The organism is Streptomyces sp. SID13726 (assembly GCF_010548375.1).
Taxonomy (GTDB): domain Bacteria; phylum Actinomycetota; class Actinomycetes; order Streptomycetales; family Streptomycetaceae; genus Streptomyces.
In genome coordinates this window covers 115,344-230,686 of the sequence record NZ_JAAGLY010000014.1, presented here as the reverse complement: position 1 = coordinate 230,686, position 115,343 = coordinate 115,344, and the positions used below count along the sequence as shown (strand labels likewise).

Annotated in this window: 96 protein-coding genes and 1 pseudogene (2 of these 97 cut by a window edge); 43 read left to right on the top strand and 54 right to left on the bottom strand. The window is 70.3% G+C overall.

Annotated elements, in window-relative coordinates; all coding sequences use genetic code 11:
• The 5 genes from G3I78_RS31410 to G3I78_RS31390 form a co-directional block, all read left to right on the top strand.
• Positions 1-296, top strand: the 3' end of a protein-coding gene (locus G3I78_RS31410; protein WP_164430751.1) for an ABC transporter substrate-binding protein. It extends 1,330 nt beyond the left edge of the window; the window shows 296 of its 1,626 coding nt (coding positions 1,331-1,626); the start codon falls outside the window, past its left edge; the stop codon is at positions 294-296.
• Between the two features lie 63 nt (positions 297-359).
• Positions 360-1,298, top strand: a complete 939-nt coding sequence (locus G3I78_RS31405; protein ID WP_164430748.1) for an ABC transporter permease — start codon at positions 360-362, stop codon at positions 1,296-1,298.
• Positions 1,295-3,307 (top strand): dipeptide/oligopeptide/nickel ABC transporter permease/ATP-binding protein, encoded by a 2,013-nt coding sequence (locus G3I78_RS31400; RefSeq protein ID WP_164430746.1) that lies wholly within the window; start codon positions 1,295-1,297, stop codon positions 3,305-3,307. The genes G3I78_RS31405 and G3I78_RS31400 overlap by 4 nt, the downstream gene beginning before the upstream one ends.
• Complete coding sequence (locus G3I78_RS31395; protein WP_164430744.1) at positions 3,300-4,331, top strand: oligopeptide/dipeptide ABC transporter ATP-binding protein; 1,032 nt, start codon at positions 3,300-3,302, stop codon at positions 4,329-4,331. The genes G3I78_RS31400 and G3I78_RS31395 overlap by 8 nt, the downstream gene beginning before the upstream one ends.
• A gap of 36 nt (positions 4,332-4,367) precedes the next feature.
• A complete protein-coding gene (locus G3I78_RS31390; protein WP_164430742.1) occupies positions 4,368-5,846 on the top strand; it encodes an aldehyde dehydrogenase family protein in 1,479 nt (492 codons plus the stop codon).
• A gap of 559 nt (positions 5,847-6,405) precedes the next feature.
• On the opposite strand, the gene G3I78_RS31385 is transcribed toward G3I78_RS31390, so the two are convergent.
• The 10 genes from G3I78_RS31385 to G3I78_RS31340 form a co-directional block, all read right to left on the bottom strand.
• Positions 6,406-7,596 (bottom strand): lactonase family protein, encoded by a 1,191-nt coding sequence (locus tag G3I78_RS31385; RefSeq protein WP_203615775.1) that lies wholly within the window; start codon positions 7,594-7,596, stop codon positions 6,406-6,408.
• A gap of 100 nt (positions 7,597-7,696) precedes the next feature.
• Positions 7,697-9,046, bottom strand: a complete 1,350-nt coding sequence (gene dctA, locus G3I78_RS31380) for a C4-dicarboxylate transporter DctA (protein ID WP_203615774.1) — start codon at positions 9,044-9,046, stop codon at positions 7,697-7,699.
• Between the two features lie 210 nt (positions 9,047-9,256).
• Positions 9,257-10,645: an aldehyde dehydrogenase family protein gene (locus G3I78_RS31375; protein ID WP_164430740.1), complete on the bottom strand. Its 1,389-nt coding sequence runs from the start codon at positions 10,643-10,645 to the stop codon at positions 9,257-9,259.
• Positions 10,642-11,079, bottom strand: coding sequence for a cupin domain-containing protein (locus G3I78_RS31370; protein WP_164430738.1), 438 nt, complete (start codon positions 11,077-11,079; stop codon positions 10,642-10,644). Before G3I78_RS31370 ends, G3I78_RS31375 begins: the two co-directional genes overlap by 4 nt.
• A gap of 13 nt (positions 11,080-11,092) precedes the next feature.
• Complete coding sequence (locus G3I78_RS31365) at positions 11,093-11,395, bottom strand: putative quinol monooxygenase (RefSeq protein ID WP_164430736.1); 303 nt, start codon at positions 11,393-11,395, stop codon at positions 11,093-11,095.
• Positions 11,392-12,462, bottom strand: a complete 1,071-nt coding sequence (locus G3I78_RS31360) for an Ldh family oxidoreductase (protein ID WP_164430734.1) — start codon at positions 12,460-12,462, stop codon at positions 11,392-11,394. The genes G3I78_RS31365 and G3I78_RS31360 overlap by 4 nt, the downstream gene beginning before the upstream one ends.
• 134 nt (positions 12,463-12,596) lie before the next feature.
• Positions 12,597-13,322 (bottom strand): GntR family transcriptional regulator, encoded by a 726-nt coding sequence (locus G3I78_RS31355; protein ID WP_164430732.1) that lies wholly within the window; start codon positions 13,320-13,322, stop codon positions 12,597-12,599.
• Between the two features lie 293 nt (positions 13,323-13,615).
• Entirely contained in the window at positions 13,616-13,843 is a 228-nt protein-coding gene (locus tag G3I78_RS31350) for a hypothetical protein (RefSeq protein ID WP_164430730.1), read from the bottom strand.
• 306 nt (positions 13,844-14,149) lie between these two features.
• Complete coding sequence (locus G3I78_RS31345; RefSeq protein WP_164430728.1) at positions 14,150-14,932, bottom strand: DUF2993 domain-containing protein; 783 nt, start codon at positions 14,930-14,932, stop codon at positions 14,150-14,152.
• Between the two features lie 34 nt (positions 14,933-14,966).
• A complete protein-coding gene (locus G3I78_RS31340) occupies positions 14,967-15,602 on the bottom strand; it encodes a TetR/AcrR family transcriptional regulator (RefSeq protein WP_164430726.1) in 636 nt (211 codons plus the stop codon).
• Positions 15,603-15,736: 134 nt separating this feature from the next.
• Here G3I78_RS31340 and G3I78_RS31335 point away from each other — a divergent pair, with 134 nt between their 5' ends.
• Positions 15,737-17,350, top strand: a complete 1,614-nt coding sequence (locus G3I78_RS31335) for an MFS transporter (RefSeq protein WP_164430724.1) — start codon at positions 15,737-15,739, stop codon at positions 17,348-17,350.
• A gap of 162 nt (positions 17,351-17,512) precedes the next feature.
• Here the strand turns inward: G3I78_RS31335 and pknB are convergent, their stop codons facing one another.
• Positions 17,513-19,465, bottom strand: coding sequence for a Stk1 family PASTA domain-containing Ser/Thr kinase (gene pknB, locus G3I78_RS31330; RefSeq protein WP_164430722.1), 1,953 nt, complete (start codon positions 19,463-19,465; stop codon positions 17,513-17,515).
• Between the two features lie 218 nt (positions 19,466-19,683).
• On the opposite strand from pknB, the gene G3I78_RS31325 reads away from it, so the two are divergent.
• On the top strand, positions 19,684-20,826 hold the full coding sequence (locus G3I78_RS31325) for an amidohydrolase family protein (protein WP_164430720.1): 1,143 nt from the start codon (positions 19,684-19,686) through the stop codon (positions 20,824-20,826).
• Positions 20,827-20,914: 88 nt separating this feature from the next.
• Here the strand turns inward: G3I78_RS31325 and G3I78_RS31320 are convergent, their stop codons facing one another.
• From G3I78_RS31320 to G3I78_RS31300, 5 genes are all read right to left on the bottom strand, one after another.
• Positions 20,915-22,516 (bottom strand): cation acetate symporter, encoded by a 1,602-nt coding sequence (locus G3I78_RS31320; protein ID WP_164430718.1) that lies wholly within the window; start codon positions 22,514-22,516, stop codon positions 20,915-20,917.
• Entirely contained in the window at positions 22,513-22,869 is a 357-nt protein-coding gene (locus G3I78_RS31315; protein WP_164430716.1) for a hypothetical protein, read from the bottom strand. Before G3I78_RS31315 ends, G3I78_RS31320 begins: the two co-directional genes overlap by 4 nt.
• A gap of 108 nt (positions 22,870-22,977) precedes the next feature.
• The gene (locus tag G3I78_RS31310) at positions 22,978-23,991 is read right to left on the bottom strand and encodes a VOC family protein (protein ID WP_164430714.1); all 1,014 of its coding nucleotides are present in this window, start codon (positions 23,989-23,991) and stop codon (positions 22,978-22,980) included.
• Positions 23,988-24,851, bottom strand: a complete 864-nt coding sequence (locus G3I78_RS31305) for an alpha/beta hydrolase (RefSeq protein WP_164430712.1) — start codon at positions 24,849-24,851, stop codon at positions 23,988-23,990. Before G3I78_RS31305 ends, G3I78_RS31310 begins: the two co-directional genes overlap by 4 nt.
• 8 nt (positions 24,852-24,859) lie before the next feature.
• Positions 24,860-26,449 carry a bifunctional 3-(3-hydroxy-phenyl)propionate/3-hydroxycinnamic acid hydroxylase gene (locus G3I78_RS31300; protein ID WP_164430710.1) on the bottom strand — a complete coding sequence of 530 codons (1,590 nt, stop codon included), beginning with the start codon at positions 26,447-26,449 and terminating at the stop codon, positions 24,860-24,862.
• Positions 26,450-26,577: 128 nt separating this feature from the next.
• Between G3I78_RS31300 and G3I78_RS31295 the strand changes: the two genes are divergently transcribed.
• The 3 genes from G3I78_RS31295 to G3I78_RS31285 all read left to right on the top strand — a co-directional run bounded on the left by G3I78_RS31295 (position 26,578) and on the right by G3I78_RS31285 (position 29,124).
• Positions 26,578-27,210, top strand: a complete 633-nt coding sequence (locus G3I78_RS31295; protein ID WP_164430708.1) for a TetR/AcrR family transcriptional regulator — start codon at positions 26,578-26,580, stop codon at positions 27,208-27,210.
• A complete protein-coding gene (locus G3I78_RS31290) occupies positions 27,207-27,995 on the top strand; it encodes a fumarylacetoacetate hydrolase family protein (protein WP_164430706.1) in 789 nt (262 codons plus the stop codon). Before G3I78_RS31295 ends, G3I78_RS31290 begins: the two co-directional genes overlap by 4 nt.
• 79 nt (positions 27,996-28,074) lie before the next feature.
• Positions 28,075-29,124, top strand: coding sequence for an amidohydrolase family protein (locus G3I78_RS31285; RefSeq protein ID WP_164430704.1), 1,050 nt, complete (start codon positions 28,075-28,077; stop codon positions 29,122-29,124).
• Here G3I78_RS31285 and G3I78_RS31280 read toward each other — a convergent pair.
• Both G3I78_RS31280 and G3I78_RS31275 read right to left on the bottom strand, forming a co-directional pair.
• Positions 29,065-31,266 carry a SpoIIE family protein phosphatase gene (locus G3I78_RS31280; RefSeq protein ID WP_164430702.1) on the bottom strand — a complete coding sequence of 734 codons (2,202 nt, stop codon included), beginning with the start codon at positions 31,264-31,266 and terminating at the stop codon, positions 29,065-29,067. The genes G3I78_RS31285 and G3I78_RS31280 overlap by 60 nt on opposite strands.
• 43 nt (positions 31,267-31,309) lie before the next feature.
• Complete coding sequence (locus G3I78_RS31275; RefSeq protein WP_164430801.1) at positions 31,310-32,032, bottom strand: IclR family transcriptional regulator; 723 nt, start codon at positions 32,030-32,032, stop codon at positions 31,310-31,312.
• 107 nt (positions 32,033-32,139) lie between these two features.
• Between G3I78_RS31275 and G3I78_RS31270 the strand changes: the two genes are divergently transcribed.
• Genes G3I78_RS31270 through dmpG form a run of 3 tightly spaced genes read left to right on the top strand, consistent with a single transcriptional unit; the run spans position 32,140 to position 34,921 of the window.
• The gene (locus tag G3I78_RS31270; RefSeq protein ID WP_343243895.1) at positions 32,140-32,970 is read left to right on the top strand and encodes a fumarylacetoacetate hydrolase family protein; all 831 of its coding nucleotides are present in this window, start codon (positions 32,140-32,142) and stop codon (positions 32,968-32,970) included.
• Positions 32,967-33,908, top strand: coding sequence for an acetaldehyde dehydrogenase (acetylating) (locus G3I78_RS31265; RefSeq protein WP_164430698.1), 942 nt, complete (start codon positions 32,967-32,969; stop codon positions 33,906-33,908). Before G3I78_RS31270 ends, G3I78_RS31265 begins: the two co-directional genes overlap by 4 nt.
• Positions 33,905-34,921, top strand: coding sequence for a 4-hydroxy-2-oxovalerate aldolase (gene dmpG / locus G3I78_RS31260; protein WP_164430696.1), 1,017 nt, complete (start codon positions 33,905-33,907; stop codon positions 34,919-34,921). Before G3I78_RS31265 ends, dmpG begins: the two co-directional genes overlap by 4 nt.
• Before the next feature lie 64 nt (positions 34,922-34,985).
• On the opposite strand, the gene G3I78_RS31255 is transcribed toward dmpG, so the two are convergent.
• The 5 genes from G3I78_RS31255 to G3I78_RS31235 all read right to left on the bottom strand — a co-directional run bounded on the left by G3I78_RS31255 (position 34,986) and on the right by G3I78_RS31235 (position 40,815).
• Positions 34,986-35,858 carry an alpha/beta fold hydrolase gene (locus G3I78_RS31255; protein ID WP_164430694.1) on the bottom strand — a complete coding sequence of 291 codons (873 nt, stop codon included), beginning with the start codon at positions 35,856-35,858 and terminating at the stop codon, positions 34,986-34,988.
• Positions 35,859-35,902: 44 nt separating this feature from the next.
• Positions 35,903-36,847 (bottom strand): 3-carboxyethylcatechol 2,3-dioxygenase, encoded by a 945-nt coding sequence (locus G3I78_RS31250; RefSeq protein WP_203615773.1) that lies wholly within the window; start codon positions 36,845-36,847, stop codon positions 35,903-35,905.
• Positions 36,783-38,492 (bottom strand): bifunctional 3-(3-hydroxy-phenyl)propionate/3-hydroxycinnamic acid hydroxylase, encoded by a 1,710-nt coding sequence (locus tag G3I78_RS31245; protein WP_164430692.1) that lies wholly within the window; start codon positions 38,490-38,492, stop codon positions 36,783-36,785. Before G3I78_RS31245 ends, G3I78_RS31250 begins: the two co-directional genes overlap by 65 nt.
• A gap of 160 nt (positions 38,493-38,652) precedes the next feature.
• Positions 38,653-39,381 (bottom strand): helix-turn-helix domain-containing protein, encoded by a 729-nt coding sequence (locus G3I78_RS31240; RefSeq protein ID WP_164430690.1) that lies wholly within the window; start codon positions 39,379-39,381, stop codon positions 38,653-38,655.
• Positions 39,382-39,486: 105 nt separating this feature from the next.
• Positions 39,487-40,815 (bottom strand): MFS transporter, encoded by a 1,329-nt coding sequence (locus tag G3I78_RS31235; RefSeq protein ID WP_164430688.1) that lies wholly within the window; start codon positions 40,813-40,815, stop codon positions 39,487-39,489.
• 160 nt (positions 40,816-40,975) lie between these two features.
• Between G3I78_RS31235 and paaI the strand changes: the two genes are divergently transcribed.
• The 4 genes from paaI (at position 40,976) to G3I78_RS31215 (ending at position 44,693) form a co-directional block, all read left to right on the top strand.
• Entirely contained in the window at positions 40,976-41,398 is a 423-nt protein-coding gene (paaI, locus tag G3I78_RS31230; protein ID WP_164430686.1) for a hydroxyphenylacetyl-CoA thioesterase PaaI, read from the top strand.
• 59 nt (positions 41,399-41,457) lie between these two features.
• Positions 41,458-42,036 carry a MarR family transcriptional regulator gene (locus G3I78_RS31225; protein WP_164430684.1) on the top strand — a complete coding sequence of 193 codons (579 nt, stop codon included), beginning with the start codon at positions 41,458-41,460 and terminating at the stop codon, positions 42,034-42,036.
• A gap of 243 nt (positions 42,037-42,279) precedes the next feature.
• Entirely contained in the window at positions 42,280-43,740 is a 1,461-nt protein-coding gene (locus G3I78_RS31220) for a long-chain fatty acid--CoA ligase (protein ID WP_343243894.1), read from the top strand.
• Positions 43,737-44,693 (top strand): amidohydrolase family protein, encoded by a 957-nt coding sequence (locus tag G3I78_RS31215; RefSeq protein WP_164430682.1) that lies wholly within the window; start codon positions 43,737-43,739, stop codon positions 44,691-44,693. The genes G3I78_RS31220 and G3I78_RS31215 overlap by 4 nt, the downstream gene beginning before the upstream one ends.
• 12 nt (positions 44,694-44,705) lie before the next feature.
• Here G3I78_RS31215 and G3I78_RS31210 read toward each other — a convergent pair whose 3' ends face one another.
• The 8 genes from G3I78_RS31210 to G3I78_RS31175 all read right to left on the bottom strand — a co-directional run bounded on the left by G3I78_RS31210 (position 44,706) and on the right by G3I78_RS31175 (position 53,617).
• Positions 44,706-46,214: a carboxylesterase family protein gene (locus G3I78_RS31210; protein WP_164430680.1), complete on the bottom strand. Its 1,509-nt coding sequence runs from the start codon at positions 46,212-46,214 to the stop codon at positions 44,706-44,708.
• The gene (locus tag G3I78_RS31205) at positions 46,211-47,155 is read right to left on the bottom strand and encodes an acyltransferase domain-containing protein (RefSeq protein WP_203615772.1); all 945 of its coding nucleotides are present in this window, start codon (positions 47,153-47,155) and stop codon (positions 46,211-46,213) included. The genes G3I78_RS31210 and G3I78_RS31205 overlap by 4 nt, the downstream gene beginning before the upstream one ends.
• The gene (locus G3I78_RS31200) at positions 47,152-47,784 is read right to left on the bottom strand and encodes a malonate decarboxylase holo-ACP synthase (protein ID WP_164430678.1); all 633 of its coding nucleotides are present in this window, start codon (positions 47,782-47,784) and stop codon (positions 47,152-47,154) included. Before G3I78_RS31200 ends, G3I78_RS31205 begins: the two co-directional genes overlap by 4 nt.
• Positions 47,777-49,546 carry a biotin-independent malonate decarboxylase subunit beta gene (locus G3I78_RS31195; RefSeq protein WP_164430676.1) on the bottom strand — a complete coding sequence of 590 codons (1,770 nt, stop codon included), beginning with the start codon at positions 49,544-49,546 and terminating at the stop codon, positions 47,777-47,779. The genes G3I78_RS31200 and G3I78_RS31195 overlap by 8 nt, the downstream gene beginning before the upstream one ends.
• The gene (gene mdcC, locus G3I78_RS31190) at positions 49,543-49,866 is read right to left on the bottom strand and encodes a malonate decarboxylase acyl carrier protein (protein ID WP_164430674.1); all 324 of its coding nucleotides are present in this window, start codon (positions 49,864-49,866) and stop codon (positions 49,543-49,545) included. Before mdcC ends, G3I78_RS31195 begins: the two co-directional genes overlap by 4 nt.
• A complete protein-coding gene (gene mdcB / locus G3I78_RS31185) occupies positions 49,854-50,732 on the bottom strand; it encodes a triphosphoribosyl-dephospho-CoA synthase MdcB (protein ID WP_164430672.1) in 879 nt (292 codons plus the stop codon). The genes mdcC and mdcB overlap by 13 nt, the downstream gene beginning before the upstream one ends.
• A 5-nt stretch (positions 50,733-50,737) precedes the next feature.
• Complete coding sequence (gene mdcA / locus G3I78_RS31180; protein WP_164430670.1) at positions 50,738-52,402, bottom strand: malonate decarboxylase subunit alpha; 1,665 nt, start codon at positions 52,400-52,402, stop codon at positions 50,738-50,740.
• Between the two features lie 168 nt (positions 52,403-52,570).
• Positions 52,571-53,617, bottom strand: a complete 1,047-nt coding sequence (locus tag G3I78_RS31175) for a YbhN family protein (protein WP_343243893.1) — start codon at positions 53,615-53,617, stop codon at positions 52,571-52,573.
• Between the two features lie 99 nt (positions 53,618-53,716).
• On the opposite strand from G3I78_RS31175, the gene G3I78_RS31170 reads away from it, so the two are divergent.
• Positions 53,717-54,352, top strand: a complete 636-nt coding sequence (locus tag G3I78_RS31170; RefSeq protein ID WP_164430668.1) for a TetR/AcrR family transcriptional regulator — start codon at positions 53,717-53,719, stop codon at positions 54,350-54,352.
• Here G3I78_RS31170 and G3I78_RS31165 read toward each other — a convergent pair whose 3' ends face one another.
• Positions 54,353-55,300 carry an amidohydrolase family protein gene (locus G3I78_RS31165; protein ID WP_203615771.1) on the bottom strand — a complete coding sequence of 316 codons (948 nt, stop codon included), beginning with the start codon at positions 55,298-55,300 and terminating at the stop codon, positions 54,353-54,355.
• Between the two features lie 58 nt (positions 55,301-55,358).
• On the opposite strand from G3I78_RS31165, the gene G3I78_RS31160 reads away from it, so the two are divergent.
• Positions 55,359-55,835 carry a MarR family transcriptional regulator gene (locus tag G3I78_RS31160; RefSeq protein ID WP_164430666.1) on the top strand — a complete coding sequence of 159 codons (477 nt, stop codon included), beginning with the start codon at positions 55,359-55,361 and terminating at the stop codon, positions 55,833-55,835.
• Positions 55,836-55,887: 52 nt separating this feature from the next.
• On the opposite strand, the gene G3I78_RS31155 is transcribed toward G3I78_RS31160, so the two are convergent.
• Positions 55,888-56,544: a TetR family transcriptional regulator gene (locus tag G3I78_RS31155; protein ID WP_164430664.1), complete on the bottom strand. Its 657-nt coding sequence runs from the start codon at positions 56,542-56,544 to the stop codon at positions 55,888-55,890.
• Positions 56,545-56,716: 172 nt separating this feature from the next.
• Entirely contained in the window at positions 56,717-58,264 is a 1,548-nt protein-coding gene (locus tag G3I78_RS31150) for an MFS transporter (protein WP_164430662.1), read from the bottom strand.
• Positions 58,265-58,843: 579 nt separating this feature from the next.
• Between G3I78_RS31150 and G3I78_RS31145 the strand changes: the two genes are divergently transcribed.
• Complete coding sequence (locus G3I78_RS31145) at positions 58,844-59,803, top strand: ribosome-inactivating family protein (protein WP_164430660.1); 960 nt, start codon at positions 58,844-58,846, stop codon at positions 59,801-59,803.
• A gap of 557 nt (positions 59,804-60,360) precedes the next feature.
• Here the strand turns inward: G3I78_RS31145 and G3I78_RS31140 are convergent.
• A complete protein-coding gene (locus tag G3I78_RS31140) occupies positions 60,361-62,940 on the bottom strand; it encodes an RICIN domain-containing protein (protein WP_164430658.1) in 2,580 nt (859 codons plus the stop codon).
• A gap of 1,779 nt (positions 62,941-64,719) precedes the next feature.
• Between G3I78_RS31140 and G3I78_RS31135 the strand changes: the two genes are divergently transcribed.
• The 4 genes from G3I78_RS31135 to G3I78_RS31120 are packed head-to-tail and all read left to right on the top strand — an operon-like array spanning position 64,720 to position 70,194.
• Entirely contained in the window at positions 64,720-66,081 is a 1,362-nt protein-coding gene (locus G3I78_RS31135; RefSeq protein WP_164430656.1) for an extracellular solute-binding protein, read from the top strand.
• 53 nt (positions 66,082-66,134) lie between these two features.
• Positions 66,135-67,025, top strand: coding sequence for a sugar ABC transporter permease (locus tag G3I78_RS31130; protein ID WP_343243892.1), 891 nt, complete (start codon positions 66,135-66,137; stop codon positions 67,023-67,025).
• Entirely contained in the window at positions 67,022-67,939 is a 918-nt protein-coding gene (locus tag G3I78_RS31125; protein ID WP_164430645.1) for a carbohydrate ABC transporter permease, read from the top strand. The genes G3I78_RS31130 and G3I78_RS31125 overlap by 4 nt, the downstream gene beginning before the upstream one ends.
• Positions 67,936-70,194, top strand: a complete 2,259-nt coding sequence (locus G3I78_RS31120; RefSeq protein WP_164430644.1) for a beta-galactosidase — start codon at positions 67,936-67,938, stop codon at positions 70,192-70,194. The genes G3I78_RS31125 and G3I78_RS31120 overlap by 4 nt, the downstream gene beginning before the upstream one ends.
• 136 nt (positions 70,195-70,330) lie before the next feature.
• Here G3I78_RS31120 and G3I78_RS31115 read toward each other — a convergent pair whose 3' ends face one another.
• Positions 70,331-71,407: a LacI family DNA-binding transcriptional regulator gene (locus G3I78_RS31115; RefSeq protein ID WP_164430633.1), complete on the bottom strand. Its 1,077-nt coding sequence runs from the start codon at positions 71,405-71,407 to the stop codon at positions 70,331-70,333.
• A 300-nt stretch (positions 71,408-71,707) separates the two neighbouring features.
• Here G3I78_RS31115 and G3I78_RS31110 point away from each other — a divergent pair, with 300 nt between their 5' ends.
• The 6 genes from G3I78_RS31110 (at position 71,708) to G3I78_RS31085 (ending at position 81,161) form a co-directional block, all read left to right on the top strand.
• Positions 71,708-73,753 carry a glycoside hydrolase family 36 protein gene (locus G3I78_RS31110; RefSeq protein WP_239158145.1) on the top strand — a complete coding sequence of 682 codons (2,046 nt, stop codon included), beginning with the start codon at positions 71,708-71,710 and terminating at the stop codon, positions 73,751-73,753.
• Positions 73,754-73,950: 197 nt separating this feature from the next.
• Positions 73,951-75,642, top strand: a complete 1,692-nt coding sequence (gene araB, locus G3I78_RS31105; RefSeq protein WP_164430626.1) for a ribulokinase — start codon at positions 73,951-73,953, stop codon at positions 75,640-75,642.
• A gap of 14 nt (positions 75,643-75,656) precedes the next feature.
• Positions 75,657-77,174, top strand: coding sequence for an L-arabinose isomerase (gene araA / locus G3I78_RS31100; RefSeq protein WP_164430624.1), 1,518 nt, complete (start codon positions 75,657-75,659; stop codon positions 77,172-77,174).
• Between the two features lie 31 nt (positions 77,175-77,205).
• Positions 77,206-77,943 carry an L-ribulose-5-phosphate 4-epimerase AraD gene (araD, locus tag G3I78_RS31095; RefSeq protein ID WP_164430622.1) on the top strand — a complete coding sequence of 246 codons (738 nt, stop codon included), beginning with the start codon at positions 77,206-77,208 and terminating at the stop codon, positions 77,941-77,943.
• 267 nt (positions 77,944-78,210) lie between these two features.
• Positions 78,211-78,846, top strand: a complete 636-nt coding sequence (locus G3I78_RS31090; protein WP_203615770.1) for a TetR/AcrR family transcriptional regulator — start codon at positions 78,211-78,213, stop codon at positions 78,844-78,846.
• A gap of 365 nt (positions 78,847-79,211) precedes the next feature.
• Positions 79,212-81,161 (top strand): LuxR C-terminal-related transcriptional regulator, encoded by a 1,950-nt coding sequence (locus G3I78_RS31085; protein ID WP_164430613.1) that lies wholly within the window; start codon positions 79,212-79,214, stop codon positions 81,159-81,161.
• Positions 81,162-81,228: 67 nt separating this feature from the next.
• Here the strand turns inward: G3I78_RS31085 and G3I78_RS31080 are convergent, their stop codons facing one another.
• Positions 81,229-83,415: a LuxR C-terminal-related transcriptional regulator gene (locus G3I78_RS31080; protein ID WP_239158144.1), complete on the bottom strand. Its 2,187-nt coding sequence runs from the start codon at positions 83,413-83,415 to the stop codon at positions 81,229-81,231.
• 399 nt (positions 83,416-83,814) lie between these two features.
• On the opposite strand from G3I78_RS31080, the gene G3I78_RS31075 reads away from it, so the two are divergent.
• The 5 genes from G3I78_RS31075 to G3I78_RS31060 all read left to right on the top strand — a co-directional run bounded on the left by G3I78_RS31075 (position 83,815) and on the right by G3I78_RS31060 (position 87,060).
• On the top strand, positions 83,815-84,756 hold the full coding sequence (locus tag G3I78_RS31075; RefSeq protein ID WP_164430610.1) for a hypothetical protein: 942 nt from the start codon (positions 83,815-83,817) through the stop codon (positions 84,754-84,756).
• On the top strand, positions 84,756-85,787 hold the full coding sequence (locus tag G3I78_RS31070) for a hypothetical protein (protein ID WP_164430608.1): 1,032 nt from the start codon (positions 84,756-84,758) through the stop codon (positions 85,785-85,787). Before G3I78_RS31075 ends, G3I78_RS31070 begins: the two co-directional genes overlap by 1 nt.
• Positions 85,788-85,934: 147 nt before the next feature.
• Positions 85,935-86,060, top strand: coding sequence for a hypothetical protein (locus G3I78_RS52950; protein ID WP_275424861.1), 126 nt, complete (start codon positions 85,935-85,937; stop codon positions 86,058-86,060).
• Positions 86,033-86,281, top strand: a complete 249-nt coding sequence (locus G3I78_RS31065; protein WP_164430606.1) for a hypothetical protein — start codon at positions 86,033-86,035, stop codon at positions 86,279-86,281. Before G3I78_RS52950 ends, G3I78_RS31065 begins: the two co-directional genes overlap by 28 nt.
• Positions 86,278-87,060 (top strand): fumarylacetoacetate hydrolase family protein, encoded by a 783-nt coding sequence (locus tag G3I78_RS31060; protein WP_164430604.1) that lies wholly within the window; start codon positions 86,278-86,280, stop codon positions 87,058-87,060. The genes G3I78_RS31065 and G3I78_RS31060 overlap by 4 nt, the downstream gene beginning before the upstream one ends.
• Before the next feature lie 180 nt (positions 87,061-87,240).
• On the opposite strand, the gene G3I78_RS31055 is transcribed toward G3I78_RS31060, so the two are convergent.
• From G3I78_RS31055 to G3I78_RS31010, 10 genes are all read right to left on the bottom strand, one after another.
• A complete protein-coding gene (locus G3I78_RS31055) occupies positions 87,241-87,741 on the bottom strand; it encodes a flavin reductase family protein (protein ID WP_164430602.1) in 501 nt (166 codons plus the stop codon).
• The gene (locus G3I78_RS31050) at positions 87,738-88,238 is read right to left on the bottom strand and encodes an NAD(P)H-dependent oxidoreductase (RefSeq protein ID WP_164430600.1); all 501 of its coding nucleotides are present in this window, start codon (positions 88,236-88,238) and stop codon (positions 87,738-87,740) included. The genes G3I78_RS31055 and G3I78_RS31050 overlap by 4 nt, the downstream gene beginning before the upstream one ends.
• Positions 88,235-89,644, bottom strand: coding sequence for an MFS transporter (locus tag G3I78_RS31045; protein WP_164430598.1), 1,410 nt, complete (start codon positions 89,642-89,644; stop codon positions 88,235-88,237). Before G3I78_RS31045 ends, G3I78_RS31050 begins: the two co-directional genes overlap by 4 nt.
• A gap of 1 nt (position 89,645) precedes the next feature.
• A complete protein-coding gene (locus tag G3I78_RS31040; RefSeq protein ID WP_203615785.1) occupies positions 89,646-90,971 on the bottom strand; it encodes an NtaA/DmoA family FMN-dependent monooxygenase in 1,326 nt (441 codons plus the stop codon).
• A 5-nt stretch (positions 90,972-90,976) separates the two neighbouring features.
• Positions 90,977-91,636, bottom strand: a complete 660-nt coding sequence (locus G3I78_RS31035) for an isochorismatase family cysteine hydrolase (protein ID WP_164430588.1) — start codon at positions 91,634-91,636, stop codon at positions 90,977-90,979.
• Positions 91,636-92,697 (bottom strand): LLM class flavin-dependent oxidoreductase, encoded by a 1,062-nt coding sequence (locus tag G3I78_RS31030; RefSeq protein ID WP_164430586.1) that lies wholly within the window; start codon positions 92,695-92,697, stop codon positions 91,636-91,638. Before G3I78_RS31030 ends, G3I78_RS31035 begins: the two co-directional genes overlap by 1 nt.
• Positions 92,698-92,747: 50 nt before the next feature.
• On the bottom strand, positions 92,748-93,872 hold the full coding sequence (locus G3I78_RS31025) for an ABC transporter substrate-binding protein (RefSeq protein ID WP_164430584.1): 1,125 nt from the start codon (positions 93,870-93,872) through the stop codon (positions 92,748-92,750).
• Between the two features lie 155 nt (positions 93,873-94,027).
• Positions 94,028-94,882, bottom strand: a complete 855-nt coding sequence (locus G3I78_RS31020; RefSeq protein ID WP_164430582.1) for an ABC transporter permease — start codon at positions 94,880-94,882, stop codon at positions 94,028-94,030.
• Positions 94,883-94,896: 14 nt separating this feature from the next.
• Positions 94,897-95,727 carry an ABC transporter ATP-binding protein gene (locus tag G3I78_RS31015; protein WP_343243891.1) on the bottom strand — a complete coding sequence of 277 codons (831 nt, stop codon included), beginning with the start codon at positions 95,725-95,727 and terminating at the stop codon, positions 94,897-94,899.
• Positions 95,728-95,886: 159 nt separating this feature from the next.
• On the bottom strand, positions 95,887-96,306 hold the full coding sequence (locus tag G3I78_RS31010) for a hypothetical protein (RefSeq protein ID WP_164430577.1): 420 nt from the start codon (positions 96,304-96,306) through the stop codon (positions 95,887-95,889).
• A 314-nt stretch (positions 96,307-96,620) separates the two neighbouring features.
• Here G3I78_RS31010 and G3I78_RS31005 point away from each other — a divergent pair, with 314 nt between their 5' ends.
• The 7 genes from G3I78_RS31005 (at position 96,621) to G3I78_RS30980 (ending at position 105,681) form a co-directional block, all read left to right on the top strand.
• Positions 96,621-97,742, top strand: coding sequence for an AMP-binding protein (locus G3I78_RS31005; RefSeq protein ID WP_343243890.1), 1,122 nt, complete (start codon positions 96,621-96,623; stop codon positions 97,740-97,742).
• Positions 97,694-98,155 (top strand): hypothetical protein, encoded by a 462-nt coding sequence (locus G3I78_RS53275; protein WP_343243889.1) that lies wholly within the window; start codon positions 97,694-97,696, stop codon positions 98,153-98,155. Before G3I78_RS31005 ends, G3I78_RS53275 begins: the two co-directional genes overlap by 49 nt.
• 35 nt (positions 98,156-98,190) lie before the next feature.
• Positions 98,191-99,129 (top strand): amidohydrolase family protein, encoded by a 939-nt coding sequence (locus G3I78_RS31000; RefSeq protein WP_164430575.1) that lies wholly within the window; start codon positions 98,191-98,193, stop codon positions 99,127-99,129.
• A 197-nt stretch (positions 99,130-99,326) separates the two neighbouring features.
• Positions 99,327-103,169: a helix-turn-helix domain-containing protein gene (locus G3I78_RS30995; protein WP_164430573.1), complete on the top strand. Its 3,843-nt coding sequence runs from the start codon at positions 99,327-99,329 to the stop codon at positions 103,167-103,169.
• A gap of 543 nt (positions 103,170-103,712) precedes the next feature.
• Positions 103,713-104,366: a hypothetical protein gene (locus G3I78_RS30990; protein WP_164430571.1), complete on the top strand. Its 654-nt coding sequence runs from the start codon at positions 103,713-103,715 to the stop codon at positions 104,364-104,366.
• Positions 104,367-104,395: 29 nt separating this feature from the next.
• Complete coding sequence (locus G3I78_RS30985) at positions 104,396-105,277, top strand: glycine betaine ABC transporter substrate-binding protein (protein WP_164430569.1); 882 nt, start codon at positions 104,396-104,398, stop codon at positions 105,275-105,277.
• 44 nt (positions 105,278-105,321) lie between these two features.
• On the top strand, positions 105,322-105,681 hold the full coding sequence (locus tag G3I78_RS30980) for a hypothetical protein (protein WP_164430567.1): 360 nt from the start codon (positions 105,322-105,324) through the stop codon (positions 105,679-105,681).
• A gap of 204 nt (positions 105,682-105,885) precedes the next feature.
• On the opposite strand, the gene G3I78_RS30975 is transcribed toward G3I78_RS30980, so the two are convergent.
• From G3I78_RS30975 to G3I78_RS30945, 7 genes and pseudogenes are all read right to left on the bottom strand, one after another.
• Complete coding sequence (locus G3I78_RS30975) at positions 105,886-108,054, bottom strand: SpoIIE family protein phosphatase (RefSeq protein WP_343243888.1); 2,169 nt, start codon at positions 108,052-108,054, stop codon at positions 105,886-105,888.
• Between the two features lie 223 nt (positions 108,055-108,277).
• A pseudogene (locus G3I78_RS30970) lies at positions 108,278-108,430 on the bottom strand (IclR family transcriptional regulator C-terminal domain-containing protein); the annotation flags it as partial.
• 451 nt (positions 108,431-108,881) lie between these two features.
• Positions 108,882-109,067, bottom strand: a complete 186-nt coding sequence (locus G3I78_RS52245) for a hypothetical protein (RefSeq protein WP_239158143.1) — start codon at positions 109,065-109,067, stop codon at positions 108,882-108,884.
• 105 nt (positions 109,068-109,172) lie between these two features.
• On the bottom strand, positions 109,173-111,167 hold the full coding sequence (locus tag G3I78_RS30960; RefSeq protein ID WP_164430562.1) for an acetoacetate--CoA ligase: 1,995 nt from the start codon (positions 111,165-111,167) through the stop codon (positions 109,173-109,175).
• A complete protein-coding gene (locus G3I78_RS30955; RefSeq protein WP_164430560.1) occupies positions 111,164-112,744 on the bottom strand; it encodes a bifunctional 3-(3-hydroxy-phenyl)propionate/3-hydroxycinnamic acid hydroxylase in 1,581 nt (526 codons plus the stop codon). The genes G3I78_RS30960 and G3I78_RS30955 overlap by 4 nt, the downstream gene beginning before the upstream one ends.
• A gap of 19 nt (positions 112,745-112,763) precedes the next feature.
• Positions 112,764-113,702, bottom strand: a complete 939-nt coding sequence (locus tag G3I78_RS30950) for a fumarylacetoacetate hydrolase family protein (protein ID WP_164430558.1) — start codon at positions 113,700-113,702, stop codon at positions 112,764-112,766.
• Positions 113,699-114,844, bottom strand: coding sequence for a VOC family protein (locus tag G3I78_RS30945; protein ID WP_164430556.1), 1,146 nt, complete (start codon positions 114,842-114,844; stop codon positions 113,699-113,701). The genes G3I78_RS30950 and G3I78_RS30945 overlap by 4 nt, the downstream gene beginning before the upstream one ends.
• 138 nt (positions 114,845-114,982) lie before the next feature.
• Between G3I78_RS30945 and G3I78_RS30940 the strand changes: the two genes are divergently transcribed.
• On the top strand, positions 114,983-115,343 hold the 5' portion of the coding sequence (locus tag G3I78_RS30940; RefSeq protein WP_164430554.1) for a TetR/AcrR family transcriptional regulator. It continues 275 nt past the right edge of the window; 361 of the gene's 636 nt are visible here — the first part of the coding sequence; its start codon is at positions 114,983-114,985; its stop codon lies beyond the right edge, outside the window.

Here is a 115,343-nt window from a genome sequence, read left to right as displayed (position 1 = left end):
AGGAACCGATGTACCTGGAGGGCCTGGACCTGTTCATGCCCGGCTCGAAGGTGTTCAACGGCTTCGGCAGCACCGCACCCGAACTGACCACCCTCTTCAACAAGGCGGCCGCCGCCGCACCGGCCGAACGCGCCGAACTCGACCGGCAGATGCAGGAGTACTTGGTGAAGAACGCCTGGTACGCACCGGTCGCCTTCACCCCCGTCAACTACTACGTCCGCCCCGGCATCGGCGGTGTGAAGGTCAGCGCGGGAGCGCCCTTCGTGAGTCCGCTCGCCATCTACGCCACCAAGTAACAGCTCCGGGCGGCCCCTCCCTGACCAGGGGGCCGCCCGGCCCAGATAGAGCCGTGAGGTGAAATGCACAGGATCCTCTTCCGTTGGCTGGTCGGCGCCGTCCCCGTGGTGTTCGGCGTGACCGTCCTGACGTTCGTCCTGACCAGCCTGGTCCCGGGCGACCCCGGCCGTACGATCCTGGGCGCGAACGCGAGTCCCGCCCAGGTCAAGGCAGTCGACGCCCAGCTCGGCCTCGACCATCCCCTGCCCGTCCGCTACTGGGACTGGCTGGTCCACGCCCTCCGGGGCGACCTCGGCAACTCGATCACCTCCGGCGTGCCCGTGAGCGACCAGCTCAGCTCCCGGCTGACCGTCACGCTGTCGCTCATCGGCGGCGCGATCCTGGTGGCCGCCATCGCGGGAGTCACCCTCGGTGTCCTCAGCGCACTCAAGGGCGGCTGGTTGGGCCGTGCCGTGGACGGCATCGCGCTGGTCGGACTCGCGGTGCCCAACTTCTGGTTCGGGCTCGTCCTGATGACCGCGTTCGCCGTGCAGCTGCCCGTCTTCCCGGCCACGGGGTACGTCCCCTTCACCGACTCGCCGACGCAGTGGTTCGAGTCACTGGTACTGCCGGTGCTCACCCTGGGCGTGCCTGCCACGGCGCCCGTGGCCAAGCAGACCCGGGACGGCGTGCTGAACCAGCTGAACCGTGAATACGTCCGCGTGCTGCGGGCGCGCGGCATCCCGGAACGGTCGGTCATCTTCCGACATGTGCTGCGCAACGCGGCCGCCCCGATCGTCACCGTGCTCGGCGTGGTCGTGGTGACCCTGTTCGGCGGCACCGTGCTCGCCGAAACCCTCTTCGTGATGCCGGGTCTCGGAGGGCTGGCCGTGACCGCCGCGACCACCCAGGACATCCCGATGGTCCAGGGCGTGGCTCTCGTCTTCACGGTCACCGTGATGCTGATCAACCTGCTGATCGAAGTGGTGTACACGATGCTCAACCCGAAGGTGCGGACATGAAGGGCACCGACATGAAGAGCGCGGAACCGAACGGCGCGAACCTGACGGGCGCAGAGCCGAGGGATGCCGGGACGGCCCGTGCGGCCCAGCGGTCGGCGTCCCGGCCTTTGAGCTTCGCCGCTCGGTTCGTCCGCAAACGGGCCGCGGCGGCTTCCGCCGCCTACCTCCTGCTGGTCCTCCTCGTCACCCTCACCGCCGGCTGGATCGCCCCTTACGGAACCGACGAGCAGGACCTGACCGCCGCTCTCGACGGGCCGAGCGGCGCGCACTGGCTGGGCACCGGGGAACTTGGCCGGGACGTACTGAGCCGACTGATGCACGGCGGCCAGGTCACCCTGCTCGGCGTGCTCATCACGCTGGCGGTGTATCTGACCCTCGGTGTCCCGGCCGGCATGGTCGCGGGCTACCGCGGCGGCTGGTTCGACCGGCTCGTACTCAAGACCGCCGACCTCATATCCGCGGTACCCGTCATCATCGTGCTCCTCGTGGTCCTCTCGGTGTTCACGAACGACGAGAGCGCCGCCATGGCCGCCAACGGCATCCTCGGCGCCCCCCTGCTCGCCCGGGTCGTCCGTTCCGCCACACTCGGCGTCAAGGAGGAGCTCTACGTACGCGCCGCGATCGCGGGCGGCATCCGGGACCGGGTCATCATCCGGCGGCACGTCCTGCCCCGCGTCGCCGGAGTCATCCTCGTCCAGGCCTCCGTGTACGGCGCCTACGCCGTACTCCTGGAGACCGGGCTCGGCTTCCTCGGCCTCGGCACCACCGAGGCCAGCTGGGGCAGCATGATCGCCGAGGCCTCCAAGAACATCGGCACCGACCCGTGGCTCCTCGTGCCCTCCGGGTTCATGATCATCAGCTTCATCCTGGCGCTCGGCCTGCTCAGCGACGGCATGCGCGACACACTCGCCGAACGGTACGCGCCCCCGGCCGACAAGCCGCCCTCCCGCCGCCGTGCGGCTCGGCAGTCCCTTCTCCAGGTGCCCAGGACCTCCGTGTCGGCGCTGGCCGCGCCTACCGAGGACGCCTTGCTGTCGGTCCGCGGACTGACGGTCGCGCTGCCCATCGACGGGACACCGACCGAGGTCATCCGGGACGTCTCCTTCGACCTGCGGGCCGGCGAAGTGCTGGGCATCGTCGGCGAGACCGGCTGCGGGAAGACCGTCACGGCGACCTCTGTGCTGGGAATGCTCCCCGCAGGCGGCGAGATCACCGCCGGCACCATCCGGTTCGAGGGGAACGACCTCGCACAGGCTGACGCCGCTTCGCTCCGCCGGGTCCGAGGTCGCCGTATCGGATGGATCTCCCAGGACCCCGTCTCCGGTCTCGACCCGTCCTTCACCGCAGGAGCCCAGGTCGCCGAGGTCGTCCGCCTGCACACCGGCTGTACCCGCAAGGAGGCCCGACAACGTGCCCTGGAGCTGTTCGAACTGGTGCGGCTGCCCGATCCGGCCCGGGTCGCGGCAGGCCACCCGCACCAGTTGTCCGGCGGCATGGCCCAACGCGTGGGCATCGCTGCCGCGTTGGCCGGGCACCCCGCCCTCGTCATCGCCGACGAGCCGACCACCGCGCTCGACGTGACCGTACAGGCCGAGATTCTCGACCTCCTGCGCGAACTCCGGAAGACCGGCACGGCCGTCCTCCTCATCACCCACGACTGGGGCGTGCTCGCCGACCTGTGCGACCGGGCCGTGGTGATGTACGCCGGCGAGGTCGTCGAGGAGGCCGAGGTCACCGCGCTCGTCACCGCACCGGCCCACCCCTACACCGCCGGCCTGCTGAGTTCCGACCCGCACCACGCGGTGCCGGGCGAACCGCTGCCCGCCGTCGAGGGTGCCGTACCGCCGCCGCCCGAGTGGCCGGTGGGCTGCCACTTCCAGAACCGCTGCCCGCGCGTGACCGACGCCTGCCGCGAGAAGCCCGTCGTCATCTCCCGGTTGGCGGCCCTGGAGCGCTCGGCACGGTGCATCCGGCCCGTCGAGCTGATCGGAGAAACGGTCCATGACTGAACACACCCGGAGCGCCGCCCTGTTGCCGGGCGCGGACGCAGGAACAGCCCTGCTCGACGTGCGCGACCTGAGCGTCTCCTACCGCCGGCCGGGCCGTCGCTCAGGTGCGGTGCACGCCGTGCGCGGGGTCGATCTGACGGTGCGACGCGGCGAGACCGTCGGACTCGTGGGCGAGTCCGGCTCGGGCAAGTCGACCATCGGCTCGGCGATCCTCGGGCTGGTCCCGGCGACCGGCGGCGGCATCGAGTTCGACGGCGCTGACATCACGCACAGCACCCGTGCCGACCGTCGGTTGCTGGCCCGCCGGATGCAGGTGGTCTTCCAGGACCCGTACGGCTCCATGAACCCGGCCCACACCGTCGGCGACACCCTCGCCGAGGCGCTACGACACAACGTGGGCCTGCCCGAGGTCGCCATCCGGGAGCGGGTGCTGGCCGCCCTGGCCGACGTGGGCCTGCCGACGGGCGCTGCTCACCGCTACCCGGCGGCTTTCTCGGGCGGTCAGCGTCAACGCATCGCGATCGCGAGGGCGTTGGTGATGGAGCCGGAGTTCGTGGTGTGCGACGAGGCGGTCAGCGCCCTCGATCTCTCCGTGCAGGCGCAGGTGCTCAACCTGCTGGCCCGGCTCAAGCTCAGCCGCGGCCTGAGCTATCTGTTCGTCTCGCACGACCTGGCCGTGGTGCGCTACCTGAGCGACACCATCGTGGTCCTGTACGCAGGCCGGGTGGTCGAACGCGGCCCGGCCGCCCGGATCGCCGAACGTCCCGCGCACCCCTACACCAGGGCGCTGCTTGCCGCGGCCCCGGTCCCGGACCCCGAGATCCAGCGCCGCCGCCAGGCGGAGCGACGGCGTACGGTCGCCGCCGTCGCGCCCTCGGGACGTACGGAGCAGGGCTGCGACTTCGCCCCACGCTGTCCCTTCGCCCAGGACCTCTGCCGCACGAGCCGGCCCGAACTCACCGACCACGAAGCGGTCGCCGTCGCCTGCCACCGCTACGACGAGCTCAAGGCTTCGGCCGCCTGACCCTGTCGGCCCCGCCCCTCTCCCGCAAGGACCACGATGACCACCACCGCCCCCGCCTCCTTTGACATCCCCGCGCTGGTGCCCCACGGCACGCACCTGATCGACGGCGAGTGGGTCCCCGCCCGCTCCGAAGCCGTACTCGAAGTCGTCAACCCGGCCACCGCCGCGCTGCTGGCCCGGGTCCCACGCGGCACCGCCGAGGACATCGACGACGCCGTACGCGCCGCCGAGCAGGCCCTCCCCGCCTGGCGCGACACCAGTCCCGCCTCCCGCGGTGACCTCCTCCACCGCTGGGCCGAGTTGGTACGCGAGCACGACGACGAGATCAACCTCCTGGAGGCCCTGGAGGTCGGCCACCCCGTCGGCCCCTCTCCCATCGCCGCCCGCCTCACCTACCTCGCCGGTAAGGCCGACAAGGTCTTCGGAGACACGCTGCCCACCCGCTCCCCGGACGTCCTCGGCCTCACCCTGCGCGAGCCCTACGGCGTCGTCGGCGCGATCATCCCCTGGAACGCGCCCGGCCCCATGACCGTCTTCAACACCGCCGCCCCGATCGCCGCCGGCAACACCGTCGTCCTCAAGCCGGCCGAGGACGCTCCGCTGACCGCCCTCTACCTGGCCCGCCTTGCCCAGGAAGCGGGCATCCCGCCCGGCGTACTCAACGTCGTCACCGGATACGGCGCCGAAGCAGGCGCGGCCCTGCCCGCTCACCCCGGCATCCGCAAGATGAGCTTCACCGGCTCCCCCGCAACCGGCACCGCCGTCATGGAAGCCTGCGCCCGCAACCTCATACCCCTGCAACTGGAGTTGGGCGGCAAGTCCCCGCAGCTCGTCCTGCCCGACGCTGACCTCACCAAGGCGGTCCCGGCGATCGTCCGCAGCATCGTCATGAACAGCGGCCAGGTCTGCGCCGCCGGCTCCCGTGTCCTGGTCCACTCCTCGCTGCACGACCGGCTCGTCACCGAAGTCGCCGACGCCTTCCGCGCCGTACGGGTCGGTCTGTGGGACCAGCCCGTTGACATGGGCCCGCTCATCAACGCACGCCAGGAGAGGCGGGTCCTGGACTACCTGGCCATCGGCCGGGAGGAGGGCGCCGAGGTCGTCGTGGGCGGCGGCAAACTCACCGAGCAGCCGTACACCGACGGCTACTTCGTCGAACCGACCCTCTTCGACCAGGTACGGCCGGAGATGCGCATCGCCCAGGAGGAGATCTTCGGGCCGGTGCTGTCCGTCCTCACTTACGAGGACGAGGAGGAGGCCGTCGCGATCGCCAACGGCACCCGCTATGGCCTGACCGCCACGGTGTGGACCCAGGACATCGGGCGCGCCGTACGCCTCGCCCGCCGCGTCCAGGCCGGCCAGATCGCCGTCAACACCCTCGGCGACGGAGGCCCTGTGGGAGCCATCGGCGCCCCCTTCGGCGGCTACAAGCACAGCGGCTTCGGCCGGTCCATGGGCCCCGACTACCTGGAGGACTGGACCCAGGTGAAGTGCGTGGTCATCAACGCCGGTTGAATCTCGCCCTATCGTCCGCGGGCATCGGACGCCCGTACCGCAACAGAGCGCAGAGGGGCAGAAACGCCACATGGCTCCGTTGGATCTGCAATGGCGTGCGTCATCAAGACAGTGGGAGCCGGGACTGCGGGAGCCACCTGAACCATGAACGGTCAGGGGACGTCGAGTGCGGTGGCAGCCGACCGGCCCATGTGTCTCTACGTCGGCGACTGATCGGAGATGGGTGGTGAGAGAGGACTGTGGCTGCACCAGTTCGACCAGCGGACCGGGAAAATCACTCCGGTCACGCAGATCGGCCCGTAGCCTCGGCCGTCGGCATCCGCGGGGTTGAACTGCGACATGACAGAGCTGGCTGACAGGGGGCACAGGCAGCTCTCCGCAGCAAACGCCGAAGCGGTTGGCCGCAGACGGGCGGGGGCACACCTGGCACAGCCGAGACACTGGAAGAATTGCACGGGTTAGAGCAAATAGGTTGAGTCCACAGCGAGGGGCCGATCACACCGTCACGCCCCAAACGGCGGCGGTAAGGCTCTGCTGCGAGCCGGTCCCTGCCGCCCGGTCACCGAGCCTGACCCGTCGTACTGAAGATGACGCAGACCGGCGACCCAGTGGACACGGGCCGGCCGACAGGCCGCAGGCGGCCGTCCCGCGTGACATGGAAGGCCACGATCGTGTCGGATGACTGGTTGGCGGCGTACAGCGTGGTGCCCCCAGGGTCGAGGGCGAAGAACCGGGGCTGTCGGCCTCCGCTCGGGATCCACCGTGGGTTGAGGAGCGTACCGTCGTCCCGCACGGCATACGTGGCGATGCTGTCGTGGCCGCGGTTGGAGACGAAGAGCTGGCGCGCGTCGGGCGTGAGCTGGATCTCGGCGGCGGTGCTGTCGCCGGTGTAGTCGGACGGCAGGGTCGGCAGCCAGGACCGCGGGGCGAGTTCACCGGTCGTGCGGTCGAACGTGTACGTGGTCACCTGGGAGTTGAGTTCGTCGGCGACGTAGGCCAGCGGGAGGTGCGGGTGATACACGACGTGGCGCGGTCCGGCGCCGGAGCGGACCGTGACGGCTTCCGGGTCGGCCGGCGTGAGGCGGCCCGCGACCGCGTCGTAGGCGAGTCGATGGATCCGGTCGGTGCCCTTGTCGGGAACCAGGACATGTCGCTGGTCGGGTGCGAAGGGGATGTGGTGAGGGTGCGGTCCCGTCTGCTGGGTACGGTCGGGTCCGGGGGTGCCGGTCAGTTGGATGACCTGTTCGGCCGGCTGGAGGCTGCCGTCGGCTGCTCGGGGCAGCACGGCGAGGGTGCCGGTGGCGTAGTTGGCGACCAGGAGCCGCCGGTTATCCGGGGTAGGGGTGAGGTGGACGGGGTTGGTGCCCTGGCTCGGTCGGCTGCCCAGTGGTGTGAGGCCTCCCGTGCCGTGGTCGACAGCGAAGGCGCTGACCTGGTCGAGGTCTCCGTGAACGGCGTAGAGGTACGACTGGGTGTGGTCCAGGGCGAGGAAGGAGGGGTTGGGGAGGGTGGCCGTGACACCCATCGGGTGCCAGCGTCCGGGGCCGTCGACGCGGAAGACGGCTATCCCCTCGCCATGGCCGCCGCGTTCGGTGGTGGTGTAGCAACCGACGTAGGCGTAGCGCGGTGCGGGAACGCGGTCGCTCCCTGACGCGACGGCGGCGCTTGCGGGGGCGGAGGTGGTGGCGCCCAGGCCGAGGGCGGCCGTCGCGGTCAGCGCCGTGCGACGTGAAAGAGAGAACGGCTGCATGGGGGCTCCTCGAAGGCGAACTGACAGGGCCGGGTTTCTGCGGCCAGGGCGACCGCGCGGGATCCGTACCGCATCGCGGTCGCCCTGAGCGAGTGGGATGTCAGCCCGCTGCCGCCGGTGCGGTGGAGGTCCCGGGGAGACCGGTGACCGGCCGCTCGTGCCACTCCTCGGTTTCGCGGACCGGTGGCACGTCCTTGCCGTCGAGGACCGCCTTGGCGCGCTCCAGGTCGAACTCCCCCTCCCACTTGGCGATGAAGATGGTCGCCACCGCGTTGCCGAGGACGGTGGTGAGGATGCGGCCCTCGTTGAGGAAGCGGTCGATGCCGACGATCAGGGCCAGAGCCGCCATGGGGACGTGGCCGATGATGCCGATGCTGCTGGCCAGGACGACGAAGGCGCCTCCGGGGACGCCTGCCGCGCCCTTGCTGGTGATCATCATGATGCCGAGCATCGCCAGCTGCGCGCCGAGGGACATGTGGATGTCGAGTGCCTGGGCCAGGAAGAGCGAGCTCATCGTCAGGTAGATGGCGGTGCCGTCGAGGTTGAACGAGTAGCCGGCCGGGAGCGTCAGGCCGACCACCGGCCGGGAGGCGCCCAGGTTGGTCATCTTGTCGACCATCCGGGGCAGGACCGCCTCGCTGGAGCAGGTGGCCAGGATGATCATGAGCTCTTCCTTGAGGTACCGGCAGAGCTTGAAGAGGCTCAGGCCGGTGTAGCGCAGCAGGCCGCCGAAGACCACCAGGATGAAGACCAGGCAGGTCGCGGAGAAGATCGCGATCAGGACCAGCAACTGGTGCAGGGTGCCGATGCCGTACTTGCCCACCGTCAGCGCCAGGCCGCCGAAGGCTCCGAGCGGGGCGGTGCGCATGACCCAGCCGACGACCTTGAAGACGACCTTGGAGAGGTTCTCGACGCCTCGCAGCAGGCCCTCGGCCGGTTCGCCGACGGCCTTGATGCCGATCCCGAAGAGTACCGAGACGAGCATCACCGGAAGGATCTCGCCATCGGTGAAGGCGGAGAACATCGTCGTCGGGATGATCGACAGGAGGAAGTCCGCCACGCTGAGGTGGGTGCTGGCGACGCCGTCGGGCAGGTCCTTGGTGCTCAGCGACGAGGCGGCGATGTGCATGCCCGCGCCCGGCTGGAAGACGTTGGCGACGATCAGGCCGACGCCCATGCACAGAGCGGTCAGGACCACGAAGTAGACCAGCGACTTGGCGCCGACCCGGCCGACCCGGCCGATGCTGTCGACCTTGCCCACCCCCAGGACAACCGTGCAGAAGAGCACGGGCGCGACGATCATCTTCATCAGCGCGACGAATCCGTCGCTGAACGGCTGCATCTGCGCGGCGGCGCCCGGCCAGGCGACACCGACGACGACGCCCGCCACCATGCCGATGAGGACCTGGACCCACAACTGGCGCAGCCAGTAACCGACGCCGCGCGTCATTGCGGTCGCGTGCGGAGAGCTGGACATCATTCATCCCCTTCTGGAGGCCGGAAACCATTCCTGTATACAGAGCTGTATTCATATCTGTATAGCCCTCTGTGGACATCTCTTCGAAACGATCTGTACACAGGGGTCGGGCCGGGTTTTCGGGCATGAGAACGTCCCGCCTGCCGCAGGGGCAGGCGGGACGTTCGGGGAGGCGCTGCCGGCCTAGCGGGCGACCCAGTAGGTGCGGGTGTTGGTGAACTCCCGGATGCCGGCGGTGGCCAGTTCCCGGCCGTAACCGCTGCGCTTGGTCCCGCCGAAGGGCAGCCGCGGGTCGGAGGCCACGACGGCGTTGACGAAGGCGGCGCCGGTGGTGACGCGGCGGGCGAGCGCGACTCCGCGGGCGGTGTCGGCCGTCCAGACGCTCAGACCGAGGCCGAAGGAGGTCGCCCCGGCCAGCCGTACCGCGTCGTCGTCGTCCCGGGCGACGGTCACGGCGGCCAGCGGGCCGAAGGTCTCCTCGTCGAAGGCCTGCATCCCGGGGCCGGTGCCGGACAGCACCGTGGGCTGGAAGAACCAGCCGTCACCCGGCAGGGGCTTGCCGCCCGTCAGCAGCCGTGCGCCGGCGGCGACCGACTCCTCCACCTGGCGCGCGATCGCCGCCCGCAGGTCGTCCCGGGCGAGCGGGCCGACTTGGGTGGACCGGTCCCTGGGATCGCCGATCCGCAATTCCTCCACCCCCCGCACGAAGGCGGCGGTGAACGCGTCCGCGACCGCCTCGGCCACGATGAACCGCTTGGCGCACACACAGCTCTGGCCGGAGTTGGTGAAGCGCGCCCGCACCGCGGCCGCCGCGGCGGCTTCGATGTCGGCGTCGTCGAGGACGACGAAGGCGTCCGAACCGCCCAGCTCCAGCACGGACTTCTTCGCCGCCCGCCCGGCTGCCGCGCCGACCGCGGCACCCGCCCGGTTGCTGCCGGTCAGGGTGACCGCGGCGACGCGGTCGTCCTCGATCAGCCGCGCGGTGACGTCGGGTACGTCCGCGTCCGCCACGACCAGGGCGGTCACCAGATGCTCGGGGAAGCCCGCCTCGATGAAGAGGTCCTGGAGGGCGAGCGCGCCGCCCATGACGTTCGAGGCGTGCTTCAACAGGACGCCGTTGCCCGCCACCAGGGACGGGATCGCGAAGCGCATGACCTGCCAGACGGGGAAGTTCCAGGGCATCACCGCCAGGACCAGGCCGACGGGTTCGTAGGCGACCCAGGCGTCGGCGCCCTCGATCGCCGTCACCGGCTCGTCGGCGAGGATGCCGGGCCCCTGCCGGGCGTAGTACTCGGCGGTCAGGGCGGACTTCTCCACCTCGCCCTCCGCCTCGCCGACCGGCTTGCCCATCTCCCGGACCGCCAGATCGGCCAGCGACGCCTTGTACTCACGCAGGACGCGGGCCAACTCGGCTGCGCGCACGGCGCGTTCGGCCACGGGGACCAGGGCCCAGGCGCGGGAGGCGGCGTGCGCGCGGTCCACGGCCGTCTCGATCCGTACGGCGTCCCAGGCGTCGTACGACGCGATGGGCTGCCCGGTGGCGGGGTCGACTGTGCTGATCGTGCCGCTCATGAGGTGCGCGCCCCGCCCTTGTCGTGCTCCGAGAGGTGCTCGAAGGTCTCGCCGGTGGCGGTGATGGTCCGGGTGACGTCCCGGCCGCCGTAGATCCAGTAGATCCGCATGACGCCCTCGCCTCGGTTGAAGAAGCGGTGCGGGACGCCGGCCGGGACCCAGGTGGCCTGGCCGGGCTCCAGGTCGAAGAACTCGCCGTCGATCTCGGCGGTCGCCTCGCCTTCGAGGATCAGCACGGACTCCTCGACGTTGTGGCTGTGCAGGGGCAGCCCGGTGCCGGGCTGGAAGACCGTCTGGCCGGTGGTGATGACGGCCTTCTCCGAGTTCCACTTCCCCACGTAGGGGATGGTGGCCACCCCGCCGCCTCGGTCGAAGCGTTCGACCTTGTCGGGGTGGATGAGGAGGTTCGGCTCGGCGGGGTGATCGGTGCACATGGCGGCGGCTCCTTCAGGAGTGGTGGAACAGACGGCGGGAGAGCGTGTTGACCTGGCTGCCGGGGACGACGTACTTCGCCACCGCCTCGCGCCAGACCTTGAAGTGGGGCGCGGAGCGGTGGGCCTCCACGGCGGCTTCGTCGTCGTAGATCTCGTGGAAGACGAAATGGTGGTCGTCGGCCAGGTCGCAGACGACGTCGAAGTAGCGGCAGCCGGGCTCGTCCGTGAAGGAGCGTTCGGCGTTCTCCTTGATGGCCGCGAGGAAGTCCTCGCGGCACCCGGGGTTGACCTGGAGAGTGACGGTCAGGGCGATCATGCGAACAGCTCCTTGTGGTCGGCGGGGGCGGGCAGGGGTACGGCGGTGCTGTCGGCGATCCGGGCGAGGGCGGCCCAGGTGTCGTCGACGATCGTGATGCCCTCGGTGCGCAGCCGCTCGGCGGTGCGGGTCTCCGGCTCGCCGGGGACGAAGACCTCGGTCGCCTGCGCGGCGACGGGGGTGGACTTGGTCTCCTCGATCAGCGCCTCCATCCGTCGCTCGAACTCGGCGGGGTCGGCCATCGAGCGGATGTCGACGCAGATCAGCAGGTGTCCGACGCCGCTGCGGCCGGTGGGCCGGTAGGGGCCGACGACCGCCGTGCCGAAGGCGCTGCCGGTCAGCACTCCGGCCAGCACGTCGAACATGAAGGAGATCGCGTAGCCCTTGTGACCGGCCATCGGCAGGATCAGACCCTCGATCGCGCGCTGCGGATCGGTCGTGGGCACCCCGTCCGCGTCCGCCGCCCAGCCCTCGGGGATCGGCTCGCCGCGCTCCTTGGCGTGGTAGATCTTCCCCCGCGCCACGGCCGTGTTCGCGATGTCCATCACGACCGTGCCGTGCCGGCCGCCCGGCGCCGCGATCGACCACGGATTGGTGCCGACCCGCTTCTCCCGGCCGCCCCAGGGGGCCATCGCCGGGCTGGCGTTGGTCGCCAGCAGGGCCACGCAGCCCTGTTCGGCGGCCCGGCGGGTGAAGTACGCGGCCGTCCCGAAGTGACCGGAGTTGCGGACCGCGACCGCGCTGATGCCGTGCCGGCGGGCGCGCTCGGCGCCCAGGGTCACCGCGCGCGCGGTCAGCACCTGCCCGAGCCCGTCCCGGCCGTCGACCACGAGCACCGCACCGTTGTCGCTGACCACCAGCGGGTCCGCGACGGCGGCCGTGGCCCCGCTCGCGAGGCGGTCGAGGTACCAGGGCAGACGCAGCATGCCGTGGGACGGATGCCCCCAAAGCTCGGCGGTGACGAGGGTGTCGGCGAACAGACGTGCGTCCTCGGACGGAACGCCATGGGCTTCGGCAGTGGCGGCGGCGAACCCCACCAGGTCGGCGGCGCCGACGGTATGCGGCATGAGACGGCCCCTCGCGTCGAGAGTTAATGTATTCACTCCTGTATACATCAGTGGATGCAGAAAAGGCCACAGGTCGTACGGCATGAGTCGGGCGGCTGGACGACCGCCGTGCGGCACCTCCGCAGGGAGCCCTATCAGCTCACGGCATCCAGCTGGACGTCCGCGCCGGGCGTCAGATCCTGGCTGGTCAGGCTCTCGATGAGAGCCTGAAGGGTCTGGGCGAGGTGGTGCAGGCACGCCGCCTCGGCCGCCTGGGTGTCTCCCTGGAGGATCCCCTTCAGCATCGCGCGGTGCTCCTCCAGCGAGGTCAGCATGCGGCGCGGGCCGCTGTGCGAGAGGTACCGCAGACGCACGGTCTGGCTGCGCAGGTCCCGAATGGACCGGGCGAGGTAGGGATTTCGGCAGGCAGCGATGACGGCCTGGTCGAACGCCTCCGTGATGTCGTAGAACCCCTGGTACGAGCGGGCCTGCCCACCGGCGTCCAGCGCGCGGTACGACTCGTCGAACTCCTCCAGCCGCTCGTGCAGGACGCGGAAGGGCGCCAGCACCCTGGCGTCCGTCACTCCGGACGCGGCCACCGAGGCGGCTGCCCTGGGTTCGAGCATCATGCGGAACTCGAACAGGGACCGCACCCCGCCCAGCGAGATGGCGGCGACCCGGGCCACCTCTCCCGGCACGAAGTCGACCAGCCCCTCCTGGGCCAGCCGCCGGATCGCCTCGCGCACAGGTGTCCTTGAAGCGCCCAGTTCCTCGCCGAGCTGGACCTCGCCCAGCTTGGCCCCCGGACGCAGCCTCAGCGACTCGATGTCACCCTTCAGCCGCTCGTAGACCGCTTCACTCTTGCCGGTCGCCCGCGCCATGAAACTCCCTGCCCAGCCGTCGGAGCACTCATCTGTATACAGCCTACGCAGGGAACCGACACGCCTCAAACACCGAGGACCTCTGGGAGGAGCCACCCTGCAACCGGACCACGAGCCGAAGGAGCACAGCCGTGTTGGGCCGGGCTGGGACACGGTGAGTTGTCCGTCGGCCGCCGTCCAGGTGGCTGTGGCACCGCCTCTTCGGGGTAGTGCGCGACCGGCCGCACCGGAGTACCGCGCAGGTGCGGGATCGCGAGCGTCCGTGTGGTCACGGGAGCCGGGCACCGCTCCTGTCACCACACTGCGACCCAGGAGTCCGCCCAACCGGGGAGGCCGAGAGGCCAGAACGGCACGCTGCCGGGGATGTCCTGGCGGATCTCCTTGTAGACGACGAGCGCCGAACGGACGAGTTCGAGCTGCTCCGGAGCCATCCGGTCGAGGACGACGGACAGATGGATGCGGTGGAACAGCGCGCCGAGCAGGGTGAAGGCGATCTCCTGCTCGGGAGCCGCCGTCCCCAAGGCCCTCGTCGACGGCGGCCGGCTGCACGAGAGCGCAACCCGCCGAATGGGCATCGCCCGTGTCGCCGCCAACAACCCTGTCCGGCCTGCCGCACGGCGGCAACCAGTCGGCCCACTCCCTCGCTGCGCAGATCCTTCGCGCCCCGGCCTTGGACCGTGGCGACCGGCGCCACCACCGACCATCTCCTAGGCGCCGTCGGCTTCCGGGACACATTCGCTTACGTACGGCGTCGTTCTCGTCTCACAAGCCTGCAAGATCGCAAGCGGACCTACGCACCGACGCAGGCTGACCTGATGTTCCGCCCCCTACGCAGACGACGAGTCCGGACGGAAGGTAACCGAACTGCCCGTGAAATGAGCCTCGATGCCGCTATCCGTGGTGGTGACCGAGCGCAGGCTCAGTCCCTGAGGGACGTTCCGCAAAGGCATGGGCTCCCTCAGCGCCTCGTCGAGCAATGCCTTCAGCACGGGGATCTGCTCGCCCCGGACAGACCGGATGTCCGAGAATGCGATGCGGTTGCCGCTCGTCGCCGTGACAGCCGCGCTCACGGTCACATCACCGGCGACCGGCAGACTCGCCGTCACCTCGACCCGATCGGGCCCGTCGCCCCGGGACACCTGCACGCCGAGCGCGTTCGACAGATCCTCGTACGAGAGGAAGGCGGTCGCGTCCACACTGCGGGCGTGCGCCACGTCGGCGCTCCCCGAGGTGCTCAGTCCGTCCACCCCTACGGTCAGCCTCGTCACGGGCAACGGCCTGGTGGAGCCGTTCGCGGGTATGCCGTGGGCGGTCAGGTCGACGTGGTCCAGACGGCCCCGGGCCAGCTGAGTCAGCACGGGGAACCCGCTGACGTGCACGGACGGCCGTGCGGCGGTGCCCATTCCGTCCTGGAACGCCTCGGCCGTACGGTTCTCGGCACGCTCCGCCGCGATCCGGTCGACGGCCACGAACCCGAGCGCCGACACGGTCACGACCGCGACGAGGACAATCAGGCGCCTCCTGCTCGGCGTCGGAGGACTCACGTACACGGCACCGTCTCCGTAGTACGGCTCGTCGGCGTACCTCTCGCTGTACTGGGACTCGTACATGGTTCTCCTTCGGGTGGTGTTTCGGGACGTGCGGCTACGCGCCGCTCTCGGGACGGACGAACCCGCGGACACAGGTGAAGGCGCGGTCCGCATCCACGCCCATCGCGATCAGCGCGGCAGTCGCCGCATGCATGCCGTCGTCGGTCCAGACGCCGACGTTCACGCACTCCAGGAGGCCCAGCAGATATCCCTCCAGGGCCAGGGCCAGCACGACGGGCGGGACGCCGGTCTGGAACGCCCCCTGCCGCTGCCCGTGGACGATGACTGCCCGCGACGCCGCGCGCGCGGGCGCAAGGATCTCGCGGCGTCGCTCGGCCACGAGATCCTGCGGAGCCAGGCGCAGCAGCATGCGGTACCGGTCACCGACGGGCCACACGGCCAGGACGAAGCCCGCCAGAGCGGTGACGGCGTCCGACGCGGCGTCCGGAAGGGGCGCGAGCGCCTGCCGTAGGGCGTGCCCGGCGTCCTCGATCAGCCCCTCGACCAGCGCGGCCCGCCCCTCGAAGTGACCGTAGACGGTGCGTCGCACCACACCCGCCGCGAGGGCGATGTCCTCCAGGCCGGCCTCGGGGTCCCGGCCGAGTTCCCGCCGGGCCGCCTCGAGGATGCGGGCCCGCGTGCGGCGTCCCCGGGAGGCGCCGGGGACGTCTGCGGCGAGTGCGTGGGTCATGTCGGCACCTCCGGTCGTCGGGGGACACAGCGATAGTTGCACATCATCGAGCAATAAACTAATCTGCACACGAACGGGTAATTAAAAGTCCCCTTCACCTTCCCTCCCCCTGCCCGACTGCTGAGGAGCCTCAGATGCCGCTCATTGCGAACACCCCCGTCGAGAAGATGACCGGGCCCTATCCACGGCGCTGGTGGGCACTGCTGGTCCTCTGCCTGAGCCTGCTGATCGTGGTCATGGCGAACACGTCGCTGATCGTGGCCGCGCCGGACATGACGAAGGACCTGGGCCTGACCAGCAGCGACCTCCAATGGGTGATCGACGGCTACACCGTCCCGTACGCCGCGCTGATGCTGGTCCTCGGCTCGATAGGCGACAAGTACAGCCGCCGCGGCGCCCTGATCACGGGACTGCTGATCTTCGCCGGCGGCGCGGTCATGGGCAGCCTGGTCCATCAGACCGACCTGGTGATCACCGCCCGCGCGACCATGGGAGTCGGCGCAGCGGTGGTTATGCCGGCCACGCTGTCGCTGCTGGTCGCGATCTTCCCCAAGGGCGAACGCGCCAAGGCGATCACCGCCTGGTCCGCCACCTCCGGTCTCGCCATCGCCGCCGGCCCGCTGCTCGCCGGATGGCTTCTGGAGAGCCACGCCTGGGGCTCCACCTTCCTGATCAACGCCCCCATCGCGATCCTCGGCGTCGTCGGCGCGCTGCTTCTGGTCCCGCCGTCCAAGGCGGCGACGATGGGCCGGATCGACTACGTCGGCGGTCTGCTGTCGATCGTCTCGGTCGGCTCCCTCGTCTACGCCACCATCGAGGGCCCGCACTTCGGCTGGGGCGTCGGCCCGATCACCTCGGCCGTCGTCGCCGGCGTGGGCCTGCTTGCCTTCGTCGCCTGGGAGTTGCGCCACCCGAGCCCCATGCTGAACGTCCGCAAGTTCACCGAGCGCCCCTTCAGCGGCTCGATGCTGGCGGTGCTGTTCTTCTTCTTCGGCACCTTCGGCGCGATTTACTACTCCACCCAGTTCCTCCAGTTCGTCCTGGGCTACGACGCGCTGGAGACCGGCGTGCGTCTGCTGCCGCTGGCCGGAGCCGTGTTCCTCGGTGCCGCGGTGACCGGCCGGCTGGCCCCGAAACTGGGCGTGAAGGTCGTCGTCGGCACCGGCATGGCGATCGGTACAGCGGGGGTCTTCCTGCTCACCCGCATCGAGACGGGGTCCGGCTACACCGACTTCGTGGCTCCCCTGCTGATGCTCGGCTTCGCCATCGGCCTGAGCCTGTCCCCCGCCACCGACACGATCATGGACTCCTTCCCCGAGTCGGAGCTCGGCGTCGGCGGCGGCGCCAACGACACGGCGCTGGAGCTCGGCGCGTCGCTGGGCATCGCCATCCTCGGCTCGCTCCTCGCGACCTCCTACAAGGACAAGCTCACCGGGCTGGTCGGCGGCCACCTCCCCGCGGCGGCGCTGGACACCGCCAAGGACTCGGTGGGCGGCGGTACGGCGGTCGCCGAGCAGGTCGCCAAGAACCCGCAGGGAGGTGCCGAACAGGCCCAGTCCCTGCTGGGGGCGGTGCACGAGTCCTTCGCGCACGCCATCGCGCACACCAGCCTCATCGGCGGCGTCATCATGGCCGCGGGAACGCTGATCGTCGTTGCCATCCTGCCCGGCCGGGGCCGGGGCGAGGCCGAAGAGCGAGGCGGGGCCGCGGAGACGACCGCGGAGCGTACAGATTCCGTGAGCGCGTAGACCGCCGAGAACACCGCGGCCTCCTGAGCCGCGGACGGGGGCGGAGTCCCGACTCCTCCCCACCCCAGAACGGGTCGTGCCTGAGCGGCGCACGACCCCGGGAAGGTGCCGGGCAGGGGACAGCCGGCACCGTCCCTCTTCTTCGTCTTCTCCGTCGACGACTTACCGGGCGCCCGTGTCCGACGGCGTCGTCGCCGAACCAGCGTCCTGCGTGGTGCTGTCCGTCGGCTCGTCAGTTGGCTCCTCGGTCGTGAGGACCACGGTGCTTCCCGCGGCCACCTCGCTTCCCGCCTGCGGGTTGCTCGACGTCACCACTGCGTCGGACGTTTGGGAGGAGCCGGAGGCGACGGCGACCTCGAGACCGAGCCCGTTCAGCTCGCCACGCGCCTCGGCCAGGGTGCTGCCCACGAGGTCGGCGGGAATCTGGACGGTCTCCACGGACTCGGCGACCCGCACGTCGATCGAGGTGCCGCGGTCGACCTTCTCGCCCTGCCCGACGCTCTGTCCCACCACGGTCCCGGCCTCGGCACCGCTCTCCACCCGGGTCGTCTCCCCCAGCTTCAGTCCCTGCGCATCCAGCAGTTCGCGCGCTCGGCTCACCGTGCTGCCGGTGAGGTCGGGAACCATGGCCTGCTCCGCTTCCTCGGCCACGGTGAGGGTGATCTCGATGCCCTTCTCCACCGTCTCGCCACCCGCCGGGTCCTGGTCCAGGACCGTTCCGGCGTCCCGCGTGGACACCTCGTGCCGGACCTTCACCTTGAAGCTCTTGTCCTCCAGGATCCGGGACGCGTCGTCCTCGTCCTTGTCGGTGACGTCCGGCACCTCGACCTCGGGTGCCCCGGTCGACACTGTGACCGACACGGCCTCGCCCTTGTCGAGCCGGCCGTCCACCGGGGCCTGTGTGCAGATGTGGTCCCGGGGCTGGTCCGCGCAGGGCTCCTGCTTCGTGACAGTGAGGGTGAGGTCCACGTTCTCCGCCGAACTCCGGGCCTCCGTCAGGGTCTTCCCGACGAGGGCCGGGACGTCCACCTTGCCGTCCTCGGCCGTGTCGCGCCCGAACATGAACCATCCGAGAGTCACCGCCAGGACGGCGACGCCCACGCTTGCGGCGATCAGCGCGGCGTTGCCTCTGCGACGCCTCTTGTCGTCCCCGACACCGCCCGCGGCACTGTCCTCGGGGCCGTTCCCGGAGACGTCCCCGAACGGCTCGGCCGCGCCGTCGGCCGCCTGTACCCCCACCGTCCGCGTCCCGAGACAGGCGTCGATGTCGGCGCGCATCTCCTCCGCACTCCGGTAGCGGTACGCACGGTCCTTCGTCAGTGCCCGCAGGACAACGGCATCCACCCGGGGGGCGACCTCGGGATTGTAGAGGCTCGGCGCCAACGGTTCCTCGTAGAGGTGCCGGTACATCACCTCCATCGGGTTGTCACCGGTGAACGGCGTACGGAAGGTGAGGAGTTCGTACAGCAGACAGCCCACGGAGTACAGATCGGAGCGGGAGTCGATGTCCTGCCCCAGGGCCTGTTCGGGCGAGAGGTACGGGGCGGTGCCGATCACGAGGGACGTCCCGGTCATGCCGACGTCCCGCGTGTCGCGGGCTATGCCGAAGTCCATGACCTTGACCTGGCCGGTCCGGGTGAGCATGACGTTGGCCGGCTTGATGTCCCGGTGCACGATGCCCTGCCGGTGGGAGTGGGCGAGCGCGTCCAGGACGCCGCACGTCATCTCCAGAGCCCGTTGGAGGGTCAGCGGAGGTCCGCTGTACAGGGTGTCGCGGAGGGTCGCGCCGTCGACGTACTCCATCACCAGGTAGGGGAACTGCGCCCCGTACGCGAGGTGTTCACCCGTGTCGTAGACAGCGGCGACAGCAGGGTGGTTGAGCGAGGCCGTGGACTGCGCCTCCCTCCGGAACCGCTCCTGGAGCCCCGGATCGTGAGCGAGGTCGCCGCGCAGCATCTTCACCGCGACCGCCCTGTCGAGCCGCAGGTCGTGCGCGAGATGGACCTCGGCCATACCGCCGGAGCCGAGCAGCAGGCGCAGCTCGTACCGGCCGCCGAGGAGAACCACGGGCGCGGGGCGGGCAAAGGTGAGGTCGTCGGGTCCACCGAAGGTCACTGCACTTCTCCCCTGTGGGTCGGAAGTTGAGATCCGGATACTTGCACACCCAAGAGCAACTAAAGAAACTGGGCGCGCCCGCACGGTCGTTGACGAAGACTCAACCCTCTCCTAATGTAGCGATCACTCCAGACGATCATGTAGCGATCGCTATGGCAATGGATGCTCCTCTCTCGCATCCCTGCTTCTCGTCTCCCCCTTCCTCGAAAAGGTCATCGATGACTGATCCCCGACTCGACGCAGCGCACGGTGTCCGACGGCGCGGAATCCTCAAGGCGGCCGTACCGCTGGGCGCCGCCGCGGCCCTCGGCCCTTCGGTCGCGCATGCCGAGGCCGCAGAGGCCACCGCCCTACCGACGGGCAACTACCGGATCGACGTCCACTGCCACCTCGTCCCCGACTTCTACCGCACGTCGCTGGCCGCACACGGTGTCGTCGAGAGTGGTGGCGTGCCGTTCCCGGCGTGGAGCCCCACGCTCGCGGTGAACTTCATGAACCGCTACGGCATTCAGACCCAGGTCGTCTCCGTCTCCGAGCCCGGCGTGATGTATCTGTCCTCCGCCGCCGACCGTGTCGCCATGGCACGCCGCCTCAACGACTACATGAGCAAGAGCCTCGTCCACACCGACACGGCCGGCCTCAAGGGACGCTTCGGCGCCTTCGCCGTACTGCCTCTCGGCGGCCCCGTCACCGAGGAGGACGTCGCCGCGGCCGTGGTGGAGGCCAGGCGGGCGGTGCGGGAGCTGAAGCTCGACGGCGTCGGCATCTTCAGCAGCTACAAGGGCACCTATCTCGGCGACCCCGTCTTCGAGCCGCTGATGAAGGTCCTCGACGAACTCGGGGTCATGGTGTTCATCCACCCGACGACCCCGCAGAACTACCCCGACCTCGGCCTGCCGCCCTTCCTCTACGAGTTCACCTTCGACACCACCCGCGCGCTGGTCAACATGCTCTACAAGGGCGTGTACACCCGCCGCCCGAACATCCGCTGGCTCGGCGCGCACGCGGGCGGCACCCTGCCGTACCTCTCCTTCCGCACCAGCCTGCTCACCCTCACCCCGGCCATCGCCCAGACGCTGGGAATCGCCGGCGCGGACGACAGCAGCCCGCACTTCCGCAAGCTGTTCTACGACACCGCGCTCTCCCACGCTCCCCAGGCCATGAAGTCGGTGCGCGAACTGGCCGGCGACGAGCACATCCTGTTCGCCACCGACTGGCCCTTCAGCGGCGCCCTGTTCCCGACGAAGGGCGACCCCGCGCCCCAGCTGGATGAGACGTTCTCCCCCGCCGCCCGGGTGAAGGTCGAACGCTCCAACGCCCTCGCCCAGTTCCCGGAACTCGCCGGGCGGGTCAAGGGCTGACAAGCCGTTCAGGGCTCGCAGACCGCGGCCCCTCGTTCCGGGACCGTGCCCGGAGCGAGGGGCCGCGCTCAAACGCGTTCCGCGCGGCTCACTCGGCGTCCACGCCGGTCAACACCCGCGTCCTCCAGGCGCGTTCACCGCGCGCCCCGTCGGCCACGCTCCCGCGCCGCCCCAGCCGACTGCCCGTCCAGCCGAGGAGGAAGCCGGCCGGGATGGCGATCAGGCCGGTGGACTGCAAGGTGATCCAGTGAATGTCCGCACCGGGCAGCAGGGAGGTCGGCGTGCCGCTGAAGGCCGTCGAGGACATGTACACCGCGAGGGTCGCGGCGAGGCCGCCATACACGGTCCACAGCAGGCCGGTCCGGTTGAACCGGCCCCAGAACAGGGAGTAGAGGCACGCCGGCAGGATCGACGCGCCGGACGCGGTGAGCGACAGCTGGATCAGGGACTGGAGGTTGCCGCCCTGAAGGGCGACTGCGAGCAGAATCCCTAGCACCCCCACGGCGACCGCGGCCCAGCGGGCGGAGGCGATCTCCCCTCCCTCGGAGAGCCGTCCCCGGCGCACCACTTGGGCGTGTACGTCGTGCGCCAGGGCCGCGGCCGCCGTCAGGGTGATGCCGGCCACCACCGCGAGCACACTGACGAAGATCGTGCACGCGACCGCCGTGAAGAGCACGTTGCCAGCCAGCGCGGAGGTGTCGCCCCCGAGTGCCTTCGCCAGCAGCATCAGGGATGCCTGGCCGTTGGGGTCGGCGGCCCGGATGGCACTGTCGCCGACCACTCCGGCCGCGCCCAGACCGGCGATGACGATGAAGACGCTGTAGACGGCGATGAGGACGACGGTGTGGCGGGTCGTCCTGCGGGCCGCGGCGCCGTCGGCGGCGGAGTTGACGCGCATCACGATGTGCGGCATGCACGCACCGCCGAGGACGATGCTGAGTTGCAGGCCGAGAAAGTCGAGGCGTCCGCCGGGGGACTCCCCCAGTGCCTGGCCGGACTCGTAGTAGGCGTCCCCTCGGCCGCTGCCCCGGGCGGCGGCGTCCAGCAAGGCGTTCACGCTCCAGTCGTAGTGGGCGAGGACCATGAGCGCGAGCACCGCCATGGTGGTGAAGACCACGGCCACCTTCAGGATCTGCACCAGGCTGGTGCCCTTCATGCCGCCGAGCGCGGCATAGCAGATCATCACGGCCCCGATGAAGACCGTGCAGACCTGCTGGGCGGCCGGCTCGGTGAGGCCGATGAGCAGCGCGGTGGCCTGTCCGGCTCCGGTCAGCTGGACCACGAGGAAGGGCACACAGAACGCCAGCGTGGCGACCGCGGCGGCGATCCGGGCGGCGGGGCCCGGCGCGCGCAGTGCCAGGATGTCCCCGAGGGTGTAGCGCCCGGTGTGGTGCAGGGGGCGGGCGAGCAGGAGGAAGCCGCCGACAGCCAGACAGGTGCTGACGGCGGCGGCGATGCCGTCGTAGCCGAAGAGGGCCACGAGTCCGCAGCTGCCCAGCAGAGTGGCCGCCGAGATGTAGTCCCCGGCGAGGGCGAGGGCGTTCTGGACGGGCGTCAGCGACCGGTTGCCGGTGTAGAAGTCGGCGGTCTCGTCCGTCTCGGGACCGGCGAGGACGCAGAGCAGCAGAGACAGCACGATGAAGGCCAGGAAAGCGATCAGCGTCAACGCCCGGTCCTGGGAAGCGATCACCGGCCTCGCTCCGGCTGTACGAGGAGGGCGGTGTGTGCTCGTACCCGGTCCACCCTCGCGTCCGATGTACGGCACGAGGCACGGTCGTACAGACAGGCCGACACGGCCAGGAGAGCGACCTGTAGGAGACACAGCGCCAGGCCCAGGTTCGGGCCTCCCGGCACCCCCATGGCCAGCGGGCGTCCGCCGATGACGGCCAGGAGGGTCGTGACGACGAAGCCGCCGCCGTTGAGTGCCATGAACCGGCGGCGCAGAGCGAGTTGGGCGGTGCGTATCCGGTCCAGTTCGACCGCGGGGTCGGACTCGACCGGGCGGGGCGGACCGCCGAGCGGCGGGCGGAGATGGTGGGACATCGAGTTGCCTTTGTGATCAGAGCATGACAGCCAGGCGGGATGACGACACGGTGTCGCGGGGGACGCGGTGGGGCCGGACCGCCGCAGGGGCGGTCCGGCCCGTTCCCGTCAGTCGTCGGGGATGCCCGCGCCGCTCAGCGCGGGCACGGTCTTCTCGGGGCGCGCGAGGGAGCGGGCGCCGAGGCGGAACTGGTCGAGCTTGTCGACGATGGTCTGGCCGACCGGGAGATGGCCCCAGATGCTGATGCCCTGGTGGGTGGAGGGTTCCCAAGTCGACTCGTCGATGACGATCGGGTTCCAGCCGACCTCCCACTCGAAGCCCGAGGGGGTGCGGGCGTAGTAGGAGAGTTCCTTGTCGTTGGTGTGCTGTCCCACCGACAGGGCCATGTCGAAGCCGAGTTCGCACACGCGCTGGTAGCTCTGTGCCACATCGTCCAGGCTCGCCGCCTGGATGTTGAGGTGCTGCACCCGAGTGCGGATCGGGTCGATCGGCAGGCCGCGCACGGCGGCGATGGCGATGGAGTGGTGGCGTTCGTTGACCCGCAGGAAGCGGATCTTGAGCTTGACACCGCTGATGGTCTCGTCGATGAAGTCAGTGAGGCGGGCGTCGAAGACCGTGTCGAAGTAGCCGCGCATCAGGGCCGGTCTGGCCGAGGTGATCGCGACATGCCCCATCCCGGAATCCCCGGTGACCCAGCCGGAGGCGAGCATCCTCAAGGGTTCGGCCGAGATGACCGGGGTGGTGTAGATCTCCTGGGTGATGCCCTTGGGCCCCGGGAACCGCAGGAGGCGTTCCACGCCCCGCTGCTCAGCCTCCTCGGCAGTGCCCTCGACGACGGGCACGCCGTGGGCGCGGACCCGGGCCTCGATCCGCTCGAAGGTCGCGTGGTCGTCGATGTGCCAGCCGGTCACCACGACGTCCTCGGCCGGTCCCCGCCGCAGCAGGAAGCGGCACTCCTGGCCGTCGAGCCGGAACCGCATCAGGCCGGTGTCGAGTTCGTCGCAGTGCATCCCGATGGCGTCGGTGCCGAAGCGGCGCCAGTCGGCGAAGCGCTCGGTCTCGACGACGATGTACCCGAGGTGGACCGCGCCGAAGACGGAGGAGGCGTCGTAGGTGTTCATCGTCGGTCCGCCAGGAAGTCGGCGCAGAGCCGGTTGAAGAGGTCGGCGCGCTCCCACTGCACCCAGTGGCCGGTGTTGGCGACCTCGTAGAGGTCGCAGTTGGGCATGCGGTCGGCCAGCATGCGGCCGCCGGTGGGCCGGTTGACCTTGTCGGCGCCGCCCCACAGGACCAGGGTGGGCACGGCCAGGCGGCTCAGGCGCTTGTCGCGGGTGAAGTCCATCTTCCACAGGGCACCCACCGACTTGGGGCGCCTGAGCGGCGGATCGGCGACCACCTCGGGGTCGATGCTGTCCCGGTAGCGGGCGTCGATGACGGAGTCGGGCACCTGGGCTGCGTTGAAGACGAGGTAGTTGCGGATGAACTTCTCCAGCTTCAGCCGCGACGGGCCGTCCCCGGTGTAGTAGTTCAGCAGGGAGTTCAGGCCCGGTGTGGGCAGCGCACGGGTGGTGCCGATGCCGCCGGGGCCCATGAGGACCATGCGGTCGACCCGGTCGGGGGTGTCCAGGGCGAGCCGAAGGGCACAGGCACCGCCGTAGGAGTTGCCGACGAAGTGGGCTTTCTCCAGGCCGAGTTGGTCCATGGCGCCACGGATACCGGCCGCCAGGGCGCCGAAGGGGTCGCCAGGATTGATGCCCTTGCTGCTGCGGCCGTAGCCGGGCAGGTCGGGCACGATCACCCGGAACTCCTTCGCCAACTCGGCGATATTGCGGGAGTAGTTGGCCACCCCCGAGGCGCCGGGCCCACCACCATGCAGCAGCAGGACGGGCGGGCCGTCCCCGGTCTCCGCGACGAAGATCTTCTTACCGGCGACGTCGAGCAGCGACTCCCGCATCGGGGGCGGTGCGATGTGCGTGGTCATGGCGGTCCTCACTGGGCGGTCGAAGCGGTCGTGGGCGAGAGCGGCGCGAACCCGGCGGGCGGCTGCGGGAGTTGCGCGCCCACGTCGGCGGCGGCGTAGACGTAAGCGTCGGGGCGCAGGGCGACGACGGCCGCACCGTGGTCGGTCAGCCAGGGCAGCAGGACGCCCTCACTGTCGACGACCGCGTCCTCCACCGGGCGGGAACCCGCCGGCAGGACGGCCAGCGAGGGCACGCCCGCACGATCCCAGGGCAACTGCGGTCGGGGCAGACCGACATGGAGCAACAGCCAGCGGCCGGCGAGCACGTCGTCCAGGCGCACCCGGGTGCCGGAGGAGTCGGTGACCCAGGGCTGCGGGAGCTGTTTACCGGAGGACCTGGTGCGCGGGTGGGCCTGGAATCCCTTGGCGTAGTGGGCGACGGGTATCCAGTTGGAGTCCACCAGACGGGAGTTGATGCCGGTCGCCCAACGCAGCGCGCGCAACGTGGTGTCCCGGGCGCGGGCTGCGGGCACCCGTCGTTCGGTGATGATCCGTCCGACGAAGACCGCGCGCTTGGTGATCTCCTTGACGTGCGGCTTCCGTTCGGCCTCGTAGGAGTCGAGGACCGTCTCGGGCAGTTCGCCGCGCAGGACGGCGGCGAGCTTCCAGCACAGGTTGGCCGCGTCGCGGACGCCCGCCGCCATGCCCTGGCCGATCCACGGCGGCATGGCGTGCGCCGCGTCCCCGGCGAGGAAGACCCGGCCGACCCGGAAGCGGGCGGCGAAGCGGACGTGGTGGCTGTAGACCGTGGCACGCAGGATCTTCACCTGGTCCGGGCCGATGCCGTACTTGGCGATCATCGCGTGGATCGCGTCATCGGTGACCAGGTACTTCTCGTCGTCGCCAGGGAGGATCGGGAACTCCCAGCGGTGGTGGCCCAGCGGGGTCGGGCAGTCGACCGCGGGGCGCGCGGGGTCGCAGCGGAAGCGCAGCCGGTCGTGGTCCGGCCAGGGCTTCAGCATCTCGGTGTCGATGACGACCCAGCGGTCCTCGTACGTCCGTCCCTCGTACCCCACGTTCAGCTGGGCGCGGGTGAGGCTGGAGCCGCCGTCGGCCGCGATCACGTACTTCGCGTGCAGGCGCTGCACGGAGTCGCCCTCGGTGTTCAGGACGGTCAGCTCGGCGCCCTCGGCGTTCTGCGTCAGCCGCAGGCACTCGTGGCGCAGCAGGATCTCGACGTTCGGGTAGCGGTCCACGCCCTCGCGCAGGACCTGCTCCAGGGCCGGCTGGTAGATGAACATCTGCGGCGGGTGGCCGTGTCCGCGCGGGCTGGGGCAGGCGCTGAGGAAGGTCCGCCCCCGCGCGTCCACGAAGTCCAGCGGGCGCTCGGCGAGCATGTCCTGCTTGAGCCGGTCGGCGAGGCCGACGCGCTGCCAGATCCGGATGACCTCCTCGTCCGTGGAGATCGCCCGCGCGCGGGAGAACACCTCGGCGTCCCGCTCCAGCACGACCACCCTGAGGCCCATCGCCCCCAGGAGGTTCGCGGCGGTCACACCGGTCGGCCCGTAGCCGATCACCGCCACGTCGTACGCGTCGCCCTCAGCTCTGATCTCATTCACCGGCTCGCCTCACTGTCGTCCCTGTTAGCGGCTCTTGCTGTAGCGTTTATTCCAATTGGAACATTCGCTACGGTAGGGTGGATGGGGTAGACGGTCAAGTGCCGAGGACGAGGAACGAGGCGGGTCCCATGACCAGGCTGCCGACGGCGCGCAAGAAGCGCGCGAACGGCGTGGAGTCGCGGCAGCGCATCCTCGACGCGACGGTGGAGATCGCGGGCGAGCGCGGGTACGAGGGCACGTCGATCGCCGCCGTGAGCGCCAAGTGCGGACTGCCCGCCAGCTCGATCTACTGGCACTTCAAGGACAAGGACGACCTGATCGCCGCAGTCATCGAGCGCAGCTTCGAGGCTTGGGTGAAGACCGTCGAACTCCCCGCCGACCGCACCGGCACCCCGCTGGAGCAGGCCACGGCCATGGCCGTCAATGTCGCGAGGTCCCTCACCGACGCACCGGACTTCCTCCGGCTGGGCCTGATGATCGCCTTGGAACGGCGCCCCACCGAACCTCGGGGACGCACGGTCTTCCTCCGTGTCCGCGACGTGTCCCTGCGGCGGGTTGAGGAGGTGGTCAGGAACCTCTTCCCGGACCTGGACGAGGAGGCCGTGGTCACCCTCACCGCCTACGCGGTCGCGAGCGCCGACGGTCTGTTCGCCCACCGGGAGATGCACGGCGACGCGGTTGACCTGGTGGCTCTGTTCCAGTTGCACGCGCAGTTGGTGTTCGACGCGGCGAGCCGTCTCGCGGAAGGGAGCAAGAGATGAACCTGACGTATGTCCAGGGCGAGGAGGCCGCCCGCTTGCTGCGGGAGGCCGAACAGCAGGCTGCGCCGGTCAATCCGCTGTCCGCCCTGCTGCCCCGCCTGGACCTGGCAGGCGCCTACGCCGTGCAGCGGGACAACATCTCCTGGCGGGTGGCCGACGGCGCCACCGTCATCGGTCACAAAGTGGGCCTCACCTCGGCCGCCATGCGGGAGCTGCTCGGCGTCGACGAACCGGACTTCGGGCACCTCCTCGACGACATGGTCCTCCGCGACGGAACCGCCGTACGCGCCGCACGCTATTGCGCGCCGCGCGTCGAACCCGAGATCTGCTTCCGGCTTGCCCAGCCCCTGCAAGGTCCGGATGTCACCGTCGAGGAGGTCCTGGCGGCCACCGACGCGGTGGCGCCCGCGCTGGAGATCGTCGACAGCCGGATCCGGGACTGGCGGATCACCCTGGTCGACACGGTCGCCGACAACGCCAGCTCCGCCGGACTCGTCTGCGGCCCGTGGACGCGGCTCGCGGACGCGCCGGACCTCGCCTCCGTCCCCGTCGATCTGATCGTGGACGGGGAGCACGTCGCCGCCGGAAGCAGCAGGGAGGTGCTGGGCCATCCGGCCGCCGCCGTTGCCTGGCTCGCCCGCGCTCTCAGCGCCTTCGGCGGCGGCCTAGAGCCCGGGCACGTGATCCTGCCCGGCGCGATGACCACCGCCCCCCATGTCACCGCCGGACAGAAGGTGGAGGCCCGCTTCGGCGGCCTCGGCACAGTGTCGGTGGCCTTCGTCTGAACCGTCGTGCCGAGTACCGAGTGCCCGAGCACCGAATGCCTCACAACTAACGCCGTCAGCATCCCGAAAGAGTCGCCGCATGACCACCACACCCCGTCGTATCGACGTCCACCAGCACCTCGTCCCCGGTCTCTACCGGGATGCCCTGGCCAAGTCCGGCATCGCCGACGCCGGCGGCCGGGCGCTGCCCGACTGGAGCCCCGAAGCCGCACTGGAGCTGATGGATCTGCTCGGCACCGAGACGGCGATCCTCTCCGTCTCCACGCCCGGCACGGCTTTCCTCACCGACCCGGCCGAGGCCGCCGACCTGGCCCGCCGTCTCAACGACTTCTCCGCGGACCTCGCCCTCTCCCACCCCGACCGCTTCGGCTGGTTCGCCACCCTCCCCCTGCCCGACGTGGAGGCAGCGGCCGAGGAGGCCGAGCGGGCCCTGTCCGAACTGGGCGCCGACGGGGTCACCCTGCTCGCCAACAACCAGGGCGCCTACCTGGGGGCGGAGGACCAGGACGCGCTGTGGCGGGTCCTCGACACCCACGCCGCCGTCGTGTTCGTGCACCCGGCCGACCTGCCCGCACCCGCCGTCGACGGCATCCCGCCCTTCGCGGCCGACTTCCTGCTCGACACCACCCGCGCCGCCTATCTCCTGGTCCGCAACGGGATCGTGCGCCGCTATCCTCACATCCGCTTCATCCTCAGCCACGCGGGCGGCTTCGTCCCCTACGCCTCCCACCGCATGGCCGTCGCGATCGCCGCCGACACCGGGCGCAGCCCCCTCGACATCCTCGACGACCTGCGCGGCTTCTACTTCGACACCGCCCTGTCCTCCAGCCCCGCCGCCCTGCCCACGCTGCTCACCTTCGCCCGCCCGGGGCACGTGCTGTTCGGAAGCGACTGGCCCTTCGCGCCCACGGCCGCCGGCCAGTACTTCGCCAACGGGCTCGACGCCGAGACCGCTCCGAACATCCGGCGGGCGATCGACCACGCCAACGCCGAAGCGCTCTTCCCCCGCCTGGCCGGCGCCCCCACCCCCGCCGCCGTGGCCCGGCCGCTCCCGGCGCGGCTGCGGAACTCAGCGCAGCGGGCCGGCGCCCGGCTCTTCTTCAAACTCGTCCAGCCAGGAACCGACTGAGGCACCCGCGAGGTCCTCCTCGGACCCGTCGCCGAACACCATGGCCGGGAGCCTCGCGGACTCGCTCAGCTCCGCCCACACCGTCTTGCCCGAGCGGGCGTGGCGGGTGCCCCAGTGCGCCGCGAGCTGGGCGACCAGGAGCAGGCCCCGCCCGCCCTCGTCGAAGGCACGCGCCCGCCGCAGATGCGGAGTGGTGCTGCCGGCGTCGGACACTTCACACAGCAGAGCCCGGTCGTGGATGAGACGCAGCACGATCGGGGGCCTGCCGTAGCGGACGGCGTTCGTGACGAGTTCGCTGGCCACGAGTTCCGCAGTGAAGTCCAGCTCGTCCAGCCCCCAGGCACCCAGCTGTCGGGAGACGTCCGCACGGGCCCGGGCGACGGCGGCCGGATCGGCGGGCACGTCCCAGGTGGCGACGCGGTCGGCGCCGAGCGCCCGCGTGCGAGCGAGGAGCAGGGCGATGTCGTCGTCCGGCCGGGGCGGCAGCAGGGCTTCGAGCAGGGTGTCACAGACCGTCTCCAGGGAGGCGGCGGGCCGCAGGGCCGACCTCAGCGAGCTCATACCCGCCTCGACGTCGTGGTCACGGGCCTCGATCAGCCCGTCGGTGTACAGGACGATCAGGCTGCCCTCGGGCAGTTCCACCTCCCTGGCCTCGAACGGCAGGCCGCCGAGACCGAGTGGCGGACCGGCCGGCAGGTCGAGCAGCTCCGCCGTGCCGTCCCCGACGAGCACCGCCGGCGGCACATGCCCAGCTCTGGCGAGGGCGCACCGGCGGGTGACGGGATCGTAGACCGCGTACAGGCAGGTCGCGCCTATGTCGCCCTCGGTGTCGGCGTCGGGAGCGGTGGCCGCTTCGGCCGACAGCCGCAGCACGACGTCGTCCAGGTGGGTGAGGAGTTCGTCGGGCGGCAGATCGATGTCGGCCAGGGGGCGGACGGCGGTCCGCAGCCGGCCCATGGTGGCGGCGGCGTGGATGCCGTGCCCGACCACGTCGCCCACCACGAGTGCCACCCGGGCGCCGGAGAGCGGGATGACGTCGAACCAGTCGCCGCCCACCCCGGCCTCCGAACCGGCCGGCAGATAGCGGTGGGCGATCTCCACCGCCGACTGCCGCGGCGCGTGCCGCGGGAGCAGGCTGCGCTGGAGCGTGAGAGCGGTGGCGCGGACGTGTGTGTAGCGGCGGGCGTTGTCGACGGCGACCGCCGCCCGGGCCACGATCTCCTGGGCGAGGAGCACGTCCTCGTCGTCGTAGGCGGGGGTGTCACGCCACCTGAGGAACTCCGCGACGCCCAGCGTGATACTTCGGGCGCGCAACGGCAGCACCAGGGCGGAGGCCGCCGGCCGGCCGTCCGAGGACGTCACCTCCTGGTACCGGGACGGTTGCCCGCCATGCAGTGCGTACGCCGCGGGTGTGCCGTCCGGACACAGATGGGCGATCGCCGGTTCGCACCCCGCCCCATCCGTCGGCCCCTGGGCCATGCGCCGCACCTTGAGCGGGTCCTCCCCGGCGGTGTCCCGTCCCTGGAGCACGGCGTCCAGCAGGTCGATGGTGACGGCGTCCGCGAAGGACTCGCTCACGAAGTCCGCAAGCTCCTGGGTGGTACGGGCGATGTCCAGGGTGGTGCCGATCCGCAGGCCGGCCTCATTCACCAGGGCCGCCCGCCATCGCAGCCGTCGGTCGCGCTCCTCCTGGAACGCCACGACGCCCTCCTCCGAGGTGCGGTCCACGTAGGCGGTCGACATCGCGATCAGCTCCCGAGCCGCAGTGTTGACCTCCTCGGGATCGCCACTGAGCCTGGGCAGTTCGGCGAGGAGCCGGTCGAGGACGATGCCCTGCGCCAACCGGAAGGCCCGCAGCATGGTGCTCAGCGGTGTGCCGTGCCGGGCCAGCCGCCGCGCGCGCTCCGCGTCGGCGGGCGGCGGGCGGATCAGGCCCGGTTCGGTGCCGGAGGCCAGACCGACCAGCACGGCGCCGAGGTGCTCGGCGATGTTCTCGGTGGCCATCCGGGCCACGTCCGGGGCCTCCCACAACTCCGGGAGCTCATGCCGCAGACACGCTTCCACCGCACCGGACAGCTCGTCGGCCCGCGAAGCGAGTTCACGGGCCGCACGCGCCAGAAGACCGTCGGCGGTGGGCTCCACACTGACGACGGTACGCCCCTGCCGCGCCTGCGTCCCGACGGTGTCAGCCGCCCCCGCGCAGAACCCGCGACAGCCCCAGCGCCGCCGTACGCACCGCGGGCGCCAGCTGCGCCGGGCCGAAGCGCTCGCAGGGTACGGCCACCGAGAGGGCCGCCACCATGCTGCCTCCGGAGAACACCGGGGCCGCGATGCAGCTGACGCCCTCGGCGGCTTCCTGTTCCTCGTAGGCGAGGCCGGAGACCTGGATCTTCTCCAGGGCCAGGCGCAGGCGTGCCGGGTCGGTGATGGAGTACGGGGTGAGACTCGGCAGCGGCCGGGACAGAACCTCCTCCGCCAGTTCGGGGCCGGAGAAGGCGAGCAGAGCCTTGCCGACACCCGTGCAGCTCAGCGGCAGGGTGCCGCCGATACGGGAGGGCAGCCGGAGGGCCTCGTGGCCGTGGATGCGCTCCAGGTAGACGACCTCCATGCCCTCTCGGACGCCTAGGTGGACGGTCTCGCGCGTGGCCTCGAACAGGTCCTGGAGGAAGGGCAGCGCGGTCTCGCGCAGGTCGAGCCGGTGCGGGACCAGGGAGCCGAGTTCGAACAGCTTCGCGCCGAGCCGGTACCGCGATCCGGAGCGCTCCAGCCAGCCCAGCCGGACCAGGTCCGCCGCCAGCCGGTGCACCGTCGGCTTGGGGATCCCCGTACGGTCCGACAGTTCCGACAAGCGGAACGGTCCGCCCTCCGGACTGAAGGAATCGAGGATGACCGTGGCCTTCTCCAGCATGCTGCCGCCCGCGCTGTTCCGTGTCACGGAACAAAGTTTGTGTGTTCGCGAGCCGCCTGTCTATATCGATGACGAACCACCGCATCTCCCGCTCCTGGAGGCATCCCGTGTCGAACGACACTCCCCCGGCCGTGGTCAAGGCCGCCGACCTGCTGGCGGAGGCCGCCCGCACCGGGGCCCCCTGCCCGCCCGTACGCCAACTGTTCGAGGACGGGGGTGACCTCCAGACCGCTTACGCCGTCCAGCAGCTGAACGTTCGGCGCGGCCTGGACGCCGGCCGCCGGATCGTCGGCCGCAAGATCGGCCTGACCTCCGCCGCCGTCCAGCGCCAACTCGGCGTGGACCAGCCGGACTTCGGCGCGCTCTTCGCCGACATGGCCGTACCGGACGGCGGCGAGGTCGCCGTCGGGCGGCTGCTCCAGCCCAAGGTGGAGGCCGAGGTCGCGCTCGTCCTCGGACAGGACCTGCCGCACCGCGAGTGCACGGTCGTGGACGTCCTGCGCGCCGTCGACTTCGCCCTGCCCGCCCTGGAGATCGTCGACAGCCGCATCGCCGACTGGGACATCTCCCTCGTCGACACCGTCGCCGACAACGCCTCCTGCGGCCTGTACGTCCTGGGCGCCACGCCGGTGCCGCTCACCGCTATCGATCTGCGCGCGGTGACGATGACCATGACCCGCGGCGGCGAGACCGTCTCCGAGGGCAACGGCGCCGCCTGCCTCGGCAGCCCCCTCAACGCGGCCGTCTGGCTGGCCCGGGCGCTCGCCGAGCGCGGCGACCCGCTGCGCGCGGGCGACCTCGTCCTGACCGGCGCCCTGGGCCCGATGGTCCCCGCCGCACCCGGCGACGTCTTCGACGCCCGCATCCCCGGTCTGGGCTCCGTCCAGGTCGGCTTCGCCATGACCACGGCCACGTCAACGGAAGGGGAGCGGCGATGAGCAGGACGAAGGCCGCCGTCATCGGCTCGGGCAACATCGGCACCGACCTCATGATCAAGATCCTGCGGCTCTCGGAGAGCCTGGAGATCGCCGCGATGGCCGGCATCGACCCCGGCTCCGACGGCCTCGCCCGCGCCCGCCGCCTCAAGGTCGCCACGACCCACCAGGGCGTGGAAGGGCTGGTCGGCCTCGACGAGTTCGCGGACGTCGAGATCGTCTTCGACGCCACCTCGGCCGGCGCCCACCGCCACCACGAGAAGGTCCTACGGCCCCTCGGCCGCACCCTCGTCGACCTGACCCCGGCGGCGATCGGCCCGTACGTCGTCCCGCCGGTCAACGGCACCGCCCACCTCGACGCCCCCAACGTCAACATGGTCACGTGCGGTGGCCAGGCCACCATCCCGATCGTCGCCGCCGTGGGCGCTGTCACGCCGGTCCACTACGGCGAGATCGTCGCCTCCATCGCCTCCCGTTCAGCCGGTCCCGGAACCCGCGCCAACATCGACGAGTTCACCGAGACGACGTCCTCGGCGATCGAGAAGGTCGGCGGCGCCGCAAGGGGCAAGGCGATCATCGTCCTCAATCCGGCCGAACCCCCGCTGATCATGCGGGACACCGTGCACTGCCTGGTCTCCGACTGCGCCACCGACGCTGTCACCGCGTCCGTCGAGGAGATGGTCGGACGCGTCCAGGCGTACGTGCCCGGCTACCGGCTCAAGCAGAAGGTGCAGTTCCAGCGGGTGGCCGCCGACGACCCGCTGCGCACCCTGGCCCCGGGCACCGACGAGGCCCTCAGGATCTCGGTCTTCCTGGAGGTCGAGGGCGCCGCCCACTACCTGCCCGCCTACGCCGGAAATCTCGACATCATGACCTCGGCCGCGCTGCGCACCGCGGAACGCATGACGGCCCACCGCGCCCAGGAGGTGGCGTCCCGATGACCCGTCTGTACGTCCAGGACGTGACCCTGCGGGACGGTATGCACGCCGTCCGCCACCGCTACACCGTCGACCAGGCCCGCACGATCGCCGCCGCGCTCGACTCCGCCGGGGTCGCCGCGATCGAGATCGCGCACGGCGACGGCCTGTCCGGCTCCAGCATCAACTACGGCGTGGGCGCGCACACCGACTGGGAGTGGATCGAGGCCGTCACCGACGTCACCCAGCAGGCCGTGCCCACCACCCTGCTGCTGCCCGGCATCGGCACCCTGCACGACCTCAGGCAAGCCCACCGCCTGGGCATCCGCTCGGTGCGCGTCGCCACCCACTGCACCGAGGCCGACATCGCAGCCCAGCACATCGCCGCCGCCCGCGACCTGGGCATGGACGTAGCCGGGTTCCTGATGATGTCCCACATGGCCGAACCGGCCGAACTGGCCCGCCAGGCAAAGCTGTTGGAGTCCTACGGCGCGCAGTGCGTGTATGTCACCGACTCCGGCGGCCGCCTCACCATGGACGGGGTGCGCGACCGCTTCCGGGCCTACCGGGACGTGCTGAAGCCGGAGACGGAACTGGGCATCCACGCACACCACAACCTCGCCCTCGGCGTGGCGAACAGCGTGGTTGCCGTGGAAAGCGGCGCGGTCCGCGTCGACGCCTCCCTCGCCGGACAGGGCGCGGGAGCGGGCAACTGTCCCCTGGAGGCGTTCGTCGCGGTCGCCGACCTGATGGGCTGGGACCACGGCTGCGACCTGTTCCCCCTCATGGACGCCGCCGACGATCTCGTACGACCGCTCCAGGACCGCGAGGTACGGGTCGACCGCGAGACCCTCACCCTCGGCTACGCGGGCGTCTACTCCAGCTTCCTCCGCCACGCCGAGACGGCCGCCGCACTCCACGGGCTCGACACCCGCGCCATCCTCGTCGAGGTGGGCCAGCGAAAGATGGTCGGCGGCCAGGAGGACATGATCACCGACATCGCGCTGGACCTGGCGGCCCGGGCGGCGGCCTCCTGACCCGCACCCCGCACAGCGGTGAGCCCCGGCCCGTCGTGGCCGGGGCTCACCGCTGTGCGGGGTCCTACCTCGCGTCGGCGAGGAAGGACAGCACCAGCTCGTTGAAGCGTTCCGCCTGTTCCCACTGCGGCCAGTGCCCCGCGTTCTCGACGAGGGCGAAGCGCCCGCCCGGGATCTTCTCGGCCATGTCCATCCCGGCCGCCGCCGGGCCGGAGGGATCGTCGGAGCTCCACACCACCAGGGCGGGCGACTTCACCGCCGCCAGCTCCCCGTCGGTGATCAGGTTGCGGCGGCGGATCTCCGGATCCTGGAGGCACAGGATGTGCCGGGCGGAGTCCGCGTAGCCGGGACGGGAGTAGTGGGCCCGGCGGGTCGCGATGAGTTCCTCGGTGACGGTGGCCGGATCGGCCATCAGCCACTCCAGCCGCGCCTTGACCCGCTCGTACGAGGGATCGTCGGCGGCGGCCTGGCTCAGGCTGCCGATCTTCCGCATCACCTCCGGGCGGGACATGGTGCCGCCCGGGGTGTTCGCGATGATCTTCAGGGTCCGGTCGGGGTGGCGGGCCGCGAACTTGATGGCGACCCAGCCACCGAGCGACTCACCGGACAGGTGGGCCTTCTCGATGCCGAGCGTGTCCAGGAGGTCGAGCAGGTGCTCGACGTAGTGCGGCAGTTCGAGGTTCTCGGTGGCGTGGGTGGTGCCGGCGTGGCCCGGGAAGTCGTACGCGATCACACGGTGACCGGCGTCGGCGAACGCCTTCACGTTGTGAGCGTACGTCTCCAGGTGGCCGCCGGTGCCGTGCATCAGCACCAGCGCCTCGCCGTCGTCCGGACCGGCCGTGAGCACCCGGGTGCTCCAGCGGCCGGCCTGGACCTGTCGCAGGGTGAAGGACGTCTGGGAGAAGCCGAGCCAGATGGACGGGTAGATGGCGGACATGTTCTCTCCGTGGGGGTGTCGGTGGTGACGGCCGGTGGGACGGTTCAGACCGTGACGGCGGTGGTGACCGCGAAGCCCGCGATCCAGGCCTCGACGGGCTCGTAGAAGCGACTGGTGACCCGGTAGGGACCCGCCGTGGACAGGGCCGCGTGGGCGGCGATCCAGGTGCGGACCTCGTGCGCGGAGTTGCCGGCCTGTTCGGCGAACCAGGCATTGGTCCAGTCGTCCGTCTCGGTGCGCCGGGCCGGGTCGCCGAGGACGTCCAGGACGAGGTTGTCCCAGTCGGGGTTGAGCGGGTGCATCTCCGACTCGCCCCGAGCGAACGCCTCGGCCGCCGCGATCGTGCGGGCCTGGCGGGCGGCTCGGGCCTCGTCGGTGGGGTTGCGGTTGGCGATCAGCCTGGCGACCTTTTCCGCGGTGTCGGCCTCCGCCATCCGCGGCACCGGCGGGTCGTGCGAGAGGCCGCCGGAGCCGACGACGAGCACGCGCCTGCCGAGTCCGGTCGCCGCGTGGCCGATCGCCTCGCCGAGCGCCCGGATCCGGCGGACCGGGGCCAGCGGCTCGGCGACCGAGTTGACGAACACCGGCACTACGGGCCGCGCGTCGATCCCGCCGAACAGGAGGTCCAGCGGCTGGGAGAAGCCGTGATCGACGACCATGTCCTCGGACAGCGTGGTGTCGACACCTGCGGCGAGCACCGCCTCGGTCAGCGCCAGCGCCGCCTCGCGGTCGATGGACAGGGGACCCTCGGGGGTCCCGAAGTCCCCGATCGCGTGGGCGCGCGCGCCGACGCAGAACGGCGGCATCATGTCGTAGAAGAAGCCGTTGTAGTGGTCCGGCGCGAAGATGACGACGAGATCGGGGTCGAAGTCCTCGACGAATGCGCGCGCGCTGGCGAGGGCCCGGTCGACGCGGTCGCGGACGTCAGCCCGTGGCCGCACGTACTCCATCAGCGGGGAGTGCGACAGGCAGCACAGGGCGAGGGACATCGGGTCCTCCGGGGATCAGGTGGAGTGCGTCGGCGAGACGGTGGGTGAGGGCCGTGGCGTTCTGGGCGAGGGCGGCACCGGCCACGAAGCGGTCCGGGCGCAGGACGACGAAGGACTCGGGCCGCCGGTCGAACCACTCCTTGAGGCGGCCCGTGAGGTCGCCGACCACGGTGACCCCGGAGTCCGGCTCCTGCTCCGCCGCCCAATGCAGCTGGCACATCGGCCTGGCCTCGACGAAGTGGGCGCCGAGCCGGCGCCAGAGGTCGGCCGCCCGGTCGTCGAGCACGGACAGCGGGTTGTTGTTCCAGGCCAGGACGGTGAACCAGAGCCCGGTGACATCGTCGAGCAGCACCTGGTCCCGGTCCCGGGTCGCCACGTGCGGCTGGATGAAGAGGCGCCCCACGCAGGGGGCCGCGCCCTTCACGGGCCGGTCGGGATGGACGACCACGCCCCGCTCGTAGTGCGGCATCGGCTTGAACCGCATCTGGGCGACGTAGTCCTTGGCCGCCGGGACGACGTTCAGCCCCCGGAAGACGGCGTCGCGGACGCCGGCCACCAGGCGGTTGGTCGGGGAGATGACCTTGCCGGCCTTGTCGGAGAGGGCCACCATGGCGGCGGCGTGATGGCGGCGCTCGCTGTCGTACGAGTCGAGCAGCCGCTCACCGGCGCTGCCGTGGACGACGCAGGCGAGCTTCCATCCGAGGTTGACGGCGTCCCGGATACCGCTGTTGAAGCCCTGCCCCTGCCAGACCGGCATCAGGTGGGCCGCGTCGCCGGCGACCAGGACCCGGCCCTTACGGAAGGCGCCGGCGACCCGTGAGCTGTGGGTGTAGACGCGGCGGCGGATGAGGTCGACGCCCGCCGGGTCGGGGACCAGCGGGGCCAGCAACCTGTGGAGGTTGGTTTCGTCGTCGGCGAAGGCGTCGTCCTCGTGCGGGAACAGCATGAACTCGAAGCGGCGGATGCCGTGCGGGAGCCCGATGGAGACATACGGGCGGGACGGGTCGCAGCCCAGGTAGGCGTTGGGGGTGCCGAGCGGGTCGTTGCGCAGGTCGACCACCAGCCAGCGGGTGGGCTCGGTGGCCCCCTCGAAGGGCAGTCCGAGCGACTTGCGGGTGAGGCTGCGGCCGCCGTCGGAGCCGACCAGATAGCGCGCCCGTACGGTGTGTCGCGCGCCGTCGGCGTCGGCGAGTTCCACCTCCACGGCGTCGCGGACCTCGGCGAAGCGCTCCATGCGGTGGCCGAAGCGGACGTCCACGCCGGTGAACCGGCGGGTTCCTTCGAAGAGTTCGGCGTCGACGAGGGGCTGGATGAAGGCGTTGCGCCGGGGCCAGCCGAACTCGTCGGTGCGTGGGGCGAGTTCGGCGAGCAGCGCCCCTCGGCCGTTGACGAACCGCATGATCTGGTGCGGGGTGGTGTGCCGGCGCACCTCGTCGACCAGGCCGATGTGCTGGAACGCGCGCAGGCTCTCGTCGTCCATGCCGACGCCGCGCGGGTAGTCGATCAGCTGCCGCTCGGCCTCGACGAGCAGCGTGCGCACGCCGTAGAGGCCGAGCTGGTTCGCGAGGGTGAGTCCGGTGGGTCCGGCACCGACGATCACGACGTCGTAGCGGTGCGGAGGGGTGGTGGGGTCTGGGTGCGGCATGCGCGGAACTCCTGACATGACCGAGCGGCTTGTGCATCTATCGCTCTTAGTCGTGCGATATTTGCAGCCTCAAGGGTGAAGGATGCCCTGTCAAGGGGCGTTCGAGAATCAACCGGTCACACGGGGTCCACCCATGTGCTCAAGGGGGTCCGCCCACGCGCTAGGCGCTCGCGGCCTCGCCGATCTCCTGGGCCGCGGCCAGCATGCGGTGCAGGGACGTCTGTGCGACGTCCTCGCGCGAGGTGATCAGGTTCACGCACAGCCGCGTGGCCGGATCGGGCAGCCGCAGCGGGACGGCGACCCCGTAGGCCCCGGGCTCCACCTGGCCGTACGTGGTGGCGTACCCACTCCTGCGGACCTCGGCCACCGGCTCGGGCTCGCCGGTGTACGGAGGGTGCAGCGAGGCGAGGGCGAGGCCCGCGGAACCCACCCCGAGCGGGTTGCGGCTGCCGACCCGGTAGGAGAGGTGGTAGTCGACGGACTGCGGTTCGACCACCGCCACGGCCACGGCCTCGTCCCCCTCCTCGGCGATCAGGGCGATGGTCGCGCCCAGTTCGTCGGCGGCGCGGCGCAGGACCGGCAGCGCAGTCTCCCGCAGCCCTGCGGCATAGCCGCGGGCGAGTGCGACGGTGCCCACACCCGCACGGTAACGGCCGTCGCCGCTGCGGGAGATCAGGTGGAAGTCCGCAAGCGTGGTGAGAACACGATGGGCGATCGTGCGGTGGACGCCGAGGCGCTCGGCGACCTCCTGGACGCCCAGCCCCTGCGGGGTACCGGCGACGAGCTGAAGCGCGGACAGCCCGCGGGCCAGGGTCTGGGAACCCGCCGACCGGGCTGTCTTCGGTGCCGTGCGCTGCTCGCTCACCGGCGTCGTCCGCTGCTCGTCCACCGCCGCAGTCTAACGGCGGCGCGATCACGTCCGCCCATGCCGCCGTGTCTCCCCGGCGGCCGGGCGTGGTCCGCCGCCGGGGAGACACGGCCGGACCGCGAACGCTCAGTTCGCACTGCCCACCACGCGGTCGGCCGCGTCCGCCGGCGCCACCACACGCGGCGCGGGGCGCGGTCGGGGAACGGCCGCGATCAGACAGGCCCCGACGAGCGCGGGCACGGCGAGGGCGTAGAACTTCCCGCCGAAGCCCAGTCCGGAGGCGACCAGGAAGCCGAGGTACGTCGGTCCGACGATGCCTCCGATCCGGCCGATCGACAGGTTCAGCCCGAGGCCGGTGGCCCGTATCCGGGTCGGGTAGTAGCTGCCCACGTAGGCGTTGATCAGCGTCTGGAGGCCGGTGGTCCCCAGGCCGAGCAGCGCGATGAGGGCGTAGGCGACGACCGGCGGCGGCGACAGGCTCAGCGCCGCCAACGAGAAGGCGCTGCACAGGTAGGTGCACAGGACGACGCGCTTCTGCCCAAACCGGTCCGCGAGCCACCCCGCCGCCAGGACGCCCACGGCACCGGCCTTGAGGGCGACCAGGGAGCCTAGCGAGACCGACATGCTGTATCCCGCACCGAGCAGCAAGTCCGGAAGCCAGGCGCTCACCCCGAAGGTGACGAGCAGACAGAACAGGGTGGCGCCCCAGAAGATGACCGTGCCCACGGCTCTGCCCTCGCCAAAGACCTCGCCCAGCCTGCCCCGTGAAGCCGGACGCACCGCGTCCCGCCTCTCCTCCTCGCGTTCCTGCTCGGCGAGATCGACGCCCAGGCGGGCCGCCACGGAGGCCGCTTCCTCGGCGCGCCCCCGGGCCAGCAGGAACGGGATCGACTCGGGCACCACCCTCAGCAGGTACGGGATCAGCAGCAGCGGGGCCAGCCCGGCCGCGCACATCGCGCGGAATCCGTACGACGGCACCAGCCACAGCGACAGGAGTCCGGCCACGACACCGCCGAGCCCCACGCCGACGAAGCCCATCGCGCTGAACCGGCTGCCCTTTCCGGCCGGGGCGACGTCGAGCAGCGTGGCGGCCGCGGTCGGCATGACCGCGCCCGCACCCAGCCCGACGAGGAAGCGCAGGACCAGGAAGATCGCGGCACTTGGAGCAACGGCCCCGGCACCCATGGCCAGCGAGAAGAGGACGACGGCACCGATCATGAGGGGCCTGCGGCCGAACCGGTCCGCGAGCCAGGCCGCCCCCGCCGCTCCGCAGAGCATGCCCAGAACGGAGGCCGAGCCCATCAGGCCGATCGTCTCGGCGCTCAGGTGCCATGCGCCGTAGGAACGGAGCGACGGCACGATGCTGCCGAACATCGCCAGGTCGTAGCCCTCGCACAAAAGGATCAGGAAGCAGGCGGCGACGACATGGAGCCGCCCTCGGGAAGGTGTGGACATACGTGCAGCCATGACATCTCCGGCTGGAAGAGGGGGACGGGAGGCGGCGGTCGGCTCGTCGGCCGCCCCGGCCGCGTCACTGGGACGTCGGTCCGCAGTGGGCCCAAGGTCCTGCACCCTTCGAAGGAAAGTCAACCCATTGACAGTCTATTCTTTGCGTATGACGACACCTACGCTCCCGCCCGCGACCCAGGACCTACTGACCCGCGACCACTGCGCCCGCACCAACGGCATCACCGTCCACGAGGCCGGACCGGGATACTCCCTCCTGTCGATGACGGTCCGCCCGGACATGCTCAACAGCCACGGGATCTGCCACGGCGGGCTCATCTTCCTGCTGGCCGACACCGCGCTCGCCTACGCCGCCAACGACGGCGCGGTCCCCACCGTCTCCACCGGGGCGAGCATTCTCTACCTCTCCCCCGCGAGGCCGGGCGACACCCTCACCGCCGCCTGCCGGGCGACCCACCAGGGACCGAAGGCCGGCGTCTACGACGTGACGGTGACGGCCCAGGACAACACCACGATCGCGACCTTCCGCGGACAGAGCCTGCGCACCGGGTCGGTCACCCGCGATCGGTAGTCTGACCCGCACGGCGAGGACCGCGGGAGCCTGCGGCACAGGACAGCGAGGGGGAAACAGTGACGGACAAGGCACCGGCGGACAACACCGCTCCCGACGCGCCAGTCCGGGCCGCCGCGTCACAGGTCCACGGCGTGGAGTTCAGCGACGTCGCCCTGGAGCTCACCCGCCGGGAGCTGCCCGACCTGGACCCGATGGCCTTCCACCTCGGGATGCTTCTGCTACGCACCGCGAACACCCACAGCCAGACCTCCGAGCGCCTGATCCACCGGCCGCACGGCTTCACCTCCAGCGGTTTCCGGATCCTGTACACCGTGTGGATCTTCGGACAGGCGGAGGCCCGGGACATCGCCCGCCTGTCCGGAGTGAGCCGCCAGGCCACCTCCACCGTCCTGGCCACCTTGGAGGCCGAGGGCCTGGTCGTCCGCGAACGGGTCTCCACCACCGACAGACGGCTGGTGAGCGTACGGCTGAGCGAGGCCGGCGCGGCCGCCATCAAGGACGCCTTCGCCGAGCAGAACCGGCTCGAACAGGACTGGTTCGGGGATCTGACCGGCGACGAGCGGCTCGTCCTGAAGAGCCTGCTGGGCCGGGTGGCCGGCCGGATCGCACGGTCGGCGAGGACCACGGGGGACTGACCCTCCGCCCGAGCGGAAGACCCTCGGTGCGCCATGTCCCGAATCCAGTCAACCTATTGACAATCACCGAATCGAGAGGTTCATTTAACGCACCAGAAACATCTCATATCGCACAGTCGGGGAAGTCGATCATGCTGAATCTCGCCTCCATGCTGGAAGACACGGCTCGCCGCCAGCCCGATCGGGAAGCGATCGTCCAGGGGCCGTCTGACGTACGGCCAGGTCGAGGCGGCCGCGAACCGGGTGGCGAACCTCCTCGCCGACTCGGGAGTCCGGCGCGGCGACCGGGTAGCCCTCAGCTGCCCCAATCTCGTCGACTTCCCCGCGCTCTACTACGGGATCCTCAAGGCCGGCGCGGCCGTCGTCCCGCTCAACGTGATGCTCCAACCGCACGAGATCGCGTACCACCTGTCCGACTCGGGAGCCACGGCCTTCTTCTGCTACGCCGGTGCGGCGGCCGCCGTACCCGCCTCGAAGACAGCGGAGGCTGTCGCACTGGCGCCTTCCTGCGAGCACCTGTTCCTGATCACCGACCGCCCCGGAGACCCTTCGCCCCTGGACGAGGTCCCCACCCTCTCCGCGGCGTTGCAGGGTCGTGCCGAGACGTTCGAGACCGTGTGCACCGCGGAGACCGACACCGCGGTCATCCTTTACACGAGCGGCACCACCGGCCGGCCCAAGGGCGCCGAACTCACCCACTCCAACATGGTGCTCAACGCCCTGACCTGCCACCGCACCGTCGAGGCACGCCCGGACGACGTCCACCTGGTCGTCCTGCCGCTGTTCCACAGCTTCGGACAGACGGTGCAGATGAACGCGGCTTTCGGCATCGGCGCCCGGCTGGTGCTCATGCCGCGCTTCGAGGCGGCCGACGTCCTGCGCACGCTCGCGGACGAAGCCGTCACCCTCTTCGCCGGCGTGCCCACCATGTACTGGAAACTGCTGGGTGAGTCCGCCGACGAGGCCACCCTCGCCCGGATCACCGCGAACCTGCGCATGGCCGTGTCCGGGGGCTCCGCCCTGCCGCCCGAGATCGCGGCCCGTTTCCGGAAGGCCTACGGCGTCGACGTCCGTGAGGGCTACGGGCTGTCCGAGACCAGCCCCATGGTGTCGTTCCAGACTCCGGGGCGGCCTCCGAAGCCCGGCTCGATCGGCGGCCCGGTGTGGGGCGTGGAGATGCGTGTGGTCGACGCTGGAGGCACGCCGGTCGCCGACGGTGAGACCGGGGAACTCGTGGTCCGCGGGCACAACGTGATGAAGGGCTATCTCGGGCGCCCGGAGGCCACCGCCGAGTTGCTGCAAGACGGCTGGCTGCACACCGGGGACGTCGCACGGCGCGACGAGGACGGTGACTTCGTCGTCGTCGACCGGGCCAAGGACCTCGTCATCCGCGGCGGCTACAACATCTACCCGCGGGAGCTGGAGGACGTGCTGCTGACCCACCCCGAGGTCAGCCTGGCGGCCGTCGTGGGCGTCCCCCACCCCGTGCACGGCGAGGAGGTCAAGGCCTTCGTGATCCGGCGCCCGGGCTCCCGGCTGTCCGAGGAGGATCTCCGCGCCTGGTGCAAGGAGGCCATGGCCGCCTACAAGTACCCCCGACTGTTCGAGTTCCACGACGAGTTGCCGATGACCGCCAGCGGCAAGATCCTCAAACGGGAACTGCGCCGCGCCCTGCCCGACCCGGTAGAAAGGCCCCGCTCATGACCGGCACAGCACGTATCGACACCCACCAGCACGTCGTTCCGCCTTTCTACGCCGACTGGCTCGCCGCGGCCGGGATCGTGTCCGGCGGCCTGCCCATCCCCCGCTGGGACGCCGAGTCTGCGCTCGCACTGATGGACGACATCGGCATCGAGTCCGCCGTTCTGTCCGTCTCCACCCCCGGTGTCGAACCGGGCGCACAGGACGAGGCCCGCGCGATGGCCCGTTCCCTCAACGAGTTCTGCGCGAGGCTGCGGGACCGTGTGCCCGCGCGGTTCGGCTTCTTCGCCACCCTCACCCTGCCCGACGTCGACGGGGCCGTCCGCGAGGCCGGCCACGCCCTGGACGAGCTGGGCGCGGATGGTGTGATCCTGCTCGCCAACAGCAGGGGCGTGTACCTGGGCGACAGCGCCTTCGACCCCTTGATGGAGCAGCTCGACCGACGCTCCGCCGTCGTCTTCGTCCACCCGTCGACGCTGCCCGCCGACCCGGTGCCCGGACTGCCTCCGTACGCGGCCGACTTCCTGCTCGACACCACCCGCGCCGCGGTTAACCTGGCCCGCTCCGGCTGCCTCGAGCGCTACCCGAACGTGAAGATCATCCTGTCCCACGCGGGCGGGTTCGTCCCGTACGCCGCAGAGCGCCTGGCCCAGCACTGCGCACCGCAGGGCACCATCGAGGACGGCCTGGCCCGGATGCGCCGGTTCTACTACGACACGGCCCTGTCCTCCTCGCCGTACGCTCTGCCGAGCCTGCTGGCCTTCGCCGACCCTACCCACATCACCTACGGCAGCGACTGGCCGTACGCGCCGAGCACGAAGTCCGCGCACTTCGCCCGGCTGCTCGACGAGTTCTCCCTCCCCGACATCCAGCGCCGGGCGATCGACCGCGGCAACGCCGAGGCCCTCTTCCCGCGGCTGGCGCGGTCCACCGCCCCGGGGCAGGCCCGGGGCTGAGCGGACACGGCCTCACCGGACGCCGTCGAAGTCCCACCAGGTACCCGATGTCCAGTCGAGGCCGTCCCACGCCGCGTACCGGTCGGGGTACGGGGCGTGGGCGAGGTGGGGACCGGACGCGTCGTCGAAGACGAGGGTGGGCCGGTCGGCGGCGGAGCAACCCGGCCAGTCGGGCAGCCCCGCGGCGGCCGGTCTGCCGTCGCGTACGAAGGAGCCCCACACGTCGTGGAGCACGTGCCCGGTGTTCCAGATCGCCCCGCCGTCCGTGCCGTGGAAGGCGCCCGGCCGCGCCGAGGGTGAGATGCCGGGGATCAGGCCGGTGAGCGGACCGTCGTAGCGGGAGAGCCACACCGGGGCGTGGGCCGCCTGAGCGCCGGCGAGTCTGCGGGTGGGGACGGTGTAGCGCTCGTCGGTCATCACCTGGAGCCGCGTCCGGACCGGGTCGCCCGCCAGTTCGGGATCGGCCACGTACGCGCTGAGGACGGCGTCGCGGCCGACGACGCCGAAGTACTCCTCCAGGACACGGTCGGTCTGCTGTGTGGCGTCGGGTGAGGCGAGCTGGAAGATGAAGCACTCGTCGACACAGGTCTGCGCGAGCAGCGGAATGCCCGGTGCCGCACCGGCGGCGATGGCGTCGACCGGTCGCGCGGTGAGAGCCGTGCCGTCGATGGCCGGTCGCCACAGCCAGGTGGCCCGCGACCCCGTTCCGATCGCGTTCTGCGCGCCGAGGAGGTCCTCGGCGCTCACCTGCCGGACGCGCCGTGGCGACGTACCGAGTTCGCGGAAGAACCTCACGGACAGGGCCGCCGACTGCGCGGGCGTGGCCACGTGGTCGCCTCCCCCGCTGGAGGACGCCGCCCGCCGGATCAGGCCACGGGTGAGCGGTGACGCCAGGAGGTTGGCGACGGACTTCGCTCCCGCCGACAGGCCGTAGACGGTCACCTGTGCCGGGTCCCCACCGAACGCGGCGATGTTGTCCCGGACCCAGCGCAGGGCCGCGATCTGGTCGTGCAGGCCGAGGGCTCCCGTGGGTTCCTCCCCCTCGACGGAGAGGAAACCGAAGGCGCCGAGACGGTAGTTGAACGTCACCACGACGATGCCGTGGGTGCGGGCGAAGGTGGCTCCGTCGCCGGCCATGTCGCTGCCGTGGCCGATCTGGTAGCCGCCGCCGTGGATCCACACGAGCACCGGCCGGTCCGAAGCACCCGCGGGTGCGGTGACGTTGACGAACAGGCAGTCCTCGGAGGGCTCGGGCAGCGGGTCGTGCGGCTGTCCGCCCAGGCCCTCGCCGAGCACGTTCAGTCCGTCGCCGGTGAAGCCGAGCGGTGCCTGGACGGCGGGCGGGCCGAACTGCGTGCCGTCGCGGGTTCCGCTCCATGGCTGGGCCGGGCGGGGCGGGCGCAGCCGCAGGTCGCCGACCGGCGCGGCCGCGTAGGGGATTCCGCGCCAGGTGAGGATCCCGTCGTCGATCTCGACGCCCCGGACCTTTCCTGCGGTGGTGGCGACGGCGGGTGCGCTCATGTCACGGGTCCTTCCCGGTGTCGGCGCAGAGCGCGCACGACACGGTCGATGTCGGGGCCGTCCATTGCGACGGCCCGTACAGCGGGCGCGGCCGTCGACAGGAGGTCGACGAGGACGTGCCCGGGGGGCAGTTGGACGGCCCGGGTGACGCCGAGTTCGGCGGCCAGCCTGGTGGCGTCGTACCAGCGGACGGGGCGGGCGACGGCCCTGGCCAGGTCGTCCAGGACGGCCTCGGGGTCGGATCGGACGCATCTGCCCCTGGTGTTGGTCAGGTAGGGGACGAGCTGTCGCCGGCGCGGCACACCGGACAGGTGCCGTGCCAGACGCCGGGCGGTGTCGTTCTGGAGGGGGCAGTGCGAGGCGGTCGCGACGGCGAGGCGTCTGATCCCTCGGGCCCCCGCCCCCCGTGCGGCCTCCTCGGCGCGGTCGAGGGCGTCGGCCGTGCCGCTGAGAACGATTTCGTCCGCCGCGTTGAAGCAGGCGATCCACAGCGGGTGATCCGGTGTGGCGGTCCGCTCGACGAGGGTGCGTACGGCGGGCTCGCGCAGCCCCAGAAGGGCCGCCATGGCCCAGTTGCCCTCCCCGGCGGCCCGGCGCATGAGGTCGCCACGCAGCCGGACCGCCGCCAGCGCCTCGGGGAAGGTCAGCACTCCGGCGGCGACCGCCGCGCCGAAGGCTCCGACGGAGTGCCCGGCGACGTAGTCCGGCGGCAGTCCCAGGTCCTCCGTCAGGGCTCTGGCCCCGGCGACCCCGGCGACCAGCAGGGCGACCTGGCTGCCCGCAGTGGTGGCCAGCGTCTTCTCCTTGTCCGCCGGGCCGAGGTCGCCGAGTTCACCGCGGGCCTCCGCCAGGGTGCGGTGGACGGCGGGGGTGTCGGGCAGGCGGTGCAGCATCCCGGGCAGCTGGGAGCCCTGGCCGGGGTAGAGGTGGGCGAGGCTCACGACAGCTCCGCTCTCCGGGCCCACGGGTTGGGCACGAGACGAGGCCCGTCGCGGTGGCGGAGCAGTACCTCGGGGACGCCGGAGGCCAGCTCGCCGAGTGCGTAGGCCCCCTCCGGCGTCTCGATCTGGCAGTCGACACGGGCCGGAAGTCCGGACAGGGCGGTGTGCAGTGCCCAGGGATCCGGCAGCTCAGCCGGGTTGGTGACACGCAGCAGCAGATCCAGGTCACTGGTCTCGGTGACGACCGGATGCCCCGAGGCGAGCTGGAAGCCGGTGCTCCCGGTGGGACCCCAGATCACCCCCGCGCCGTCGAGGTCGCGGCGGGTCAGTTCGAGGGCGCGGGCCACCGGGAGACCGGCGGGCAGCGCGGGCGAGCGGACGGGCAGGTCCTCGGGACGTACCCGCTCCCGTACGGCCGTCACCGACACGTCCATGGCGAACCTCCGCCCGCGCCCGGCCCCCCGGACCCCGACCGGGACGGCCCCTGCCGGGGCGGTTGCCCGCCGGACCACCACCCAGGGGGCGGTGTCCAGGGCCCGCCAGACCCAGAGCGGAGTCTCGGGGTACGCGCGGCGCAACGTGCGCGGGTCGTGCAGGCGCACCAGGTCGTGGGGGCGGAGGTCACACATCGGCGGGCCCCGTACGGATGGACCCCTCGGTCCACTGCCGGGTGAGCGTGTCACGCACCCGGCGGGAGGCGGTTCGCGTGGTGCGTGCCCCGGGCGATTCGAGGCGGTACGACAGGTCGCGCGGGCCCGACCGGGCGGCCTCGATCTGCTCGCGCAGGGCCAGCCGTACGAGGGTGGTGTCCGCGTCGGTGGGCGCGTCGGCGTCCGACACCCGCAGCAGCCCGTCGCACAGGCCCAGCCGGGCCCAGTCACGGACGTCGTAGCTGAGCGGGAGCACGGTCCGCGCGAGGGCGTCGAGCTGCTCGACCGTGCGCCGGGTGACCCGGGCCGCCGCGGGTTTGTGCATCGCGTGGATCTCCACGCCGGCATCGTCCAGGGCGAGGATCCGCGCGGCCTGGAGGCCGTGCGCGAGGAAGCCGCCCGACAGCGCGTGCCCGACGACGAGGGCGACGACCGGATGGCCGGAGGTGCGGGCGTGGGCGTAGGCGTCGACGGTGGCGGCGATCGCCTGGTGCAGGCCCACCATCTCCTCGATCCGCCCGTACGCCTGGCTCGGCAGGTCCACGACGGCGACGATCCCCCGCCGGCGGCCGGTGTCCCGCTCCTCCGCGTCCTCCGCGACGACAGCGCGGACCGTCTCGGCGAGGGCGATGCACTCGGTGAGCCCGACCTCGCCGCGGCGGGCTCGGTGGAAGGGGTTGCCCGGGTCGGGAACCACGGCCAGGTGGACGGTGTCGGCGGTATCGGCGCGCAGCACGGACGGGATCACCTGCCGCACGGCGGCGGCGCCGGTCAGCGCTTCGAGCCAGGCGCGGGCCCGTCCCTGGGATCCCGGTACGGCCGGTCCACGGGTGGCCTCGGCGCACGCCCGGGGCGGCTCGTAGCGGTCGCCCCACAGCGCGCGCAGGTCATGCGGGGCCGGAGGGGACGCCGGGTCGAACGAGCCGAGGCGGGCGCGCAGGACGTCGAGGCGCTCGCTGCGGTGGCGGCCGGGTCTCGGCACGCCGGCCGCCACCGCTGTCCGGAGCGCGGTGCGCAGGGTGTCCACGTCGTCCGTGACGAGGTCGTCCGCGAGTCCGGTCGCCCGGCGCTGGGCACCGCCATGGACGGCCCAGACGAGCGCCCGGTCACCGGCGTCGAACTCGTCGGCGCCCGCCTCCTGTTCGATGACGGCGGGACCGTTGAGGCCGACGCGTCCCTCCCGGGTGACGAGAAGCCGGGTGCACAGGCCCGCGGCGATACTCATGCCGCCGAAGGAGCCGACGGTCCCGGCGACGACTCCGATCACGGGGGCCAGGGGCCGCAGCTCCAGAAGGGCCGCACAGATCTCGGACACGGCGGCAAGGCCCAGATTGGCCTCCTGCAGACGCACTCCGCCGGTCTCCAGAAGCAGCACGGCGGCGGTGGGCCGCCCGGCCCGGGAGTCATCCGCGGCCAGCCTCAACGCGGTGGCGATCTTCACGCCGGACACCTCACCGACGGCGCCGCCCTGAAAGCCCTGTTCGACGGAGGCCACCACGACGGGGTGCCCGTCGAGAGTGCCGCGGACGATGACGACGCCGTCGTCCTCCTGCGGGACCACTCCCTGCGGCTCCAGCCACGGGGAGCCCAACCGCTCGAAGGGGCCGCACAGTTCGCGCGGTGATCCGTGGTCGAGGAGGGCCAGGGCTCGGTGGCGGGCATCGAGTTCGAGGAAGCTGTGCCGTCGCAGGACGGTGTAACGGTCTGCTACGGCCGTCTCCGGGCCCCGGACGTCACTCATCGGTTCTCCCACGCGTCGCCGGTCGCGACTTCCGCCGCCTGCCGCAGCCTTAGCGCCACCACGCCCGGGGTGGCCCCGAAGTCGTTGAGCACCCAGTCGCCCGCGAGCGAGGACCGGGCGAAGAAGCGCTCCAGGACGTTCTCCCAGACCAGGTCGAAGCCGTCGACGCTGGTGCGCACGCACACCCGCGCGTGCGGGTCGGCGCCGACGTCCGTCGACCGGTCGAGCAGGATCTCCAGGTCGCCGGAGGCTACGACGCCGACATGGGCGCGGTGGGCTGGGACCCGGTCAGCGGGGAATCGGAAGGTCAGGGTCTGCATGCGGCACTGCTCCTCTCACTGACGGGGGGATGGGGATACAGCAGGTCAACGAACACGGTCGCGGCCAGCAGGTCCGCGCTGCCGCCCGGGGAGAGGCGCCGCGCACGCATGAGCGCGTCCATGTCCCGCAGGCGTCTGCGTCCGGCGGGGGTCTCACTGCCCCCGGCCGCCAGGGCGTCGGTCGCGGCCCGCCGTACCATCCGCAGGCCCTCCTGGCCGCCGCGGTGCAGCAGGCAGGTGTCCTCCAAGGTGGCCATCAACGACAGGAGGGCGGTCAGACGCGCCGACCGTTCATCCGCGCCACCACGGCGGGCGGCGCGCAGCACGGGCAGGGCGACGTGGGCGATGTGCGGGAAACCGGCGCGGGCCTCGGCAGCGGCGCCGCCCGCACCGAAGAGGCGGTGGGCGCGGGCTCCGTGCGACTCGGCCGCAGGTCGCCTGACCGCCATGTGCCGATCGGGGATGCGGGCGAGCCGGGCCGCGAATCCGAGGGCGTCGTGTGGTCCGCCGGCCCGCGACGCGCCCGCGGCGAGCAGGCCGAGCGCCCACAGCGCACCCCGGTGGGTGTTGACGCCTCCGGTGGCTTCGAGCATGCGGCGCTCCCCCTCCCGGCCGGCCTCGCCGACGCGTGCGCGCAGGCGGGAACCGAGGGGCAGTGCGGCCGACAGCCGCGCGCAGCCGGTGAATGCCTCGCGCAGGGAGTCGGCGGAGGTGAGCAGGAGGTCGAGGTCCATGTCATGGTGTGCGCCGCCGCTGCGCCGGTCCACCAGACCGGGTTTGGGGGTGAGTTCCGCTTCCTCGCGCAGCGCCCGGACAGCCAGGTCGCCGATGTGCCGTGGGCCGAGGACGGAGTCGGTGCGGGCCATCGCGCTCACCACTCCCGGAAGCGGGCCGGCGGGTCGTAGAGTCCGTCCGACCAGGCCACCAGGTCACCGATGCTGCGGGCGGCCAGCAGCGAACGGTCGGCCAGTCGTACTTCGACGCCCAGGTCCTCGGGGAACGCGACCAGACCGTCCCGGCGCAGCGCCTCCACGGCCCGGTGGTCGGCGGTCCGTCCGACAGGGGTGGCCCCCGCGACGGCGGCCAGGGCGGCGCGGCGGTCGGCGAGGCTGGTCGCCTTGTAGAGGTAGGCGACGCCCTCCTCGGTGACGACGTGGGTGACGTCGTCGCCGTAGATCATGACGGGCGGGACGGGCATCCCTGCCTGGCGGCCCACCTCGACGGCGTCGAGGGACTCGACGAAGGTGGGGGTGCCGCCCGCCCGGAAGGTCTGCGCGAGCTGCACGACGAGCTTGCGTCCGCGCAGGCCCGCGCCCTCTCCGTGGGCGAGGCTCAGCCAGGCGGCCGAGGCGTGCCGGCGGCCGTGCGGGTCGTGGCCCATGTTGGGGGCGCCCCCGAATCCGGAGAGGCGGCCGTCGGTGACGGTGGAGGAGTTGGCGTCGGCGTCGATCTGGAGCGAGGAGCCGATGAACATGTCCACCGCGTACTGTCCGGCCAGCTGGCACAGCACGCGGTTGGAGCGCAGGGAGCCGTCCCGCCCGGTGAAGAAGACGTCGGGGCGAGCCGCTGTGTAGCGCTCCATGCCCGCCTCGCCGCCGAAGCAGTGCACGGAATCGACCCAGCCGGACTCGACGGCCGGGATCAGGGTGGGGTGCGGGTTGAGCGTCCAGTGCCGGGCGATCTTCCCCTTGAGGCCCAGTCGGTCGCCGTAGGTGGGCAGGATCAGTTCGATGGCGGCGGTGTCGTAGCCGATGCCGTGGTTGAGCGAGACGACCTGGTGGCGTTCGTAGACGCCACGCAGGGCGATCATCGCCTTGAGGATCTCCACGTCGCCGATGTGCCGCGGATCGCGGGTAAACAGCGGTTCGATCGCGAATGGCCGGTCGGCCTCGACCACCAGGTCGACCCAGTCGCCGGGCACGTCCACCCGGGGCAGCCGCGCCGGGTCGTCGACGATCTCGTCGGCCTGCACGAGCACCAGCCCGTCGCGGAAGGCGGTGGCCTCGGCGATGGTCGGGGTGTCCTCGGTGTTGGGGCCGGTGTAGAGGTTGCCGTGGCGGTCGGCCTTCGCCGCGCAGAGCAGGGCCACGTGCGGGGTCAGGTCGGTGAACATGCGGGCGTAGAGCTCCACATAGGTGTGGATCGCGCCGATGGTGACCGTGCCGTCCTCCACCATCTGCGCGATGCGCAGGCTCTGCGGACCGGCGAAGGCGAGGTCGAGGCGTTCGGCCAGGCCCCGCTCGAACAGGTCGAGGTGTTCGGGCCGGGAGACCGACGAGATCAGCATGTGGAGTCCGTGGACGCGGGCCGGGTCACAGGTGGCGAGGGTGCGGGAGAGGAAATCGGCCTGCTTCTGGTTGTCGCCCTCCAGTGCCACCCGGTCGCCGGGACGCACCAGGGTCTCCAGGACGGTACGCAGACTGTCGGCCGGTACGACCTTCCCGTCCACGTGGTCCGCGACCGCAGCGAGGCGGTCCCGCTTGGCTCTGCGGCGGGTGTCCCACGACGTGCGGAGCGCTGTCGGGGAGGCGTTCATGTCGTGCTCGCTTCCTTGGACGGAACCGGTGAATTGACCAGGATGATTTTCTCGCATATTCCGGACATAAGCGCCGCCACCAGCCATGACGAGGACCTCGGAGGGCCAGGCGGGCGGGCGTAGGGCACGGCGGACTCCATGGCGTCGCCGAGGTCCGCCGTCAGCGCCCTAGACCGGGCCGTGGCGGCGCATGATCAGCCAGGCGATCCAGCCCGCGCCGATGATGAAGCCGAAGCTGATGATCCGGTAGAGGACGACCGCAGCGATGGCAGCGCTGGTGGCGACACCGCCCGCGACCAGTCCGAGGATCAGCGCGCTGTCGATGAGACCGAGGCCGCCGGGGACAATCGTGAGGGTGCCCGCAGCCATGCCCGCACAGAAGGCCAGCAGCAACTGGGCTCCGCCGATCCCGGTGTCGCTGACGGCACGGAAGCACAGCCACAGGCACCCGGCGTCGAGCACCCAGTTGAGGACCGCGTAGACACCCGCCGCGACGGCGTGACCGGGTTCGAGGCGGGCCGCCCGCAGCTGGCCGACGAAGCCGCGGACGCGGTCGAGTCCCTCGTCGTCCGGGCGGTGCCGGAGCCGGTTGACCTTGGCCAGCGCCGCACGGGTGGCGGGTTCGGCCTTCTCCGGATGCCGGGTGATCCGCCGGATGCCGACCGTGAGCAGCGCGATGGCCAGCGCGAGGGTGACGAGGCCCCGCCATTGCGGGGTGCCGCTGGAGGCGAATGCCGACACCGTCGTGACGACCGCCAGGGCGGCCGCGGACAGCAACCCCGACAGCGCAATGCACCACGAGGCGACGGCGGGCGTGGCCCCGAAACGGCGCATCTGCTGGTAGTTGAAGTGGGTGGAGAAGGCGGGGCCGCCCGGCAGCGTGACACTGAGGGAGTGCGCAGCGTACGCCAGGGCGATGTGCTTGTGGATCGGCGCGGTGACCCCGGCGGAACGGAGCAGTCGGCGCTGCATGCGCCCGTAGCAGCTCATGGCTGCCAGCTCGGCCACAAGAGCCAGCGCGAACCAGCCGGGCCGAGGGGCTCGCAGCTCGGCGAACGCCGCGCGCAGCGAAGGCCATCCCAGCACCAGCTCGACGCCGAACAGGACGAGCAGTGCCGTGACCACCAGCGGCCGCACCCACCGGGGCAGGCTGCGAGCTGACGGTTCGTCGATGGCCGCAGCCGCGCTGACGGCGTCCGGAGTGTTCACAGGCACGACCTTGGCGTAGCGGTCATTCCAATTGGAATGACCGTCACGATAAGCCGTTGTTCCGATACCGTGCAAGTGCCGACACTCCCTGAGGGGGCAGTTTTCATGACCAGTTTGCCGACGGTGCGCAAGAAGCGCGCCAACGGTGTGGAATCACGCCAGCGCATCCTCGACGCCACTGTCGAGATCGCAGGTGAGCGCGGCTACGAAGGGACGTCGATCGCCGCGGTCAGTGCAAAGTGCGGACTGCCGGCGAGTTCGATCTACTGGCACTTCAAGGACAAGGACGACCTGATCGCCGCGGTCATCGAGCGCAGCTTCGAGACCTGGCTGGCAGCCGTGGATCTGCCCGGCAAAGAGACCGGGACACCTCTGGCACGGGTCACGGCCATGGCCGCGGACATCGCCAGATCGCTGGTCGCAGCGCCGGACTTCCTTCGCCTGGGCCTGATGCTAGCCCTGGAACGCCGCCCCACCGAGCCCCGCGGCCGGACCGTTTTCCTCCAGGTCCGCGACATCGCCGGACAGAAGATCGCCGAGGCGATCGCCGATCTGTTCCCGGGTCTGGACGAAAACGCGGTCCGCATGCTGACCACTTACACGATCGCCGGGGCCGACGGCCTCTTCGTTCACCGGGAGATCCATGGCGAGGAGGTCGACTTGGTGGCCCTGTTCGAGTTCCACGCACGCCTGGTGCACGACGCGGCGGCCCGCATGGCGCCTGGCGACGGGGCCGCCTGATCAGGCTCCGGCGAGACGAGGAAAGAGCGCCTCGGCACTGGCGCGGTTAATCGCATCCAGCTGCCCCGGCGCAAAGCCCTCGTACCCGTCGAGCAGGGCGTCGACGAAGGTGCCGGATTCCTCCGGCGCGAACGGGAAATCGCTGCCGTAGAGGATGTGCCCCGGTGCGGCGAAGGCCAGCAGGGACGGCAGCGCGGACGGCGTGGAGGTCAGCGCGGTGTCGAAGTAGAAGCGCTGGAGGTCGGCGAGGATGCCCATGGGCGTGGTGCCGGGGTTGAACTGGGCACCGCCGGTGAACCGCCAGGCCGCGTAGGGCAGGAAGCCCCCGCCGTGGGAGAGGACGACCTTCGTCCGCGTGTGCCGACCCATCACACCGTTGAGCGTCATGTGCACCGCGGTGCGGGTGGTCTCGGCGCAGAAGTCCAGCAGCGGGCCGGGCATGCCCTCCAGCATGGGCATTGGCGGGGCGGTGGGGTGGATATGGACGACCGCCGCGCGGGCGTCGAGTTCGGCCCACAGGGGCTCGAAGTCCTTGTCGCCCAGGTAGCGGCCCTGGACGTTCGACATCAGCACCACGCCGTCGGCGTGCAGTTCGTCGAAGGCATACGCGATCTCGGCGAGTGCGCCGTCGACGTCCGGGAGCGGCAGGCTCGCGAAGAACCCGAAGCGGTCGGGGCGGTCCTTGGCCAGCTCGGCCGCGTACTCGTTGACCATGCGGGCGACGGCGCGGGCTTCGGCGTCGTCGCCGAAGTGGGTTCCGGGCGAGCTGATGGAGAGGATGCCGGTCGCGATCGACCGGCGGTCCATCATCCCGAGGGCGGCCTCCGGATCCCAGGCGGGGGTCGGCCAGCCGGCGGCGGTCACATTGTGACGCTCCATCGCTTCTCGGTAGGCCGGCGGGATGAGGTGCTGGTGGACGTCGATGCGGTTCGGAGAGGACACACTCATACTCTCTCGCCTCCTAATATTTAGGACGCTAATGATTGCTCTGGTAAGTTACCACTCCATGAGCAACAAAGGCAATACCGAGCGGGCCGCACAGAGACGCGACGTGGGCGCGGAGGAGATCGCGCAGGCGGCCGACGCACTCTTCGTCGCCATGCGACGGGCCCGTTCGGCGGGCGCCGAGAACGTCGGCGGACTCTCCCTGGCCCAGGTGGCGCTCCTCGATCCGCTCGCCTCGGAGCAGGACATCCCGGTGGGCCGGCTGGCGGGCAGCGCGGACGTGAGCGTCCCCACCGCCACCCGTATGCTCCAGCAGCTGGAGGCAAAGGGCATCGTGGCGCGCCGCCGATCCCCGGAGGACGAACGGCGGGTCCTCGTCAGGCTCACGGCCGAGGGGGCCGAGTTGCTTGCCGCGCTCCGGGCCCGGCTACGGGATCGCCAGACTCATGCCTACGAGGCATTCACACCGGCCGAGCGCGTCCAACTCGTCACGCTCCTGCGCCGTCTCGCCGACCTCGTCTCCGACTCAGGAGACTGATCCAGCGCGCCCGAACGTGGCGGTACGCCCGACGAAGCGCGGCACCGGCCGATCACTCGGCGGCCGTGGCCTCCACCATCAGCTTCGCCGCCACGGCGTCGACCGCGGCGCGCGCCCGTTCCGACGGCACTCCGGCCGCGATCAGCGTGGTGACGGCGGTACGGGTGCCGTCGTCCTCCAGCGTCCCGGCATTGGTCTCCTCCAGGAGCGCGACTGTCATCGCCTCCAGACCGGCGCTGAGCACGGCCGAGGGCAGGAACTCATGGAAGACGCCTTCGCGTTGGCCGCGTTCCAGGAGGGCCGTGGCCTGGGCTCGGGCCGGCGCCAGCACGTGGGCCACGCGCTCGGAACCCAGGTCACGGCGGGCCATCACCAGCAGAAACCGATACCGGTCCCCCACCGGCCAGATCGAGAACACGAAGTACGCGAATGCCCGGTCGGCCGGCTCGTCCGGCCCGAAGTGCTTCGCCCCAGCCGCCAGCGCACCGCGCAGGGCGTCGGAAGCTTCCTCGGCGAGCGCTTCCAGCAGCGCATCACGTCCGGGGAAGTGACCGAAGAGCGTGCGCCGTACGACCCCGGAGGCCCGCGCCAACTCCTCCAGCGTGACGTCCGGGTTGCGACCGAGTTCGTCACGTGCCGTGGCCAGGATGCGAGCGCGGTTGGAGCGCGCATTGCTTCGCTGCGGCACACGGCCGACTGGCTTGCTCACAGAAAACCTCGTGGATCCGGGCAGGATGGGACGGGCTGTTCCACCGGGACTCTACCGGCACCGAGATCGACGAGGTCGCGGACGAGGCTATCCTCGGGCGGACAGGGGACGAGGCCTCCGCCTGGTGCCGTCATACCGGAGACCGCGCAGAAAACCGCCCGACCGGAACGGATCAGTCCGGTGTGGGCGGGTTCTTCGGGGCACGGAGCAGCGCGCCCACGGCCGCGGCGAGGACGATGACGCACACGGCGACCAGGGAGGCGGAGAGTCCGTCCATGAACGCCGTCCTGACGCCCTGCGTGAGGGCGGCCCCCTGCGCACCGAGCCGGTCGCCGACCTGGAGCCCGGCGGCGGCCGAGTGCCGTACCGCCTCCGCCGCATCGGCCGGGAGCCGGTCCACCGAGGCCGGGAGGGAGTCGCGGTAGTGGCTGCCGTAGATCGACCCCATGAGGGCGATGCCGACAGCGGAGCCGACCTCCCTGGTCGTGTCGTTCATCGCGGAGGCGACGCCCTGCTGCCCCCTGCCGAGGGACCCGGTGATGGCAGACGTGCCGACCGCACCGCTCAGACCGATGCCGACGCCCGCCAGGATCAGGCCGCCGAGGAAGGGCAGGTAGCCGGCGTCGACGTCGAGCCGTGAGATCACGAAGAGGCCGACGGCTAGCAGGAACAGGCCGGTGGACATGACGGCCTTCATGCCCAAGCGCCGTACCAGTCGCGGGGTGAGCTGGGAGACGGGCAGCACCGCCAGGGCGACCGGGACGAGCGCCAGCGCGGCCTTCAACGGGCTGTAGCCGAGGATGAGTTGCAGGTACTGCAGGCCGACGAAGAAGAAGCCGAACACCGCCATGAACTGCACCAGCACGGTGATCGCACCGGCCCGGAAGCCGCGGATGCCGAACAGCGCGGGGTCAAGCAGGGGGTGCGCGGTGCGCATGCCGAGGAACGCGTAGGCGGCGAAGGAGACGACCGTGACGGCGAACGCGCCGATCACCTCCGGCTCGATCCAGCCCTTCTCGTTGCCCTCGATGATTCCGTACACGAGGGTGCCGATGGCCAGGGCGGTGGTGACCGCCCCCGCCACGTCCGGGCGGTGCGGGTGGGCGTCCTTGGTGTTGGGGGCGAGGACGACGGCGGCGAGGCAGGCGGCGAGGGCGGTGGCCGCGCTGGTGACGAAGATCGAGCGCCAGGAGAACTGCTCCAGCAGGGCGCCCGCGGCCAGCATGCCGATGATGGCGCCGGCAGCCGCGAACCCGGACCAGGTGGCGACCCCCTTGGCACGCTGTTCGGGCGGGAACGCGGCCGTGATGGTCGACAAGGTGCCCGGCATGATCATCGCGGCACCGAGGCCCATGACGGCCCGCCACGCGATGAGTGTCGTCGTGGAGTCGGCGAAGGAGGCGGCGAGGGAGGCGCCGCCGAAGACGAGCGTGCCGACTACGAGGACGTTGCGGCGGCCGAGCCGGTCGCCGATGGCGCCGAGCGGCAGCACGAGCGCGGCCAGGGTGACGGTGTAGGCGTCGGCGATCCAGGTCAGTTCACTGTTGGAGGCGGACAGGTCCAGTGCCAGGTCGGGCAGCGCGAGGTTGAGCGCGGAGACGGAGGCGACGACCAGGACGAGCGCCAGGCACATCGCGAACAGCACGCCGCGATGGCCCGCGCGGCCCGTGACGACGACTTCCGCGCCCTCCCCGGGCTCGGCGTGGGGGGTGGTGGTCATGGTTCCTCGATCGGTGCGGAGGTCGACGGACAGTTGACCCGAGCGACTTACTGAAGAAATTATCAGGTCTGACAATACCCAAGATCACAGCGTGGCGAGGCCACCCGGGTAGTGCGCATTCGAGTTGCGGGACTCCCGGAGACACCCACAAAGCCCCACCACCCACGAACCACCCCACCCGGCAGGGCGCGCACCGGCGAAATCCCGGACGGTGATACACGGAACGGCAACCAGCATCCGCTCACCCGCCGCCTCCCGTCACGACCGACACGAACACCTCGGCCTCCAGCCTCGCGCGGAAGCCAAACGTTCCCTCGGGTCAGCCCCATACCGGCGAGCCGCTCGACGCCCCCGCACACACGCCGAGGCGCGCGAGGCACATCACCCCTCGGCCAACCACGAGCCCTCGCCGACCGCCGGACCGACCGCAGACCTTTGAATCCACCTATTGCCGAGATGTTAATTACTCAATTATGGGCAACTGTTACATCCCCTACGGGCTACCGAGACATCCGCTTTCTACGGTGCAACCGCCGCACAGCCGACTCGGCACAAAAACCCACAGAAACGGAACTCCCCATGTCCGCACGTGTCTTTCGCCGCGTCAGCGTCACGACCGGCATCGCCGCAGCACTGTCCGGAGCGATCGCTCTGCACGGTGTGTCGCTGCCCTCCGCCGGAGAGGCGCACACACGCGCGCATGTGACGAGCACGGTCCACCTCGGCGCCCAGGACATCGACCTCGCCGCGTACCCGCAGGTGACCTGGGAGGTGACCAGCGGCAGCAAGGGGTACGCCGCCGCGATCAACGCCTTGCGAGACGCGGCCCGCAAGGCCAAGGACCCCGCCACCACCAACGACAGCAGCAGCGGCAAGGTCGACGTCACCAACCGCGCGGCGAACACGGACTTCGTCGACTTCGTGGTCTCCTACGACGATTCGGACGCGGTCCACTTCATGATCCGCCTCAGCGACTTCTACGTCGTCTCCTACTACTTCATCGACGGTCGCACCGGCCGGACCTTCAACTACCCGCTGGCAACCGCCGACGATCCGGGCACGTCCAGCTCCACCACGAACAACTACCGGTTCCAGGGCCGGGAGAACTACAACGACCTCGCCTCGGACGCTCAGACCTCGTTGACCGAGGTGAACATCGACCCGCTGGCAATCTCCACCGGTCTGAGCCTCCTGCGCGACGAGACAGGCCAGGGCAAGAAGAACGAGATGTCCCGCGCACTGCTGCGCATGATCCTCGTCATCGCCGAGGGAGCCCGCTTCCGCACGCTCGGCCAGCAGATCGCGAGTTCGATGCAGAGCTGGCAGACCTTCAATCTCAACACCAACCAGGTCAACCTGATCCGCAACTGGCAGAACCTCAGCAACGTCTACCTCAACCATTACGGCGTCCCCGACGACCAGGACACCAGCTCGATCACGCTGGCGGGCTACGGCGTCATCAACACCGCCTCCGCGGCCGCAGCCCTGCTGATGGTCGCCCTGGGGCACAAGGCGAACCAGTACAAGGACGAACTGTGACCCGGTGAACGCTGCGACGCCTGTACCCGCCACCGGACCACAACCGGGTCTCAGGCGTTGCGCACCCGAACCGGCGCCCGCACGACGGCGCAGACTGCGCCACCGAGCGTGGAGTCGTTCACGCGAGCACTCCTGAGGAAGCCGGGCATCGGGCGTCGAGTGGTTGTCCGTGCAGGGCGTCGTTCGTCACGGGCCGGATCATCACCGTAAACGGCGGCGGCCTGACCCTGCCTCAGTCGGCCGAGGTGATGCTGCCGGCGACGGCACGAAGCCGACCGGCTGTCGGTTACCGGTGCAGGCGGGGCGTCGCGACACGGCGTACGGTCACGGGGCCGTACCGCCGGCACGCTGTGCCGGGCCGGGCGTACGCAGGCGGTCGAGCCGTCCGGAACGGTGCGGACCGGCGACTCCGGAAGACGGGCGAATCCGATGACACCGTGCCGAGCGAAGTCGGGCTGCGGCTCGCCGGCAACGGACGAGGAACCGACTGCCGTCGACGCCTTCGATCCGGCGCCCTGGAACTTCGGCGCCGGATCGAAGGACGTCACTCCGGTCGGCTACTGCGGAATGATGCTGAACTGCTGGTTGCTGCTGGTACTGCCGCTCCACTGACCGAGGTCAGAGCCGTTGGCGGTCCGGTTCATGCCGTCCACGTACAGGCCGGTCGCACGGTTCTGCAGACGGACATAGCTCCCCGCCGTCACCTCCATCCAGTCCTGCGAGGTGGCACTGCTGTCGGTCGTCTGACCGGCGGTGGCGCCGTTGGAGGTGGCTCCCAGGCCGTCGAGGAACAACCCGGTGGCGTGGTTCTTGAGGCGGATGTAGCTGCCGTCGGGAACGATCGACCACTCCTGGTTCGCGGTCGACCCAAGCGGCCACTGTCCGACCGCGGAACCGCTGGTGGTACGTCCGCCGCCGTCGACCATAAGCCCGGTCGACCGGTTCGCCAGCTTGATGTACGAGGTCCCGCTGCCGGCGATGGCGGAGGAGATCTGGATCTTGTCGAGGTTGGGGGCATAGGCCGCGTTGTTGCTGAACTTGATGGTGTTGGTGCCGGCGGTCAGGTTCACGTCGACGGTGGTCGTCCAGTAGTTGGACCAGCCGCGGGTGTTGCGGAAGTACACGCGCTGCGTGGCGCCTCCGTTGACCGAGATGTCGGCGTAGCGGTTGATGATGTTGTAGTCGTTGCCACCGTCGCCGCGGTTGTCGGCGTTGGCATAGGTGACGACCATGCGGTGCAGGCCGGAGGTCGCCGCGATGACGTTGTTGAACGTCAGCGAGTTCGCCGATCCGTTGCCGAGCCAGTCGACATACTTGCCGCCGGAGGCTGCGGAGTCGGTTTCGACCGCCGCCGTGCCGCCGAAGGTGTTGGCCGAGTCCTCCGCCTGGTAGCTCGCGGTCGTGCCGGACGTGGACGAGGTCACGTCGATCGCATCGACGCTGATGTTGTCGCTGTTGTCGGTGATGTAGGCGCCGTAGTTGATGCGGTTGATGCCCTGGGACAGGTACATCGTGACCGTCTTGGTGGCGAAGGTGTTCCAGTTCGCCGTTCCGGGCAGGGCCAGGTCGGTGAGTTTCGAGCCGTTCACCGTGACGCGGGTGGTGCGATCGGTGGGGGCACCGGTCTCCGGACCCGCCGAGTAGCGGAGGGTGACGTCGTAGTACCCGTTGCTGGGCGCGGAGACCACGAAGTTGGTGCTCGCGTTGCTTGAGTTCAGGTAGCCGTCCACGAAGTACGTGCCGGTGTAACCCGTGTTGGAGCCGTAGGTCACCCGCGCACTGCCGCTGAGGTCGGCGTTCTCCGCCTGGTACCTGGTCGGCACGTCGGCCGGGGAGAGGCTGGTGGCGGGGGTGATGGTCATCTGGTACGCGGAGGTCGCGCTCATGCCCGGAACGGTCACGGTGATCTTTCCGTTGGTGACCGGGAAGTTGCCCTCCAGGACGACGGCGGGCCTGCCCGCCGCGTCATCCGTGCCGGTGCTCGCGGTGGCCTGGACCACGGCGTGCACGGTACTGCCGAAGCCCGAAGTCGAGCCGAAGCCCGAGACCGCGACGTCCGTGTCACCCGACGCGCCTCCGAAGATGACCCTCGCCTGCTTCTTGGCGGAGTCGAGGGTGGCGATGCCCTGGAGCGCGCCGTTCTGGGTTGGTGGGGTGACGGTGACGGTCTTGCCCGTCATCTCGCCGTACCAGTTGTAGAGCCACCAAGCGCCGGTCGCCTCGTTGTTGCGGGTCGTCAGACCGTTGAGCGTACCCTCCGTGACCCAGTACGCCAGGTCACCGCTCACCTTGGTGTTCTCCAACCGGGTCATCCACTGGATGAGCTGGCCCGGTATACCGAGATCGCCCGAGGCACGGGTGTACTCGTTGATGACGATCGGACGGGCGGAGAGACCAAGACCGGACTCAATGCTCCGGAAGTCGTTGTAGTGGGTGTAGTAGTCGGTGAAGAAGTCGTTCTGGAGCTCGTGCCAGGTCACGACATCCGGCAGGACGTTGTTCGCCTTGGCGTACGTCATGAAGTCGGAGAGCGTCTTGCTGTTGTAGACGCTGAAGCCCGGACCGGCGATCTTGGTGGTCGGGTCCTGCGCCCGGATCCGCTGGTAGACCGTCTTCCAGTCCGAGAAGAACTGCTGCTCCGTGGTGGAGTTGGTGAACATCCCGCTGTACCAGATCCAGTCCGGCTCGTTGAACGGGACGTACGTGTACTTGCCGTAGTTGGCGTCGGCCTTGGTCGCGGCGACCATGTCGTCGACCTTGCTCAGATAGTCGCTCAGACCGTTGTTCTCGTAAGGCCAGTACCGGTAGATGTCCTGCATGTAGATCTGGATGTCCTTGACCCCGGAGTCCAGGTACTCGGGGGCCACGTCGAACGCGTCACCACTGGGATGCTGAAGGCCGCCCTGCGGTTTCTGCGCGGCCTGCTGGAAGTGCAGTGGCTGGAGCACGTTCTCCGTCGGGACGCCTGGGTTGCCCAGGCCGTACAGGGTGCCCGCCGCGCTGTGCGCGATGTCGCCGGTGGTCTGCGATAGGTCGACGCCGAGCTGGGCGTTCGCCGCATAGCTCGTGCCAGGGACCAGCGCTCCACCCACCGCGAGCACGAGCGAGAGCAGCCCGATGACGACCTTGCGTCTCATGCCCGCACCCCCGTCCGGCAGTCGGCGGATCCGCGACCGCGGGTGGTCTCGGTGCTGTGGTCCGTGGGGTGCGTGACTGGTGCGGGCCCTGTACGCACCAGGCAGCGTCTTGAGGAACTCCTCATTCATGTGCCTCGTCTTTCTCGGAATCCTCACCGCCGCGAAGGCTGACGGTGCCGGAGGTCCGGAAAACGCCTCACCAGGCGTTTCCCCTGTGCACTGGTCTGACGGGCGGTGGACCTCGCCCCGGAAGGGCGGATTCTCCGGCGGCACCCGGCCGACCAATTGTGACCGCTCACATGCACGGGAGGAGTGTGAGCGGTCACAACGCCGACGCGCAAGGGTGCGCGCAAAAGTCGCCATGAACGGGCGAGCCGCGGATCGCCCGCTCCAGGCAGAGGCGGCGCGGCAAGCCACGATCCCGGACGCGCCGACCACGCCCCGTCGCACGACGAAACGATCATGTTCGGCATATCCCGGCAATCCCCGCGTCGAGCACGATCACCTACGTCACCGAATGAGATCCGAGCGGTTGCCCACCAACACCCCTCGAAGGACGTCGCGATGACTGGGCCCGCCCGGAGCCCCGGGCCATGTCCGCGAAGTCCCGCCCGCCTCGCGACGCCCGGCACGCACGCTCGCCGCACCGCCCGGAAGCTCACGTACGTCCAGTACGAGGACTTCCGGGCGGCACTCCCCCAGCCTCCAGCCGGGGAGGCCCCCAGCACACGCACCGGACGCCGCGAGCCCCGCCCTCCGGGCGAACGACGCGCCTTCGCGGACACGGCCTAGAGATCTGGGCCTGCCTCCCTCGCCGAGAACCGCGATCCACTCCTTCGACGCACGGCTCGGGGAATGAACGACTCGGCAGCGCGCCACGAGGTGCGCGTCCGGCAGGGCACCGGGATCCGGCGGAGACGGGACGGAAGGCCGGCGATCGGGCGGGCCACGAAAGTGTCCTCACGCCGGCCGTCGAACAGCAGACCCTCATCGGCGTATCACCTCGCCGTCCGTCCGAGGCGAGCAGGCCGTGACCGCCGGCGCCCTCCGGGCCAGGAAGTCTCCGCGCGCTGTCGCCCACGAGCCCGCCCGCAGCCCCACCACGACGAACCGCGAGGTACGTCGCACCCCGACCCACGAACGGGGCAGTACCACACCACCCTGGGCAAGACAGCGAACCGCCGCGCGCTGTGCCCCGGGGCGCGCCCCCGTGGTGCAGACGATCACGGTCCGGCGTCGCCGCCCGGGAACCGTTCGGCACAGCCGCTGCGGGCCGCGTCACCGCTGAACCCTTCACCACGCTCGCCACAGCGGCGGAGCGCCTCCGCGTCACGACGCTCGCCGATATCCGCCTCCACGGGCGGGATCACGACACGCCCCCGCGACCCGACCTCGCGTCAACATCCCGCGTCGTCACCGTTTCATCTCGACGAAGTAGATGCAAACACCACAGAACAGCCTCGGAATTGCCGCACCTCGGAGATCAACACGCCACGACCACAACGGAGTTGGGACCCAAGTCTCATCTCGACGGCTCGGCGCACCCCGCGCCGGAGGCCGCGACACCCGGCCGCGATCCCCCGACAATCTTCACTTCTCCCTTGCGCGACTCCCCGTCGAGGCCCACACTGTGCGGCATGTGACCGGTCACAAACACGACCGCAACAATTGATGAAACCTTCAGTTCACCTCTTGCGCGATGGCGAAACGAGGCTGAAACTGTCTCCACGCATGTGACCGGTCACACACCTGTTGCAAGCAACCGACAAGGGAGAACTCGTGCTCAGAACCCGCTCAGTCCCCGCGGCGGCGGCCGTACTCACGGCCACCGCCCTCCTTCTCACCGCCTGCGGGAACGGCTCCACCTCGGGCAGCGGCTCCAGTGGCTCTCCCAAGACGGTCACCAAAGCGGAGTTCGACAAGGCGATGTCCACGCCGACGAACCTCACCTTCTGGACCTGGGTTCCCGACATCGACAAGGAGATCGCCCTCTTCGAGAAGAGGTACCCGGCGATCAAGGTCAAGGCCATCAACATCGGGTCCAGCACGGACCAGTACAAGGCGATGCGCACCTCGCTGCGTGCGGGCAAGGGCGCCCCGGATGTCGCCCAGGTGGAGTACCAGTTCCTGAGCAGCTTCACCTTGACGAAGAACCTCCTCGACCTGTCGCCGTACAACGGCATCAAGGCCATGAAGAGCGAGTTCCCGTCCTGGGTCTGGAACCAGGTGAGCTCCAACGGTGCGGTCTACGCGGTCCCCCAGGACACCGCACCGATGGGCATGATCTACCGCAACGACGTACTCGCGAAGTACGGCATCAAGACGCCGACGACGTGGGACGAGTTCGCGACCGCCGCGAAGACGCTCCACGAGAAGGACCCCAAGGCATACATCACCAACCTGCCCGGAAGCGACCCCGGCCAGTTCGTCGGTCTGCTGTGGCAGAACGGCGCCAACCCCTTCGGCTTCGACGGCAAGAAGACGGTCACCATCGACCTGGAGAGCCCCGAGGTCACCAAGGTCGTCGACTACTGGCAGAAGCTGATCCAGGCGGGCGAGGTCTCCACCGACGCCGACTTCAACGACCAGTGGTACAAGGGTCTGTCCAGCGGCAAGTACGCCTCGTGGCTCGCCGCGGCCTGGGGCCGGACGTTCTTGGAGGGGGCGGCCAAGACCACCACCGGGAAGTGGCGGACGACGGAACTGCCGCAGTGGAACGCGGGTGACCACGCCACCGGCAACTGGGGCGGCTCGACCAACGCCGTCATGAACACCACCAAGAACCCCATCGCCGCCGCAGAGCTCGCCCGATTCATCAACGTCGAGGACGAGCCCGCGTCGATGTTCGTCACGAAGCAGCAGTTCTTCCCGTCGAAGACGAGCATCCTGACCAGCAGCGACTTCGCCGACGCCAAGTCCGACTTCTACGGCGGCGAGCAGGCGAACAAGACCTTCGTCGACGCGTCCAAGAACGTGACCACCACCTTCGGCTGGCTGCCCTTCATGGACTACGCCTACACGACCTTCAACGACACGCTCGGCAAGGCCATCGCCGACAAGGGCGACATGAGGGCCGGACTGAAGGCCTGGCAGGACAAGCTCGTCGCCTACGCCAAGCAGCAGGGGCTGACCGTCAAGTGAGTTCTCTCCCGTCCTCCGCGGCGCCGACGGCCACTGGGTCGGTGCCGCGGCGAGTGCGCCGCTCCTCTGCGGCCCGGCGCCAGCACACGGCGGCCTACCTGCTCGTCGCGCCGTTCCTGCTGATCTTCGTCGCCATGATGGTGGTCCCGCTGTGCTACGCCGCCTACCTGTCGCTCTTCCGGGAACAGCTGGTCGGCGGCACGACCTTCGTGGGCCTGGAGAACTACGCGCGGGCCTTCGGTGACAGCGCCCTCGCGGACGGGTTGCTCAGGGTCGGGCTGTACCTCGTCATCCAGGTTCCGATCATGCTGGGGGCGGCGCTTGTGTTCGCGCTGGCCCTGGACTCCGGCAAGCTCTACCTGCAACGACTCATTCGCCTGTCGATCTTCCTGCCCTACGCGATTCCCGGGGTCGTCGCCACCCTCATGTGGGGCTACCTCTACGGCCACGACTTCGGCCCGTTCGCCCAGATCGCCAGGGAGTTGTCGCTGCCCGTCCCGCCGTTCCTGTCGGCCTCGTGGATGCTCGGCTCGATCATGAACATCACGACGTGGGCGTTCGTGGGCTACAACATGATCATCATGTTCGCGGCCCTCCAGGCGGTTCCGGCGGAGATGTACGAAGCGGCACGGCTGGACGGTGCGGGCGAGTTCCGTATCGCCTGGCACATCAAGGTGCCCGCCATCCGCAACGCGCTCGTCCTCACACTGATCTTCTCCATCATCGGCAGCTTCCAGCTCTTCAACGAGCCTCAACTGCTGCAGAAGCTGGCGCCCAACTCGATCGACGCCGCGTTCACGCCGAACCTGTACGCCTACAACCTGGCCTTCACCGATCAGGACATCAACTACGCCGCGGCCGTTGCCTTCTTGCTGGCAGGAGCCATCGCCATCGTGTCCTACGCCGTTCAGCACCTCCAGCAGCGCCGGGAGCGCCGCCCATGACCGCTCTGACACAACCGCCCGCGACCTCGACAGCGCCCACCGTCGGCTCGACGCGCCGCGCCCGCAAACGCACCCGTACTCGCAGCCCGCTGCTGACGGTACTCGTGCTGCTGACTCTGCCGTACTTCCTGCTGCCGCTGTTCTGGCTCGTCGTGTCATCGACGAAGACCAACGGTGAGCTGTTCTCGACGTTCGGCCTGTGGTTCAGCCACATCCACCTGTGGTCGAACGTGGTGGACGTCTTCACCGCACAGGACGGTACCTTCTGGACCTGGAGCGGCAACACGGTCCTTTACGCGACCGTCAGCGCGGTGGGGGCGTCCGCGCTGGCCACCGCCGCCGGCTACGCCTTCGCGAAGTACGACTTCCCGGGAGGGAAGGCCCTCTTCTCGATCGTCCTCGGGTCCATCATGGTGCCGACCACGGCATTGGCGATCCCCACGTACCTGGTCTTCGCTCAGGTGAACCTGACGGACACCCGGTGGGCGGTGATCCTTCCGAGTCTTGTCAGCCCCTTCGGCGTCTACCTCATGCGCGTGTACGCGGCGGACACGATCGACAGCCAACTGCTGGAGGCCGCCCGGGTCGACGGCGCGAGCGAGATGCGGATCTTCTTCTCCGTCGCGCTGCGCCTACTGGTCCCCGGCTCGGTCACGGTCCTGCTGTTCACACTTGTCGCCACCTGGAACAACTACTTTCTTCCGCTCATCATGCTGCGGTCGAACGACCTGCTGCCGCTGACCGTCGGACTCGCGCAGTGGCAGACGGCCGCGAGCGGGCAGTCGGGAGCACAGGCGCTGTTCTCGCGGGTCATCACCGGGTCATTCATCTCGGTCGTCCCCCTGATGGCGGCGTTCCTCTATCTGCAGAAGTACTGGCAATCAGGTCTGACCAGCGGGGGTGTCAAGGGATGAGCAACGGACCGCAGGCGTCGAACACGCCCCCGGGCCTGCCGGAGCACGTCCTGTTCGGAGCGGCCTACTATCCCGAGTACTCGCCCGACCGGAGCGTCGGGACCGACCTCGACCTCATGGCCGAAGCAGGCATGAACGTGGTCCGCGTGGGCGAGTCGGTGTGGTCGACGTGGGAGCCCGAGGACGGCCGTTTCGAACTCGACTGGCTCCAGGAGGTGTTCGACGGCTGCCAGGCACGGAACATGTCCGTGATCCTCGGCACGCCGACGTACGCGGTACCTCTGTGGCTGGCACGCAAACACCCTGACATCGCCGCCGAACAGCCGGACGGACGACGTCAGCCCTGGGGCGGGCGTCAGGACATGGACCTGACGCACCCCGCATACCGCTTCCACGCGGAGCGCGTCATCCGCGCGGTCGTCGGCCGGTACGCCTCCCACCCCGCCCTGATCGGCTACCAGGTCGACAACGAACCGGGGCTCCGGCTGCTGCACAACCCCGGCGTCGTCGAGGCGTTCACCGAGGAACTGCGCAAGACCTACGGCGACGTCGGGACCATCAACGAGGCATGGGGGCTGGCGCACTGGTCCCACGCCCTGTCCGACTGGGACGACCTGTGGGCGCCGCACGGCAATCTGCACCCCCAGTACGACCAGGCCTGGCGGGCCTTCCAGACCCGGCTGGTGAACGACTTCATCGCCTGGCAGGCCGGCATCGTGCGGGACGTGGCATCCGCCGCCGGCCGCGACGACCAGTTCGTCATGACCTGCGTCGCCTATGACGTGCCCGCCGTCGACGAAGTGGCGGTCAACCGTCCGCTGGACGTTGCCGGTGGCAACCCGTACTACCCCATGCAGGACCATCTGGCGTTGCCCGCGCCCGCCGAACTCCCCGACACCGCGTGGATGGTCACCGGTACCTGGAACCTCGTCCATCTCGCCGACCGGATGTACGCGTCCAAGCAGGCGCCCTTCCTGGTGACCGAGACCAACGCCGGTGCCACCGGCGACTCGTCGGTCAATCTCCCCGCCTGGGACGGCCAGTGGCGTCAGGTGGCCTGGGCACTCGTCGCGCGTGGTGCCCGGATGATCGAGTACTGGCAGTGGCACTCGATGCACACCGGCATCGAGATGCATTACGCGGGTGTCCTGCCGCACGACCTGCGACCGGGCCGGGTCTACGAGGAAGTGGCGCGGATCGGCACCGAGCTGAAGCGAGCCGGCGCATCGGTCGCCGACCTGCGTCCGGACGCCGATGTCGGTCTGATGTACTCCGTGCCGTCGAAGTGGGCGCTGGCCTTCCAGCCGCCCTGGACACCGTCCGGGCCGTACTCCTTCTTCGCCAGGGTGGAGCGGGCGTACGACCGCATGGTGGGCACCTGGGCGCGCGGCGCGTTCGACGCGGCTGTGAGCACGCGGATCATCCATGAGCGCCAGGTGGTCCTCGACGGCGACGGTCCGGCCGAGAACCTCGCCGATCCAGCGGCACTCGCGCGGGAACTGCCCGTCCTCCTGGTCCCCGCTCTCTACGCCGCGAGCGACCTCCTGCTGGACTGGCTGACGGCGTACGCCGAGACCGGTGGCCATCTGGTGATCGGCGTCCGCACCGGTTACGCGGACGAGTTCGCCCGAGCCCGCCCGGACGTCAAACCGGGCCGTCTTTCGGCCGCGGCCGGGGTCTCCTACCAGGAGTCCTCCAACCTGGCCTCGCCCGTACCGCTCCGCCGGGCGGCGACAGAACCGATCGGCATCCCGGCACTGGAGCTTCCCGAGGGCGCCACGGGAAAGGCCTGGATCGACTGTCTGAAGGTGCTCGACGCGGACGGGGAGCAGTCCGCCGCCGAGGTCCTCGCGTCCTACCAGCACCCGCACTTCGGCAAGTTTCCCGCCGTCACCACCCGGGCTTACGGCGAGGGCCGGATCACGGTGGCCGGCACCGAACCCGACGCGGCCACCGGTGCGGCGCTCGTTGACTGGGCCGTCCGGGTCTCCGGTGCGGCGAGGCCGGAGCGTGCAGCAATTGCGGTGCGTCGATGGGGCGGGCCCGAGTCGGTCCGGGTCAGCTCGGCATCCGCGCAGGACGGCACGCGGATCCATGTCGTGCACAACTGGTCCTGGGAACCGGCGAAGGTCACGGTTCCGGCGACGATGCGGGACCTGCTGTCGTCCCGGACCCACGCGGGAGCGGACCACGTCGACCTGGGGCCCTGGGACGTCCACGTCCTCGCCGAGACAGGTGACGCTGAATCGCGGTGATCTGTTCCCGGTCGGGTCGGCCGAGCCGACGGAGGCCGCCGCCACGGTGAGGAATCGTGTCGGCGGCCTCCGCCCTACGACGGCCACGCTCGTGAGCCCGTCCCGAGGCCGGGGCGGGCTCAGAAGCGCGCTCGTGTCACCGGATGTCGGCGCGGGCCGAGCTCTCCCTGACGACGAGGTCCGTGCCCTCGAAAGTCGGGGCGGGTGGCTCGTAGTCGCTCTCCAACTGACGGCGCAACAGCCCGAACGCGTCGCGTCCCAGCCCCTGGAAGTCCATGCGCACCGTGGTGAGCGACGGAGTGAGGAATCCGGAGTGGGGGGCATCGTCGAAACCGATGACGCTGACATCTCCGGGCACCTGCCGTCCCGCATGGTGAAGCGCGCGCAGCACGCCGAGAGCCAGGTCGTCGTTGCCGCACAGGACGGCCGTCACGTCGGCATCGGCGGCGAGCCTTCGACCCTCGTCGTACCCCGCCTGCACGTCCCAGCCCTTGCCGCCGCGGAGTTCGGGCGGTGTGATCCCGGCCGCCACCAGTGCCTTGCGCCAACCCTGAGCTCGTGGACCGGCCGATCTCCGGGCACCTGTCGAGGTCGGGATCGCCACGTAGTGAACGGTCCGGTGGCCGAGTTCCAGCAGATACGCGGTGGCCAGGCGGGCCGCCTCACGGTCGTCGGCCCACACGGCCGGACGGGGAGGGGTCCGGCCGTGTGGAGGCGCTTCGACGACCGCGGCGCATGGCAGATCCGCAGGGACACGGCTCAAGGCGGCGGCACCGAGTTGGTCGAACCCGATGATCATCAGCCCGCCCCCGTCGGCCGCGGCAGAGGAGACCGTACGGCCCAGGTCCGCCTCGGGGGTGAGGACCTTCACACCCAGGGAGTAGCCGGCGGCGCGAGCCTCCTCCTCCAATCCCTGAAGGGTTGCCGCGTAGCCGTAGAGGGTCGTGTTCGAGGTCAGGACGGTCACCGAACGGGTCACTCCGCTGGCCAGCGCGAAGGCGGTGGCGTTGCGCCGGAATCCCAGTGTCTGGATGGCCGCCTCGACTCGCTCGCGGGTCTCCCCGCGGACGTTCGGGTGCTGGTTGATAACCCTGGAGACAGTCTGATACGAGACGCCCGCGGCCTGCGCAACGTCCCGAATGCTGGCAGCCTTGCGCGGCTTCTGGGCAGGGCTTGCCTGATCACCAGGCCTTGTGTGACCGGTCACATTCATGCGAGGATTGTGAGCGGTCACAACCTCACCCGTCAAGACGACGGAAGTTGGCGTCCGCCCCCCACTTATACCAGGCCCATCCCAGGCGCCGCCCCCGCTCGGCCACGGTCGGGTGCCGCGGCGAGTACCGGACCGGCACCCGCGAGAGCTCGCACCCGTAGAAGGGAAACCGCGTTGACCACTGCTGTCGAAGCAGCCGAGGCGTCTCTACTCTGGTCTCACGACATTCTTGGGCTGCAGGTCGTCGCGGACTCCGCGGGGTCCGTCAGGCTGGGCCGGACGGGCCAGGACCGGGACCGCATGCTTCCGCTCGTCGAAATCACCGCCACCGGCCACGGACGGACCTGGTCCGGTGAGCGTTTCATCGACAGCGCCATCGGCCACCGTCTGGCCTACCTCGGCCACGAGACAACGGCGGACGAGCAGCGGCAGCGCACGACGATCCGGCTGGGGGATCCCGTCACCGGCCTCGCGGCCGACATCACCCTGACGGCCTTCCCCGGCACCGGCGTCCTGCGCTCCCAGGTGCGCCTGACCAACGAGGGAGACACCCCGCTCCGCGTGGAGAACGTGTCGTCCCTGGCGTTCGGCGGCATCGTGGACAGCGAGGGCTCCCTGGACGGTCTGACCCTCCACTGGGCGGACAACGACTGGCTCGCCGAGTGCCGTTGGCGGCAAGCCGACTTCCGGGACCAGGTCGTCCCGCTGAGTCGGTCCGCCCACGGCCACGAGGGACGTGGCTGCTTCGAGCGGTACTCGCAGGGCAGCTGGTCCACGGGGCGCCATCTGCCGATGGCCGCCCTCACCGCCGGCCCCGGGCGTGCCTGGCTCTGGCAGATCGAGTCCAGCGGGGGTTGGCGTTACGAGACAGGCGAACGTGAAGGCGCCGCCTACGTCGCCCTCTTCGGACCCGATGACGCCCATCACCAGTGGCACCAGGTCCTGGCTCCCGGCGAGGACTTCACCACTGTCCCGGCCGTCCTGGTCGGGACACGCGCAGGCGGCCTCGACGCCGCGTTCGGCGAACTCACCTCCTACCGCCGCCGGATACGCCGCGACCATCCGGACCACGCGTCGCTTCCGGTGATCTACAACGACTACATGAACACCCTGATGGGCGACCCCACCACGGAAAAGCTCCTGCCGCTCATCACCGCGGCCGGCGCCGCCGGAGCGGAGGTGTTCGTCGTCGACGCCGGCTGGTACGACGACGACGCCCAGGGCTGGTGGGACACCGTGGGCGCGTGGGAGGCCGCACCCAACCGCTTCCCCGGTGGCATCCAGGAGGTGATGGACGCCATTCGCCGGCACGGCATGATCCCCGGACTGTGGCTGGAGCCCGAGGTCGTGGGTGTGCGCAGTCCGTTGGCGCGCACCCTGCCTCCCGAGGCGTTCTTCCGCCGGGGCGGCATCCGGGTCACCGAGCACGGCCGCCACCACCTGGACCTTCGACACCCCGCCGCCCGGGCCCACCTCGACCAGGTCGTCGACCGGCTCGTCGACGACTGGGGAGTGGGCTACCTGAAGCTCGACTACAACGTCAACATCGGCCCCGGTACGGAGAACGGCACCGAGAGCGCGGGCGCGGGCCTGCTCGGACACCACCGCGCCCACCTGGACTGGCTCGGCTCGCTCCTCGACCGGCATCCCGGCCTCGTCCTGGAGAACTGCGCCTCGGGCGGTCTGCGCATGGACTACGCCCAACTCGCCGTCACCCAGCTCCAGTCCACGAGCGACCAGCAGGACCCCTCGCGCTACCCGCCCATCGCAGCCGCCGCCACCACCGCCGTCACCCCGGAGCAGGCCGCCGTCTGGGCCTACCCCCAGCCGCACTTCAGCACGGACGAGATCGCCTTTACCCTCACGGGCGCCCTTCTGGGCCGTATCCATCTGTCCGGCTTCCTCGACCGTATGGACGCCCAGCAGTCCGCACTCGTTCGCTCGGCCCTCTCCGTCTACAAGGGCGTCCGCGCACAGATCCCCGGCGCCCTTCCATTCTGGCCGCTCGGTCTCCCCTCATGGGACGACACCTGGATCGCCTCCGGCCTGCGCGGCTCCTCGGCCACGCTGCTCACGCTGTGGCGGCGGGCGCCTGTCACCAGCGGGCGAAGTAACGCTCCGCATCCGCCCCACACGCATGGAGCCGACGACGGCGCTCGCACCATCACCATCCCCCACCTACGTGGCACCCGTGTTCAGCCCACCGTGCTCTACCCCGCCATCTCCGACGCCACCGCGGACTGGGACCCGGCCAACGGACATCTCACCATCTCCCTTCCTCGTCCCGGCACTGCCGTCCTGCTGCGCCTCGGCACGGATCCGGAGGGCGCCAACCAGGTGGAGTAGTTCCCGTCCGGCCCACGGCGGCGACGCCGGGGGCTCCTGCGCAGCGGCGGCATCGACGACGATCTGACGCCCTCTCTTGACGACATTGATGTGACCGGTCACAATAACCGCACACTTGTGACCGGTCACATGGACTGCTTTCTCTTGTCCCCCAAGACCGCGCAGCACGCACGAAACAGCGATCGGAAGGGCGTCCAGTGGCGAACGCCAAGCACTGTGAGCAGACTGCTCCCGACTCCTACGTCGTGGGAATCGACTACGGCACCCTGTCCGGGCGGGCGGTGGTGATCCGGGTCCGGGACGGGGCGGAACTCGCCGCCGCCGAACACGCCTACCGGCACGCGGTGCTCGACCAGGAGCTGCCGGACGGGACTCCCCTGCCCCCCGACTGGGCGTTGCAGGTGCCGTCGGACTACATCGACGTGCTGCGTCACGCCGTACCGGAAGCGCTGGCTTCCGCCGGCGTACGGGCGGATCAAGTGATCGGCATCGGCACGGACTTCACGGCCTGCACGATGGTGCCGACGCTGGCCGACGGCACCCCGCTGTGCGAACTGCCCGAGTACGGCAACCGTCCACACGCGTACGTCAAGCTCTGGCGCCATCATGCCGCCCAGGCCCAGGCGGACCGGATCACCGCACTGGCAGTCGAACGCAAGGAGCTGTGGCTGAAGCGGTACGGCGGGAAGATTTCATCCGAGTGGGAGTTCGCCAAGGCTCTCCAACTCCTCGAAGAAGACCCCGAAGTGTACCGGCGCACCGAGCGGTGGGTGGAGGCCGCGGACTGGATCGTGTGGCGGTTGTGCGGGACGTACGTCCGCAACGCCTGCACCGCCGGCTACAAGGGACAGTTCCAGGACGGCAGTTATCCGTCCGTCGACTATCTGGGATCCCTGAACCCGGAGTTCGCGGACTTCGTGTCGGAGAAGCTGGAGCATCCAGTCAGCCAACTCGGCGATCTGGCAGGCACGTTGACTGCCGAGGCGGCGGGCTGGACAGGGCTGCCGGAGGGCATCGCGGTGTGCGTGGGCAACGTCGACGCCCACGTGACGGCTCCGGCTGCCGGGGCTGTGGAGCCGGGCCGGATGGTAGCCATTATGGGCACCTCCACCTGCCATGTGATGAGTTCCGACCAGTGGGCCGAGGTCCCGGGCATGTGCGGGGTCGTCAACGGCGGCATCCTTCCGGGTCTGTGGGGTTACGAGGCGGGGCAGAGCGGGGTCGGTGACATCTTCGGTTGGTTCGTGCGCACCGGACTGCCCGCCTCCTACACCGAGGAGGCCGCTGCCCTGGGTCGCGGCCCGCACGAGCATCTGACGGCCCTCGCGGCGCAGCAGGCGATCGGCGAGCACGGTCTGGTCGCCCTGGACTGGCACAGCGGCAACCGGTCCGTCCTGGTCGACCACGACCTCAGCGGCGTCATGGTCGGGCTGACCCTGTCGACCCGACCGGAGGACGTCTACCGGGCACTGCTGGAAGCGACCGCCTTCGGCACCCGCACGATCATCGAGGCTTTCGAAACCGCCGGTGTGCCCGTGAAGGAACTCGTCATCGCCGGCGGTCTGACGAAGAACGACCTGCTGATGCAGATCTACGCCGATGTCACCCGCCGTCCGCTCGGTGTCATCGACTCCACGCAGGGTCCGGCTCTGGGGGCGGCAATGCACGCGGCGGTCGCGGCCGGGGCCCACACGGACATCCGGGCCGCCGCCCAGGCCATGGGCAAGGCCCGCCCGGCCGTCTACCTGCCCGACCCGGCACGGGCCGCAGCCTACGACCGGCTGTACGCCGAATACCGGCTCCTGCACGACTACTTCGGCCGCGGCGCCAACCAGGTCATGCACCGTCTCCACGGCATCCGCGCCGAAGCCTCCGCCGCCGCCTCCTGAACAGGAACTCCCTCATGGAAACGACCAGCACCCCCTACCCCACGCAAGAACTGTGGTTCCTCACCGGCAGCCAGGGCCTGTACGGCGAGGACGTGCTCCGTCAGGTTGCCGACCAGTCGCGGAGCATCTCCGAGACCCTCGGCCGTCCTGGCAAGGTGCCGGTCCGAATCGTGTGGAAGCCCGTCCTGACCGACGCCGACGCGATCCACCGGATATGTCAGGAGGCCAACGCCTCCGACGCCTGCGTCGGCGTCATCGCGTGGATGCACACCTTCTCCCCGGCCAAGATGTGGATCGCCGGACTGTCCGCCCTGGACCGGCCGTTGCTGCACCTGCACACCCAGTACAACCTGTCGCTGCCCTGGCCCAGCATCGACATGGACTTCATGAACCTCAACCAGGCCGCCCACGGCGACCGCGAGTTCGGGCACATCGAGGCCCGTGTGGGAGTGGACCGCAAGATCGTCGCCGGACACGCCACCGACCCCCGTGTGATCCGCCGAATCGCCACGTGGGCCCGCGCCGCCGTCGGACGACACACGTCCCGCTCCCTGCGGCTGGCACGGTTCGGCGACAACATGCGCGACGTCGCCGTGACCGAGGGCGACAAGGTCGAGGCCCAGCTCCGCTTCGGCTTCTCGGTGAACACCTACGCCGTCAACGACCTGGTGGCCGTCGTCGACCAGGTCGAGGCCAAGCAGGCCGCCGAACTCGCCGTCGAATACTGCGAGTTGTACGACGTCATCCCCGCCCTGCGCCCCGGCGGCATCCGCCACGACTCCCTCGTCTACGCGGCTCGCCAGGAACTGGGCCTGCGCGCCTTCCTGACGGACGGCGGCTTCACCGCCTTCACCACCAACTTCGAAGACCTCGGCGGACTGCGCCAGTTGCCCGGCCTCGCCGTCCAGCGCCTGATGGCCGACGGCTACGGCTTCGGCGGCGAGGGCGACTGGAAGACCTCCGCGCTCCTGCGCGTGGTGAAGGCGATGGGAGCAGGACTGCCGGGCGGCACCAGCTTCATGGAGGACTACACCTACCACCTCGGCCCCGGCACGCCCCGGGTCCTGGGTGCTCACATGCTGGAGGTCTGCCCCTCCATCGCCGCCGACCGCCCCAGCTGCGAGATCCACCCCCTGTCCATCGGCGGCCGGGAGGACCCCGTCCGCCTCGTCTTCAACGCCGCAGAGGGCCCAGCCGTCGTCGTCGGCCTCTCCGACCTCGGCGACCGTTTCCGCCTCACCGCCAACGCAGTCGATGTCATAGCCCCCAGTGAACCTCTGCGTCGACTGCCCGTGGCGCGTGCCGTGTGGAAGCCACGCCCGTCACTCGCGGAGTCCGCGGAGAGCTGGCTGCTCGCCGGCGCACCGCACCACACCGTGCTCAGCTCGGCCGTCGACCTGGAGACCCTCACCGACTACGCCGCCATGACCGGAGTCGAACTGCTCACCATCGACGAGGACACCACCACCGAGCGGTTCGGCAAGGAACTCCGCTGGAACGCCGCCTACCACCGTCTCGCCCAGGCCCTGTGACCCACGCCCCGCACAGTAAGGAGCCCCTCGAATGAGCCCACCCGTCCGAGACGGCCTGCGACAAGAAGTCCTGGCAGCCAACCTCGCCATCCCCGAGGTCGGCCTCGCCACCCTGACCTGGGGCAACGTGAGCGGAGTCGACCGTGAGGCAGGCGTCTTCGTCATCAAGCCCTCCGGGGTCCCCTACTCCGATCTCACCCTGGAGCACTTGGTGACCGTCCGCCTCTCGGACGGCGCGGTCATCGACGGGGACCTGAGGCCATCGACGGACACCGAGACCCACCGCTGCCTCTACCTGGCGTTCCCCTCCATCGGCGGGGTCACCCACACCCACTCCACCCACGCCGTGGCCTTCGCGCAGGCCCGGCGCGACATACCCGTCCTGGGCACCACCCACGCCGACACCTTCAACGGCCCCATTCCCGTCACCGCCGACCTCACCGCCGAGCAGTGCGCGAAGGACTACGAGTACAACACCGGCCAGGTCATCGTCGACACGCTCGGCGGGGACGACCAAAAGGCTGCCGAGGTCCCCTCAGCGCTGGTGGCGGGCCACGGACCGTTCACCTGGGGCTCAAGCGCCCGCAAGTCCCTCGAACACGCCATCATCTGCGAAGCTGTCGCCGACATCGCCCTGCACACCATGGCCCTCTCTCCGGCAGCCCCGCCACCCCCACACCTCCTGACCCGCCACTACACCCGCAAACACGGCCCCAGCGCCTACTACGGCAACCCCGATTCAACGCGAGCCACCGTACGACCTGGCTAGAACCCCGTCACCGCGCCCAGCGCGACTGACACCGCCAGACAAAGGAAGCATGCCCGGGGCCCGTGGAGCCCAGCCCTTCCTCAGGCCACCGGCACCGGGCCAGGCCGCACGGTCCCGCGCCATCGGGGCCAGGTCGGACTTCTCGAACTCCGCCCAGGCATCTCAGGCATGGACTCCCCGAGCGACACCGTCCGTGATGCTCACGGCACAAGGTGACGCTTTCATCAGTACTGCAACCGTAATCGTCCGCAGGGCTACACTCTGCGTATGTCTACGCCGGCCCTGCCCACCAACCGTTTCGAGCGTCGCCGCGCCGCGACCCGCGGGGCCCTCGTGCGCGCGGCCCGGCAAATTCTCGCCGAGACCGGTGACACCAGCGCCAGCATCCAGGCGATCGCCGAGCGGGCGGACGTCGGCTTCGGCTCCTTCTACAACCACTTCGAGTCGAAGACGGAGTTGTACGAGGCGGCCGTCATAGACGCTCTGGAGGAGTTCGGGCAGAATTTCGACGAGCACCTGACGGGCATCGACGACCCGGCAGAGCTTGTCGCGGCCGGTTTCCGACTCAGCGCCCAAATGGCCGACTCCCACCCGGAGCTGTTGCAGGTGCTGCGCCGTCGCGGAATGGGCCACATTCACTCGGACAACGGGCTGGCCCGTCGGGCACTGCGTGACCTTCAGGCGGGGATCGCCTCCGGCCGCTTCACCTCCGTCAACCCCGCGGTCGCTCTGTCCGCACTGGGCGGAACGCTGTTGTCCCTGATAGAGCTGCGCTTCTCCCATCCCGAGATGGATGGCGACGAGGTCGCAGGGGACCTCGCCGAAATGGTCCTGCGCATGCTGGGCCTGTCAGCGGATGACGCCCACGAGGTCATCCGGCGTCCTCTGCCCGACCTCGGCTGACCTCAGGCTGACGCGTCGCGGCCAGACCTGACGACGATCCCGTGTTCGGCGAGGGTGACCGACCGCAGCTGGAGTCCCTCGGGAACGTCCTCCAGGAGGCGGGTATGTCGAGGGCCCTGCCGAGAGTGATCTCAGCGGGGTGGGTGGCCGGCCGATTGAGCCACGGAACGTCCCCCTGACCTTTTGACTTCCCGTTGATTCACTCCGCGCACGACCTGTACCTAATATCCGCTTGTTCGCACCCAGGAAACTCGCTCTCTCCTTCCGTCGCACTGCCCACCAGTGCCACGAGCGTGTCGTCCCGCCTTCCAGGTACGGCGAACGCCGACCGGATCCCCATGGGACATCGAGGTTGAGGTGCACGCATGACCGGCATGGTCTCGGATGCGGGAGTCGGCCACCCGGAACTCACCGCGTTTGTGGGTCGGGGTGTCGAGATGGCGGAGATCAGCGCGCGTCTGGACGAGGTACGCCTGCTGACCCTGACCGGCGTGGGCGGCGTGGGCAAGACACGACTCGCACTGGAGACCGCCCGCGCCGTACACGAGCGCTACCCCGACGGCGTATGGCTGGTCGACCTGGCCGCCGTACACGAACCCACCGCCGTGACCACCGCCACCGCGACCGCCCTCGGCATCCCCGACCACGGCGGCCACAACACCCTCCACCGACTCGCCGCACACCTCACCCACCACCACGCCCTCATCCTCCTCGACAACTGCGAACACCTCACCGACCCCTGCGCCGAACTCGCCCACACCCTCCTCCACACCGCACCCCACCTCCGCATCCTCACCACCACCCGCCACACCCTCGGCATCCGCGGCGAGCACCTCTACCCCGTCCCACCCCTGCCCGACGACGACGCCCTGGCACTGCTCGCGGACCGGGCACGGGCGGTGCACGCCGAATATCGGGTCCACGCGGCGGATCCGACGGCGGTCGCCTCGCTGTGCGCGGCGCTCGACGGGCTGCCGCTGGCCATCGAGCTCGCCGCGGCCCGGCTGCGAGCGCTGAGCGTTGACCAGTTGCTGGAGCGGGTGGAGGACAGGTTCAACCTGCTGGTATCGAACGGACGCGGTGTCCCGGCCCGTCACCGCAGCCTGTCGGCAGCGATCAGTGCCAGCTACGCGCAGTGCAACCCGACCGAGCGGACCCTGTGGAACCGGCTGTCGGTCTTCACCGGCGACTTCAGTCTCGACGCCGCCGAAAGGGTGTGCGCGGGCGGCCCCGGTCTCGCGCCGTCCGAGGTCATGGACGTGCTGGACCGTCTGGTCACGCAATCGGTCGTGACGATCACAGAGTCGGAGAACACGTCGGGTGGGCACCGGCTTCTGGAGGGCATCCGCAGCTTCGGCGGGTTCCGGCTGGCGGAATCCGGCGAGGAGCACCGCCTGGTGCTCAGGTACCAGGACTTCCTTCGAGATTCAGCAAGGCACGGCGCCGACAGCTATGACGGGGTATCTCGGCAAGTGGCTCCATCCCAGCGGCAGTTCAGCGGTCATGGCAGTCGCGGTGGTCTTCCCGGCTCACCGCCGTGCAGCGCGGGGCCGAACACCGGCCCGGCGGGAGCGCTCCCGTGCGTACCGCGTTCTGCCCCCGCGTCCGACGGATCGGCCGCCCCGGACAGGCCCTGGCTCGAAGGGGATCTCGCCATGGCGACGGAACCGTCATCGGCCAACGGCGATACGGCATACCTGCTTTGGGGGTTGGGCTACGACGCGTGGACGCGCGGCGACCGCAAGGTCAGCATGGACTTCGCGGAGAAAGCGCTGGCGATGGCACAAGGCTCCGGCGACGACATCTCGATCGCGTCGAAACTTGAGTTGGTCGCCCGGCTCAGCGCCTCCTGCGGGGACCATCCGCAGTCGGCGAAGCTGGCCGGTGTGGCGGATCTCCTCCTGCGCCGCTCGGGTACCACGCATGACGCCCTGCCGCCGCCGACGACACCGTACGTGCACTTCAGCGAGAGGGTATCCGGGCCTCATCGCGGGCCGAACGCCTACCGGGAAGAGCGGGCCAAGGACGTCACCTTCGACAGCCCGGACCAGGCTGTCGACCAGGCTCTCAGGTACTGCCGAACATACGGCGCCCACGTGTCGGCGAGCGCGCCGATGATCATGCTCACCCGGCGCGAAGAGGAGGTGGCCTCATGGGTGGCCCAGGGCCTCAGCAGCAAACGGATCGCCACCCGCATCGGCTGCTCCCCCCGTACGGTCGACTTCCATATCCGGAACATCCTCGGCAAGTCCGGTTTCGCATCTCGCGCGCAGATCGCCGCCTGGTGGATGGCAGACCCGGTGGCGGACCGCTGACCCGCCCGCCGCGGATCCTGACCCTGCCGTACCTCTGACCAGAAGACGGCACCAAGCCCCGGCCCCGCTACCGAAGGGGCGCCTGGTTGGCCGCCCACCAGGCCGCGATCTGCGCGCGGTTCCCGGCCTCGATCTTGGTCAGGAGCTTCCGCACATGGCTCTCGACTGTGCGCGGGGACAGCATGAGAGCGGCGGCGATCTTCCGGTCGCTCAGGCCCTGGGCCACCATCACCGCAACCTCCTGTTCCCGGCGGGTCAGCAGACGACGGGCCGGCTCCGGCACGGTCGCGTCGTACCGCTCGGCGCCCAGTGCGTACGCAAGGGCTCGTGCCGGGCTGTCCAACCGGGCGCCCTCGGCGAACGCCATGGCGTACCCCTCGGTCCCGAGCGCTACGCGCAGTCTCTCCACGCAGCGCGCGTGCTGCTCGGCGCTCCGCGGACCGAAAGCCGAGGAGGAGGTACTGCTCCTGAGCGCCCAGGCGGCGCCCAGCAATCGTGCGGACCGCTGGTATTCGCCGCCCGCGGCCCCGGCCCAGGCGAGAAGCGCCAGCTTCAGGGCTGTGCCGACGGTGTCGTTGAAGCCCTGCTGGAACCAGCAGGCCGCACGGGCGTACGCCACGGCCGCCCTGTGGTCGCCCCGTACCAGTGCCGCATGTCCCAGCATCCACAGCACATGTGCCCTCCCCCACCGCTCTCCGCACGTCTCAGCGAGCGCGAGGGCTCTTCTCCCGAATCCCAGCGCCTGCTGGTCCCCGAGCGAGACCAGGACAAACGCCAGCCGAAACCCCGTGAGGATGTTCGTACGCTCGTCACCGAGGGCGGCAGCGGAGAGCGCGCTCGCGTGCAGGTCCCGGGCTTCCTCCCAGTTCTCCTTGAAGGTCGCCGACAACCCCTGAAAGCCGAGGACTTCGGCAGTCACTGCCGGCAACCGCAGTTCCCGGGCCAATTCCGCGCCCTCGGCCAGCCATGTGTCGGCGGCCGGGACGTCCCCCTGGAGCAGGGCCACCCAGCCCGCGACCCACAGCGCCTCGGCACGGGCCGGGGAGCGTTCCGGCGCCACCGCCAGCGCCCGCTCCAGACAGCGGCGGCCCTCGCCGAGGAAGCCGTCGGCGCACCAGTGATGGCGCAACGCGGCGGCCAGTCGAAGGGTTGCCTGCGGATCTTCCTCGAAGCTCAGTGCGATGAGCAGGTTGCGCTGGTCGGCGCGGAGCCGGGCGAGGTCCGCGACCTGTCCTGGTCCCCACCAGCGGTCGGCGACGCGGCAGGCGAGGTGGAGGAAGTAGTCACGGTGCCGGCGCAGCAGGCGCTGCTCCTGGCCGGAGCCGGTCAGCCGCGCGCGCCCGTACTGACGGATGGTCTCCAGCATCCGGTAACGGGGCTGGCCCTCCATCTCGCAGGAGAGGATGACCGACTGGGCGGTCAGCCGGTCCAGAAGGTCGAGGACTTCGGTGGGTGCGATGCCCTCACCCGAGCACACGTCCTCGGCCGCGTCGAGGCAGAAAGAGCCGGCGAAGATCGACAACCGGTCCCAGAGGAGCCGCTCGGCCGGGTCGCACAGTTCGTAGCTGTATTCGATCGCCGCGGTCATCGTGCGCCGGCGGGGGGCCACGCCGCGGGTGCCGCCGTCCAGCGTGCCCAGCCGGTCCGCGAGCCGATCGGCCAGCTGCTCGACGGTCAGGGCGCGCAGCCGTGGAGCCGCCAGCTGGATCGCCAGCGGCAGCCCGTCCAGGTGCGCGCAGACCCGGGCGACGGCGGCGGGGGCAGCCTCCCGGAGCCGGTGGCCACCATGGGTTTCCGCGGCGCAGATCCGCAGCAACTCGGCGGCGTCGTCGTCGGGCAGGGGTGGGACGGGGTAGAGGTGCTCGCCGCGGATGCCGAGGGTGTGGCGGGTGGTGGTGAGGATGCGGAGGTGGGGTGCGGTGTGGAGGAGGGTGTGGGCGAGTTCGGCGCAGGGGTCGGTGAGGTGTTCGCAGTTGTCGAGGAGGATGAGGGCGTGGTGGTGGGTGAGGTGTGCGGCGAGTCGGTGGAGGGTGTTGTGGCCGCCGTGGTCGGGGATGCCGAGGGCGGTCGCGGTGGCGGTGGTCACGGCGGTGGGTTCGTGTACGGCGGCCAGGTCGACCAGCCATACGCCGTCGGGGTAGCGCTCGTGTACGGCGCGGGCGGTCTCCAGTGCGAGTCGTGTCTTGCCCACGCCGCCCACGCCGGTCAGGGTCAGCAGGCGTACCTCGTCCAGACGCGCGCTGATCTCCGCCATCTCGACACCCCGACCCACAAACGGGGTCAGAGACGGGACCGCGGGAAGGTTTCCGTTGCGCGAGGTGATGGGGGCCATACGCCTTCTTTCACTGCCATTCAGGCCAAACAGTAACCCGGGCTTCGGCTCTCTCTCAGAAGGGCCCCGGTCAACGGCAGGAGGGCCGTGGCCGACGCCGTACCTGGCAAAAATACGGTCCCTCCTACGCCCTCCCTCGTAAAAGTACTCATTGCCGTGTTCAGGTCATACGCCGAGGCTGTTGCGGGTGGGACACGAAGTCCCGAGGCGACCGGGCCAGGTCCCCGTGTTGTTCCTGCGACCACGCCTGAGCAGCCCTGCTCGCCGGTTCGGCCGGGCCCTGTCGTGCTACCCCCCACCCCAACCACGTCCGGAGAACCCATGAGAAAGCGAACGCCGGTGCGCACCCGGAAACGAACCCGAGCCAGAAGATCCGCGGTCTCGGCGGTCATCGTGGCCGTCCTCGGAGTCCTGCTCTTCCAGACCCTGTCGGGCCCGTCGGCACAGGCCGTGTCGAACACGGACTGCCCCGGGGGTTCGTCCTCGGGCAGTTCGACATCGACGACCTGCGCAAACCTCCACAACGACGACCTGTTGAGCCAGCGCTCGTTCCCCGCCGGACTGTGGCGCGGCGACTCCCGGCTGCCGTACGACATCTTCCGGCAGGGATTCACGTCGCGGGGCGCCAACGACGACCTGGTCCAGCACGTCCAGGGCGACCGGGCCGGCAACAGCAACTACATCTCGACGACCGACGCGCTCGGCGTCGCCGAGCCGTTCGCGCGCAGCCAGGGCCTGCGCAACCTGCAGACCGCGGCCCGCACGCCGCACTGCTCGTCGATCCGCCGGGCGTTCTACGCCACCATTCCGGGCCTGGGCCCGTACCTGCTGTCGAGTTGCATCGACGGCGACGTGACCGCGGACACCTACGTCTACGACATCGACCCCCGCTGGGCGCGCAACGCGGTGTACGTTCCCGACCAGATTCGGGGCAACGCGGACCTCTACAACCACTACGCCTCGCAGCGGGAGTGGGCCTACGTCCACGAGATCCCGAACTACGCGGTGCGCGGCGTCCGCGTCTACCAGATGACGGCGCGCGTCAACGCGCAGGGGCTCATCGACACCCGCACGATCACCTTCCGCTACCGCCAGTACTTGATCAACCCGAACCACATCCAGCCTCGGGTCCTGTACAACCCGGAGACCGACGAGCACTCCAACTTCGACTACGAGTCGAACCTGCACATCCCCGCGGTCGCCGCGAACTCCTACGACCGCGGTTGCAACGCGAACGACCGGTGCAGAGGCGGCGGCAACTGATGGCGATCGCGTACCTCGGAGACAAGACCAGGCACATGACGAAGAAGAAGCGGTCCCTGCGGCGCCGGGCAGGCCTGCTCGCCGCACTGTCGCTGGTGGCCACCGGCACCCTGAGCCTCGCCAGTCCGGCACAGGCCGACACCACGTCCACCGACGACGAGACCTGGGAGCAGGTTCAGGAGCTCGCCCAGTACAACGGTGCCATCGACGCGTTCGACGACCCGACCATAGGGCCGGTGATCATATTCCCGAAGGACTACTCCGGAGACATCGACAACCTGAGCCACCCCTCCGGCTGGCAGGACTCGTCCGGGAACACGCCCACCAGCTGGCCGACCCCGACAACCGCCAAGAGCCCCAACTTCACGGCCGACGAGATCGCGGACCTGGAGAGCACGGTCTCCGCGACCTTGCAGCCCAACGGTGACCAGCCGTACACCCTGTCCCTGTCCTACGACGGGACGAGCGACCGGGTGGTGGCGCAGACCAACGCCCCATCGTCCGTGACCGACCCGTTGACCAGTGAGTATCCCGATCGACTCGTCGTGAGCACCGACACCCCCACCACACCGCTCCCCGACTGCGAGGCGCCACACGGCCCCCTCGCATCGGGCGAGATATCGGATCCGCTCACCCAGTTGCAGGCGCTGGCGGGCTACAACTGCGCGCTGTCGTACTTCGACGACCCCACGATCGGGCCCGTGATCATATTCCCCAAGGACTACACCGGGGACATCGACAACCTCACGCCCCCGCCCAACTGGACCGACGACGACGGCGCGACGCCGTCCAGCTGGCCCACTCCCACCACTTCCCGGAGCGTGCTGTTCACGCAGGCCGAGGTGAAGGAGATCAATGAGGCGGCCTACACCCAGATCGATCCCGACGGCGACAACACGTACAACGTGTTCGTCTACTACGACGGCGCAAGCGACCGGATGGTGGTCGTCACCGACGCCCCGTCCTCCGTCACCGACCCTCTGCTCGCCAAGTACCCCGGCATGATCACCCTTCAGCAGCCTCCGTCCTGACCGGAGACCGGTGATCGCACAGACGTGTGCCGGGCAGGGGGCTCACCCGGCCCGGCACACCTCCCTGGGGCCGTCCTGCTCCCAGGACAGCGTCACCGCACTGACGCACATCCAGCGACGGATCCGACGAACATGGGAGGAGGCCAAATGACCGACGTCGCGGCGGAGTTGGGGACCGTCGAGAGCGCTCAGGCCGGGCAGCCTGCGCCCGTGTCCGCCAAGCAGTTGGTCGCGATGCCGGTGGAGTGTGCCCATCAGCGGAGCAGCAGCTGACCGAGCGGGTCCTGGAGCTCACCCTGGAAGGTGAGATCACTGATCCTCTCGGCGAGGAAGCCGTGCAGAGCCTCACCACCTACGCCGTCGCAGGCGCCAACGGCCTGTTCGTACAGCGGGAGATCAGCGGCGAGACGGTCGACCTGGTGCTCCCCTTCGAGTTCCACGCGCAGATGGTCGACGAGGCTGCCGCGCACATGGCGGCGAGGAACCGGACATGAGCCTGACCTGGGTACAGCGCGAGGAAGCAGCCGCCCTGCTGCGGGAGGCCACCTATCGGGTGACGCCGGTCAACCCACTGTCGGCACTGATACCGGCGTTCGATATGGCTGACGCCTACGCCGTACAACGGGACAACATCGCCTGGCATGTGGCGGACGGTGCGAACGTGATCGGTTACAAGGTGGACCGGACCCCGGGCACACGACGCGACAGCCTGGCGCCATACAGCTTCGGCCATGTGCTGGACGACATGACCCACCGGGACGGCACTGTCATCCGCGCCGGACGCTACTGCCGGCCTCGCGTCGACCCGGAGATCTGCTTTCTCCTGTCCAAGGCTCTGTCCGGCCCGAGGGGGACCGTTTCCGATGTGCTCGGGACGACCCGCGCTGTCGCGCCCGCCCTGGAGATCCAGGACAGCCGGATCCGACACGAGCGGGCCGACGTCGTCGCCTGGGTCGCCGACAACGCGGGCTCCGCCGGCCTGGTGTGCGGCGCGTGGACACCCCTGGCCGAGGCGCCCGACCTCGCCGGCGTCCCGGCCGACCTGGTCGTCGACGGCGAGCCCGTGGCCTCCGGTGGCGGCCGAGCGATCTCGGGGCACCCCGCAGACGCCGTCGCCTGGCTTGCCACCGTCCTGGCCGAACGTGGATCCGTCCTGGAACCCGGTCACGTGATCCTTTCCGGCGCCCTCACCCAACCCTTCTTCGTCACCCCGGGGCAGAAACTCAAGGCGCGCTTCGGGCCCCTCGGGACCGTGTCGCTGGCGTTCGCCTGAGAAGCGATGCCGGCCTGAGCGCATCCAAAAAGCACCTGTTCAGCGGAGACCTGCCGCTCATCGGAGGCGGACGCAAGCCGGGATGAGGATGCCGGGAACAGGTCGGAGCGCTCCTGGCCTCCCTCAGGACGAGCCTTCGTACCCGACGCGTCTTCCGGAGCCCCGCTCAGGTCGGTCGGGTCAGCCGACCAGGGTCCTCAGCCGCTGCCGGTGCCAGACAACCGGGCTACGGTCCTCGTGCGTCAGCATGGCGAGCACCCGCAGTACGACGATCTCGTGGTCCCCGGCCGGATAGACGTGCTCGACGGCGCCTTCCAGCCAGACCGGAGCGCCGTCCAGGAAGATCGCGCCGGAGTCCTCCTCGTGGGTGCCGAGTCCGGCGAGCCGGTTCTCCTTGGCCCGCGAAGCGAGCTGCCGTGTCTTGTCGCCGTGTTCTTCGCCGAGGACGGAGACCCCGAGAGTGCCCGCGCAGGAGAGCGCGGGCCAGGTCGTCGAGGTCTGCTGGACCGCGAAGGAGACCATGGGCGGGCGGTAGGAGATCCCCACGGCGAACGACGAGACGATCATGACGGCCGGTTCCCCGCCGACGCGCGCGGAGATCGCGGCGACCCCGGACGGGAATCCGGAGAACGCGCGACGCATGTCGTCGGGGTCCGTGGTGAAGTCTTCGGGAGTCGTCATCGCCCGGCCTCCGCACGTGCCGTGTCGAGTACGGTCCGACCCCACCGCTCGGTCCAGCGATCGAGCGAGCCGTCCGTGGCGTAGGAGGAGTCGAGCTGGTAGAGGCCCTGTGCGGGACAGGTCGCGCCGAGTTCCACGAGAACCGGTTTCAGGGTGAGTTCCGGGGCGAGCGCGTGGGTGGGCCCCGCGCCGAGCATGAGGGGCAGCGCCACCCGCCCGGCGAGACCTGTGGCCGTGGGGAACTGGTCGAGGAAGAGCTTCAGCAGGCCGGTGTAGGTGCCCTTGTAGGTGGGTGAGGCCGCGATCACGACCTGCGCGGAGCGCACCCGTTCGACGGCCGCGGCGGGCGCCGGGTCGCCCCAGGTGAGCAGACCCGCCCCGAGTTCGGCGACTTCGAGGACCTCGCAGTCCAGGCCGAGGGCGGTGGCGAGGCGTTCGGCGGCGTCGCGGGTACGCGAGGCGGGCTTGGGGTTTCCGACGAGCGCGACTGCCTTCATGAGGAGGCTCCTGTTGATAGTTGAGATGTGGTGGGGGCTGCCGCCGCGGGACCTGCCCCGGTGTGGCCGGGCCGGAGGAGGACAGCGGCGAGGAGGCTGACCAGTGCCACGGCCGTGAGTCCGCCGAGAGTGGCGGCGTAACCGGGACCGGCCAGCAGCAAGGCGCAGACCGCGCTGCCCAGCACCGCGCCCAGTTGTTTCACGGCGTTGAAGGTGCCCGACGCGGCCCCGACCTCCTCCGGCGCGACCGTGGTGACGGCGGCGATGGACAGCGGCGACCAGATGAACGAGTTGGCCACCCCGTACACCGCGAAGGCGATGGTCAGCGCGGCCACCGGCGCGTCCGTCGCGACGAGCACCGCGCACGCCCCGACGGACACCACGAGCGCCGCGGAACCGGTCACGGCGACGACGCGGGCCCCCGCCCGGTTGGTGAGCCGGGCGGACACAGGAGCGCAGAGCACGCACACCACGCCCATCGGAACCAGGGTGAGCGCCGACGCGCCGACGCCGAGGCCGCGCTCCTGCTGGAGATAGAGCATCAGCGGGATCATGGCCGAGCCGGTGCAGAAGGACGCGGCGGCGGCACCCCAGGCGGCCGTGACGAACCCGCGGCTGCGCAGCAGCGTTACCGGCACCAGCGCCCGCAGCCCCTCGTGCCGCTGCGCCCGGACCACACCGGCCACGGCGAGTGCTCCGACGAGGGCGAGCGGCCAGCGCGGTACGCCGAGCACGTAGGCGCTCCTGGGGTCCGTGCCCTGTACGCCGAGCACGAGGGCGCCGATTCCGGCCGCGTTCGCGCAGACCGCCCACAGCGGGATGGCCGCCTCCTGACGGGGCAGGGCGGGTACGAAGGCACGTACCGCGGCCATCGCCGCCACCCCCACCGGCACGTTCACCCAGAACACCGCGCGCCAGCCGCCGACGGCGACGAGCAGGCCGCCGAGCAGCGGTCCGGCGGCCACCGCGGCGCCGCCGACCGCGCCCCAGGCGCCCAGCGCGACGGCGAGCCGCGGCGGCCGGAACAGGGCCTTGATCAGGGTGAGGGACTGCGGTGTCAGCAGGGCCGCGCCGACGCCCTGCACCACCCGCCAGGCGATGAGCGCGCCGGCGGTGGGGGCCGTGGCACACAGCAGCGAGCCGAACGTGAAGACTGCGAGGCCGACTTGGCAGAGGCGTCGGTGTCCGTAGCGGTCGCCGAGCCGTCCCGCGATGATCAGCGGCACCGCGTAGCCGACGAGGTAGCCGCTGTTGACCCAGACTGCGCGGGTCTCGCCGGTGTGCAGGCCGCTGATGATCGCGGGCAGCGCCACCGAGGTGACGGTGCTGTCCAGCAGCAGCATGAAGAATCCGGTGCACAGGCTGGCAAGGGCGAGCCAGTCGCGTCGCCCGCGGCCGGCGGTCATCTCACACCACCAGGTTCTCGCGGAGGGTGCCGCCGGTGCGGGCCGGTCCGAGCGCGCCGCGTCGGCGCAGCTCGGGCAGGAGCAGTTCGCCGATGTCGGCGAAGCCCGAGGGCATGGCGAGCGGGCTGGAGAACATGTAGCCGCCGCGGGCGCCGGTCGCTGCGAAGTTCTCCTCCAGCGCGTCGGCGACGGTGGCGAGGTCGCCGACGAGGCCGTGGTCGAGTCCGGTCGCCCTGGCCCGACCGTGTGCGAAGAACTCGGCGCGGCTCATGGTGTGGTCCTCGCCGAACTCGGCGACGAGGGAGCCGACGAGGCCGGCCGGGCTCCCGTTCGCGGCGGCGATCTCGTCCCGCAGCTCCGCCAGGCGGAAGGAGTGCGGCAGGGTCGAGAGGTCGTAGCCCGAGTTGTGCGACAGATAGGTGCCGACGGATTCCTCGTTCCAGAACGCGTGCACCTCGTCGCGGCGGGCCCGTGCCTCGGCCGCCGTCCGGCCGACGACGACCTGGGTGGCCCAGAGGATGCCGACGCCCGCCGGATCGCGTCCCTCGGCGCGCAGTGCCGAGTCGAGCAGGTCGCGGTGGCGCAGCTGGGCGGCGAGGCTGCCGCCGAAGCCGAAGACCAGGTCCGCGAAGCGTGCCGAGGCGGCGATCCCCCGGGGCGAGTTGCCGGCCTGGACGATCAGCGGGTGGTGCTGCGGGCTGGGCACGGAGGCAAGCGGACCCTTCACCGCGAAGAAGCGACCCTTGTGATCGATCGGGTGGACCTTCGCCGGGTCGGCGAAGCGGCCCGTGGTCCGGTCCCGCAGGACGGCGTCCGGTGCCACGGAGTCCCACAGCGCCCGGCAGACGTCGATGAACTCCTCCATCCGCTCGTAGCGCAGGCCGTGTTCCATCAGCTCGTCGAAGCCGTAGTTCGCGGCGTCCGCGCCGCGGGTGGAGGCGACCACGTTGAAGGCGATGCGTCCGCCGGTGACGTGGTCGAGCGAGTTCAGGAGCCGGGCGACGTAGAACGGGTGCATGAAGGTGGAGGAGTACGTCAGCCCGAACCCGATCCGCTCGGTCACCGTGGACATCGCCGCGATGACCGGGGACATGTCGTGGCGGGGCCACTGGATGCCCCATTCCACGGCCGGTTCGATGCCGCCCCGCCAGGTGCTGGGTATGCCGGTGCCGTCGCCGAAGAACAACAGGCCGACGCCGGCCCGCTCGGCCGTCCGCGCCAGTTCCATGAACATGCGGACGTCCGGGAAGTCCAGCCCGGTCCATGAGCCCGGCCGGGCCCAGCCGCCCTCGGTGTGGGTGAAGGACAGGTCGTAGCCGATGTGCATGCCGCTCACCGCGTCCCCCTCCCCCACAGGGCGACGACCTCGGCGGTGTCGCTGAGCAGGGCCACGTTGAGGCCCAGCTGCGTCAGGGCCGCGTCGTTGACGTCCAGGTCATAGGCGGCGGTGGCGTCCCGGGGGACGACGACGGGCCATTCGAGCTGTACGGCGTCCTGGGCGGTGGCGTACACACAGCACTCGCTGGTCAGGCCGACGACGGTCAGCCAGTCCCGGCCCGCCGCGCGCAGCCGGGCGTCGAGGTCGGTGCCGAGGAACCCGCTGTAACCGCGCTTGACCACGCGCTCCTCGCCCTCGGCGGGGTTCATCCGGTACCAGTCGGCGCCCGGTGTGCCCAGACGGCAGGGCTCGGCGGGGCTCATCGGAGCGTCGAAGCCGCCCTCGCGCAGCCAGTTGCTCGCCCGCCAGGGCCGCGCCGGGTCGCTGCCCAGTTCCACCCAGAACACCGGCACGCCGACCGCGCGGGCGGCGTCGACCAGCTCGCCGATCCGGGTGACGGCAGCTTCGAGCGCGGTCAGGGCGGCCTCCGTAAGGCCGTATTCCGTCAGGCGGTCCGGGGCGGCGAAGTCGCGCTGTACGTCGACCACGACCAGGGCGGGTCCGGCACCGGGCCGGGTGAGGTGGGCGAGCTGTCTGTCTCGCAGGTCGGACATCACGCCGTCACCTCGTCACGGGCCCGCAGCTCGGGCAGCACGGTCTCGCCGAACAGCAGCATGTCCTCGTCGTACTCCGGGAAGATCAGCATGAGCCCGTCCAGGTCGGCCTCGCGGACGATGTACTCGATGTGGTCGGTGACGGTGCGCGCCGACCCGGCGACGTACGGCGTCTGGAACGCGGCCTCGCCGTCCGCGCCGTCCGCCCACGCACGGGCCTGCTCCTCCGGGATGCCCCAGGTTCGCCGCATGTGGGCGAGCGCCTCCCGGTCAAGGCCCGCGCCCCACTCGCGCACCTTCTTCGCGGCCAGTTCGTCGGTCTCGTCCTGTACGACGGTGAGCATGGAGTAGGTCCGGCAGACCCGGCCCTCCGCCCTGGCGCGCTCGTGGACGTCGGTCGAGAGCGCGCGCATCTCGTCGAGGCTCTCGGCGGAGAGGAACGCGCCGTCCGCGTGCCGGGCCTGGAAGCGGCGGGCGTCCTCGGACCTCCCCGCGTTGATGAGGGTCGGACGGACCGCCGGATGCGGGCGGGACTCGCAGTCCACCAGGTCGAAGTAGGGGGTGCGCATGGTGACGGAGTCCTCGCTCCACAGCCGGGTGACGGCCTCGGTCCACAGCTCGGTCATCCGGTAGCGCTCGGCGTGCCCGAGGTCCGGGTCCCATTCGCCGAACTGCTCGAACTCGCCGGCGTAAGAGCCGTTGACGATGTTCATGCCGGCCCGGCCGCCGGAGATGTCCTGCAGCGTGGTGAACATCTTCGCGGCGACGGCAGGGTTGTGGACGTTGGCGTGCATGGTGGCCCAGATCTTGACCCGGCTGGTGGCCTCGGCGAGAGCGGCCATCATGGTCATCGACTCCAGCGAGCGGCCCCAGTGGTCGGTCTCGCCGCCGAAGCCGCGCCACTTCGCCATCGACATCACGAAGTCCAGGCCGATGTTCTCCGCGTGCACGGCGGCACGCCGGTTCCAGGTGTAGCTCGCCTCGGGGTGGGGGGCGGTGGTGGACAGCATCCAGCCCCCGTTACCGATGGGCAGGAAGATTCCGTACTCTTTCGCGGGCACGTTGCGGGCGCCTTTCGTCGGGTTGGTGCAGGTGAGGGGTGGGATGGCCGCTACGGAGCGGGCCAGACGAGCTTGCCACCGGCGTAGAGGCTCTTCACGTAGGACCCGTCGAACCACTTCTGCGCCCGGCCCGCGGTCACCGCGGCGGGAACGACGTCGAACTGGTGCAGCATGTCGACGATCTTCGAGATGTTGCGGGTGTCGAGGCCGCCGGCCGGCTCTCCGGAGGTGGGGTTGTCCTTGACGACCTGGGTCTCGGTCTTCCAGATGGTCTTGTTGAGCTTCTTGTCGTACGTCGGTCCGGACAGGTCGGCCGCGTACCCCACGCACTTGTCGGTGTGCTGGTCACTGGCGGCGCAGTAGTCGTAGGCGTGCAGCGCGGCGCGCAGGACGTCCTCCACCGCGTGCGGGTGCGCCTTGGCGAACGCCGGGTTGACCGCCATCGCGCCCAGCGAGCTGGGGACGCCGTAGTCGACCGGCTTCCACACCGTGACGGGGTGGCCGGACGCCTTCAGCTGGTTGGGCTCGTTGGAGACGAATCCGGTCAGTGCCACAAGCCCGCCCTGTCGGCGCGGCAGCACGGAGGGGTCGTAGCCCTCCTTGACGAGTTTGAGCGAACCCCACTTGACGCCGGCCTTGACCATCATGGCCCGGACGGTGGCGGGTACGTACCCCTTGTGGCCGACGACCTTGCCGTCGAGCTGCTTCAGGTCGGTGATGTCCTTGTTGGTCATCAGGACGTCCAGGCCAGCGTCGGAGTACGAGGAGACGCCGGTGATGTCGATCCCGTTGGCCCGCGCCTGGATGACGTCCTGTTCGGAGACGGGGCTCACGGTGGCCTGTCCGCTGGCGAGGAGCTCGGTGTTCTGTGCGGTGTCACCGGTTCCGGGCTTGAGGGTGACGTCGAGGCAGAGGTCCTTGAAGTAACCCAGTTTGCTCGCGGCGATGTATTCGAGGATCGACACGGACGACTGGTACTGGTAGCCGGACAGGTAGGTGATCTTGCCGGCCGCCTTGTTCTCGGCACAGCGCGCGGCCGAGATGGCGGAGCCTTCGGTGCTCTGGGCGCCCTGGGAGGAGGAAGTGCCGGAGCCCGAGCCGCATGCGGCGAGGGCGGCGGTCAGCGTCAGGGCGGCGAGGGCGGCGAGGGCGGCTCTTCGGGGGCGGATGCGCATGGGTGTCTCCAGACTGGCGGTGGCCGCCGGGCGAGGGTGTGGTGAAGGCGCGGAACGGGTGGGGGCATGGTGAATCGACCGGGGTGGGGGTGGCATCGGTGGACCGGGAGGGCCGCCGGCGGGAGGGAGCGGCGGTGTGTGCCGGGACCGTGCCGTCAGTCCGTCGCGCTGTCGTGCCAGTGCAGGACGCGACGCTCCACGAGTGTCACGAGCATGAGCAGCAGCACGCCCATGACGGCGAGGACGAGGATCGAGGCGTATACGACCGGCAGCTGGTTCATCGAGGAGGCCACGCTGATCGCGGTGCCCAGTCCCCGGTTCGAGCCCGAGGCCGACATCTCGGCCACCACGGCACCGACGATCGACAGCGGGAACACGATCCGCAGCGCCGCGAACAGGAAGGGCAGCGCGTTGGGGATGCGCACGTGCCACAGCAGTTCGACACGCCCCGCGTCCATCGTCCGGTACACCTGGAGCACCTGCCGGGGCACCGACCTCAGTCCGGTCGCGGTGTTGATCAGGATCGGGAAGAAGCAGATCAGGGCGGCTATGACGACCTTGGGCAGGGGCCCGAAGCCGAAGGCCACCACCAGGGCGGGCGCGATCGCCACCAGCGGGGTGACGTTGAGCACGACGGCGATCGGCATGACCGCCCTGCGCAGCAGCGGAAGCTCGCTGGTCAGCACCGCGAGCACGAACGCGGCGACGAAGCCCGCGGCCAGACCGGCTGCCGCCTCACCGAGGGTGACCAGGGCGTTGTCGACGTAGTAGTGCAGCTGAGAGGTGAGCGAATCGCCGATCTTCTGCAACGGCGGCAGTAGGTACGGCAGTTTTTCGGCTCCCCACTGCCAGAGCCCGGCGAGCAGCGCCAGGGTCAGGAGGAGGGGCGCCCATACGGCGGGGCGGATCCAGGCGGTCCGGGACCTCGGACGGCGGGGGCCGAAGCGCGCGGGCTTCGCGGGCTGCCCGGTCTTCGCGGCGGGGGTGGCGCGTTCGTCGGCGACGGTCATCGTGATGCTCCTCCTCAGGCCGCTTCGCCGTGCCAGGCCCGGCGCAACCGGTCCCGTATCTGGTCCTCGTACTCGTGGAAGCGCCGCTCCGCGAAGAGCTGTTCGTTGCGCGGCCGCGGGAGGTCGACGTCGATGACGTCCACGATGCGGCCGGGCCGCGGTGCCATGACGACCACGGTGTCCGAGAGCCGGACGGCCTCCGACACGGAGTGGGTGACGAACAGGACCGTCGTCTTCAGCTCGTCCCAGAGGTCGAGAAGCTGGTCCTGGAGGCTTTCGCGGGTGAACTCGTCGAGTGCCGAGAACGGCTCGTCCATGACCAGCACGTCGGGTCGCAGCCCGAAGGCCCGGACGATCGCCGCGCGCTGCTGCATTCCACCGGACAGCTGCGCCGGCAGCTTGTGCATGGCCTCGCCGAGTCCCGCCTTGACCAGGAGTTCCCGCAGCTCGGAGGCGGTGGGTGCGGCGCCCCGCCCGACGGTGTGGGCGATGCGTTCCCGACGTCGGCCGGCACCTTTGTTGATCTTCTGCGGGAGGGTGACGTTCCGCACCACCGACAGCCACGGCAGCAGGGCGGGGCTCTGCGGTACGAGCCCGATCATCTTCGCGGCGCACGCCTGCTCGGGCGGAACACCGTGTACCCGGACCTCGCCGCCGTCGGGCCGCTCCAGTCCGGCCACCAGCCGCAACAGGGTGGACTTGCCGCAGCCGCTGGGCCCGATGAGGCTGACGAACCGTCCGGCGGGCACCGTGAGGTCCACGTCGTCCAGCGCCTGTGTCGCGGAGGCCCCGAATCCGTAGACCCGGTACACCGACCGCAGTTCCAGTGCGGGTGTGTCAGCCACGTACACGCTCCCATCCATGTCGCGGGCACAAGGGCCCGGTACCGGAGGTCGGAGAGCGTGCGTGGCGAGTGCGGGACTGCCACGCGGAAATCCGCCTAACTGAGTTCGACGGTAGGAACCGTCCGTTTCGCCGGCCTGTCCTCCCGCGTTGCGCGCGCGTTACGTTCGAGGGAAGGGTGTTACGGTCCCGTCCCCGCCGAAGACGTACACCTCCACACCGAGGTCGTCGGCGGCACGGGCCACCCAGCCGCCGAGCGCCTGCACGATCACCTCGGTGACGAGGAGCACCGTGTGCTCGGCGGTCGGCACGGAGGCCCGCAGCCACAGCAGCTTGAACATGTCCGCCATGACCTTGTTGCGGTAGGCGGGCTTGTAGGTGCCCTGGTTGCTGACGAGCTGGACGAGGATGCGGCCCGCGGCGTCGATCCCCTCGACCTCGACACGGCTGCCGTCCGGCAGCCTGAGCGGCCTGGGGCGCAGCGCGGTGCCCAGCTGGTCGCCGAGGGCGAGCAGCATTCCGCGCTCGGGGGAGCCTTCGGTGAACCGGCTCCACTCGGTGGGGGCGTCAAGTACGGTCATATGCACGGGCTGGAGTCTAGGAATATTCCGTTTCGTACACGTTTCCAGGAAACGGCCTCGAACAGGAGTGGTTCGGCGACCTGACCGCGGACGAGCAGGCCGTGCTCCGGCACCTGCTGGAGAAGGTGTCCGCCCGGATCGCGCTCTCCTCGAAGACCACAGAGGACATACCGGGCACCTGAACCCTTCACACCGCGAACGACTTCCGGCACGACAGGCACACCATTGAAGTCAATGCATTGACAATCTGCTCGCCACCTTGTTCATTTAACGCACCGGCAACATCTCATAGCGCACAGCCGAGGACGTTGATCATGCTTAACCTCGCCTCCCTGCTGGAACACACGGCACGTCACCAGCCTGATCGCGAAGCACTCGTACAGGAACCGCTGCGGCTCACGTACGCCGAGGTCGACGCGGCGGCCAACCAGGTGGCGCGGCTGCTGGTCGACCGCGGTGTACGGCCCGGCGACCGGGTGGCGCTCAGCTGCCCCAGCCGGGTCGAGTTCGCGCAGATCTACTACGGCATCCTCAAAGCGGGCGCCGTCGTGGTGCCGCTCAACGTGATGCTCCGGCCGCGCGAACTCGCCTACCATCTCGCCGACTCCGGAGCGAGGGTCCTCTTCTTCAACCCGGGTGCCGCCGGGGCCGCGGCGGCCGCCGAAGCCGTCGCGCAGACGCCGCACTGCGAGCATCTGTTCCTGATCACCGACCATCCCGCCGAGGCGTCCCCCCTGGCCGGCGTCCCGAGCCTCACGGAGGCGCTGGCGAAACTCCCGGACACCTTCGAGTCGGTCGGCACCCGGGAGTCGGACACCGCGGTGATCCTCTACACCAGCGGCACCACCGGGCAGCCCAAGGGCGCCGAACTCACCCACTGCAACATGGTGCTGAACGCCCTGACCTGCCACCGCACCATCGACGCCCGACCGGACGACGTCCACCTGGCGGTCCTGCCGCTCTTCCACAGCTTCGGCCAGTCCGTCCAGATGAACGCGGCCTTCGGCATCGGCGCACGCCTCGTGCCGGCACCGCGTTTCGACGCGGACGACGTGCTGCGCACCCTGGCCGACGAGTCCGTGACCGTCTTCGCGGGCGTGCCCACCATGTACTGGAAACTCCTCGGCGCCTCCGTCGACGACCGCACCCGCGAGGCGATCACCGCCCGTCTGCGGATGGCCGTCTCCGGCGGTGCGGCGCTTCCGGCCGAGATCGGCGCCCGCTTCCGCGAGGTCTTCGGCGTCGACGTGTACGAGGGGTACGGCCTCTCCGAGACCAGCCCCATGGCGACCTTCCAGACCCCGGGCCGGCCGCCCAAGCCGGGCTCGGTCGGCGGCCCCGTGTGGGGGGGGTGGAACTGCGGCTGGTCGACGCGCAGGGCGACCCCGTGCCCGAGGGCGAGCCCGGTGAACTCGCGGTGCGGGGCCACAACGTGATGAAGGGCTACCTCGGGCGGCCCGAGGCCACGGCGGAGGTGCTGCGCGACGGCTGGTTCCGCACCGGGGACATCGCCCGCCGGGACGCCGACGGCGACTACGTCATCGTCGACCGGGCCAAGGACCTCGTCATCCGCGGCGGCTACAACATCTACCCCCGGGAGCTGGAGGAGGTCCTGCTCGGCCACCCCGAGGTCAGCCTCGCCTCGGTCGTCGGCGTCCCCCATCCCGTGCACGGCGAGGAGGTCAAGGCCTTCGTCATCCGGCAGCCGGGCTCGCGGCTGAGCGAGGACGCGCTCCGTGACTGGTGCCGCCAGACGATGGCCGCCTACAAGTACCCCCGCCTCTTCGAGTTCTGCAACGAACTGCCCATGACCGCCAGCGGCAAGATCCTCAAGCGGGAACTCCGCTGACCGGAGACCCACCGCACCGTCCGAAAGGCCGTGGCATGACCAGCGCCCGACGCATCGACACCCACCAGCACATCGTCCCGCCCTTCTACGCCGACTGGCTCTCCTCCGCAGGCGTCAGCGCGGGCGGCCTTCCCATCCCGCACTGGGATCCCGACTCCGCGCTCGCGCTGATGCATGACAACGGCATCGAGTCCGCCGTCCTGTCGGTGTCCACCCCGGGCGTGGAGCCGGGCGACAAGGACGAGGCACGCGCCATGGCCCGCGCGCTCAACGAGTTCTGCGCGAGTCTGCGCGACCGGCTCCCCGCCCGCTTCGGCTACTTCGCCACCCTCACCCTCCCGGACGTGGAGGGCGCGGTCCGCGAGGCCTGCCACGCGCTCGACGAACTGGGCGCCGACGGGGTGGTGCTCCTCGCCAACAACAAGGGCGTCTACCTGGGCGACAGCGCGTTCGATCCCCTGATGGCCGAACTGAACCGGCGTTCCGCCGTCGTCTTCGTCCATCCCTCGGCCCTCCCCGCCGAACCGGTCCCCGGGCTGCCCGCCTACGCGGCCGACTTCCTCCTCGACACCACCCGTGCCGCCGTCAACCTGGCCCGCTCCGGATCTCTGGACCGCTACCCGGACCTGAAGATCATCCTCTCCCACGCCGGCGGCTTCCTCCCGTACGCCGCCGAACGCCTGGCCGGGCACTGCGCACCGGACGGCACCGCCGCTGAGGGCATCGCCCGGCTGCGCCGCTTCTACTTCGACACCGCCCTGTCCTCCTCGCCCTACGCACTGCCGAGCCTCCTCGCCTTCGCCGACCCGACCCACATCACCTACGGCAGCGACTGGCCGTACGCTCCCGCCGCACGTTCCGCCCACTTCACCGGGCTGCTCGACGGTTTCCCGCTCTCCGAGGACCTGCGCCGGGCCGTCGAACGGGGCAACGCCGAGACCCTCTTCCCCCGTCTGGCCCGTTCCGGCGGGTGACAGGCCGTTGACGCGCGGGCACTCCACGCCCGCGCTCTCCCGGACATCCCTCCCTTTCCACCCTCTGCGTACCGCTCACGACGATGTGGCGCTCACCGCGGCTGGTCCATTGGTCTGTGAAAGCGACGCACCATGAAGAGTCGACACTCCGCGCATCCGGGCGGCCGACGCCCAGGCCGTCCCGGGGCAGGGCACCGGTGACCGGGCAGCGCGGGCGTCCCGAGCGGCCGTTGGATCCCGACGCGGGTCCGGTGCAGCGCTTCGCCCACGAACTGCGCTGCCTGCGCAGAACAGCCGGTTCGCCGTCGTACCGGGTGATGGCGGACCAGTCACGCGTGTCGGTGTCGGCGCTGTCGCGTGCCGCGGCGGGCGAACGTCTGCCGTCGGCCGCCGTGGTACGCGCCTACGCCCGAGCTTGCGGCGCGGATCCGGACGAGTGGGAGGTACGCCTGAAGGCGGCCGGCGAGCAGGTCAGTCAGTACGGCTCGACCCAGGAGAACTCGCCGTACCTGGGACCGGCGCCCTTCGATCGGGAGGACGAAAACCTGTTCTTCGGACGCGGCCAACCGGTCGAGGACGCCGTCCGGCTGATTCTGGACCAGCGGTTCGCGGTGCTCACCGGAGCCTCCGGTACCGGGAAGTCCTCACTGCTCAGGGCGGGTGTCGTGCCCAGGCTGAAGACGCTGCTGCGGCAGGCGGGCGGTGACGTCCCGGTCCATGTCGTCACACCGGGTCCGACCCCTGCGGCCACCCACGCCGGGTTGCTGGCGGCACGGCCGGACGGACCCGAACGCCTTGTCGCGATCGACCGGTTCGAGGAGATCTTCACTGTCTGCCGCGACCGCAGGGAACGCTGGCGGTTCGTCGACCTGTTGCTGAGCGCCCAGGACCCGACGGGGAGACTGCGGGTGCTCGTGGCGATGGACGGGACGTTCCGCCCGCGGTGCGCCGAGCACCCCGCTCTCGCGGAGACACTGCGCCGCACCGTGGTGCCGATACCGTCGATGAGCCGACAGGAACTGCGCGCGGCTGTGGTCGGGCCGGCCACCGCGTCAGGGTTGCGGGTCGAGAGGACCCTCACCACACGCATCGTCGAGGACGTCGTCGGCCAACCGGGCGCACTGCCGAACCTCTCCTGCACTCTGCGGGAGATCTGGCGTCGACGGCCCAGCGGTGTACTGACCCTGGCGGCGTACGAGGAGCTGGGCGGCGTGCATGGCATGGCCGCCGCTCGCGCCGAGGAACTCTACCGTGGGCTGTCCCCCGCCCAGGCCGATACCGCACAGCGGATCCTCCTGGCCATGATCAGGCCCGGTGAGGGCCGGGCCGACGCGTGCCGGCCGCTGCCCCGCACCGACCTGTGCGAGTGGTCGGACCCCGACGTGCCGGAGGTTCTCGAACTGCTGGTCCGCGCCCGGGTGGTCACCGGGGACGAGGACAAGGTCCAGCTCTCCCACGATGCCCTCGTCACCAGCTGGCCGCGGCTGCGCCGCTGGATCGAGGAGAACCGGGACCGGCTGCGCGCGCACCGGCACCTCGCGGTGGACTCGCTCACCTGGCAAGCCGGCGGCAACGACCCCGGCGGCCTGTACCGCGGGGCCCGGCTCGCCGTCGCCGACGCCCTGTTCGCCCGGCACAGCCAGGACCATGACCTGACCTGCCTGGAGCGGTCCTTTCTCAGCGCCTCCCGGGTGGCCTGTCGCATGGACCGCTGGCGGGCCGACCGTGCGGACCAACGCCTGCGAAAGCTGGTGCTCGCGCTGTGCCTCGTCACAGCGGGAGCACTGGTGGCCGGCGTGCTGGCCTGGGACCAGAACGGCCTGGCCGATCAGGCACGGCGCCAGGCCCAGTCCCGTCAGGCCGCGGCCCTCGCGGGCCGGATGCGCCTCACGGACCCGCGTACCGCAGCGCTGCTGAGCGTCGCGGCCTGGCGTCTGGCTCCGCTCCCGGAGAGTCGCGACGCCGTGCTCGGGTCGCTCACCGATCCGGAGCTGGACACCTTCACCGCGCCTCGGCGCACGAGCACGGCCCAGGACTTCCTCACCGGTTCCGGGCACACCCTGCTGCACATGGAAGGTGGTCACTGGTCGTCGTGGGACGTGACCACCCATCGCCGCACCGGTTCCGGGCGCCTGCCGGACGCCCCGGTCACAGCGGTCGGCCCCGACGGCCAGACGTTCGCACTCCGCGGGCGCGGTAGCACGCCGGGCGCTCTGTGGCAGCTCCCCTCCGGGCGGCGAGCGGTGAGTGGACACGTCCTGGGGTTCGGCGCCGGCCCTGACAGCTACGCCGTACTCGACCCCGACGGCAGGGCACGGCTGCGGGCCATCGACGACGACCGGGTGCTGTTCGAGACCACCGGGGCCGACGCCCTCGTGTCCAGCGTGGATCACCGGCTGGTGGCCGTCTGCTCGGCAGGACATCCGCTGTCGGTGTGGGACACGGCCAGCGGTCGGGAACTGGCGGGCGGCTGGCGGACCCTCCCGATGCCGGCTTGTTCGAGCGCGGCGTCGACGTTCGACCGGAGCGGCACCCGGCTCGCCGTGGTCACGGCCGACGGAATAGGGGTGTGGGACACGGCCACGGGACGGCGCATAGCGGACATCGACCACCCGGACGGCGCGCATCTGGACTTCACCGCGGACGGGAGATTCCTGGCCCTGGCGGGCCGGAACGACGTGTCGCTGTGGCGGATCTCGACACCGGACGCACCGGTGTTCCGGCATCCGCTCACCGACGGTCCACTCACGGATCTCGCCCTCGATCCCGGGCGACCGGTGCTGCGCTACCTGGCCTCCGGCACCGTGCACTCCCTCGACATCTCCGGACCCCTGTCCGCCACGTGGCGGGATCGTCCTGTCGGTGACCAGCTCCTCAGCCCCGACGGACGGGTACTGGCCACCGCGGATCAAGACGGCGGCCAGTACCACTTCCGGCTTGTCGCGACCACGACCGGCCGGACCATCGCCCAGCTGCCGACGCGGACTGCGGTGGGACCGGAGCGGCGGCAGACCACGGCGGTCGCGTCCCCGGACGGCGGACCCCTAATGTCCTTCAGCCCCGACAGCCGGTTCTTCTCCTACGGCACGTCCGGTGTCTCCTCCCGTCTCGCCGTCTGGGACGTGTACAACCGGCGCGAACGGGCCTCCCTCGACGTGGATCCGAGACCGCCCGGCAGCACGATCCGCTCCATCGCGCTGTCCCCCGGCGGACGCAAACTCCTGATCGCCCGGCTCACGCCCGGCGACGCACCCACCGGTGAGGTCTGGGACACGGCCCACCGGACCCTGACGGACCAGCCCGACGTGGTGACGGCCACCCGTGGCGCCGCGCTGGCGGCGGGATTCGGCGGGCCCGCCACGTCGCTGCCCTTCGGCCAGGACATCGGCGTGCCCCTCGTCCGGCCGCACGGCCCCGCCGTCGTCGCGCTGAGCGCCGACGGCACCCTCGCAGCGACGGACGGAGAACTCGGCGCTGTCACCGTCTGGCGCGGCAACCGGGTGCGCAGCCCCACAGCGGTCCTCCCCGCCGCACCGGCCGGTTGCGCCCCCTGCTCCCAGGTCACCGCCCTCGCCTTTAGCCCCGACGGCCGCACCCTGGCGGCGGGCTACGACTCCGGCGCCGTGCGGCTCCTCGACGTCGCCACCCGGCAGCCGCTCGGCGGCAGCCTCAGCACCCCGGGCGACGCGATCCGTTCCCTCGCGTTCGGTACGGACGGCGGCTCCGTCTACGCCGGCAGCGCCCGCGTCCCGCTCCAGCGGTACGTCATAGAGCCCCGGTCGGTCGTCACCCGCCTCTGCGAGCGGGCCGGTACCACCCTGACCAAGAGCAGGTGGCGCACCTATTTCCCCGAAACGCCCTACCTGCGCGTATGCCCTGTCTCCAAGGCCGGCACGGATCCCGCACCACCGTGCGCCGACGTCTGCTCGCCGCCCCTGCCATCACCGACCCAGCCGTCGTCGGCGCCTCGGGCTAACGCCGAGGCCGGTATCCGGGCCCGAGTCGCCAACGCGAACGGCAGCAGATCGGCGGCCCGCTGAGACGTCCGCTGGGGACGCCCATCCGACCGCCGGGATACGCATGCCGACCGGCAGGCTTCCGCTCGATACCCGAAGGACTCCGCCGCGACGCCGCCTGTGGAGACGATCTCCCCCATCACCGGGCAGGGCAGATGGGGAAGGGCGACGATGCCTGGATCAGTCCTCGGAAACCAGTCGCACGCCACGGGCGCACGTCCCCGGCCGGAGCCCCGCCATCGCACTAGCTCGGGTGACTACCGCTCACCTCACTCTGGGGGAGCGATCTCCCTCCTTCACCGCCGCTGCCAGGAAAGCCCCTGTTACGGAGAGCTGCACTGGCGGTGACGCCCTCGTTACTTGCCCGCTGGCGAGTTGTTTATGCCTCTGAGCTGCATTGAGCAACAAATCCCGCCCATCAAAAGTGGGGGCTGCCGGCCCGCCGTCCCTCCCCCGACGGCCGACCGGTGGCGGCCGACGGCGACCCCGTCGGCCGCCGCAAGACCCGGTTCCGCTCAAACCGCCGAGCGCCTCATCGGCACCACCACTCACCCAACGGAGTGATAGATGACCCTCACGCGCCACAAGTCCGGTCCCTCCAGGCGACTCACCAGAGCAGCCGGCGTGGCAACGGCCCTCACCCTGGGGGCCTCGCTGATGGCGGTTCCGCAGACCGCATTCGCCGCCGACAGTCCGACCACCCAGGACCTGCTGTCCAAGTGCGGTACGAGCTCGGTCGACCTATGCGAGTTCCACGCCACGACGTACTGGACCTACACGGGCCCCAACCACCAGGTCGGCACCACCGCCTACAACTGCGCGAGCCAGACCAACCAGCACCGCATCGACTGGTCGGACACGACCGGCACCACGGACTCCGTCGGTGTCTCCATCAGCGCCTCCGCGGGCTTCTGGAAGGTCTACGAGGCTTCTGTCGAGCTGAGCTACGGCCACTCCTGGGAAACCTCGCACACCGACACCGAGAGCAACACGATCAACATCCCGGCCGGCTACAAGGGCTGGATAGAACGCGGCACCGCCAAGCAGCAGGCCGAGGGCTGGTACGAGCTTCACTTCCCCAGCCGCTACTACGGCCATTACATCTGGTACGTCAACAACTACAAGTCGTCCGGTTTCAACCAGGACAACCCGAGCTCGGGTTATGTCAACTTCAAGGACGCCAAGATGACGTCCAGCGAGCGCTCCTCGCACTGCGGCTAGGCACCCACGCACGAGGAATGAGCTGCTCCATGACCTCAGGGAACCGTCGTCGGCTCCGCATATCGACCGCCATGCTCTCGGTGCTGCTGCTGACCAGCTGCGGCAACACCACCGCAGGCAAGACAACGGTCTCCTCCGCGGACCACGAGGGACCCACGGTGATCGGCAGCGACGGCTCCGCCGAGAGCCGGGTGGTAGCGGCAATGTACGGACAGCTCCTGACCGCAGCCGGCCAACGGGTCCGGACGGCGCCGAAGGAGTACGCATCGCCGTCCGACTCGGCCAAGGCCGTGGTGGCGGGCGAGATCTCGCTCGCCCCCGCCTATGAAGCCACTGTGCTGCGCACGTTTCCGGCCGGGGAGACTCTGCCGGGCAACATGGCGGCGACGCTGAGCACGGTGCTCCCCGTGGGCATCGACGCCCTGCCGGCCGCCGCCGCCCAGCACGGCGTAGTCCTCGCCGTCACCCGGGCCGCCGCCGGACTCAACGGCGGCATGCACAGCATCGCCGACCTGGCCGGGCCCGGCCGTCGGCTGACCCTCGGCGGCTCCGCGTCCGGCGACCTCGACACCCCCTCGGTGTCCGCGCTGAAGGCGGCGTACGGCTGCACCCTCGTCTCCTCGGGCACTACGGCGACCGCCGACGTGCTCGCCCTGTCCAGCACCGACCCCGTCCTCACCCGGGACCACTTGGTCGTGCTGACCGACCCCAAGGGCGTCATCCCGCCCGAACACGTCTTCCCGCTGATCGCCGCTCCCTTCGCGGGCCTGGCCGCCCGCGGAGCCCTCTCCCGGGTCAACACCGACCTCACGACGGAACAGCTGGCCACGCTCGCTGCGTCCGTCAGGGCCGGCGAAAGCCCCGGCACGGCGGCACGGGCCTGGCTGCGGTCCCGGCGACTGCTCGGCTGAGCCCGCTTCATTTTGACCAGTACTCACAGGATGGTGATGACGCGATGCGCGACATCAGAAGGAAACTCACCCTTGGCCTGCTCGCCGTCGGCGCCACCCTCGGCGGCCTGGCACTTCCCACGACGGCCAGCGCCGACTCGGCCTCCGCCGTGCAAATCACCCTCTGCAACGACTCGGACGTGCAGATCGACTACTGGATCAAGGGCTACAACCAGTTCAACGACTGGGACGACTCACCGGTCTGGAAGGCCAACGCGCACACCTGCGCCACGGGCTGGAACTACTGGTGGAAGAAGAACTCCTCGATCGAGCTGCACTACAAGCGCGGCAGCGCCGCGTGGACGTGGAAAGAGGCGTACATCCCGAAGACCAGCTCTTCGACCACGACCCTGCGGCTGTCCTGACCGGATGCACCCGGCCGCACCAGCGGACATGTCTCAGGACCGGGCCGAGGCCCGGTCCTGAGACATGTCCGGATCACGGGCAGCGAGACGCGGGAAGAACACCTCCGCACTCCCCCGGTTGATCGCGTCCAACTGCCCGCCTCACCACCCTTGTGTCGGACAGCGGGAGGGAATGACCCAGAAGGCAGGCTCCCCGCCCGACGGCTAGACAGGGTCCAGTTCCAGGTCGAGATCCAGGTCCAGGGTCACCAGTCCCGCACTGTCGTCCAGTTCGGCCCAGACCGTCTTGCCGTGGCGGGCGTGCCGCGTACCCCAGTGCCTGGCCAACTGGCCCACCAGCAACAGACCACGGCCTCCTTCGTCGAACACCCTTGCTCGGCGTAGATGCGGAGTCGTACTGCTGTCGTCGGTGACCTCGCACATGAGGGCGTGGTCGTGAATCAGACGCAACCGAATGGGCGGCCGGCCGTAGCGGATGGCGTTGGTGACCAGTTCGCTGACGACGAGTTCGGCGGTGAAGTCCAGCCCTTCCAGACCCCAGTCGGCCAGTTGCCGGGAGACGGCCGATCGCGTTCGGGAGACGATGGCGGGGTCCGCTTCGAGCTCCCAGGTGGCGACATGACGGTCGGCCAGGCCGACAGCGCGTGCCAGGACGAGCGCCACGTCGTCCTCCGGCTGGTCCGGCAACAGGGTCTTGACCACGAAGTCACAGGCGTCCTCCAGTGAGTCCGAGGGTCTGGCGAGAGCGCCGCGCAACCTGGTGATGCCCGTCTCGATGTCATGGTCGCGAGCTTCGACCAGGCCATCGGTGTAGAGGGCGAGCAGGCTGCCGTCGGGCAGGTCGATCTCGGCCGACTCGAACGGCAGGCCCCCGAGGCCCAACGGCGGGCCGGGAGGCAGGTCGACCATGTCGACGACGCCGTCGCTCGTCACCATGACGGGCAGTACGTGTCCGGCCCGGGCCAGGTTGCAGCGGCGCGAGACGGGATCGTAGACGGCGTACAGACACGTGGCACCCAGGTCACCCTCGTCCTGCGTGTCCGCGTCGGCGACAGCCTCGGCGGACAGCCGGATCACGACGTCGTCCAGGTGTGTGAGGAGCTCGTCCGGCGGCAGGTCGATGTCGGCCAGGGTGCGCACGGCGGTACGGAGCCGCCCCATGGTGGCGGCGGCGTGGATGCCGTGGCCGACCACGTCGCCTACCACGAGGGCCACCCGGGCACCGGACAGCGGGATGATGTCGTACCAGTCACCTCCCACACCGAGTTCGGCCGCGGCCGGCAGGTAGCGGTAGGCGATCTCCAGGGTGTTCTGTCCGGTGGTGTGCCGAGGCAGGAAACTACGCTGCAGGGCGAGTGCATTCGCACGCATGCGTGTGTAGCGCAGGGCGTTGTCGATGGCCGTGGCGGCCCTGGCCACTATGTCCTGGACGAACAGCAGGTCCGCGTCGTCGAACGGCTCGGTGGCGCGCAGGCGGTAGAAGCGTGCGACTCCCAGGGTCGTGCCGCGCGTGCACAGCGGTGCCACCAGGATGGAGTGGATCTGGGCGACGCCGCCGGAGAGGCCTGGGTCGGACGTCGACGTGTCGGCGTCGTACCGCGAGGCGAGTCCGGTGACCAGAGCGCTCTGCTCGGGGGATCCGGGTGCGCAGGTGTGGACCTCCGCCACGTCGGTCGTGACCACCGGTGATTCCCCCTCTCCGGTCCGGTGGGCGACCCGCCGCAAGGTGAACACTCCCGGCTCCCGCTTGCCGGGTCCCGGGAGCACGGAGTCCAGCAGATCGACGGTGACGAGGTCGGCGAAGTTCTCGGCGGCCAGGTCCGCCAGTTCCTGTGCGGTCCGCGCGATGTCCAGAGTGGTCCCGATGCGTGTGCTGGCCTCGTTCACCGTCGCCATCCGCCCCCGCAGTCGACGGTCCCATTCCTCCTGGTACGCGGCGACGCCCCGCTCGGAGGTCCGGTCGAGGAACTGGGTCGTCCGCGCGATCAGTCTCTGGGTCGTCGCGCAGATCAGCCGGGGATCGTCCGTCAGCCGGGGCATCTGCTCCAGTATCCGGTCGACGACGACTCCCTGTCCGAGGCGGTAGGCCCGCAGCAGCACGCTGACGGGGGTGCCGTGCCGAGCCAGCCGACGCGCCCGTTCCAGGTCGGCGGCCGGTGGCTCGATGTCGCCTGGCGGGATGTTGTACTCAAGCGCGAACAGCGCACCGGCGACCCGCTCGGCGATGTTCTGCGATGCCCGCACCTCCGGGTCCTCCCAGAGTTCCGGCACGTCCCTGCGCAGGGCCTCCTCCACCTGGCACGCCAGCTCGCCCGCCCTCGGGCTGAGGTCGTGTGCGGCCCGGGCGAGAAGAGCGTCGGGCGTGAAGTCCACCTTCAAAACGTTACGCCCCGCACGCGTTCCCGCATCGTGGGACAGCGAGGCCCGGGGGATCCGCCTCACGGGTGTAGCCCGCTTCCCGTGGCCCGGCCCGGGGACAGCCCCGGTCCACCGGCCCGGTGGACCGGGGCGCGACGGAATCAAGGCCCCTGGCCCGCGGACGGAGGACATCGCAAGCGGACGTCGGGCTCGGAGGCCGATGAGACCGCGCAGACGATCAGCCGCCACTCCGCAGCACCCGGGACAGGCCCAGCGCCGAGGTCCGCACGGCGGGGGCCAACTGGGCCGGACTGAAGCGGGAGCGGGGCACGGCCACCGAGATCGCCGCGACCGTGGTCCCGCCCGCGAACACGGGAGCCGCGATGCAGGCGCGGAAGCCAGGGATGCCGACCAGGGCGGTGTCGGGCAGCGGGTGTTGGGTGCGCCTCCCAAGGTAGGCGTAGACCGCGAAGCACACGACGCTGACGGCGAAGGCGCCGATCGCCACTGGTTCCGTCCATCCCTTCTCGTTGCGCTCGATGATTCCGCACACGAGCGTGTCGATGGCCAGGGCGGTACTGACGGCACCCGCGACGTCGAGCCGGGGCGGGTGGGCGTCCTTGGCGTTGGATGCCTGCAAAACGGCGGCGAGGGCGGCGGTCAGGGCCACGGTGGTGCCGACGACGAAGATCGACCGCCAGGTGAACCACTCCAACAGCGCGCCTGCCGCCAGCATGCCGATGATGGCGTCCGCGGCGAAGCCTCACCAGTGGCCACGCGCGTGAACCGCTGTTCCAGCGGGAAGGCCGCGGTGATCGTCGACAGCGTGCCGGACATGATCATCACGGCGCCGAGAGGCCCATAATGGCCCGCCAGACGACGAGGGTGCCGGTGGAGTCGGTGAAGGAGGCCGCGAGCGAGGCGGCACCGAAGGCAACGGTATCGACGACGAGGACGTCACGGCGTCCGAGGCGGTCGAGGTTGAGCGCGGAGACAGACGCGACGAGTAGGACGAGCGACAGCCACATCGCGAACAGGACACCGCGGGTTCCGGCGCGGCCGGTGGCGACGCCTGGCGCCGTCTCTGTCTGGGAGTGGTGATCACGGGGACGCTCTCTCGACGATGGCGGGAATCAACCGCGCCGCTGCTCGCGGCGGTCGGCGCCCAGGCGGGCGTAGAGGCCGAGCAGGTCGGGGTGGTCCACGGTGGCCGGGTTGACGACCTGCTCGGCGGGCGCGCCCTGGAGCAGGCGTTTCACCGGGACCTCCAGCTTCTTGCCGGTGCGGGTGCGCGGGATCGCCGGTACCTCGATGATCTCGTCGGGGACATGGCGGGGTGAGGCACCGGTGCGGATCGCCTCGCGGATGCGCTCGTGCAAGGCGTCGTCCAGTTCCGCACCGGCGGCAAGGACCACGAACAAGGGCATCCAATAGCCGCCTTCCGGCTCCTCCGCGCCGATGACGAGCGCCTCCGTGATCTCCGGTAGCCGCTCGACGACATCGTGGATGTCGGCGCTGCCCAGGCGTACGCCGTTGCGGTTGAGGGTGGAGTCGGAACGGCCGTGCACGATCACCGAGCCGTGGGAGGTGAGGGTGATCCAGTCGCCGTGCCGCCACACCCCGTCGTAGGCGGAGAAGTAGGCGTCGCGGTAGCGGCTGCCGTCTGGGTCGTTCCAGAAGTACAGCGGCATGGACGGCATGGGCCGGGTGACCACGAGCTCGCCGACCTGGTCCACCACCGGCATGCCCTCCTCGTCGTACGCGGCGAGCGCGACACCCAGGCAGGGGGCGGACAGTTCGCCCGCCCACACCGGCAGCGTGGGAGCTCCGGCGGCGAAACCGGAGACGACGTCCGTGCCGCCGCTGATGGACACGAGCTGGACGCGGTCGCCGATGTGGTCGCGGACCCAAGGGTGGGCGGAGGCCGGCAAGGCGGAGCCGGTGCAGCCGATGGCACGGATGGCCGACAGGTCGTGGACGGAGGGGGCGATGCCGAACTTGGCCATGCCCAGCAGGAATTGGGGGCTGGTGCCGAAGAGGGTGACGCGGTGGCGGGCCGCCAGGTCCCACAGAATGTCCGGCTGGGTGAGCAGCGCCGGGCTGCCGTCGTAGGTGCAGGTCGTGGCACCGGTGAGGAGGGTGGAGGCAACCAGGTTCCACATCATCCAGTGGGTGGTCGTGTACCAGAGCAGCCGGTCACCGGGGCCAAGGTCGGACTGGAGACCGAGGGTCTTGAGGTGCTCCAGCAGGACACCGCCGTGTCCGTGGACGATGCCCTTGGGCAGGCCGGTGGTACCGGAGGAGAAGACGACCCACAGGGGGTGGTCGAACGGCACGGGCGTACAGGTGAGTTCCTCGGTACGGGTGGCCGTCTCCTCCCACGGAAGGACCAGTGACGGGTAGTTCGACGTGAGGCCGGGCAGGCCGACGTGGTCGACTAGCACCGTGGCCTTCAACGTCGGCAGCGCGCGGGCGAGTTCGAGGGTGGCCTCGCGGCGGTCGTGAGTCGTGCTGTTGAAGCGGTAGCCGTCGGCGGCGATCAGGACGGTGGGTTCCAGCTGGCCGAAGCGGTCGGCGGCGGCCTTGGGCGCGTAGTCCTGCCCGCACACCGACCACACCGCGCCCAGGCTCGCGGCGGCCAGGAACGCGACGATGGCGTGCGGGGTGTTGGGCAGGTATCCGACCACGCGGTCGCCCTGTCCCACGCCGAGGTCGCGCAGGGTGGCGGCGACGGACGCCACCTGGGAACGCAGCCGCCCGCCCGTCACCTCGTATCCAGTGCCGGTCTCGTCGAGGGCGACGATCGCCGGGTCTTCCTCGACGAGGTTGCGCAGCGCGTGGTGGGCGTAGTTGAGGGTGGCACCGGGGAACCAGCGGGCGCCGGGCATGGTCTCCTCTGCCAGGACCCGCTCGTACGGGGTGTCGGCGTCGATGTCGAAGTACTCCCACACCGCCCCCCAGAAGTTCTCCAGGTCGGTGACCGACCAGCGGTGCAGGGCTGCGTAGTCGGAAAGATCCGCCTCGACGCCCCACCTCTCGGAGGCCCAGCGCCCGAAGTCCGCGATCCGGCTGAGCTCGGCGGACTCCGGGGCCGGGGTCCAGAACGGTTTGGCGTACGGCATGGTCATGGAGTGGCTCTCCTGGCGAGGCGGGTGGACACGGGTTGTTCGGCGGACCTGGTGGTGCAGAGCAGGGGCGCCCACGCCGCAGTCGCCGTGAAGGTGGCAGCCCCTGCAGGGACCACGTCCAGGACGACGCGATCGGGGCGCAGCAGGACGGCGTCGGCACGGCCCTCGCGCAACCAGCCGGCGAGCGTTCCGTCGTCGCCGACGTCATGAACGTCGACGACCCGCGCGCCCAGGGCGTCGGTGAGCGTGCGCAGGCCGGGCGGCAGGGACACCGCGGTCAGCACGGCGAAGGAGTCGCCGAGGACGTCGTCGAACGGGCCCCGCTGCCCGTCGGCGGCCGTCACCCGGGGCTGCGGGCAGTAGGTGCCGCCGAGCCGGCCGCGACGTACGAGTGGACCGACGGGCAGCGGACGGCCGAGATCCCGGCTCACCCTGGCCGTCACACCCGGTATGCGGCAGACCGTGGCGACAGCGGCGCGACGCAACGCGGCGGTGCGGTCCTGACCGCCGGTCATGGCCCATCCAGTCGCGACCGCGAGGCGTATCACGTGCCGGGCGTGCGGCTTGCGCTCCCGCTCGTAGGTGTCCAGCAGCCACTCGTCGCCGCCCTGCTGCAGGACCCGGGCAAGCTTCCAGCTCAGGTTGTAGGCGTCCCGCAGCCCCGAGCACAGACCTTGCCCGACGAACGGCGGAGTGAGATGCGCGGCGTCGCCGAGCAGGAAGACCCGGCCGCGGCGCCAGCGTTCCGCGATGCGGGCCCGGAAAGTGTACTGGGCCTGCCGGATGACGTGGAAGTCGTCGACGTGGGAGATGACCACCCACGGCAGGACCAGTTCCCGCAGCAGCGCGTCGTCGAGGACCTCGCCCTTCGCCAGCCGGAACTCCCAGCGGTAGCGGTCCTCGCCGATCCGCATGAAGGTGGCCGGACGGTGCGGGTCGCAGACCTGGTCGACGCCTTCCCAGCAGCGAACGGCGGCCTTGGTCGTCACGTCGATGACGGTCCAGTGCTCCTCGAAGCGCAGGTCCTGCCAGGCGGCGCCGATGGCGTCCCGGGTGAGACCGTTCGCGCCGTCGCAGCCGAGGACCGCCTCGGCCAGCACCTCGTGCTCGCCCTGGTCGTCGCGGTAGGTGACCAGGACCGGCCCGTCGCCGGACTGCTCGACGCCCGTCACCTCCACGCCGCCGCGCAGCTCGCACTCCGGACGACGGGCCAGCGCCTGGCGCAACAGCCGCTCCAGCTCGGGCTGGTCGAACATGCTGGTCTGCGGGAAGCCGTGGTGCCCCCGCGCGGACCGCTGGAACTCAGCGATCACACGGTGCCGGGCGTCCAGCAATCTGAGACCGCGCGCCGGACGGGCCACGGCGGTGAACTCGTCGCTGACACCGGCGGCCTGCAGGATGCGGCGCACCTCGTCGTCGGTGGCGACGGCACGGGGCAGCGGATAGACATCGTGGTGGCGTTCGAGGAGTACGGTCCTCACCCCACGCCGGGCCAGCAGGAGGGCGGCGGTCACGCCCACCGGTCCGGCGCCGACGATCACCACGGGTACGTCTGCCGAGGGGGACTCGACGGTCATGTGCGGCTCGCTTCGGGTCTCAGTGCGCGTCGGCCACGGGTGTGCGCTGCTCGCCCAGGTCGATCCGAGCGTCCGGGGTGGCGATGGTGGCGGTCACGACATCACCGGCGTGCAGGTAGTGCGGGTTCATCGCCTGAGCCTTGAAGAACGCCTTCCACTTCACTGCGGGCGGCAGCAGCGCGCCGATCTTCTCGACCGGCTTCGACGGAGCCTTCAGGGCTGTACCACCGGGGGTGCCCGTCAGCAGCAGGTCGCCGGGCTGGAGCGACTGGAAGCGAGCCAGCAGGGTCAGCGCCTGCGCCGGCCGGACGATCATGTCCGCCAGGGTGCGGTCCTGGCGCAGCTCGCCGTTGACGCTCAACTTCAGCCGCAGGTCGAGGAGACGCTCGAACTCGTGCGGCTCCAGCAGGGTCAGGTGGGGCCCGGTCGGCGTGAAGGTCGGGTACGACTTGCTCTCGTAGAACTGCGTCTTGGTCAGCTGTACGTCACGGGCACTCACGTCATTCGTGATCACCAGCCCGGCGACGTACGACGGCAGGTCCCGCTCCTCGACGACGGTGCCCAGCGGCAGCGGCGCCCCCATGACGAGGCCCAGCTCGATCTCGTAGTCAAGGAACTTCACGTGCTCCGGGCGGACGATCGTCTCGCCCGGTCCGCTCACCGAACTCGACGCCTTGCGGAAGAAGGCGGGCGGGATGTCGCCGGTGAAGCCCGAATCGCGCGCGTGGCTGCGGTAGTTGACCATCTGGCAGACCACCCGGCAGGGGGTGGTGACGGGCGAGAGGGCGCCCAGATCCGCGACCGGAGTGCCCGTCTCGTCGGAGGCGGCGGTCTCCGCGACGGCGGCACGCTCGGCGAGCAGTTCGGCGGTGGTCGTCGCCTTGGTGTCGATGGGGACGGCGCGCTCGCCGCGCACCACCCACCAGCCGTCGGCGGTGCGCAGGACGTTGGTGCTCATGAGTTCACGGCTTTCAGCAGGCCCAGCAGGCGGGCGGGGTCGAGTTCGTTGTCACCGCGCAGGGCGTGCAGCACCTCGCGCAGCTTGGCGGGCGACGGCGTGGCGCCGAGGAAGTCGCGGGTGGCGGGCGGCCCCCACTGGGCGAGGCCGCTGGTGGACATGGGCGCCCAGCCGGGTTCAACGTCGCAGGAGAAGAGGTCGCCGTCGGCGAAGTGCTCCAGCATGAAGTGGTCGGGGTCGCGCCAGTAGTCGAAGAGCTGGCTGCCCTGGATGTGCCGACCGATGCCCCAACTGCGCTTGTAGCCGCGCTCACCCAGGTACTCACCGCCCGCGGCGATCGAGTCGAGGTCGGTGACCTGGTAGGCGGAGTGGACGTAGCCCGTACCCGGGCCGAGGTGCATGGCGAGGGTGTGGTGGTCGGCCGGGACGCCGCCGAGGTCGCAACGGATGAAGGCCATCGTCGGCCCGCGTCCGCGCTGTCCGTCCAGGAACAGGAAGTCGGACACGATCATCCCGAGGGTGTCCAGGTACCACTCCAGGGCCCGGCCGAACACCCGCGTCTCCAGCACCACATGTCCGAGGCGCTGGATACGGGACGGCTCGCGGGGCGGGCGCTGGGCGGCGTTCGTACGGCGGTGCTCGGTTCCGAAGTTCAGCAGCAGCGGCTGCTGGCCCGGCAGTTCAGGCAGCCGCTCAGCGCAGTGCACCACCCGAACTGGGAAGCCCGATGGGTCGAGCAGATCGACCGCCCTGCCGCCGCCTGGCACGTCGGAGTCCCGCACGGAGGTGCCCGTCGCCCTGGCCAGCCGGCCCAGGTCGGCCGACTCCGCCGCGCGGAAAGCCGGGCCGATGAAACGCGAGGTCCGCCCGCGCCGGATCACCATGCAGGGCGAGCCGGCGAAAGTGCCCCGCAGCCACAGCTCCCGCTCCGTGCGGGCGGCGATCTGGAAGCCGAAGTCGCGGGCGAAGACCTCCGCCCGGTCCAGGTCGGGCTTCTCGAACTCCAGCCAGGCCAGGTCGGCGACCTTGATCGCGGGGTTCCGGGACCGGCCCGGGTGCTCGCCGCGCAGGGCGCCCTGCTCACTGTGCAGGTCCTGATGAGGTGTCGCGACGGCGGCTGCGGCCACGCGTGTTTCAGACATGGTGCCCTCCGAGCAACATTGCCGTATTGAGGAAATCATCAACTTTGACAGACACTTCGTCAATAGGCCTACCGGAAGGAAAATGAGGGAATCATCAGAACTGTGGTGAGCCTTGTCTCCGCGGCTAGACTCTGACGCATGCCCACGTCAGCCCCGTTCAGCAACCGGTTCGAGCGACGCCGCGCCGAGACCCGCCAGGCGCTTGTCCGCGCCGCTCGCCAGATCCTCGCCGAGACCGGGGACACCAGCGCCAGCATCCAGGTGATCGCCGAGCGCGCGGATGTCGGCTTCGGCTCCTTCTACAACCACTTCGAGTCCAAGACGGAGCTGTTCGAAGCAGCGGTGGTGGACGCCCTGGAGGAATTCGGCCAAACCTTCGACGAGCACCTGGCGGAGATCGACGACCCGGCGGAACTCGTCGCCGCCGGCTTCCGGCTCAGCGCCCGCATGGCCGATTCCCACCCGGAACTCATCCAGGTGCTGCGCCACCGCGGCCTCG

Coding starts and splice junctions, on each gene's coding strand:
- G3I78_RS31165 (WP_203615771.1), bottom strand. CDS start 55,300: ATGAGTGTGTCCTCTCCGAACCGCATCGACGTCCACCAGCACCTCATC.
- G3I78_RS31235 (WP_164430688.1), bottom strand. CDS start 40,815: ATGTCCACACCTTCCCGAGGGCGGCTCCATGTCGTCGCCGCCTGCTTC.
- G3I78_RS31045 (WP_164430598.1), bottom strand. CDS start 89,644: ATGACCGCCGGCCGCGGGCGACGCGACTGGCTCGCCCTTGCCAGCCTG.
- G3I78_RS31040 (WP_203615785.1), bottom strand. CDS start 90,971: ATGCACATCGGCTACGACCTGTCCTTCACCCACACCGAGGGCGGCTGG.
- G3I78_RS31210 (WP_164430680.1), bottom strand. CDS start 46,214: ATGAGCGCACCCGCCGTCGCCACCACCGCAGGAAAGGTCCGGGGCGTC.
- G3I78_RS31355 (WP_164430732.1), bottom strand. CDS start 13,322: ATGGCGCGGGCGACCGGCAAGAGTGAAGCGGTCTACGAGCGGCTGAAG.
- G3I78_RS31255 (WP_164430694.1), bottom strand. CDS start 35,858: ATGTCCGCCATCTACCCGTCCATCTGGCTCGGCTTCTCCCAGACGTCC.
- G3I78_RS31060 (WP_164430604.1), top strand. CDS start 86,278: ATGAGCCTGACCTGGGTACAGCGCGAGGAAGCAGCCGCCCTGCTGCGG.
- G3I78_RS31295 (WP_164430708.1), top strand. CDS start 26,578: ATGACCAGGCTGCCGACGGCGCGCAAGAAGCGCGCGAACGGCGTGGAG.
- G3I78_RS31375 (WP_164430740.1), bottom strand. CDS start 10,645: ATGAGCGGCACGATCAGCACAGTCGACCCCGCCACCGGGCAGCCCATC.
- dctA (WP_203615774.1), bottom strand. CDS start 9,046: ATGACGCGCGGCGTCGGTTACTGGCTGCGCCAGTTGTGGGTCCAGGTC.
- G3I78_RS31125 (WP_164430645.1), top strand. CDS start 67,022: ATGACCGCTCTGACACAACCGCCCGCGACCTCGACAGCGCCCACCGTC.
- G3I78_RS31145 (WP_164430660.1), top strand. CDS start 58,844: ATGTCCGCACGTGTCTTTCGCCGCGTCAGCGTCACGACCGGCATCGCC.
- G3I78_RS31370 (WP_164430738.1), bottom strand. CDS start 11,079: ATGTGCACCGATCACCCCGCCGAGCCGAACCTCCTCATCCACCCCGAC.
- G3I78_RS31195 (WP_164430676.1), bottom strand. CDS start 49,546: ATGAGTGACGTCCGGGGCCCGGAGACGGCCGTAGCAGACCGTTACACC.
- G3I78_RS31000 (WP_164430575.1), top strand. CDS start 98,191: ATGACCAGCGCCCGACGCATCGACACCCACCAGCACATCGTCCCGCCC.
- mdcC (WP_164430674.1), bottom strand. CDS start 49,866: ATGCAGACCCTGACCTTCCGATTCCCCGCTGACCGGGTCCCAGCCCAC.
- G3I78_RS30990 (WP_164430571.1), top strand. CDS start 103,713: ATGACCCTCACGCGCCACAAGTCCGGTCCCTCCAGGCGACTCACCAGA.
- G3I78_RS31055 (WP_164430602.1), bottom strand. CDS start 87,741: ATGACGACTCCCGAAGACTTCACCACGGACCCCGACGACATGCGTCGC.
- G3I78_RS31085 (WP_164430613.1), top strand. CDS start 79,212: ATGACCGGCATGGTCTCGGATGCGGGAGTCGGCCACCCGGAACTCACC.
- G3I78_RS31090 (WP_203615770.1), top strand. CDS start 78,211: ATGTCTACGCCGGCCCTGCCCACCAACCGTTTCGAGCGTCGCCGCGCC.
- paaI (WP_164430686.1), top strand. CDS start 40,976: ATGACGACACCTACGCTCCCGCCCGCGACCCAGGACCTACTGACCCGC.
- G3I78_RS31365 (WP_164430736.1), bottom strand. CDS start 11,395: ATGATCGCCCTGACCGTCACTCTCCAGGTCAACCCCGGGTGCCGCGAG.
- G3I78_RS31025 (WP_164430584.1), bottom strand. CDS start 93,872: ATGCGCATCCGCCCCCGAAGAGCCGCCCTCGCCGCCCTCGCCGCCCTG.
- G3I78_RS31150 (WP_164430662.1), bottom strand. CDS start 58,264: ATGACCACCACCCCCCACGCCGAGCCCGGGGAGGGCGCGGAAGTCGTC.
- G3I78_RS31305 (WP_164430712.1), bottom strand. CDS start 24,851: ATGACCACGCACATCGCACCGCCCCCGATGCGGGAGTCGCTGCTCGAC.
- dmpG (WP_164430696.1), top strand. CDS start 33,905: ATGACCCGTCTGTACGTCCAGGACGTGACCCTGCGGGACGGTATGCAC.
- G3I78_RS31360 (WP_164430734.1), bottom strand. CDS start 12,462: ATGCCGCATACCGTCGGCGCCGCCGACCTGGTGGGGTTCGCCGCCGCC.
- G3I78_RS31140 (WP_164430658.1), bottom strand. CDS start 62,940: ATGAGACGCAAGGTCGTCATCGGGCTGCTCTCGCTCGTGCTCGCGGTG.
- G3I78_RS30985 (WP_164430569.1), top strand. CDS start 104,396: ATGACCTCAGGGAACCGTCGTCGGCTCCGCATATCGACCGCCATGCTC.
- G3I78_RS31020 (WP_164430582.1), bottom strand. CDS start 94,882: ATGACCGTCGCCGACGAACGCGCCACCCCCGCCGCGAAGACCGGGCAG.
- G3I78_RS30945 (WP_164430556.1), bottom strand. CDS start 114,844: ATGTCTGAAACACGCGTGGCCGCAGCCGCCGTCGCGACACCTCATCAG.
- G3I78_RS31110 (WP_239158145.1), top strand. CDS start 71,708: ATGCTTCCGCTCGTCGAAATCACCGCCACCGGCCACGGACGGACCTGG.
- G3I78_RS31070 (WP_164430608.1), top strand. CDS start 84,756: ATGGCGATCGCGTACCTCGGAGACAAGACCAGGCACATGACGAAGAAG.
- G3I78_RS52245 (WP_239158143.1), bottom strand. CDS start 109,067: ATGTGGCTGTCGCTCGTCCTACTCGTCGCGTCTGTCTCCGCGCTCAAC.
- G3I78_RS31285 (WP_164430704.1), top strand. CDS start 28,075: ATGACCACCACACCCCGTCGTATCGACGTCCACCAGCACCTCGTCCCC.
- G3I78_RS31400 (WP_164430746.1), top strand. CDS start 1,295: ATGAAGGGCACCGACATGAAGAGCGCGGAACCGAACGGCGCGAACCTG.
- G3I78_RS31345 (WP_164430728.1), bottom strand. CDS start 14,932: ATGTACGAGTCCCAGTACAGCGAGAGGTACGCCGACGAGCCGTACTAC.
- G3I78_RS31265 (WP_164430698.1), top strand. CDS start 32,967: ATGAGCAGGACGAAGGCCGCCGTCATCGGCTCGGGCAACATCGGCACC.
- G3I78_RS31080 (WP_239158144.1), bottom strand. CDS start 83,415: ATGGCGGAGATCAGCGCGCGTCTGGACGAGGTACGCCTGCTGACCCTG.
- G3I78_RS30980 (WP_164430567.1), top strand. CDS start 105,322: ATGCGCGACATCAGAAGGAAACTCACCCTTGGCCTGCTCGCCGTCGGC.
- G3I78_RS31215 (WP_164430682.1), top strand. CDS start 43,737: ATGACCGGCACAGCACGTATCGACACCCACCAGCACGTCGTTCCGCCT.
- G3I78_RS31005 (WP_343243890.1), top strand. CDS start 96,621: ATGCTTAACCTCGCCTCCCTGCTGGAACACACGGCACGTCACCAGCCT.
- mdcB (WP_164430672.1), bottom strand. CDS start 50,732: ATGGCCCGCACCGACTCCGTCCTCGGCCCACGGCACATCGGCGACCTG.
- G3I78_RS30960 (WP_164430562.1), bottom strand. CDS start 111,167: ATGACCATGCCGTACGCCAAACCGTTCTGGACCCCGGCCCCGGAGTCC.
- G3I78_RS31390 (WP_164430742.1), top strand. CDS start 4,368: ATGACCACCACCGCCCCCGCCTCCTTTGACATCCCCGCGCTGGTGCCC.
- G3I78_RS31340 (WP_164430726.1), bottom strand. CDS start 15,602: ATGACCCACGCACTCGCCGCAGACGTCCCCGGCGCCTCCCGGGGACGC.
- G3I78_RS31315 (WP_164430716.1), bottom strand. CDS start 22,869: ATGTCCCACCATCTCCGCCCGCCGCTCGGCGGTCCGCCCCGCCCGGTC.
- G3I78_RS31050 (WP_164430600.1), bottom strand. CDS start 88,238: ATGAAGGCAGTCGCGCTCGTCGGAAACCCCAAGCCCGCCTCGCGTACC.
- G3I78_RS31120 (WP_164430644.1), top strand. CDS start 67,936: ATGAGCAACGGACCGCAGGCGTCGAACACGCCCCCGGGCCTGCCGGAG.
- G3I78_RS30950 (WP_164430558.1), bottom strand. CDS start 113,702: ATGAGCACCAACGTCCTGCGCACCGCCGACGGCTGGTGGGTGGTGCGC.
- G3I78_RS31245 (WP_164430692.1), bottom strand. CDS start 38,492: ATGCCGCACCCAGACCCCACCACCCCTCCGCACCGCTACGACGTCGTG.
- G3I78_RS31170 (WP_164430668.1), top strand. CDS start 53,717: ATGACCAGTTTGCCGACGGTGCGCAAGAAGCGCGCCAACGGTGTGGAA.
- G3I78_RS31325 (WP_164430720.1), top strand. CDS start 19,684: ATGACTGATCCCCGACTCGACGCAGCGCACGGTGTCCGACGGCGCGGA.
- G3I78_RS31200 (WP_164430678.1), bottom strand. CDS start 47,784: ATGTGTGACCTCCGCCCCCACGACCTGGTGCGCCTGCACGACCCGCGC.
- araA (WP_164430624.1), top strand. CDS start 75,657: ATGGAAACGACCAGCACCCCCTACCCCACGCAAGAACTGTGGTTCCTC.
- G3I78_RS31035 (WP_164430588.1), bottom strand. CDS start 91,636: ATGTCCGACCTGCGAGACAGACAGCTCGCCCACCTCACCCGGCCCGGT.
- G3I78_RS31290 (WP_164430706.1), top strand. CDS start 27,207: ATGAACCTGACGTATGTCCAGGGCGAGGAGGCCGCCCGCTTGCTGCGG.
- G3I78_RS31275 (WP_164430801.1), bottom strand. CDS start 32,032: ATGCTGGAGAAGGCCACGGTCATCCTCGATTCCTTCAGTCCGGAGGGC.
- G3I78_RS52950 (WP_275424861.1), top strand. CDS start 85,935: ATGACCGACGTCGCGGCGGAGTTGGGGACCGTCGAGAGCGCTCAGGCC.
- araD (WP_164430622.1), top strand. CDS start 77,206: ATGAGCCCACCCGTCCGAGACGGCCTGCGACAAGAAGTCCTGGCAGCC.
- G3I78_RS31385 (WP_203615775.1), bottom strand. CDS start 7,596: ATGCAGCCGTTCTCTCTTTCACGTCGCACGGCGCTGACCGCGACGGCC.
- G3I78_RS31115 (WP_164430633.1), bottom strand. CDS start 71,407: ATGAATGTGACCGGTCACACAAGGCCTGGTGATCAGGCAAGCCCTGCC.
- G3I78_RS31395 (WP_164430744.1), top strand. CDS start 3,300: ATGACTGAACACACCCGGAGCGCCGCCCTGTTGCCGGGCGCGGACGCA.
- mdcA (WP_164430670.1), bottom strand. CDS start 52,402: ATGAACGCCTCCCCGACAGCGCTCCGCACGTCGTGGGACACCCGCCGC.
- G3I78_RS31010 (WP_164430577.1), bottom strand. CDS start 96,306: ATGACCGTACTTGACGCCCCCACCGAGTGGAGCCGGTTCACCGAAGGC.
- G3I78_RS31335 (WP_164430724.1), top strand. CDS start 15,737: ATGCCGCTCATTGCGAACACCCCCGTCGAGAAGATGACCGGGCCCTAT.
- G3I78_RS30955 (WP_164430560.1), bottom strand. CDS start 112,744: ATGACCGTCGAGTCCCCCTCGGCAGACGTACCCGTGGTGATCGTCGGC.
- G3I78_RS31160 (WP_164430666.1), top strand. CDS start 55,359: ATGAGCAACAAAGGCAATACCGAGCGGGCCGCACAGAGACGCGACGTG.
- G3I78_RS31310 (WP_164430714.1), bottom strand. CDS start 23,991: ATGAACACCTACGACGCCTCCTCCGTCTTCGGCGCGGTCCACCTCGGG.
- G3I78_RS31405 (WP_164430748.1), top strand. CDS start 360: ATGCACAGGATCCTCTTCCGTTGGCTGGTCGGCGCCGTCCCCGTGGTG.
- G3I78_RS31075 (WP_164430610.1), top strand. CDS start 83,815: ATGAGAAAGCGAACGCCGGTGCGCACCCGGAAACGAACCCGAGCCAGA.
- G3I78_RS31250 (WP_203615773.1), bottom strand. CDS start 36,847: ATGTCCCTCGCCCTGTGCTGCCTGTCGCACTCCCCGCTGATGGAGTAC.